Origin of the sequence: Micromonospora halophytica, assembly GCF_900090245.1 — a bacterium.
GTDB lineage: Bacteria > Actinomycetota > Actinomycetes > Mycobacteriales > Micromonosporaceae > Micromonospora > Micromonospora halophytica.
In genome coordinates this window covers 227,995-341,426 of record NZ_FMDN01000002.1, presented here as the reverse complement: position 1 = coordinate 341,426, position 113,432 = coordinate 227,995, and the positions used below count along the sequence as shown (strand labels likewise).

At 73.3% G+C, this 113,432-nt stretch carries 103 protein-coding genes and 3 pseudogenes (2 of these 106 only partly in view); 54 read left to right on the top strand and 52 right to left on the bottom strand.

All coding sequences use genetic code 11. The features are described from left to right. A protein-coding gene (locus GA0070560_RS04220) for a helix-turn-helix transcriptional regulator (protein WP_091291948.1) crosses the window boundary here: on the top strand, window positions 1-543 show its end. Its footprint begins 2,352 nt before the window's first position; only the last 543 of its 2,895 coding nucleotides appear in the window; its start codon lies beyond the left edge, outside the window; the stop codon is at window positions 541-543. 40 nt (window positions 544-583) lie between these two features. On the opposite strand, the gene GA0070560_RS04215 is transcribed toward GA0070560_RS04220, so the two are convergent. Both GA0070560_RS04215 and lipA read right to left on the bottom strand, forming a co-directional pair. Then, window positions 584-2,380, bottom strand: a complete 1,797-nt coding sequence (locus tag GA0070560_RS04215; protein ID WP_091291528.1) for a hypothetical protein — start codon at window positions 2,378-2,380, stop codon at window positions 584-586. A 61-nt stretch (window positions 2,381-2,441) separates the two neighbouring features. Continuing rightward, on the bottom strand, window positions 2,442-3,488 hold the full coding sequence (gene lipA / locus GA0070560_RS04210; protein WP_170839264.1) for a lipoyl synthase: 1,047 nt from the start codon (window positions 3,486-3,488) through the stop codon (window positions 2,442-2,444). A gap of 393 nt (window positions 3,489-3,881) precedes the next feature. On the opposite strand from lipA, the gene aspS reads away from it, so the two are divergent. After that, the gene (aspS, locus tag GA0070560_RS04205) at window positions 3,882-5,168 is read left to right on the top strand and encodes an aspartate--tRNA(Asn) ligase (protein WP_091291522.1); all 1,287 of its coding nucleotides are present in this window, start codon (window positions 3,882-3,884) and stop codon (window positions 5,166-5,168) included. Between the two features lie 437 nt (window positions 5,169-5,605). Here the strand turns inward: aspS and GA0070560_RS04200 are convergent. From GA0070560_RS04200 to GA0070560_RS04185, 4 genes and pseudogenes are all read right to left on the bottom strand, one after another. Next, a pseudogene (locus GA0070560_RS04200) lies at window positions 5,606-5,689 on the bottom strand (VOC family protein); the annotation flags it as partial. After that, window positions 5,688-6,329, bottom strand: a complete 642-nt coding sequence (gene lipB / locus GA0070560_RS04195) for a lipoyl(octanoyl) transferase LipB (RefSeq protein WP_091291520.1) — start codon at window positions 6,327-6,329, stop codon at window positions 5,688-5,690. The pseudogene GA0070560_RS04200 and the gene lipB, both read right to left, overlap by 2 nt. Then, the gene (locus GA0070560_RS04190) at window positions 6,326-7,573 is read right to left on the bottom strand and encodes a TolB family protein (protein WP_139131433.1); all 1,248 of its coding nucleotides are present in this window, start codon (window positions 7,571-7,573) and stop codon (window positions 6,326-6,328) included. The genes lipB and GA0070560_RS04190 overlap by 4 nt, the downstream gene beginning before the upstream one ends. A gap of 53 nt (window positions 7,574-7,626) precedes the next feature. Further along, the gene (locus GA0070560_RS04185) at window positions 7,627-9,450 is read right to left on the bottom strand and encodes a DUF6311 domain-containing protein (protein WP_170839263.1); all 1,824 of its coding nucleotides are present in this window, start codon (window positions 9,448-9,450) and stop codon (window positions 7,627-7,629) included. Window positions 9,451-9,640: 190 nt separating this feature from the next. Here GA0070560_RS04185 and GA0070560_RS04180 point away from each other — a divergent pair, with 190 nt between their 5' ends. Continuing rightward, window positions 9,641-10,879, top strand: a complete 1,239-nt coding sequence (locus tag GA0070560_RS04180) for an extracellular catalytic domain type 1 short-chain-length polyhydroxyalkanoate depolymerase (RefSeq protein WP_091291516.1) — start codon at window positions 9,641-9,643, stop codon at window positions 10,877-10,879. Between the two features lie 124 nt (window positions 10,880-11,003). On the opposite strand, the gene GA0070560_RS04175 is transcribed toward GA0070560_RS04180, so the two are convergent. From GA0070560_RS04175 to GA0070560_RS04160, 4 genes are all read right to left on the bottom strand, one after another. Next, window positions 11,004-11,903, bottom strand: coding sequence for a TIGR01777 family oxidoreductase (locus tag GA0070560_RS04175; protein WP_091291943.1), 900 nt, complete (start codon window positions 11,901-11,903; stop codon window positions 11,004-11,006). A 253-nt stretch (window positions 11,904-12,156) separates the two neighbouring features. Then, entirely contained in the window at window positions 12,157-12,432 is a 276-nt protein-coding gene (locus tag GA0070560_RS04170) for a hypothetical protein (RefSeq protein ID WP_091291514.1), read from the bottom strand. Continuing rightward, the gene (locus tag GA0070560_RS04165) at window positions 12,429-12,695 is read right to left on the bottom strand and encodes a hypothetical protein (RefSeq protein ID WP_091291512.1); all 267 of its coding nucleotides are present in this window, start codon (window positions 12,693-12,695) and stop codon (window positions 12,429-12,431) included. The genes GA0070560_RS04170 and GA0070560_RS04165 overlap by 4 nt, the downstream gene beginning before the upstream one ends. After that, window positions 12,695-12,982: a hypothetical protein gene (locus GA0070560_RS04160; RefSeq protein WP_245675344.1), complete on the bottom strand. Its 288-nt coding sequence runs from the start codon at window positions 12,980-12,982 to the stop codon at window positions 12,695-12,697. Before GA0070560_RS04160 ends, GA0070560_RS04165 begins: the two co-directional genes overlap by 1 nt. Before the next feature lie 334 nt (window positions 12,983-13,316). Between GA0070560_RS04160 and GA0070560_RS04155 the strand changes: the two genes are divergently transcribed. Both GA0070560_RS04155 and GA0070560_RS29285 read left to right on the top strand, forming a co-directional pair. Then, window positions 13,317-13,553, top strand: coding sequence for a GntR family transcriptional regulator (locus GA0070560_RS04155; protein ID WP_091291510.1), 237 nt, complete (start codon window positions 13,317-13,319; stop codon window positions 13,551-13,553). Window positions 13,554-13,770: 217 nt separating this feature from the next. Further along, entirely contained in the window at window positions 13,771-13,929 is a 159-nt protein-coding gene (locus GA0070560_RS29285) for a hypothetical protein (RefSeq protein ID WP_245675343.1), read from the top strand. Window positions 13,930-14,476: 547 nt separating this feature from the next. On the opposite strand, the gene GA0070560_RS04145 is transcribed toward GA0070560_RS29285, so the two are convergent. The 4 genes from GA0070560_RS04145 to lpdA all read right to left on the bottom strand — a co-directional run bounded on the left by GA0070560_RS04145 (window position 14,477) and on the right by lpdA (window position 20,287). Continuing rightward, on the bottom strand, window positions 14,477-15,391 hold the full coding sequence (locus GA0070560_RS04145) for an LLM class flavin-dependent oxidoreductase (RefSeq protein WP_091291508.1): 915 nt from the start codon (window positions 15,389-15,391) through the stop codon (window positions 14,477-14,479). Window positions 15,392-15,508: 117 nt separating this feature from the next. Then, complete coding sequence (locus GA0070560_RS04140; RefSeq protein ID WP_091291506.1) at window positions 15,509-16,846, bottom strand: low temperature requirement protein A; 1,338 nt, start codon at window positions 16,844-16,846, stop codon at window positions 15,509-15,511. A 170-nt stretch (window positions 16,847-17,016) separates the two neighbouring features. Continuing rightward, on the bottom strand, window positions 17,017-18,822 hold the full coding sequence (gene sucB, locus GA0070560_RS04135) for a 2-oxoglutarate dehydrogenase, E2 component, dihydrolipoamide succinyltransferase (protein WP_091291504.1): 1,806 nt from the start codon (window positions 18,820-18,822) through the stop codon (window positions 17,017-17,019). A gap of 73 nt (window positions 18,823-18,895) precedes the next feature. After that, complete coding sequence (gene lpdA / locus GA0070560_RS04130; protein ID WP_091291502.1) at window positions 18,896-20,287, bottom strand: dihydrolipoyl dehydrogenase; 1,392 nt, start codon at window positions 20,285-20,287, stop codon at window positions 18,896-18,898. 178 nt (window positions 20,288-20,465) lie between these two features. Here lpdA and GA0070560_RS04125 point away from each other — a divergent pair, with 178 nt between their 5' ends. Continuing rightward, entirely contained in the window at window positions 20,466-20,795 is a 330-nt protein-coding gene (locus GA0070560_RS04125) for a hypothetical protein (protein WP_091291499.1), read from the top strand. A 253-nt stretch (window positions 20,796-21,048) separates the two neighbouring features. Here GA0070560_RS04125 and GA0070560_RS04120 read toward each other — a convergent pair whose 3' ends face one another. Continuing rightward, the gene (locus GA0070560_RS04120) at window positions 21,049-22,620 is read right to left on the bottom strand and encodes a leucyl aminopeptidase (protein ID WP_091291496.1); all 1,572 of its coding nucleotides are present in this window, start codon (window positions 22,618-22,620) and stop codon (window positions 21,049-21,051) included. A 165-nt stretch (window positions 22,621-22,785) separates the two neighbouring features. Between GA0070560_RS04120 and gcvT the strand changes: the two genes are divergently transcribed. After that, a complete protein-coding gene (gene gcvT / locus GA0070560_RS04115) occupies window positions 22,786-23,913 on the top strand; it encodes a glycine cleavage system aminomethyltransferase GcvT (RefSeq protein ID WP_091291493.1) in 1,128 nt (375 codons plus the stop codon). A 20-nt stretch (window positions 23,914-23,933) separates the two neighbouring features. Here gcvT and GA0070560_RS04110 read toward each other — a convergent pair whose 3' ends face one another. The 5 genes and pseudogenes from GA0070560_RS04110 to GA0070560_RS04090 all read right to left on the bottom strand — a co-directional run bounded on the left by GA0070560_RS04110 (window position 23,934) and on the right by GA0070560_RS04090 (window position 30,058). Next, window positions 23,934-25,229 carry a DUF2314 domain-containing protein gene (locus GA0070560_RS04110; protein WP_091291492.1) on the bottom strand — a complete coding sequence of 432 codons (1,296 nt, stop codon included), beginning with the start codon at window positions 25,227-25,229 and terminating at the stop codon, window positions 23,934-23,936. Window positions 25,230-25,293: 64 nt separating this feature from the next. Then, window positions 25,294-26,067, bottom strand: a complete 774-nt coding sequence (locus GA0070560_RS04105) for an adenosylcobinamide-GDP ribazoletransferase (RefSeq protein ID WP_091291489.1) — start codon at window positions 26,065-26,067, stop codon at window positions 25,294-25,296. Next, the gene (locus tag GA0070560_RS04100; RefSeq protein WP_091291486.1) at window positions 26,057-27,949 is read right to left on the bottom strand and encodes a bifunctional adenosylcobinamide kinase/adenosylcobinamide-phosphate guanylyltransferase; all 1,893 of its coding nucleotides are present in this window, start codon (window positions 27,947-27,949) and stop codon (window positions 26,057-26,059) included. Before GA0070560_RS04100 ends, GA0070560_RS04105 begins: the two co-directional genes overlap by 11 nt. Before the next feature lie 510 nt (window positions 27,950-28,459). After that, window positions 28,460-29,799 (bottom strand): annotated as a pseudogene (locus GA0070560_RS30020) (serine/threonine-protein kinase); the annotation flags it as partial. 58 nt (window positions 29,800-29,857) lie between these two features. Continuing rightward, window positions 29,858-30,058: a hypothetical protein gene (locus GA0070560_RS04090; RefSeq protein ID WP_091291483.1), complete on the bottom strand. Its 201-nt coding sequence runs from the start codon at window positions 30,056-30,058 to the stop codon at window positions 29,858-29,860. Window positions 30,059-30,262: 204 nt separating this feature from the next. Here GA0070560_RS04090 and GA0070560_RS04085 point away from each other — a divergent pair, with 204 nt between their 5' ends. Together GA0070560_RS04085 and GA0070560_RS04080 are read left to right on the top strand one after the other, a co-directional pair. Continuing rightward, window positions 30,263-30,463 carry a hypothetical protein gene (locus GA0070560_RS04085; protein WP_091291480.1) on the top strand — a complete coding sequence of 67 codons (201 nt, stop codon included), beginning with the start codon at window positions 30,263-30,265 and terminating at the stop codon, window positions 30,461-30,463. Next, the gene (locus GA0070560_RS04080; protein WP_091291478.1) at window positions 30,463-31,260 is read left to right on the top strand and encodes a site-2 protease family protein; all 798 of its coding nucleotides are present in this window, start codon (window positions 30,463-30,465) and stop codon (window positions 31,258-31,260) included. The genes GA0070560_RS04085 and GA0070560_RS04080 overlap by 1 nt, the downstream gene beginning before the upstream one ends. Window positions 31,261-31,584: 324 nt before the next feature. Here the strand turns inward: GA0070560_RS04080 and GA0070560_RS04075 are convergent, their stop codons facing one another. Further along, window positions 31,585-32,583 carry an aldo/keto reductase family protein gene (locus tag GA0070560_RS04075; RefSeq protein WP_091291476.1) on the bottom strand — a complete coding sequence of 333 codons (999 nt, stop codon included), beginning with the start codon at window positions 32,581-32,583 and terminating at the stop codon, window positions 31,585-31,587. Window positions 32,584-32,641: 58 nt separating this feature from the next. Continuing rightward, the gene (locus GA0070560_RS29280; protein WP_245675342.1) at window positions 32,642-36,970 is read right to left on the bottom strand and encodes a WG repeat-containing protein; all 4,329 of its coding nucleotides are present in this window, start codon (window positions 36,968-36,970) and stop codon (window positions 32,642-32,644) included. Window positions 36,971-37,264: 294 nt separating this feature from the next. Between GA0070560_RS29280 and GA0070560_RS04065 the strand changes: the two genes are divergently transcribed. The 3 genes and pseudogenes from GA0070560_RS04065 to GA0070560_RS04055 form a co-directional block, all read left to right on the top strand. After that, window positions 37,265-37,984, top strand: a complete 720-nt coding sequence (locus GA0070560_RS04065; RefSeq protein ID WP_425412597.1) for an ABC transporter permease — start codon at window positions 37,265-37,267, stop codon at window positions 37,982-37,984. A gap of 70 nt (window positions 37,985-38,054) precedes the next feature. Then, window positions 38,055-38,870: an ABC transporter permease gene (locus GA0070560_RS04060; protein ID WP_091291471.1), complete on the top strand. Its 816-nt coding sequence runs from the start codon at window positions 38,055-38,057 to the stop codon at window positions 38,868-38,870. Between the two features lie 41 nt (window positions 38,871-38,911). Further along, a pseudogene (locus GA0070560_RS04055) lies at window positions 38,912-39,838 on the top strand (ABC transporter ATP-binding protein); the annotation flags it as partial. An 85-nt stretch (window positions 39,839-39,923) separates the two neighbouring features. Here GA0070560_RS04055 and GA0070560_RS04050 read toward each other — a convergent pair. From GA0070560_RS04050 to nadA, 3 genes are all read right to left on the bottom strand, one after another. After that, window positions 39,924-40,568, bottom strand: coding sequence for a DUF3043 domain-containing protein (locus tag GA0070560_RS04050; protein ID WP_091291466.1), 645 nt, complete (start codon window positions 40,566-40,568; stop codon window positions 39,924-39,926). Between the two features lie 36 nt (window positions 40,569-40,604). Next, window positions 40,605-41,960: a UDP-N-acetylglucosamine 1-carboxyvinyltransferase gene (gene murA / locus GA0070560_RS04045; protein ID WP_091291463.1), complete on the bottom strand. Its 1,356-nt coding sequence runs from the start codon at window positions 41,958-41,960 to the stop codon at window positions 40,605-40,607. Between the two features lie 225 nt (window positions 41,961-42,185). After that, on the bottom strand, window positions 42,186-43,385 hold the full coding sequence (gene nadA, locus GA0070560_RS04040; protein ID WP_091291935.1) for a quinolinate synthase NadA: 1,200 nt from the start codon (window positions 43,383-43,385) through the stop codon (window positions 42,186-42,188). A gap of 68 nt (window positions 43,386-43,453) precedes the next feature. Between nadA and GA0070560_RS04035 the strand changes: the two genes are divergently transcribed. The 3 genes from GA0070560_RS04035 to GA0070560_RS04025 all read left to right on the top strand — a co-directional run bounded on the left by GA0070560_RS04035 (window position 43,454) and on the right by GA0070560_RS04025 (window position 46,330). Further along, window positions 43,454-44,590 (top strand): glycerate kinase family protein, encoded by a 1,137-nt coding sequence (locus GA0070560_RS04035; protein ID WP_091291460.1) that lies wholly within the window; start codon window positions 43,454-43,456, stop codon window positions 44,588-44,590. 161 nt (window positions 44,591-44,751) lie between these two features. After that, the gene (erpA, locus tag GA0070560_RS04030) at window positions 44,752-45,120 is read left to right on the top strand and encodes an iron-sulfur cluster insertion protein ErpA (protein ID WP_088975347.1); all 369 of its coding nucleotides are present in this window, start codon (window positions 44,752-44,754) and stop codon (window positions 45,118-45,120) included. Window positions 45,121-45,352: 232 nt separating this feature from the next. Next, a complete protein-coding gene (locus tag GA0070560_RS04025) occupies window positions 45,353-46,330 on the top strand; it encodes a carbohydrate kinase family protein (protein ID WP_091291457.1) in 978 nt (325 codons plus the stop codon). Window positions 46,331-46,453: 123 nt separating this feature from the next. On the opposite strand, the gene GA0070560_RS04020 is transcribed toward GA0070560_RS04025, so the two are convergent. Together GA0070560_RS04020 and GA0070560_RS04015 are read right to left on the bottom strand one after the other, a co-directional pair. Continuing rightward, the gene (locus GA0070560_RS04020) at window positions 46,454-46,675 is read right to left on the bottom strand and encodes a sulfurtransferase TusA family protein (protein WP_091291455.1); all 222 of its coding nucleotides are present in this window, start codon (window positions 46,673-46,675) and stop codon (window positions 46,454-46,456) included. Continuing rightward, a complete protein-coding gene (locus tag GA0070560_RS04015; protein WP_091291453.1) occupies window positions 46,672-47,823 on the bottom strand; it encodes a cysteine desulfurase family protein in 1,152 nt (383 codons plus the stop codon). The genes GA0070560_RS04020 and GA0070560_RS04015 overlap by 4 nt, the downstream gene beginning before the upstream one ends. Window positions 47,824-48,111: 288 nt before the next feature. Between GA0070560_RS04015 and ctaC the strand changes: the two genes are divergently transcribed. Both ctaC and GA0070560_RS04005 read left to right on the top strand, forming a co-directional pair. Beyond that, complete coding sequence (ctaC, locus tag GA0070560_RS04010; RefSeq protein ID WP_091291451.1) at window positions 48,112-49,086, top strand: aa3-type cytochrome oxidase subunit II; 975 nt, start codon at window positions 48,112-48,114, stop codon at window positions 49,084-49,086. Between the two features lie 10 nt (window positions 49,087-49,096). Beyond that, window positions 49,097-49,525, top strand: a complete 429-nt coding sequence (locus tag GA0070560_RS04005) for a cytochrome c oxidase subunit 4 (RefSeq protein WP_091291450.1) — start codon at window positions 49,097-49,099, stop codon at window positions 49,523-49,525. A 58-nt stretch (window positions 49,526-49,583) separates the two neighbouring features. Here GA0070560_RS04005 and GA0070560_RS04000 read toward each other — a convergent pair whose 3' ends face one another. The 4 genes from GA0070560_RS04000 to GA0070560_RS03985 form a co-directional block, all read right to left on the bottom strand. Then, on the bottom strand, window positions 49,584-49,793 hold the full coding sequence (locus tag GA0070560_RS04000) for a hypothetical protein (RefSeq protein ID WP_091291448.1): 210 nt from the start codon (window positions 49,791-49,793) through the stop codon (window positions 49,584-49,586). A gap of 138 nt (window positions 49,794-49,931) precedes the next feature. Next, a complete protein-coding gene (gene trpD, locus GA0070560_RS03995) occupies window positions 49,932-50,978 on the bottom strand; it encodes an anthranilate phosphoribosyltransferase (protein WP_091291446.1) in 1,047 nt (348 codons plus the stop codon). 91 nt (window positions 50,979-51,069) lie between these two features. Next, on the bottom strand, window positions 51,070-51,465 hold the full coding sequence (locus tag GA0070560_RS03990; protein WP_091291444.1) for a hypothetical protein: 396 nt from the start codon (window positions 51,463-51,465) through the stop codon (window positions 51,070-51,072). Between the two features lie 186 nt (window positions 51,466-51,651). Continuing rightward, window positions 51,652-52,638 carry a cytochrome c oxidase assembly protein gene (locus GA0070560_RS03985; protein ID WP_091291442.1) on the bottom strand — a complete coding sequence of 329 codons (987 nt, stop codon included), beginning with the start codon at window positions 52,636-52,638 and terminating at the stop codon, window positions 51,652-51,654. Window positions 52,639-52,747: 109 nt separating this feature from the next. Between GA0070560_RS03985 and ctaE the strand changes: the two genes are divergently transcribed. The 5 genes from ctaE (at window position 52,748) to GA0070560_RS03960 (ending at window position 57,888) form a co-directional block, all read left to right on the top strand. Continuing rightward, the gene (ctaE, locus tag GA0070560_RS03980) at window positions 52,748-53,347 is read left to right on the top strand and encodes an aa3-type cytochrome oxidase subunit III (protein ID WP_091291440.1); all 600 of its coding nucleotides are present in this window, start codon (window positions 52,748-52,750) and stop codon (window positions 53,345-53,347) included. A gap of 72 nt (window positions 53,348-53,419) precedes the next feature. Next, the gene (gene qcrC, locus GA0070560_RS03975) at window positions 53,420-54,253 is read left to right on the top strand and encodes a cytochrome bc1 complex diheme cytochrome c subunit (protein WP_091291438.1); all 834 of its coding nucleotides are present in this window, start codon (window positions 53,420-53,422) and stop codon (window positions 54,251-54,253) included. Between the two features lie 67 nt (window positions 54,254-54,320). Next, window positions 54,321-55,406, top strand: coding sequence for a cytochrome bc1 complex Rieske iron-sulfur subunit (gene qcrA, locus GA0070560_RS03970; RefSeq protein WP_091291437.1), 1,086 nt, complete (start codon window positions 54,321-54,323; stop codon window positions 55,404-55,406). Next, complete coding sequence (gene qcrB, locus GA0070560_RS03965; RefSeq protein WP_091291435.1) at window positions 55,403-57,031, top strand: cytochrome bc1 complex cytochrome b subunit; 1,629 nt, start codon at window positions 55,403-55,405, stop codon at window positions 57,029-57,031. Before qcrA ends, qcrB begins: the two co-directional genes overlap by 4 nt. A 179-nt stretch (window positions 57,032-57,210) precedes the next feature. Beyond that, window positions 57,211-57,888 carry a DUF4142 domain-containing protein gene (locus GA0070560_RS03960; RefSeq protein ID WP_091291432.1) on the top strand — a complete coding sequence of 226 codons (678 nt, stop codon included), beginning with the start codon at window positions 57,211-57,213 and terminating at the stop codon, window positions 57,886-57,888. Window positions 57,889-57,952: 64 nt separating this feature from the next. Here GA0070560_RS03960 and GA0070560_RS03955 read toward each other — a convergent pair whose 3' ends face one another. From GA0070560_RS03955 to GA0070560_RS03935, 5 genes are all read right to left on the bottom strand, one after another. Beyond that, on the bottom strand, window positions 57,953-58,240 hold the full coding sequence (locus GA0070560_RS03955; protein WP_091291430.1) for an Lrp/AsnC family transcriptional regulator: 288 nt from the start codon (window positions 58,238-58,240) through the stop codon (window positions 57,953-57,955). A 31-nt stretch (window positions 58,241-58,271) separates the two neighbouring features. Further along, window positions 58,272-59,132 carry a sugar phosphate nucleotidyltransferase gene (locus tag GA0070560_RS03950; RefSeq protein ID WP_091291428.1) on the bottom strand — a complete coding sequence of 287 codons (861 nt, stop codon included), beginning with the start codon at window positions 59,130-59,132 and terminating at the stop codon, window positions 58,272-58,274. Continuing rightward, entirely contained in the window at window positions 59,129-59,668 is a 540-nt protein-coding gene (locus GA0070560_RS03945; RefSeq protein WP_091291427.1) for an NUDIX hydrolase, read from the bottom strand. The genes GA0070560_RS03950 and GA0070560_RS03945 overlap by 4 nt, the downstream gene beginning before the upstream one ends. A 668-nt stretch (window positions 59,669-60,336) precedes the next feature. Continuing rightward, window positions 60,337-62,127, bottom strand: a complete 1,791-nt coding sequence (locus GA0070560_RS03940) for a RelA/SpoT family protein (RefSeq protein ID WP_091291425.1) — start codon at window positions 62,125-62,127, stop codon at window positions 60,337-60,339. Between the two features lie 128 nt (window positions 62,128-62,255). Next, window positions 62,256-64,013 (bottom strand): DEDD exonuclease domain-containing protein, encoded by a 1,758-nt coding sequence (locus tag GA0070560_RS03935; RefSeq protein WP_091291423.1) that lies wholly within the window; start codon window positions 64,011-64,013, stop codon window positions 62,256-62,258. 127 nt (window positions 64,014-64,140) lie between these two features. Here GA0070560_RS03935 and GA0070560_RS03930 point away from each other — a divergent pair, with 127 nt between their 5' ends. From GA0070560_RS03930 to GA0070560_RS03915, 4 genes are all read left to right on the top strand, one after another. Then, complete coding sequence (locus tag GA0070560_RS03930) at window positions 64,141-65,544, top strand: NYN domain-containing protein (protein WP_091291420.1); 1,404 nt, start codon at window positions 64,141-64,143, stop codon at window positions 65,542-65,544. Window positions 65,545-65,667: 123 nt separating this feature from the next. Further along, on the top strand, window positions 65,668-65,877 hold the full coding sequence (locus GA0070560_RS03925; protein WP_091291417.1) for a hypothetical protein: 210 nt from the start codon (window positions 65,668-65,670) through the stop codon (window positions 65,875-65,877). Between the two features lie 147 nt (window positions 65,878-66,024). Continuing rightward, window positions 66,025-67,284 (top strand): M48 family metallopeptidase, encoded by a 1,260-nt coding sequence (locus GA0070560_RS03920; RefSeq protein ID WP_091291415.1) that lies wholly within the window; start codon window positions 66,025-66,027, stop codon window positions 67,282-67,284. After that, entirely contained in the window at window positions 67,281-68,405 is a 1,125-nt protein-coding gene (locus GA0070560_RS03915) for a glycosyltransferase family 4 protein (RefSeq protein WP_091291413.1), read from the top strand. Before GA0070560_RS03920 ends, GA0070560_RS03915 begins: the two co-directional genes overlap by 4 nt. A gap of 89 nt (window positions 68,406-68,494) precedes the next feature. Here GA0070560_RS03915 and GA0070560_RS03910 read toward each other — a convergent pair whose 3' ends face one another. The 5 genes from GA0070560_RS03910 to GA0070560_RS03890 form a co-directional block, all read right to left on the bottom strand. Further along, entirely contained in the window at window positions 68,495-70,207 is a 1,713-nt protein-coding gene (locus GA0070560_RS03910; protein ID WP_091291933.1) for a putative bifunctional diguanylate cyclase/phosphodiesterase, read from the bottom strand. 88 nt (window positions 70,208-70,295) lie between these two features. Continuing rightward, entirely contained in the window at window positions 70,296-71,108 is an 813-nt protein-coding gene (locus GA0070560_RS03905; RefSeq protein ID WP_091291411.1) for an SAM-dependent methyltransferase, read from the bottom strand. 214 nt (window positions 71,109-71,322) lie between these two features. Beyond that, on the bottom strand, window positions 71,323-71,991 hold the full coding sequence (locus tag GA0070560_RS03900; RefSeq protein ID WP_007072219.1) for a response regulator transcription factor: 669 nt from the start codon (window positions 71,989-71,991) through the stop codon (window positions 71,323-71,325). Window positions 71,992-71,998: 7 nt separating this feature from the next. Next, window positions 71,999-73,690 carry a sensor histidine kinase gene (locus tag GA0070560_RS03895; protein WP_091291409.1) on the bottom strand — a complete coding sequence of 564 codons (1,692 nt, stop codon included), beginning with the start codon at window positions 73,688-73,690 and terminating at the stop codon, window positions 71,999-72,001. Between the two features lie 14 nt (window positions 73,691-73,704). After that, a complete protein-coding gene (locus GA0070560_RS03890) occupies window positions 73,705-75,513 on the bottom strand; it encodes an AMP-dependent synthetase/ligase (RefSeq protein WP_091291931.1) in 1,809 nt (602 codons plus the stop codon). Window positions 75,514-75,736: 223 nt separating this feature from the next. Here GA0070560_RS03890 and GA0070560_RS03885 point away from each other — a divergent pair, with 223 nt between their 5' ends. The 6 genes from GA0070560_RS03885 (at window position 75,737) to GA0070560_RS03860 (ending at window position 81,034) form a co-directional block, all read left to right on the top strand. After that, complete coding sequence (locus tag GA0070560_RS03885; RefSeq protein ID WP_091291407.1) at window positions 75,737-76,192, top strand: SRPBCC family protein; 456 nt, start codon at window positions 75,737-75,739, stop codon at window positions 76,190-76,192. Between the two features lie 34 nt (window positions 76,193-76,226). Next, complete coding sequence (locus GA0070560_RS03880; protein WP_091291405.1) at window positions 76,227-76,901, top strand: hypothetical protein; 675 nt, start codon at window positions 76,227-76,229, stop codon at window positions 76,899-76,901. A gap of 71 nt (window positions 76,902-76,972) precedes the next feature. Beyond that, window positions 76,973-77,920 (top strand): ROK family glucokinase, encoded by a 948-nt coding sequence (locus GA0070560_RS03875; RefSeq protein ID WP_091291403.1) that lies wholly within the window; start codon window positions 76,973-76,975, stop codon window positions 77,918-77,920. Continuing rightward, window positions 77,917-78,651 carry an endonuclease/exonuclease/phosphatase family protein gene (locus GA0070560_RS03870; RefSeq protein ID WP_425412596.1) on the top strand — a complete coding sequence of 245 codons (735 nt, stop codon included), beginning with the start codon at window positions 77,917-77,919 and terminating at the stop codon, window positions 78,649-78,651. The genes GA0070560_RS03875 and GA0070560_RS03870 overlap by 4 nt, the downstream gene beginning before the upstream one ends. A gap of 152 nt (window positions 78,652-78,803) precedes the next feature. Next, window positions 78,804-80,213: a flavin-containing monooxygenase gene (locus GA0070560_RS03865; RefSeq protein WP_091291401.1), complete on the top strand. Its 1,410-nt coding sequence runs from the start codon at window positions 78,804-78,806 to the stop codon at window positions 80,211-80,213. Beyond that, on the top strand, window positions 80,210-81,034 hold the full coding sequence (locus tag GA0070560_RS03860) for an alpha/beta hydrolase (RefSeq protein ID WP_091291399.1): 825 nt from the start codon (window positions 80,210-80,212) through the stop codon (window positions 81,032-81,034). Before GA0070560_RS03865 ends, GA0070560_RS03860 begins: the two co-directional genes overlap by 4 nt. A gap of 683 nt (window positions 81,035-81,717) precedes the next feature. Here the strand turns inward: GA0070560_RS03860 and GA0070560_RS03855 are convergent. Both GA0070560_RS03855 and GA0070560_RS03850 read right to left on the bottom strand, forming a co-directional pair. Continuing rightward, window positions 81,718-83,136, bottom strand: coding sequence for an alpha,alpha-trehalose-phosphate synthase (UDP-forming) (locus GA0070560_RS03855; protein ID WP_091291926.1), 1,419 nt, complete (start codon window positions 83,134-83,136; stop codon window positions 81,718-81,720). Between the two features lie 209 nt (window positions 83,137-83,345). After that, window positions 83,346-84,182 carry a DUF308 domain-containing protein gene (locus GA0070560_RS03850; RefSeq protein WP_091291397.1) on the bottom strand — a complete coding sequence of 279 codons (837 nt, stop codon included), beginning with the start codon at window positions 84,180-84,182 and terminating at the stop codon, window positions 83,346-83,348. A gap of 233 nt (window positions 84,183-84,415) precedes the next feature. On the opposite strand from GA0070560_RS03850, the gene GA0070560_RS03845 reads away from it, so the two are divergent. Then, complete coding sequence (locus GA0070560_RS03845) at window positions 84,416-85,126, top strand: lysophospholipid acyltransferase family protein (protein ID WP_091291394.1); 711 nt, start codon at window positions 84,416-84,418, stop codon at window positions 85,124-85,126. Window positions 85,127-85,151: 25 nt separating this feature from the next. Here the strand turns inward: GA0070560_RS03845 and GA0070560_RS03840 are convergent, their stop codons facing one another. Beyond that, a complete protein-coding gene (locus GA0070560_RS03840; protein ID WP_139131432.1) occupies window positions 85,152-88,643 on the bottom strand; it encodes an adenylate/guanylate cyclase domain-containing protein in 3,492 nt (1,163 codons plus the stop codon). Between the two features lie 138 nt (window positions 88,644-88,781). On the opposite strand from GA0070560_RS03840, the gene GA0070560_RS03835 reads away from it, so the two are divergent. Then, window positions 88,782-89,048: a hypothetical protein gene (locus GA0070560_RS03835; protein ID WP_091291388.1), complete on the top strand. Its 267-nt coding sequence runs from the start codon at window positions 88,782-88,784 to the stop codon at window positions 89,046-89,048. 93 nt (window positions 89,049-89,141) lie between these two features. Here the strand turns inward: GA0070560_RS03835 and GA0070560_RS03830 are convergent, their stop codons facing one another. Next, window positions 89,142-89,834: a Crp/Fnr family transcriptional regulator gene (locus GA0070560_RS03830; RefSeq protein WP_091291386.1), complete on the bottom strand. Its 693-nt coding sequence runs from the start codon at window positions 89,832-89,834 to the stop codon at window positions 89,142-89,144. Window positions 89,835-90,102: 268 nt separating this feature from the next. Here GA0070560_RS03830 and GA0070560_RS03825 point away from each other — a divergent pair, with 268 nt between their 5' ends. The 4 genes from GA0070560_RS03825 to proC all read left to right on the top strand — a co-directional run bounded on the left by GA0070560_RS03825 (window position 90,103) and on the right by proC (window position 93,272). After that, on the top strand, window positions 90,103-90,597 hold the full coding sequence (locus GA0070560_RS03825) for a polyadenylate-specific 3'-exoribonuclease AS (protein WP_088975309.1): 495 nt from the start codon (window positions 90,103-90,105) through the stop codon (window positions 90,595-90,597). Between the two features lie 82 nt (window positions 90,598-90,679). Beyond that, window positions 90,680-91,126: a pyridoxamine 5'-phosphate oxidase family protein gene (locus tag GA0070560_RS03820; RefSeq protein ID WP_245675339.1), complete on the top strand. Its 447-nt coding sequence runs from the start codon at window positions 90,680-90,682 to the stop codon at window positions 91,124-91,126. A gap of 225 nt (window positions 91,127-91,351) precedes the next feature. Then, window positions 91,352-92,380, top strand: coding sequence for a 6-phosphofructokinase (locus GA0070560_RS03815; RefSeq protein ID WP_091291921.1), 1,029 nt, complete (start codon window positions 91,352-91,354; stop codon window positions 92,378-92,380). A gap of 73 nt (window positions 92,381-92,453) precedes the next feature. Continuing rightward, entirely contained in the window at window positions 92,454-93,272 is an 819-nt protein-coding gene (gene proC, locus GA0070560_RS03810; RefSeq protein ID WP_088975307.1) for a pyrroline-5-carboxylate reductase, read from the top strand. 145 nt (window positions 93,273-93,417) lie between these two features. Here the strand turns inward: proC and GA0070560_RS03805 are convergent, their stop codons facing one another. Continuing rightward, window positions 93,418-94,074: a response regulator gene (locus GA0070560_RS03805; protein ID WP_091291383.1), complete on the bottom strand. Its 657-nt coding sequence runs from the start codon at window positions 94,072-94,074 to the stop codon at window positions 93,418-93,420. Further along, on the bottom strand, window positions 94,071-95,204 hold the full coding sequence (locus GA0070560_RS03800) for a sensor histidine kinase (protein ID WP_091291381.1): 1,134 nt from the start codon (window positions 95,202-95,204) through the stop codon (window positions 94,071-94,073). Before GA0070560_RS03800 ends, GA0070560_RS03805 begins: the two co-directional genes overlap by 4 nt. A 186-nt stretch (window positions 95,205-95,390) precedes the next feature. Between GA0070560_RS03800 and GA0070560_RS03795 the strand changes: the two genes are divergently transcribed. Beyond that, window positions 95,391-95,867 (top strand): DUF6326 family protein, encoded by a 477-nt coding sequence (locus GA0070560_RS03795; protein WP_091291378.1) that lies wholly within the window; start codon window positions 95,391-95,393, stop codon window positions 95,865-95,867. Between the two features lie 76 nt (window positions 95,868-95,943). On the opposite strand, the gene GA0070560_RS03790 is transcribed toward GA0070560_RS03795, so the two are convergent. The 3 genes from GA0070560_RS03790 to GA0070560_RS03780 are packed head-to-tail and all read right to left on the bottom strand — an operon-like array spanning window position 95,944 to window position 98,410. Beyond that, on the bottom strand, window positions 95,944-96,486 hold the full coding sequence (locus GA0070560_RS03790; RefSeq protein ID WP_091291375.1) for a cysteine hydrolase family protein: 543 nt from the start codon (window positions 96,484-96,486) through the stop codon (window positions 95,944-95,946). A gap of 29 nt (window positions 96,487-96,515) precedes the next feature. Next, window positions 96,516-97,235 carry a 5-formyltetrahydrofolate cyclo-ligase gene (locus tag GA0070560_RS03785; RefSeq protein WP_091291372.1) on the bottom strand — a complete coding sequence of 240 codons (720 nt, stop codon included), beginning with the start codon at window positions 97,233-97,235 and terminating at the stop codon, window positions 96,516-96,518. An 8-nt stretch (window positions 97,236-97,243) separates the two neighbouring features. Next, on the bottom strand, window positions 97,244-98,410 hold the full coding sequence (locus GA0070560_RS03780) for a helix-turn-helix domain-containing protein (protein WP_091291369.1): 1,167 nt from the start codon (window positions 98,408-98,410) through the stop codon (window positions 97,244-97,246). A gap of 209 nt (window positions 98,411-98,619) precedes the next feature. On the opposite strand from GA0070560_RS03780, the gene GA0070560_RS03775 reads away from it, so the two are divergent. The 6 genes from GA0070560_RS03775 (at window position 98,620) to GA0070560_RS03750 (ending at window position 101,819) form a co-directional block, all read left to right on the top strand. Further along, the gene (locus tag GA0070560_RS03775; RefSeq protein ID WP_245675338.1) at window positions 98,620-98,913 is read left to right on the top strand and encodes a hypothetical protein; all 294 of its coding nucleotides are present in this window, start codon (window positions 98,620-98,622) and stop codon (window positions 98,911-98,913) included. Continuing rightward, window positions 98,904-99,263 carry a globin family protein gene (locus GA0070560_RS03770; protein ID WP_245675337.1) on the top strand — a complete coding sequence of 120 codons (360 nt, stop codon included), beginning with the start codon at window positions 98,904-98,906 and terminating at the stop codon, window positions 99,261-99,263. Before GA0070560_RS03775 ends, GA0070560_RS03770 begins: the two co-directional genes overlap by 10 nt. Continuing rightward, the gene (locus tag GA0070560_RS03765) at window positions 99,260-100,333 is read left to right on the top strand and encodes an FAD-binding oxidoreductase (protein ID WP_245675336.1); all 1,074 of its coding nucleotides are present in this window, start codon (window positions 99,260-99,262) and stop codon (window positions 100,331-100,333) included. Before GA0070560_RS03770 ends, GA0070560_RS03765 begins: the two co-directional genes overlap by 4 nt. Beyond that, window positions 100,333-100,593 (top strand): hypothetical protein, encoded by a 261-nt coding sequence (locus tag GA0070560_RS03760; protein WP_091291366.1) that lies wholly within the window; start codon window positions 100,333-100,335, stop codon window positions 100,591-100,593. The genes GA0070560_RS03765 and GA0070560_RS03760 overlap by 1 nt, the downstream gene beginning before the upstream one ends. A 242-nt stretch (window positions 100,594-100,835) precedes the next feature. Next, window positions 100,836-101,189 carry a helix-turn-helix domain-containing protein gene (locus tag GA0070560_RS03755; RefSeq protein ID WP_091291363.1) on the top strand — a complete coding sequence of 118 codons (354 nt, stop codon included), beginning with the start codon at window positions 100,836-100,838 and terminating at the stop codon, window positions 101,187-101,189. A gap of 9 nt (window positions 101,190-101,198) precedes the next feature. Next, complete coding sequence (locus GA0070560_RS03750; protein ID WP_091291361.1) at window positions 101,199-101,819, top strand: PIN domain-containing protein; 621 nt, start codon at window positions 101,199-101,201, stop codon at window positions 101,817-101,819. A 169-nt stretch (window positions 101,820-101,988) separates the two neighbouring features. Here the strand turns inward: GA0070560_RS03750 and GA0070560_RS03745 are convergent, their stop codons facing one another. Further along, window positions 101,989-102,660 carry an exonuclease domain-containing protein gene (locus GA0070560_RS03745; protein WP_091291359.1) on the bottom strand — a complete coding sequence of 224 codons (672 nt, stop codon included), beginning with the start codon at window positions 102,658-102,660 and terminating at the stop codon, window positions 101,989-101,991. A 421-nt stretch (window positions 102,661-103,081) separates the two neighbouring features. On the opposite strand from GA0070560_RS03745, the gene GA0070560_RS03740 reads away from it, so the two are divergent. The 5 genes from GA0070560_RS03740 to GA0070560_RS03720 all read left to right on the top strand — a co-directional run bounded on the left by GA0070560_RS03740 (window position 103,082) and on the right by GA0070560_RS03720 (window position 108,489). Beyond that, window positions 103,082-103,432, top strand: a complete 351-nt coding sequence (locus GA0070560_RS03740) for a DUF2203 domain-containing protein (RefSeq protein WP_091291357.1) — start codon at window positions 103,082-103,084, stop codon at window positions 103,430-103,432. A 131-nt stretch (window positions 103,433-103,563) separates the two neighbouring features. Further along, window positions 103,564-104,046 carry a GNAT family N-acetyltransferase gene (locus tag GA0070560_RS03735; RefSeq protein WP_091291355.1) on the top strand — a complete coding sequence of 161 codons (483 nt, stop codon included), beginning with the start codon at window positions 103,564-103,566 and terminating at the stop codon, window positions 104,044-104,046. Window positions 104,047-104,054: 8 nt separating this feature from the next. Next, window positions 104,055-104,603, top strand: a complete 549-nt coding sequence (locus GA0070560_RS03730; protein WP_091291354.1) for a GNAT family N-acetyltransferase — start codon at window positions 104,055-104,057, stop codon at window positions 104,601-104,603. 478 nt (window positions 104,604-105,081) lie between these two features. Further along, on the top strand, window positions 105,082-105,885 hold the full coding sequence (locus tag GA0070560_RS03725) for an SGNH/GDSL hydrolase family protein (RefSeq protein ID WP_091291352.1): 804 nt from the start codon (window positions 105,082-105,084) through the stop codon (window positions 105,883-105,885). Window positions 105,886-106,191: 306 nt separating this feature from the next. Continuing rightward, window positions 106,192-108,489, top strand: a complete 2,298-nt coding sequence (locus GA0070560_RS03720) for a glycoside hydrolase family 44 protein (protein WP_245675335.1) — start codon at window positions 106,192-106,194, stop codon at window positions 108,487-108,489. Between the two features lie 190 nt (window positions 108,490-108,679). Here the strand turns inward: GA0070560_RS03720 and GA0070560_RS03715 are convergent, their stop codons facing one another. Next, window positions 108,680-109,168: a glutathione peroxidase gene (locus tag GA0070560_RS03715; RefSeq protein ID WP_091291348.1), complete on the bottom strand. Its 489-nt coding sequence runs from the start codon at window positions 109,166-109,168 to the stop codon at window positions 108,680-108,682. A gap of 143 nt (window positions 109,169-109,311) precedes the next feature. On the opposite strand from GA0070560_RS03715, the gene GA0070560_RS03710 reads away from it, so the two are divergent. From GA0070560_RS03710 to GA0070560_RS03695, 4 genes are all read left to right on the top strand, one after another. Further along, on the top strand, window positions 109,312-110,937 hold the full coding sequence (locus tag GA0070560_RS03710) for a glycosyl hydrolase family 18 protein (protein ID WP_091291346.1): 1,626 nt from the start codon (window positions 109,312-109,314) through the stop codon (window positions 110,935-110,937). A 201-nt stretch (window positions 110,938-111,138) separates the two neighbouring features. After that, window positions 111,139-111,612, top strand: a complete 474-nt coding sequence (locus tag GA0070560_RS03705) for a hypothetical protein (protein WP_091291344.1) — start codon at window positions 111,139-111,141, stop codon at window positions 111,610-111,612. Between the two features lie 69 nt (window positions 111,613-111,681). Continuing rightward, on the top strand, window positions 111,682-113,088 hold the full coding sequence (locus GA0070560_RS03700) for a class II 3-deoxy-7-phosphoheptulonate synthase (RefSeq protein ID WP_091291342.1): 1,407 nt from the start codon (window positions 111,682-111,684) through the stop codon (window positions 113,086-113,088). Continuing rightward, window positions 113,081-113,432, top strand: partial view of a threonine aldolase family protein gene (locus GA0070560_RS03695; protein WP_281183655.1) — the start only. The gene runs 707 nt beyond the window's last position; the window shows 352 of its 1,059 coding nt (coding positions 1-352); the start codon lies at window positions 113,081-113,083; the stop codon falls past the right edge of the window. The genes GA0070560_RS03700 and GA0070560_RS03695 overlap by 8 nt, the downstream gene beginning before the upstream one ends.

Below are 113,432 nucleotides of genomic sequence, written 5' to 3'. Positions count from 1 at the left end.
TCGGTCGCCGCACTCGCCGCCGATCTGCCGGCCCGCCACCCGGCGGAGCGGGCGCACGCCGCCCAGGTCGCCGCGCTGCTGGCCCCTGCCGGCCGGGCGCTGCCCGCCTGGCACACGGCGGTCGAGGCGTGGCGTGCCGACGGCCAGCCGTACGCCCTGGGCCGGGCACTGCTGGCGCTCGCCGAGGCGGTGGCGACGGCGGGGGAGCGGGAGCAGGCCGGGGCGGCGGTCGAGGAGGCCACCGCGATCGCCCGGCGCCTCGGCGCGACCCCGCTCGCCGAGCAGGCCGCCACGCTGGCCCGACGGGTCGGCCTGCGCGGGGCCCGGGCCGGCACGGACCTGCTCACCGCCCGCGAGCGGGAGGTGCTGCGGCTGGTCGCCGAGGGGCACAGCAACAGCCGCATCGCCGAACGGCTGTTCATCTCGCCGAAGACGGCGAGCGTGCACGTCTCCCGGATCATCGCGAAGCTCGACGTCGGTAACCGGATCGAGGCGGCCGCCCTGGCGCACCGCCTCGGTCTGCTCGACCCCGACCGCCGCTGACCCTCGGGGCCGCCGGTCGCCCGACCGCGCCCGGGTGCGCTCAGCGCGGCGGCAGCCAGATCCGCCAGCCGTCGACCGTCAGCACCCGCGCGCCGGCCGGGGGACTTCGGTGCAGGGCGGCCGCCAGCGGCGAGCCGACCGGGGCCACGTACGCGGCGGCGTCCGCCGCCGTGACCGCCCGCCGGTAGCCGGGCAGCCGGTCGAAGCCGGGGCGCAGCCGCTCGTCGACGACCGCGCAGACGATCTCCTCCCGGGCGGCGAAGGTGAGCCGGTTGCAGGTCCAGTACTCGCCGTACACATGCCGGACGCCCTGCTCGCGCAGCGTGTCGAGCATCGCCCGGTGCCGCCGCGCCTCCGCCCGGTTCTCCGGCACCGTGCCCAGCGTGCCGGCGGTGGCGACGGCGGCGGTGCCGAGCACGGCGGCGAGGACCCCGACCGCCGCGACCCGCACCGGCGCCGCGCGGCCCGACGCGCCGGACGGCCCGCCCTCGCCGGACGGCCCGCCCTCGCCGGACGGCCCGCCCTCGCCGGACGGCCCGCCCTCGCCGGACGGCCCGCCCTCGCCGGACGGCCGGCGGGCCGCCCGCCAGAGCGGCCAGAGCAGGGCCGGGATCGAGATCAGCAGGCAGGACAGGTAGCGGGAACTCTCCACCGGGGTCAGGCCGGCGGCGCTGCTGACCGTGTACGCGGCCAGCGTCCCGACCGCGCCCGCCACCAGCGCGAGCCGCACCGCCGCCCCCGCCCGGACCGCGCCGGCCGAATTGTCGGCGATCAGCCCGTTGATCGACTCCGGATGGCCGACACGGCGGTGTCCGAGCGGGTTCGACACCGCGACATCCGGGACATGGAGTGGACCACGAACCGGGCCCGAGGCGGCGGACCCCGCACGCAGCGCCCGCCAGGCCGCCAGCCCGGCCAGCGTCAGCAGCACCGGCAGCGCCGCCGACCACCACAACTGCCAGCCCGCGCAGTGGCTCGGCGCGCAGAACCCCATGCCCAACGCCGGCCCGAGCACCAGCCCGCCGTGCAGCCGGTCCGCCCAGCCCGCCGCCGCGTCCCCACCACTCGCGGCGAGGACCGCCGCGACGGGGTTCCGGCCGTGGGCGAGGCTGTGCCCGAGCAGCGGCGCGGCGCCGAGCACCGCCGCGCCGGCCAGCAGCGCGCCGGACCGTCCACGCAGCTCCCGCCGGGCGGCGCCGACCAGCACCGCGCCGAGCGCGAGCAGGTACGGCAGCAGCAGTGGGTCGACCCAGACGGTCAGTCCGGCGAGGAACCCGAACGCGGCGAACCGCCACCGCCGGCCGTCCGGCCGTCCTGCGACGAGGTCGACCGTGAGCAGGGCCAGCCCCACCCCGACGGGGTTCAGCTCGGGGTAGCCGCCGCCGGCGATGAGCTGGTTCTTGACGATCCGGTCCGAGCCCAGCGCCAGCACCGTGACCACGAGCAGGGCGAACCAGCGGTCCCCGCCGAGGCGACGGGCCAGCCGCCAGCTCAGGTACAGGAAGAGGGCGTACAGGGCGAGCAGCGGCAGCCGCAGCGCCAGCCAGGACGGGCCGGCCACGGCGACCAGCGGGGCGGCCAGGTACGCCTCCAGCGTCCCCATGTACGCCTGGCCGTAGAAGAAGACGGGGAAGTCCTCGCCCCGGGCGATGCGCAGCGCGGCGAGCCCCATGGTCGCCTCGTCGCTGTTGGTACGCGGCGTGTCGGCCAGCAGCAGCGCCCACCGGTACGCCACCGCGGCCAGCCCGACGACGAGGGCGAGCATGATCGGCACGGGCCACCGGGGCGTACGCGGACGGGCCGCGTCGCGCGGCTGCGGGCGTACCCCGGTGGTCATGCCTGTGATCATGGCATCCGCGGCGTCGGCGGTGGGCCGGCGACGCAGACGCCGCCCTACCTCAGCCGGCGGCGGTGACGCCCTCGCGGGCGGCCAGGGCCTGCTGGTAGAGCCGCCCGGCGCGGTACGACGAGCGCACCAGTGGCCCGCTCATCACGCCGGCGAAGCCGATCTCCTCGGCCTCCTCGCGCAGCTCGACGAACTCCTCCGGCTTGACCCAGCGGGTGACCGGGTGGTGCCGGGGGGAGGGGCGCAGGTACTGGGTGATGGTGATCAGCTCGCAGCCGGCGTCGTGCAGGTCGCGCAGCGCCTGGGAGACCTCGGCCCGTTCCTCGCCCATGCCGAGGATCAGGTTGCTCTTGGTGACCAGACCGGCGGCGCGGGCCTGACGGATCACGTCCAGCGAGCGGTCGTAGCGGAACGCCGGCCGGATCCGCTTGAAGATGCGCGGCACCGTCTCGACGTTGTGCGCGAGCACCTCGGGGCGGGCGCCGAACACCTCGGCGAGCTGCTCGGGGACCGCGTTGAAGTCGGGGATCAGCAGTTCGACGCCGCAGCCGGAGCGCAGGGCGTGGATCTGCCGGACCGTCTCGGCGTACAGCCACGCGCCGCCGTCGGGCAGGTCGTCGCGGGCGACACCGGTGACGGTGGCGTAGCGCAGCCCCATCGCGGCGACGGACTCGGCGACCCGGCGCGGCTCGTCGGCGTCGAACTCGGCCGGCTTGCCGGTGTCGATCTGGCAGAAGTCGCAGCGCCGGGTGCACTGGTCACCGCCGATGAGGAAGGTGGCCTCGCGGTCCTCCCAGCACTCGTAGATGTTGGGGCAGCCGGCCTCCTGGCAGACCGTGTGCAACCCTTCGCGCGAGACGAGCCCGCGCAGCTCGGTGTACTCCGGGCCCATCTTGGCCTTCACCTTGATCCACGGTGGTTTGCGCTCGATCGGCGTCTCGGCGTTGCGGGCCTCGATCCGCAGCATCCGCCGCCCCTCGGGGGCGACCGTCGCGGAGGGCGCTGGCTGCTGAGTCGTCGGCGCGGAGTGCTCGATCGTCACGAAAACGAGCCTACGCCGGTCGGTGGCGGTCGATGAACGGTGGGCGACCGGCGTCACGCCGCGGATTCTGTGACACCGCACACCGAGGCCGGGAAAATTGCCGTCACAGTGCTCGGGATCCGGTGCTAACCTGCCCGGCAAAGCTGTGACGGAGCCGAGTAGCGCACCGGTCCGCCAGTGCAGAGAGCCGCCGATGTGCTGGAAGGCGGTCTGGCGCCGGCGTGCGAAGACCCTCCCGAGCCGCGGGAAGAACGGCGTGCCCCGCGCGCCCAGTAGAGCCCGCCCGGCTGGCCCCGGTGAAAAGGCGACGAACGAGGCTCCCGCGCAGGCGGGGGCGAAGGTGTGGTGGCACCGCGAGGTTCCCGCTCGCCCACACCTCCCGGGGCTGAGGCGATGCTTCGCCGCCCGAGGGCGGCGCAGGCGTTGCGATCGACCAAGGAGCAGCCCACCATGCAACGCATCCTGTCCTCCCAGCTCACCACCCAGGTCGGCGAGACCGTCCGGATCGCCGGTTGGGTGCACCGCCGCCGCCTGCTCAAGTCGGTGGCCTTCCTGATCGTGCGGGACGCCGCCGGCCTGGCCCAGGTGGTGGTCACCGACGCCGCCGCGCGCGCGGCTGTGGAGTCCCTGCCGGAGGAGACCGTCGTCGAGGTCGTCGGCACGGTGGTCGCGAACGCCACGGCTCCGGCCGGGGTCGAGCTGACCGGCCCGACGGTACGGCCGCTCGGCCCGCCCGCCGTGCCGCCGCCGTTCGACCTGTACCGGCCGGCGCTCACCGCGACCCTGCCCACCCAGCTCGACCACGCGTCCGTCGCGCTGCGCCACCCGACCCGCTCGGCGGCGCTGCGCGTCTCGGCGGCGGCGGTCGCCGGGTTCCGGGCCGCGCTCGACGCCCGTGACTTCGTGGAGATCCACACCCCGAAGGTGGTCGGTTCGTCCACCGAGAGCGGGGCGAACGTCTTCGCGCTGGACTGGTTCGGCCGGCCCGCGTACCTGGCGCAGTCACCGCAGTTCTACAAGCAGCTCATGGTGGGCGTCTTCGAGCGCGTCTACGAGGTGGGGCCGGTGTTCCGGGCCGAGCCGCACGACACCGTCCGGCACCTGGCCCAGTACACCTCCCTCGACGCCGAGCTGGGCTTCGTCGCCGACCACCGGGACGTGATGGCCGTGCTGCGCGACACCCTGGCCGCGATGCTGGAGGCGGTCGCCGACCGGGCCGGGGGCGCCGTCTCGGCGCTGGGCCTCGACCTGCCCGGGGTGCCGGCGGAGATCCCCGCCGTGCACTTCACCGAGGCGCTGAAGATCGCCGGTGCGCCGGCCGACGAACCGGACCTCGCCCCCGCCCACGAGCGGGCGCTGGGGGAGTGGGCCCGGGCCGAGCACGCCTCGGAGTTCCTCTTCGTCACCGGCTACCCGATGGCGAAGCGGCCCTTCTACACCCACCCGGACCCGGCCCGGCCGGCGTACTCCAACGGCTTCGACCTGCTCTTCAGGGGTGTGGAGCTGGTCACCGGCGGGCAGCGGCTGCACCGGTACGACGACTATCTCGCGGCCCTCGCCGCGCGCGGCGAGCCGGTCGAGCCGTACGCCGGCTACGTCGACGCGTTCCGGCACGGGATGCCCCCGCACGGCGGCTTCGCGATCGGCCTGGAACGGTTCGTCGCCCGGGTGGTCGGCGCGGCCAACGTGCGGGAGGTGACGGCCTTCCCCCGCGACCTGCACCGCCTCACGCCGTGACCCGGTGGCCTCGCGCGGTCACCCCGGTGGCGGCGTGGCCACCGAGGTCGCGTCGGACGCCGCCGGGGTGCCGCCAGGATGCCGCGCGGTGGCGCTGCGTAACGTCGGCGCGGACCTCGGCGGACATCACTCACGGTGACGGGTCGGCGGGTGGTTCGCCGCCCTGTTGGGCCTCGGCCCGCTCGCCGGGCTCCTGACCAGGCCGTCTATGTGTCGCGCCGTCCTGCCCCGGATACCTGCTCACTGCGCTTTGCTCTGCTGCCACGGACGCACCGGTCACCGTCGGTGCCTGTCGCGTCGATGGCAGCAGAGCAAAGCGGCCGAGGGGAAGGGCAGGGGTCTGCGCGATCGTCACGGTGTGTGATGTCGCGGGCTCGGCGGCAGGTCGCCGGGCAGCGCCCCGCCGGTCCGGCCGCCGGGCGCGGTCCACCCGCCGTTCAGGCGGGGCCGAGCAGGTCGCAGCGGCTGCCGGCGACGTCGACGAAGACCGCCACCCTGCCGTACGGCTCGGTGCGGGGCTCAGCCGGCGACGATGGTGGGCAGGCGGCGCTCGACCACCGGGAGCACGTCGGCGACGGTGACCGGGCGGCCCAGCTCGGCGGTGAGCGAGGTGACCCCGGCGTCGCGGATGCCGCACGGCACGATCCGGTCGAAGTACGTCAGGTCGCAGTCACAGTTGATCGAGAAACCGTGCAGGGTGACCCCACGGGCCACCCGGATGCCGATGGCGGCCACCTTGCGGGCCGGGCCCCGGTCGTCCTCGGGCACCCAGACGCCGCTGCGCCCCTCGACCCGGCCGGCGCTCAGCCCGAACTCGGCGCAGACGTCGATCAGCATCTGCTCGGTGCGGCGCACGTACGCGACCACGTCCACCGGGTCGGGGAGCTTGACGATCGGATAGCCGACGAGCTGTCCCGGCCCGTGCCAGGTGATCTTGCCGCCGCGGTCGACGTCGACCACCGGGGTGCCGTCCATCGGCCGGTCCCATGGCTCGGTGCGCTTGCCGGCGGTGTAGACGCTCGGGTGCTCCAGCAGCAGCACGGTGTCGCCCTGCTCGCCGGCCACCACCGACTCGTGCAGCCGCCGCTGCTCGTCCCAGGCGGCCTGGTAGTCGAGCAGGCCGGCCTTGACGGCCGTCAGCCCGGAAGTCGTCGCAGTCACCCCACCAGCCTAGACCCGCCGGTGTCCGCCACCCCGGGTGAGCCTCGTCGCGCTCGGCGCCGCAGCAGCAGAATGGTGAGCAGCAGCGGGGGTAGCAGCAAGGTGGCATAGAGCCAGCCGGGCGCGGCCCATGGCGAGGGTCGCGGTGCCGGGCCGGTGAACGCACCGGAGACGAGCAGCCGCGCCGGCACCTCAATGCCAGAGGAGCCGGTCGGGCCGGTCATCAGCGTCTGCCGTCGGCCCTCCGGGGTGGTCGCCACCAGGCTGGCACGCCGCTGCGGCACGGTCGCCCCGGTGGACAGCTCGACCAGCACCGGGTCACCGCCACGCCAGCCCACCAGTTCGGTCGGCCAGCCCTCGAGCGGGACGGGGGCCCCCACCGGCTGGCCGGTCGCCGCGTCGAGGAAGTCCAGCCGCCAGGAGCGGGCGGCCAACTGCTCGTCGGTGCAGGTGACGCCGGTGCAGCCGGTGAAGCCGAACAGCGCGATCCGCCGCCCGTCCGGGCTCCACGCACCCCGCCCGGCCAGCCTGTGCCACTCGTCCAGGTCACGCTGCCAGCGCACGCCACCCGCGACCGGATCGGTCACGGCCAGCCGCTCCTGGTCGCCGGCGGGATCGACCGGCCCGGCCACGGCCAGCAGGGTGCCGTCCGGTGACCAGGCCCCGGTCGTGTGGCTGGCGAAGGCGCCGGCCGCGACCGGCCGGCTGGTGCCGGCGTACGGGTCGACCACCAGCAGGTCGTCGGGCTTCGCCGGGTCGTTGAGCTGCTCGTTGTCCGGGCCGTACGTGATGACGGAGTCGTCGTTGTCTCTGCTGGCGAGCAGCCTCCGGCCGTCCGGCGACCAGGCCAGCGGGTGCAGGCCGGCCGGGTGCCCCGCCCGCTCGTCGCCGGTGGTCAGGTCGATCAGCGTGCCCCAGCCCGGCCGCAGGTAGTGCCGCCCGTCCGGCGACAGCAGGCCGTGGCCCTCGCCGACGCGCATCGGGATCAGCCGGTAGCCGCCGTCCCGCCCGACCAGCACCCCGGTTGACTCGGCGTAGCGGGTGTTCGAGGTGAAGAAGACGACCGAGGCCGGCCCGGCGGGGTGTTGCCCCACGGTCGCCTGCCACAGCCACGGGTCGTACAGCCTGGTCGGCACCGTCTCCGCGGACCCGGCGGCGGCCGGCGTGGCGAGCCAGCCCGGGGCCGTCGCCGCGACGGTGACCACCCCGACCAGGGCGGCGAGCGCAGTGATGGTGCGGTTCATCGGCACCACCCCATTAGACCCGAACGGGCCGACGGAAGTGGTCCCCGTCGGCGTCAGGCGGCGGGGACCTTCCACAGCCAGACGTCGTCGACCCGCTGCGGCTCGCCGAGCAGGGCGGTGACGGTGCGGCGCAGGGTCTCCTCGTCCAGGTCGTACTTGGCGCCGTGCACCTCGTCGGGCAGCACGACCACCTCGACGCCCCAGTACCGCAGGTCGTCGTGGACGAGGCGGATGCTGCCCTCTGTGACGATCGGCGCGAGGCCGGTCCGGCCGGCCTGGTCCATCAGCGTGTCGAAGGTGCGCGGCGGTGGGCCGATCCGGCCCCGACCGTCCGGCCCACCGGGGCCGAGGAAGAACCCGGCCGGGATGCGGAACTCTCCCTGCCGGTGGGCGAGCGCGTGCGCCTGCCAGCGCTGCCCGTCCGGGGTGACGTCGAGGGTCAGCGGGACCGGGGTCAGCACCCCGCCCGGGGAGACGTACTGCCGCCAGGTGCCCGCCGTGATGAATTCCGGGACCGGCGGGCGGACGGTGGTCAGCAGCGGCATGGGCAGCAGCGGCACCAGCGCCACCGCGAACCCGGCCGCCCACGCCGCGCCGAGGCGGCCGCGCGGCGGCTCCGCCCGGAACTGGTCGATCGTGTACGCCAGCAGCAGGCCGATCACCGGGGTGACCACCAGCGCCAGCCGGGCCGGCAGCGCGGCGTTGATCACCGGGAGCCCGTCGAGCAGGGCGAAGGGGAGCACCAGCCCGGTACGCCGCCCGTCCCAGGTGGCCTGCGGCCCCCAGGAGAGCACCGAGAAGACGACGGCGGTGACGCCCAGCGCGACGAGGGTGGCGCGACGAGGCGCACCGGCGGCCCGCCACAGCGTCACGAAGCAGACGACGGCGAGCAGCAGCAGCGGCAGCCCGAAGAAGGAGTTCTCCTCGGTCGGGTTGGGCGCCAGCGCGGTGTCCAGGCCCGCCGCTCCGGCCAGCGACCGGTCCGGGTACGCCCCGAACGCGGCGACGTCCTCGGAGTGGATCACCGGGTCGAATCCGGTGCCGTGGAAGCGCTGCGGGCCGGCGAAGTGCAGCCACAGCGGGTACGCCAGCAGCACCCCGGCCACCAGCGCGGTCACGCCCAGCCCGCGCAGCAGGTCCGGCAGCGCGGCCCGGGCCTCGGCCCGGCGGGCCGGGTGCAACGCCCAGGCGGTCAGGAAGACGCCGAGCGCCAGCGCGGTGAAGAAGAGCCCCTCAGCGGCGATGGAGAAGGCGACCGCGACCAGCACGCCGAGCACGATCCCGCCGCGTAGCCACCGTCCGGGCCGGCGCAGCGCGAACACCGCCCACAGCAGCAGCGGGACCAGCCAGCCGGCGGTCCAGTTCAGGTGGGCGTTGGCGTGCGAGACCATGCCGGGGGAGTAGGCGACGAAGAGTGCTCCGACCCCGGCGGCGAGCCGGCTGCGGACCAGGTGCCGGGAGAGCAGCCAGTACCAGGCCAACGCGGTGGCGACCAGGTTGAGGGTGAGGATCACCAGGAACGTGGCCGGCGGCCCGATCAGGTACGTCAGCGGCGCGAACACCGCCGCGTACACGGTGATCGAGGTGTTGACCGCGAGGTTCACCCCGTCGGGGACGTTGACCAGGTGGGTGAAGAGCGGGTTCTCCCCGTGGGTGAGCGCGTGCCCGCCGAAGGCGAGCAGCCACTCGAACAGCGCCTGGTCGCTGGCGTTGACGAGGATCACCCGGCTGTTCGGGTCGCGCCACAGGCCGCTGGTCACCCAGCCGGCCAGGGCCACCGCGACCAGCACGACGGTCAGGTCGGCGCGGCGACCCCGGCGGTCGGCGGGTGTGGCGGCGGGGGGCTGGTCGGCGGCCAGGGTCGGGGAGGTCGGCACGGAGCGGACGTTACCAACCGGACCCGCACGCACCGGGCAGACACGTAAGCCGGCCGACCACGTCCCGTCGGCCCATATTCGGCTGTCGATGAATGTGGGGTCGCCGCCCATGTCATGACCTTGTCGCAGCGACGTAACGTCGCGGCAATTCGGAGGTGACCCAGTTCACATCCATTCTCAGGAGGTCGCCGTGCGCCGCTGCCCATCCATCCTCACCCGACTCGCCGGGGCGGTCGCCGGGGCCGTCCTCGCGGCGGCCGCCGTGGTCGCCGTCGCCGCGCCTGCCCAGGCCGCCACCCTCACCCAGGTCACCGGGTTCGGTTCCAACCCCGGCAACCTCGCCATGTACGCGTACCGTCCGGACGGCCTGCCCGCCGGCGCGCCGGCCGTGGTGCTGCTGCACGGCTGCACCCAGAACGCCTCCGGCTACTTCACCAACTCCGGCTGGCGCAAGTACGCCGACCTGTGGCGGTTCGCCCTGATCGTGGCCCAGCAGCCCTCGGCGAACAACGCCAGCTCCTGCTTCAACTGGTTCGAGACCGGCGACACCGCCCGAGGCCAGGGCGAGGCGCTGTCGATCAAGCAGATGGTCGACCACGCGAAGGCCAACTACGGGGTGGACCCGGCCCGGGTCTACGTCAGCGGCCTCTCCGCAGGCGGGGCGATGAGCGCGGTCATGCTCGCCACCTACCCCGACGTCTTCGCCGCCGGCTCGGTGGTCGCCGGCGTGCCGTACCGCTGCGCCACCAGCACCATCAGCGCGTTCTCCTGCATGAGCCCCGGCGTCGACAAGACCCCGGCAGCCTGGGGCGGTCTGGTCCGCAACGCGTACTCCGGCTGGACCGGGCGGCGGCCCCGGGTGGCGATCTGGCACGGGACGGCCGACTACACGGTCGCGGTCGCCAACGCCACCGAGTCGCGTGACCAGTGGACCAACGTGCTCGGGGTGTCGCAGACCCCGACCCGTACCGCCTCGCTGCCCGCCGGCACCAGCCTGGAGGTGTACGGCGACGACGCGGTCCGCCTGTACCGGGTCTCCGGCATGGGGCACGGCACCCCCGTCGACCCGGGGTCGGCCACCGACCAGTGCGGCACCGCCACCTCGTACTTCCTGGACACCATCTGCTCGACGTACCGCGACGCGCTCTTCTTCGGTCTCGACGGCGGCACGTCACCCGGCCCGACCCCGACCCCGACCGCAACCGCATCGCCGACCCCGACCGCGACCCCGACCGCGTCTCCGACCCCGACCGTCTCCCCGGTCTGCGTCACCGCCAGCAACTACGCCCACGTGAGCGCCGGCCGCGCCTACCACTCCGGCGGCTACGCCTACGCCCTGGGCAGCAACCAACGGATGGGCCTCTACAACACCTTCTACAAGACCACCCTCAAGCAGACCGCCCCCGCCCACTGGACCATCGGCTGCTGACCCCACCGACCACCCTGCGCCCCGCCCCCGCTCCGCCCTGCGTCGATCATGAAGTTGTTACCCGACACCTCGGGTGTCGCGGCAATAACTTCATGATCGACGCGCCGGGAGCGGGGTGGGTGGGTCAGTGGGTCAGGGCGGCTTGGAGGGCGGTGCGGAGGTGTGGGTGGGTCCAGGGGAAGTTAGCCCTGGACAGGACGCCGGGGAGGACCCGGGTGCTGGTGAGGGCTTCCTGGGCGAAGCCGCCGAGGACGACCTTCAGGGCGAGCGCGGGGATCGGCATGAACGCCGGGCGGTGCAGCTGGCGGGCCAGCTCCCGGGTGAACTCGGCGTTGGTGACCGGGTTCGGGCCCACCACGTTGACCGGGCCGGCGATGTCGCCGCGGTCCAGCAGGAGCACCACCGAGTCCAGCCAGTCGCGCATCGAGATCCAGGGCAGCCACTGCCGGCCGCTGCCCAGCTTCCCGGCGATGCCCAGCCGAAACGGCAGCAGCTGCGGCTTGAGCAGCCCACCGTCGCGGTGCAGCGGCAGCCCGGTGCGCAGCCGCACCACCCGTACCCCGGCGTCCTCGGCCGGACGGGTCGCCGCCTCCCAGACCCGGCAGACGTCGGCCAGGAATCCCTCGCCCGCCGGGGCATCCTCCTCGACCGCCCGGTCGCCGGTGTTGCCGTACCAGCCGACCGCGCTGGAGTTGAGCAGCACGGTCGGTCGGTCGGCGGCGGGCAGCCCGGCGACGGTGATGGCCAGGGTGGTGGTGGTGTCCACCCGGCTCGACCGGATCAGCGCCCGGTACTCGTCGTTCCAGCGCTTGTCGCCGACCCCGGTGCCGGCCAGGTTGACCACCGCGTCCGCCTCGGCCACCACGGCCGGGTCGAGTTGCGCGGCGGACGGGTTCCACTGTCGTTCGTCGGGGGTACGCGGGGCCCGCCGCACCAGGCGGACGACCTGGTGCCCGTCGGCGGTGAGGCGGTCGACCAGCCGGGTGCCGAGGAAGCCGGACGCGCCGGCCATGAGGATCCGCATGTTCATATCTTCGGGTACGGAGCGGGGCTTGGATGCGTTGAGCGAAATCGCCACTCGGCATACTGGGCTGTCCGGGCGGTCCTCACCCGAGGTCGCCAAGTGGGTACCGACCGCTCCGGCCAAGTATGGCCCGAGCCTGGTCGCCGAGGAGCGGATCACTTGTGCCGCCTCGACCTTCTCCATCGTCGCGTCGAGGTCACTGCGGAGCCGTGACTCGTTCAGCACGGGTGCGGTGGCGGAGGCTGCCGTCACCTCAGCCCGAGGCTCGAAGGCGGGCGCTCGATCGGCGGGTGATCGCCCAGCCGAGGAAGCGGGCGAAGAGCTGCTCCGGCGTCGGCCCGTCGTGCGGATTCAGCCGGTGCAGCTCGCCGGCCGCGTCGTGCAGCAGCCCGCCCAGGTAGATCAGCAGCGCCACCCGGTCGTGCGCGTACTCGCGGAGCAGGGCGAGCCGGGCCGGCGCACACGGCCATGGGGCAGCGCACCTGCGGCAGAGCCAGAGTGGGCGTAGCGGCAGGTGCTGGCCGCTCACCACCGGCCGCCGTTGGCCCGCCAGGTCTGCGCCGGGGTGAGCCAGCCCGCCCGCCCCACCTGCGGGTTCGCCCGCGTCACCTCGTCCCACCAGCGGCTGTTCGTCGGTGGGGAAGTGGGCGGCTCGGTGGGCACGGGCGCGTGCCGGTCGGGGCAGGTGGTCCAGCGCAGCCCGCACGAGCACCAGCGCCGCCCGTACCGCCAGGTCCGCCGGTGTCGGGGCGCGAGCGACACCGGCTTCGCGTTGCGTCGCGGCCACCGCATCACGACCGCCCCCCGGGTACGCCGACGAGCGTCCCGCCGCGTTCCGCCAGCGTGTCGATCACGTCGTCGGTCAGGCCGCGCGAGCGCAGCACCCGCCGTGCCCAGCGGTGCAGCAGGCAGGGGTACGGGGTCCGGTCGCTGCGGCACAGCGAGCCGGTCGGCCATTGCTCGGGTCGGTGCACCAGCAGCGCCCGCAGCGCCAGCTTGATGTCCTCCACCGTGACGACCCACGGCACGGGCAGTTCACCGAGCACCTTCTCCATCGCGTCCACCGGTTCGTCGGTCACTGACCGCACGTTGTCGCCTCCTCGGTCGGGGGTGTGGCGCCGGGGCGGGCGGGGACGGCCGTGCGCGCGCATGGTCGGCCGGAGCCCGGCACCCGCCCCGGGCCTGTTCACGGAGCCCGGCGACTCCTGATCGCGGGCAGGGGACACCCGGCCGACTGCCCGGGGGAGTGGTCGGCCGGGTGCTTCCACAGGACGACCAGCCCGCGGTTGCAGACCTGGGAGCCGGTCAAACAGAGCTTCACACACCTTGTTGTGCAAAGCAAGGAGGAACTTCGTCTTACTTGTTGTGCCTGGTGGTTCATGGTCAAATGGCGGTGCAGACCTGGGAGTGTGAATGCCCGCCAAAGCAAAGTGGGCGCAGCTGGCCGACTACCTCCGTGAGCGGATCGAGTCGGGTGAGCTGGCGCCGGGGGAGAAGCTGCCGTCGACCGCGCAGCTCAAGGAGGAACACGGCGTGTCGCAGACCGTGGTGCGGCAGGCGATCCTCGTCCTGCAAATGCAGGGATGGGTCGAGGGGGTGCACGGCGTCGGTGTCTTCGTCGCCGAGGAACTGCCGCAGGGGCGGTCGTGACGATCGCGAGTCGTAATGATCGAGGCTGGTAGTCGCGCGCGCATCCAGCCGCCCCCGCCCGCCATCGTCTTCGAGGCGCTCACCCGGCCTGACCGCGACCCGGCGCGTCCGTGGGCTGCGGCTGCTCGACGACGAACAACGGCCGCGCGTCCTGGAGACCGCGTACCCGGATCTGGTCGTCTGGTCGTCGCTGTGGCCGAGACGCCCGGACGCCCGGGTGCGTTTCGAGTTGGCGTCCGAAGGCGGGGCCGGCACCATGCTGCACTGGAAGCTGCTGGTCGCCGAGCCGCTGCCGGATGCGTCGCTGCGCGGGCACCTGCGCAAGCGGATCAACGAACTGATCAACGGGAACCTGCGCCGCGCCTTCGGCCAGTAGCCGGTCCGGCGGTGCCCGGCTACCGCCCCAGATCGCCGCTCCGAAGCCGAGACGCGGCGTGGACGGTCGGGCCGGCGTGCCGCGACCGGGGCCGGCGTGCGGCGAGTGGGTGCGGGTGACCGGCTGCCGGCGACCGGCGCCGGCGACCGGCGTGCGGGCCACCGGGTGTGCGGGGAACGGTGTACCCCTCCGGGCGCTACAGACCTGATGGCGTGGATGGATCGCTCGGCCCTACCGGTGAGATCCCTGCCGGTGGGCAACTCGCCTCTACCGGTGAGATCCCTGCCGGTGGGCAACCAGCCGCCACAGGGTCGTCCGGGATCGCACGCCGCCGGGGACCGCGATCCATCTGTGCTATCAAGTCGGTAGCGTCCCCAAGCTGTCATCCCTGTCGCCCTGGCCGACTGACGATGCCGAGGCGGCACGCAGGGGGCCGTGCCCATCGCGGCACACGGTGCTGGCCCTGCCCGCGCGACACAGCGCGTCGGCTGTGCCCGCGCGACACACCGCGCGAGCCCGCCCGGCACGCTGCGGCCAGCCACCGGGTTCAGGTCAGTCGCGCGAGCACCGGGGCGAGCGGCTCCAGCGCGTCGGCGCGTACCACGAAGCGGGTGACGCCCCAGCGGCGCTCGTGCGCGGCGACCGCCGCGACGATCTCGTCGGCGGTGCCGATCAGCACGAACGGTGTGGCCAGCAGTTCGGCGACGCTCAGACCGGTGATCCGGGCGTGCTCGGCCGCGGCGGCCTCGGCGTCGGCGGTGACCACGACGCGCTGCACCAGCGCCTCCAGCGCCGGCGGGTCGTCCCGACCCGCTGCGCCGGCGGCGACGCAGGCGAGCTGCGCCTCGATCTGGTCGGTCCGCCACCGGGCCTCGTGGGTGTGGCCGTCGGCGAGGGTACGACCGAAGCCCGTCAACCCGACCACGTCGGCGTGCGCGCCCGCCCAGCGCAGCAGCGTGGAGTTGGCGGTGCCGATGGTCAACGGGACGCGCTGCTGCACCGGCCGGGGCGACGTCAGCCGCGCGTCGCGAATCGCCAGCTCGGGCGAGTCGACGGTCACCTCATCCCCGTCGAGCAGGGCGCGGACGGCCTCGGCGACGGCCAGGCAGCGGCGTACCCGACCGGCGACGTCGGGCCGCTCGCGGCCTACGGCCCGCCACTCGGCGGGGGTGTGGCCGGCGCCGATGCCGAGCCGGGCCCGTCCGCCCGAGACCAGGTCGAGGGTGGCAACATCGCTCGCGAGCAGCATCGGCTCCCGGACGCCGGCATTCGACACGTACGAGCCGAGCCCGATCGTCGAGGTGACCGCCGCCGCGGCGGCCAGCGCGACGAAGGGGGCGGTGACGTCGCCGGGATGGTCGGCGGCGAGCAGCGCGTCGAAGCCGGCGGACTCGGCCCGGCGGGCCAGACCCAGCCAGCTCGCCGTGTCGGTGGGAGTGGCCTGGAGCGAGAAGGTCGTCACCGGCCCAGCGTGCCGCCGGTGAGTCGGAAGTGGCCAGCCCGGACCCGTCGGTTCTGCCGAAGGGCGAATCCGGCGACGCGAACGGACCTCCGTCCACTCCTGTGACCGGGCCGGAGGCTACCGCCGTTCCTCTTCGTCATCCGGCCCGTCCTCGTGCCAGCGGGCCCGGAACGCCGCCTCCTGCGCCTCGTGGGTGGCGCGTTCCTGGAAGACCACGTCGCGCAGCGCCTGCCGGGACTCGTGCATGGTGATCACCTCGACCGCCACCAGGCCCACGCAGATCGCGGTGAGCACCGACACGGTCACCAGCCCCGGCAGCTGGGCGCTGAACGGGATGGCGGCGGCCAGCAGGAACACGGCGCCGACCCGGCTCCACGACAGGGTGTGCAGGGTACGCAACTGGAAGAGCATGTTGCCGACGAGGTAGCAGATCACCCCGATGAAGAGCAGAGGCGCATGGATGCCGCGCGCCGGTTCGGTGACCGACACGGCGGGGTCGGCGACGTCGTGGACGATCCCCTCGGCCCCGAGCGCGAACAGGATGATCCCGGCGATCATCGGCAGGTAGCAGTACGCGTACGCGTCCCGGGCCATCGCCACCCGGGCCCGGCCCAGGGTGGCGTGCAGGGCGATCCGGGCGGCCGGCCCGATCACGTCGTAGTGGGCCCACCACAGGGCGGCGGTGAAGAAGATGCCCAGTACGGACGCGACGACCGCCGGCCAGCTCGGTGGCTGACCGAGCAGGTTGCTGCCCAGCCCGACGGAGATCACCGACTCACCCAGGGCGATGATCAGGATCAGGTCGTAGCGCTCCGTCCAGTGTTCGGCCGAGGCGACCCCCCAACCCCAGGTGCCGCCGATGATCCCCGTGCCGTACTGGAGCACCACGACGGTCAGCCACAGGCCGTCCCGGACCAGCTCCGCCCGGCCCAGGTCGTCGATGTACAGGGGGACCAGCGCCGCGCCGAGCAGCAGCAGCGTGCTCAACGCGATCTCCGGGAGGAACCGGAACACCTGGCGACGCTGGTGTGGGGTGTCCTGGACGACGTGGATGTACAGCACCATGTGCACGGCGCGGATCACCAGGTAGCTGACCGCCACCACCACCGGCCCCGTGGTGCTCCGGCGCGGGTCGCCGAACGCCTGTGGCAGGGCCAGCGCGAAGCAGAACAACGCGGCCATGCCGACCGCCATCAGCACCGGGACGAAACCCTCACCGAGCCGGACCCGGGTGGCGACCACACTGTGCACCACCCAGGTCCACCAGAGCACCGCCAGCACCAGCATGCCGTGCAACAGCGCCGGACCGGTGACCTCCACGGCCGTGGCCCGGGTGATGATGAAGAACGAGAAGACGAAGACCAGGTCGAAGAAGATCTCGAACCGGTCCACCCGGGCTCCGGGCGCGACCGCCACCGCCGGTCCCAGCCGTCCCCGCCCCCGACCGCCGCCCACCGGTCGAGTCTCTCAGCGCCCACCCCGGCCCTGGGCCGGAATCGGGTCCCCGCCCGCCCCGCCCGGGCAGGCACACGCCGAGGGGGCGGCGGAACGCGGAAGGGGCGGCGGAACGCGGAAGGGGCGCGTGGCGGGTGCCACGCGCCCCTTCCGGGGAGTTCCCTACCGGGTCACAGACCCAGCTCGGCCTCGAAGTTACCGGCCTCCAGCCGTTCCTTGACCGTGACCAGGAAGCGGGCCGCGTCGGCGCCGTCGATCAGCCGGTGGTCGTAGGACATGGCCAGGTAGATCATCGACCGGACCGCGACGACCTCGCCCAGCTCCGGGTCGTTGACCACGACCGGACGCTTGACCACGGCACCCGTGCCGAGCATCGCCGACTGCGGCGACGGCACGATCGGGGTGTCGAACAGGGCACCCCGGCTGCCGGTGTTGGTCAGCGTGAAGGTCGCCCCGGCGATCTCGTCCGGGCTGATCTTGTTGGTCCGGGTCCGCTCGGCCAGGTCGGCGACCCGCTTGGCGATGCCGCCCAGGTTGAGGTCACCCGCGTTGTGGATGACCGGCACCAGCAGCCCGCGCTCGGTGTCCACGGCGATACCGAGGTGCTCGGCGTCCGGGTAGGTGATCGTCCCGGCGTCGAGGTCCATGCTGGCGTTGACGATCGGGTGTGCCTGCAGGGCCTCGATCGCCGCGAGGGCGAAGAACGGCAGGAACGACAGCTTGACCCCGTGCCGCTGCTGGAAGGAGTCCTTCGCCTGGGCCCGCAGCTTGGCGATCCGGGTGACGTCCACCTCGACCACCGTGGTCAGCTGCGCCATCTCGTGCAGCGACTGCTGCATCCGCTTGGCGATGGCCGCCCGGATCCGCGGCAGCTTCTCGGTGGTGCCGCGCTTCGCGCTCGGCTGCGGCTTCGCGGCCGGCTTGGCCGGGGCCGCAGCCGGCTGCTGCGCCGGGGCGGGGGCGGCCTTGGCCTTCTCGGCCGCCTCCAGCACGTCCTGCTTGCGGATCCGGCCACCCACGCCGGTGCCGTTGACCGAGGACAGGTCGACGCCGTGCTCGGCGGCGAGCTTGCGTACCAGCGGGGTCACGTAGCCGGCAGCCTCCTCGCCGCCACCCTGGGCGGGAGCGGTCGGACGCTGCGGAGTCGCCGTCGGGGCGGACGGCTGCGCCGCCTGCTCGGCCTTGACCGGCTGCTGCGCGACCTCGGCCTCGGCAGCAGGCTCGTTGTACGACATGCCCGGGGTCGGCTCCTCGACCTTCGGCGCGGGCTTCGCCTCGGCCTTCGGCTCCGGCTTGGGCTCCGGCTTCGCCTCGGCCTTGGGCGCGGGCTTCGCCTCGGCCGGGGCGGCGCCGGCCGCACCGATGATCGCCAGGTCGGCGCCGACCTCGGCGGTCTCGTCCTCGGCCACCTTGATCTCCAGCACGGTGCCGGCGACCGGGGACGGGATCTCCGTGTCGACCTTGTCGGTGGAGACCTCCAGCAGCGGCTCGTCCACCTCGACGGTCTCACCGACCTGCTTGAGCCAGCGGGTGACCGTACCCTCGGTGACGCTCTCGCCCAGGGCCGGCATCTTCACCGGGGTGCCCTCGCCCGACGGCGCCGGGGCGGCCTGCGCCTGCGGCTCGGGCTGGGCCGGCTGCTCCGGCTCCGGGCCGGTGCCCTCGGCGGCGGCCGTCGGCTCGGCGGCCGGCTCGGCCTCCCGGGCCGGGGCGGCCTCGCCGCCGCCGGCCTGCTCGCCCTCACCGGCGATGACAGCCAGCTCGCTGCCCACCTCGGCGGTCTCGTCCTCGCCGACCACGATCCGGCTCAGCACACCCGCCGCGGGGGACGGGATCTCGGTGTCGACCTTGTCGGTCGACACCTCGAGCAGCGGCTCGTCGACCTCGACGGTGTCGCCCTCCTGCTTGAGCCAGCGGGTGACGGTGCCCTCGGTGACGCTCTCGCCGAGCCGAGGCATGGTGACCGATACCGGCATCTTCTAAGACTCCTTCATTCCCCTGGTGCGATCACGCCCGTCTGCCGCCGGACGCCGCGGAATCACTTCTCGATCAGGCGTGCGCGTGCAGCGGCTTGCCGGCCAGGGCCAGGTGCGCCTCGCCCAGGGCCTCGTTCTGCGTCGGGTGGGCGTGCACGAGCTGCGCCACCTCGGCCGGGTAGGCCTCCCAGTTGTAGATGAGCTGGGCCTCGCCGATCAGCTCGCCGACCCGGGCGCCGACCATGTGCACGCCGACGACCGGCCCGTCCTCCACCCGGACCAGCTTCACGAAGCCGGTGGTCTTGAGGATCTGGCTCTTGCCGTTGCCGCCCAGGTTGTAGTTGTAGCTCTTGACCTTGTCGGCCCCGTACTGCTCCTTGGCCTTCGCCTCGGTCAGCCCCACCGACGCCAGCTCCGGGTCGGAGTAGGTGACCCGCGGGATGCCGGCCTCGTCGATCACGGCCGGGTTCTGGCCGGCGATCTCCTCGGCGACGAAGATGCCCTGCTGGAAGCCGCGGTGGGCGAGCTGGAGGCCGGGCACGATGTCGCCGACCGCGTAGACGTTCGGCACGCTGGTGCGCAGCCGTTCGTCGGTCAGCACGTAGCCGCGGTCCATCTTGACGCCCTGCTCCTCGTACCCGAGGTTGGCGGTGTTCGGGCCGCGGCCCACGGCGACCAGCAGCAGCTCGGCCTCGACGGTCTCGCCGCCGGAGATGGTCAGCTTGACGCCGTTCTCGGTCTTCTCGACCTTCTCGAACGGCTTGCCGACCTTGAAGTTGATCTTCCGCTTGCGGAAGGCCCGCTCCAGCGCCTTCGACGACTCCTCGTCCTCGGCGGCGACCAGCCGGGGCAGCGCCTCGACGATGGTGACGTCCACGCCGAAGGACTTCCACACGCTGGCGAACTCGACACCGATCACGCCGCCGCCGAGCACGATCACCGACGAGGGGACGCGGTCCAGGGTCAGCGCGTGGTCGCTGGTGATGATCCGCTCGCCGTCGACCTCCAGGCCGGGCAGGGTCTTCGCGTACGAGCCGGAGGCCAGGACGACGTTACGGCCGGTGTAGCGCTTGCCGTCCACCTCGACGACGTTCTTGCCGACCAGCTTGCCGGCGCCCGCCACGAAGGTGATGTTCTTGGCGCTGCCCACCAGGCCCTGCAGGCCCTTGTACAGCCGGGAGACCACGCCGTCCTTGTACGAGTTGACCCCGGCCATGTCGATGCCGACCAGTTCGGCCTTGACGCCGAACTGCGCCGACTCGCGGGCGGAGTCGGCGATCTCGGCGGCGTGCAGCAGGGCCTTGGTCGGGATGCAGCCGTTGTGCAGGCAGGTGCCCCCGAGCTTGCCCTTCTCGATCAGGGCGACGGAGAGGTTCAACTGGGCGGCACGCAGCGCCGCCGCGTAGCCGCCGCTGCCACCTCCGAGAATGACGATGTCGAAGGTTGCGTCGTTCGGCTCGCTCACGTTCAACTCCCAGGTCGCTTCGCTGCATCGGGGGTCACGGAGGGGTAACAGGCACACCCCACCTCGGTCATCTTGTCACCACCGTGCACAGCGCGCGTACTGAGGTGCCCAACGACACGTCGCCGACACGTACGCTTGGCACCGACTTCGATGACGTACGGGGGAGGGGACAGGTCGGGTGGGGCTTTTCCGACGACGCAAGAAGGCGGCGGGCGTCAGCCGTGACCGCCCCGCCGACCGCGCCGACCTCGACCATCTCGAGAACTTCGTCCGCACCCGGCGCGGGGTCGAGGCGTACATCGAGCCGCGGACCACGGTCACCGAGACCACCGTCATCCTGATCGCCGACGACGGGGAGTGGACCCGCCGACGCGTCGAGGGCCCCGAGGGCGCCCGACGTTTCGCCCACCGGCTCGCCATCCCGATCTACGACGTCCGGCTGATGGGCTACCCGCAGCGGATGCGCGACTACAACGAGCGCCGCAAACGCCGCCCGGACCTTTTCTGACCCACCCATCCGCCCGCGCACGCCGCCGTACCGCACCCGCCCCTCGGCGTCGATCGGCTGCATCTTCCCGGAAAGAGTGGCCATTCCGCGCGGAACAGCCACTCATTCCGGGAAATTGCGCGGACCTCGGGCTGCCGCCGCCGCGCGGGGCGGCGGGGGAGTGCGGCGGGGGAGTACGGGCCGGGGTGGGAGTGGGGAATGGCGGCGGGGCGCCTCCCCGTGGGGAAGCGCCCCGCCGTGTGTCGGGAATCCGTCAGCCGTTGGCGGCGACGTCCTCGACGAGCTGCACCAGGGTACGGACCGGGACGCCGGTGCCGCCCTTGGTCCAGTAGCCGGTCGCCTCACCCGAGTGGTAACCCGGGCCGGCGATGTCGATGTGCGCCCACGCCACCTCATCGGTGACGAACTCGCGCAGGAAGACCCCGCCCTGGAGCATGTGACCGGCCCGGTCCATGCCCGCGTTGACCTGGGAGATGTCCGCGACGTCGGAGTCCATGCCCTTGCGTACGTCGTCCGGCAGCGGCATCGGCCACGCCGGCTCGCCGACGGAGTCACCGACGACCCGGACGCGCTCGCACAGCTCCGGGGTGCCCATCACGCCGGCGATCCTCTTGCCGAGCGCGACGACCTGGCCGCCGGTCAGGGTGGAGGTCTCGAAGAGGTAGTCGGTGCCGTCCTCGCAGGCCCGGGCCATCGCGTCGGCGAGGATCATCCGGCCCTCGGCGTCGGTGTTGAGCACCTCGACCTTCTTGCCGTTGTACATGGTGATCACGTCGCCCGGCCGGTAGCTGGTGCCCGACGGCATGTTCTCCGCCATCGGCAGGTACGCGGTCACCGCCACCGACGGCCGCACCGCGGCGATCGCCAGCATCGCGGCTGCCACCGCAGCGGCCCCGGCCATGTCGGACTTCATCTCCCACATGCCCTGCGCCGGCTTGATCGAGATGCCGCCGGTGTCGAAGGTGATGCCCTTGCCGACCAGCGCCACCCGCTTGCCGTTGCCGCCGCCGGCCGGCGTGTAGGTGAGCTTGACCAGGCGCGGCGGGGCCTCCGAGCCCTGGCCGACGGCGATGATGCCGCCGTACCCGCCGGCGCGCAGCGCCGCCTCGTCGAGCACCTCGACCCCGAGCCCGGCCGCACGGGCGGCCTCGGCGACCGCCTCGGCGAAGGACGGCGGACGCAGCTCGTTCGGGGCGGTGTTCACCCAGTCGCGGCTGGCCCGCACCGCGCCGGCCACCGCGGTCGCCCGCTCGATCTCGCCCCGGGCGGCGGCGTCGGCGGCGTCCGGCACGGCGATCAGCACCTCGGCGACCGGCTCGCGGCGGGTCGGCTGCGGCTTGGTCTTGTACCCGGCGAACCGGTAGCCGCCCAGCAGCGCGCCCTCGGCGACGGCGCGCAGCGCGGCCGGGGCGTCGGCGTCGTCGGGCAGCGGCAGGGTCAGCGCCACGCGCCCGGCGCCGGCGAGCGCCCGGACGACCGCGCCGGCGGCCCGGCGCAGCGTCTCCGGGGCCGGAGCGGCGCCGGTCGGCTCGGGACCGAGCCCGACCGCGGCGACGACCGGGGCGGTGACGGTGCCCAGCGTGGCCAGCTTGATCACCTCGCCGGGAGCGCCGGTCGCGCCGAGCAGCGCCAGCGTCTCGGTCAGCTTGCCGTCGAAGGCGGCGGCGATGCTCTCCGCGCCGCTGGCCAGCAGCAGGGTGCCGGCGAGGCCGCTCGTGGCGACCTGCTCTCCGGTCTGGCTGTGCACGCCGATCACGATCGCGTCGACGGCAAGCTCGGCGGGGTCGGTGTCGACCAGGCTCAGGGTGGTGCTGGGCGATGTCACTGAAGCTACTCCGGGCGGGCCGGGCCGGTCGCGTCGTCGCGTACCGGCGATGAAGGTCTTCCGGCGGCAACCTACCCGCCGGAAGCATGGCTGTCCCGCGGAACGCTGTCCCGACGGGTCCCGCCGATGCTAACCAGCGGCGCAGCTCCCGGTAAGTTCCCACCCATGACGGACGTGACCCCCGACGCCGCCGCGACCCGGCTGCGCCGTTCCCCGCTGCACGAGCGGCACACCGCTCTCGGCGCCAAGTTCGCCCCCTTCGGAGGCTGGGAGATGCCGCTGGAGTACGCCGGCGGCGGCGTGTTGAAGGAGCACACGGCGGTGCGTACCGCCGTGGGCGTCTTCGACGTGTCGCACCTGGGCAAGGCCCGGATCACCGGCCCCGGCGCGGCCGGGTTCGTCAACTCCTGCCTCAGCAACGACCTGGGCCGGATCGGGCCCGGCCGGGCGCAGTACACGCTCTGCTGCGACGACGCGACCGGCGGCGTGGTGGACGACATCATCGCCTACCTGCACGCCGACGACCACGTCTTCCTCATCCCGAACGCGGCGAACACCACCGAGGTGGTACGCCGGCTGCGCGCCGCCGCGCCGGCCGGGGTCACCGTCACCGACGAGCACGAGGCGTACGCGGTGCTGGCCGTGCAGGGCCCCCGCTCGGCGGAACTGCTCGGCGCGCTGGGCCTGCCGACGGAGCACGGCTACATGAGCTTCTCCCCGGCCACCCTGGCCGGCGCCGAGCTGACCGTCTGCCGCACCGGCTACACCGGCGAGCTGGGCTACGAGCTGGTCGTGCCCGCCGCGCACGCCGTCGCGGTCTGGGACGCGCTCTTCGCCGCCGGTGTCGAGCTGCGGGCGTGCGGGCTGGGCGCCCGGGACACCCTGCGCACCGAGATGGGCTACCCGCTGCACGGGCAGGACCTGTCGCTGGAGATCACCCCGGTGCAGGCCCGCTCCGGCTGGGCGGTCGGCTGGGACAAGCCGGCCTTCTGGGGTCGCGACGTGCTGCTCGCGGAGAAGGCCGCCGGCGCTCGGCGTACGCTGCGCGGCCTGGCGGCGGTCGACCGGGCCATCCCGCGCGCCGGCATGGCCGTGTACGCGGGCGACGCGCAGGTCGGCACGATCACCAGCGGCACCTTCAGCCCGACGAAGAAGCAGGGCATCGCCCTGGCCCTGCTCGACACCGACGCCAAGCTCGCCGACGGTGACGTCGTGGAGGTCGACATCCGGGGCCGCCGCGCCCAGATGCGCGTCACCCGGCCCCCCTTCGTCCAGCCCTCGGTCAAGAGCTGACCCGACGTCGGCCCGGGTGGTCAGTGGGAGGGGCGGGGGCGTTCGCCGGCGTCCAGGACGGCCTGGGTCCAGCCGCCCTCGATGACGCCGGTGCCGTCCAGCAGGGCCCAGTCGACGACGTCCGTGGACTCCACCACGACCGGGGATCCGATCCGGACCGTCGGGTCGGTGTTGGCGTCGCTGGCGCTCGCGCCGACGATCCGCTCCGGCGCCTCCCACGAGGTCACCCCCGCCCAGACGTACTCGGGGCCCTCGTCGCCGGGCAGGCCGTACTTCACCACGAGCTGTGACTCCGGAGGGAGCTGACCGGCGAGGAACCGGGCCCGGATGCCGTCCAGGCCGGCCCGTGCGGTGGCGACCGCCCGGCTCATCGCGTCACCCGAGCGGGCGTACCGGACGTCGGGCTGGATGCCGGAGAAGAGCGTGGCGCAGGCCGCCGCGAAGTACTTCCCGTCCGGCCCCGGATGCCCGGGCGGCGGGCGCAGGCTGAGGAACGAGTCGGCCTCCGGGTCGGTGGCCGGGTCCAGCTCCAGCCGCAGCAGCACCGGGGCTGTCGCGCCGTGCTGCTCCGGGTTGCCGTACGCCACCGCGATGTCGTGCCCGGTCACCGTGGCCAGTACCGGCAGCTGCACGAACGCCGGCACCTCCTCGCCGGCCAGCCCGTCGGTCCAGTCCCGCAGCAGCCGGCGGGCCGCCCCGGTCATCACCGCGCCCCAGGCCCGGGTGAGGTGGTCCGGCACGCCCTGGGTCTGCAACTCCAGCAGCCCGAAGCGGCGCAGCCCCTTGGTGGTGAACCAGAGCCCCTCCGCGTCGGAGGAGTACGGCACCAGCACCCAGTCGACGAGGCGTACCCGGCCGTGCTCGTCCGGCAGCGAGCGCAGCGCGGTCGCCGGGTCGAGGAACTGCAGGCCGAAGACGTCCACCACGTCGCCGTCGACGGACTCGGCGACCGCGGCGGCGACCGCCCGGGCCGCCCACTCGTGCGCCGGCGGCCAGCCCGGCCGGTACTCGGCCTGCACCACCACCAGGTGGCTCGCCGCGGCCAGCCGGCCCAGCTGCGCCTCGGTGGCCCCGAACGCGGTGAGCAGGTCCGGCGGCAGCTGCGGGAACTCGTCGATCGACCGGGTGTCCACGCTCATCAGCGGGCTGTCCAGCATCTGCGTCGCCAGCCCGTGCACCGGCCGGGCCAGCCGCCCCTGAAGGGCCCGCACCGCGGTCTTCGGGCTCACCCGGGGCAACCCCGCCATCGGCACCAGGTAGGTCGCGCTCAGCGACTCCGGCACCGGGACCGGCAGGAAGTCGTCCGTGATGAGCATGCGTCCCCCAGTGCGCCGCGCCGGTGCCGTCGGGGCAAACGCTACCCGGCACCGCGCGTCGTGTTCAGCCGGACAGCACGACCCCGAGGTAGACCAGCGTGGTGACCAGTTCCACGCCCGCTCCGAGCACGTCACCGGTGACGCCGCCGAGCCGGCGTACCACGTGGCGCAGCAGCCCGACCGCGACGGCGAGCGCGGCCAGCACGGCCAGCGGCCCCTGCCACGGGCGGCCCGGCACCGCCGGGACCGCCGCGAGCGCGACGGCCACCGTGCCCGCCACCAGCGCCACCGGACCGACCGTGCCGGCGACCAGCGCGCCGAGCCCGTCCGGCCGGGCCGCCGGCACGCCACGCCGGCAGGCGAAGGCCACCGCGAGCCGGCCCGCCGCGCTCGCGGCGACCACGCCCGCGAGCGCCGCCGGCCAGGACCGCCCGGCCAGCTCCGCGAGCGCCGCCGTCTGCAGCAGCAGTACGAGCACCAGCGCGACCACCCCGAACGGACCCACGTCCGGCTTCTTCATGATCTCCAGCGCCGCAGTTCCCCGCCGGTACGACCCCAGCGCGTCCACGGTGTCGGCGAGCCCGTCGAGGTGCAGGCCCCGGGTGGCCAGGGCGGCGCAGCCCACCGTCATCCCGGCGGCCACCAGGGGCGGGGCGAACGCGGCCGACAGCAGCAGCACCCCGGCCAGCGCCGCGCCGAGCAGCGCCCCGACCAGCGGGGCGAGCGCCATCGCCCGCCCGGCCACCGCCCGGTCGATCCGGCCGGCGCGCACCGGCGCCGTGGTGAAGGTGGTCAGCGCCAACCGCAGGCCGTCGGCGCGGCCCGGCTCAGCCGGCACGCCGGCCGGACGGATCCCGCTCCGGTGCGTTGCCGGGGCCCGCCGGCTCCGGCTCCGGCTCGGTGAAGTCCGGTTCGGTGGTGGTCGGGCCGGGCCCGGCCGGCTCCGGCTCGGTGAAGTCCGGTTCGTCGGCGTCCGGCCCGCCCAGCCGGGGGTGGACGGGCAGTCCGGCGGCCAGCGCCAGCACCGAGCGCAGCAACGGCAGCGCCGCCAGCGCGTTCGCCCCCTCGCCCAGGTCCAGCCGCAGGTCGAGCAGGGGGCTCAGACCGAGCACGTCGGCGGCGAGCCGGACCGCCGGGTGACCGCCGTGGTCGGCCAGCAGGCACCAGTGCCGGGCCTGCCCGGCCAGGTCACGGCTGATCATGCCGGCGGCGAGGCCGACCGGACCGTCCAGCATCACCGGCAACCGGCGGGCGGTCGCGCCGAGCAGCACGCCGGTGGCCACCGCGACATCCCCGCCCCCGAGCTCGGCCAGCACGTCCTTCGCGTCGCGGGGGGAACGGCGGGTGCGGTGCAGCGCGTCCCGGACCGCCGCGCAGCGCACCATCCAGGCGGCGTCGTCGATCTCGCCGTCGGCGGTGACCACCCGGCCGAGCACCGCCGGGGCCTCCGCACCGGCGGTCGCGGCGAGCACCGCGGCGGCCGCCGCCTCGGTGCCCGCGCCGCACGCCCCCAGCACCAGCAGCTGTACGCCCGCGTCGGCGGCCTCCTCGGCCAGCCGCCACCCGTGACGCAGGGACGACTCGACGGCGGCGGCCCCCAGCGCGGGCTCCTGCTCCATCGGCGCGGACGACGGAGTGTCCACCACCTGGAGGCTGGCGCCGATCTCGGCGGCCAGCCGGGCCAGCGTCCCCCGGCCGGCGCGGGCCTGCCGGGCGAGGCGCGACGACTCGCCGGGCGGCGCCCCGGCGGCGGCCCCACCGGTGTGGTCGCCGTGCAGCAGCAGCACCCGCACCGTCGACCAGGGGACGGGGGTGGGGGTGCCCTGGGTGGCGGCGGCGAAGCCGACCACCCGCTCCAACGCCCCGAATCCGGCTCCCGGCACGTCCAGCATGCCGAGCCGGTCGACGGCCTGCGGCCCGGCGTACTCGTCGGGCATGGGCAGTTCCATGCCGGGCTGGATGACCAGGCCGGTGGCGACCATCGGTAGGGCCATGGTGGGTGCGGCCCAGGCGGTGCCGTCGGTCTGCGTCGCGGCGGCCGGCGTGGCCGGAGCCTCGGGGGTCGGCACGTCGGGCAGGGACGGCTGCGTCTCGGGGACGGTCGGCGGCGTCCCGGTGGCGTCCCGCACGGCGGGACGGGCCTGCGCGGGCACGTCGACCGCGCGTGCGGCGGCGGCCGGCTTGAGCCAGACCGGCTGGCCGGCGACCACCAGCGCCACGGTGTCGCAGGCGTCGGCGGCGGCCCGGTTCGCCGCGCCGAGGGCGTCGGTGAACGCCCGGCCCAGCGGGGTGGTCGGCACCAGCGACAGTCCCACCTCCGGGCTGACCAGCACCACCCGCGCCTCGGTGTCGCGTACCGCCGCCGCCAGTTCGGCCACCGTGGCCACGTCGTCGGCCGGCTGGTGCGCCGGATCGAGCAGCACCGTCACCCAGCCGCCCAGGTCGTCCACGAGCAGCGTCTCGTTCGGCCCGGCGGCGGCGATCACGTCGGCCAGCCGGCGCGGGTCGTCCGCGGTCTCCTCGGTGGTCCAGCTGCCCGGACGGCGGTCCCGGTGCGCCGCCAGCCGGGCGGCCCACTCGGTGTCCTCCGGATCACCGGCGGCCGCTGTCGCCACGTACCGCACCGTGGGCGCGTCGGCGACCAGGGACTCGGCGAACTCCGACTTGCCCGAGCGGATGCCGCCGAGCACCAGGACCGTGTTCCACCCGTCAACGGACATGCCCGTACCTTAAGGCCGCCCGACGCGCCGCCGCCGGGCGGCCCGGACTCAGCCGCAGTGCTCGAAACGGCTGCCGTAGCTGGCGCCGCCGGTCGCGCCACCCCACTTCACGCAGGTGCCGGCGGCCCCGGCCCGGACCGGTCCGGCGTAGTACTCGAACGCGCCGCCGTCGGTGCCGCGCGGCTTGCCCTGCACCTCCAGGTACGCCGACACCGTGGTCCGTTCGCCGACCGCCGTCTCCTTCATGGTGACCACGCAGTTCGCCTTGGTGGAGCCGTTCCACAGCAGGTACACCCGCCCCTTGCGGACGCCGCCGGAGGTCAGCGTCGCCGAGTCGACGACCTGGTAGCCGCTGCCGCAGACCTGCACCGGGGTGTACGGGTTCTTCCGCTGCGGTTCGGTGGCGGTGGTACCCGGCTGCGGGGCGGTGCTGGTGGACGCCCCGGCCGCGGGCTCGCCGCCCGGGCGGGGACCGGTCGTGGCGGTGGTCGGGGCAGCCGAGGCCGACCGGGTGCCGGTGCCGCTCGCGCCGGGCCTCGGCCGCACGCCGCGCGTGCCGGTCGCCTCCGGTACCGGCTGCGGAGCCGCCACCGTCGCCGACCCTTCCCGCAGCGCCGTACCGCCGCCCCGGGCCGGCTCGTCCGGTTGCAGCGCCACCACCGCACCGACCCCGGCCAGCACGGCCGTCACCGCACCCGCCGCCCCGGCCAGCGCCAACCGCCGCCGGACCACGCCGCCGGCCCGATCCTCCCGGGTCGGGCTGCCATCCGGTGCCACGTACCGGCTCGAGTGGCCCGCCGGCGGGGTCGCCTGCTGCCCACTCCCCGCCACGGGGCCAGCGCCGGACGGGGCCGGCGGTCCGGACGGGGCCGGCGGTCTGGACGGGGCCGGCGGTCTGGACGGTCCGGACGGTCCGGACGGTCCGGACGGGACGGACGGTCCGGACGGGACGGACGGCGTCGGCAGGGCGGGGCCCTCCAGCGCCCACGGCGGGCGCGGCGGCGACGCCAGCACGGCGAGCGTGGCGTCCCGGGCGTCGAGGGCGCCGCCGGCCAGGGCCGCCGCGGTGGGCCACCGGTCGTCCGGGCTCTTGGCCAGCGCCCGTTCGATCACCGCCGCCACCGCAGGCGGGGTGCCCGGGGCAGTGGCGCCGGCTCGTCCTGGGCTTGCCGCAGGGCCACCTGCAGCGGGTTCTCCCCGGCGAACGGCGGCTGCCCGGCCAGGCAGTAGTACGCCACCGCGCCGAGCGCGTAGACGTCCGTGGCCGCCGAGACCGGCTGGCCGGTCGCCTGCTCCGGCGACATGTACGACGCGGTGCCCAGCACCATGTGCGCCGCGGTGAGCGAGGCCATGGTGCTGGACCGGGCGATGCCGAAGTCGACCAGCACCACCGTCCCGTCCCGCTTCACCAGCAGGTTGCCGGGCTTGACGTCCCGGTGCACGATGCCGGCGGTGTGCGCGGCGTGCAGCGCCGCGGCGGCCTGCGCCACCACGGACATGGTCGACGCCGGGTCGAGCCGGCCGGCCCGCCGCACCCAGGTGACCAGTGGCTCCCCGTCGACGTACTCCATCACCAGGTAGCTGACCTGGCTGCCGTCGGCCAGCGTCGCCGAGCCGAAGTCGTGCACCGCGACGATGCCCGGGTGCCGCAACGCGGCCATCATCCGGGCCTCGGCGTGGAAGCGGGTGGTGAACTCGGGGTCCTCGACCAGTGACGGCAGCAGCACCTTCACCGCCACCTCACGGTCGAGCAGGGTGTCGACGCACCGCCAGACCGCGCCCATGCCGCCGGTCGCCACACGTTCGCTCAGCCGATACCGGTTGCTGAGCACCACTCCCTTTGTCAGCACCGCGTTACCGTACCGGCCGGTCGTGGGGGCCGTGGCCGCCCGCCGGGGTGCGTGGGGCCTACCGGGGCGACTGGTACCGGTAGTCGTTGGGGTTGACCGCCGCCGGCTTCGGATCCTCCTGCCAGGCACCCTCTCCGGGGCGTGCGACGAGCGAGTCCAGCAGCTCCTCCCGGTCCATGTGCTGCGCCCCCGCGATGCCACCCCGGACCGCGATCGTCCGCAGCTCCTCGGTGTCCCTGTCGTGCAGCGGTTGCTCCATGGTTGCCTCCTCGGGCCCGTCGGCGGTCCTCGACCGCGCCGTCGCGAGCGTCCCGATGCCCATACCCGGACAGGAGCCGGGAAACCCTGCGCCGCCGCGCGTGGTCCGCGCCCGCCGGACGACAGGTCGGGCCGTCGGGCGAGAGGCCGACTACGCTTGCGGGGTCCGTCCCGGGGACGGTGGAGCGGCGAGGGGAGACGCGGCATGGCGTGGAGCTGGCGGTACGAGGGCGCGGACGGCGCGGCGGTCGAGGGGCCGACGGAGTCGTTCGGCAGTCAGGCGGACGCCGAATCGTGGATCGGCCAGACCTGGCGGGAGCTCGCGGCGTCCGGCGTCACCTCGGTCGCGCTCGTCGAGGACGATCGCGTCGAGTACCGGATGAGCCTGCTGCCGACGGCGGAGTGATGGCGTACGACCGCCCGGGGGAGCCGCTGGTGCTCGGCGTGCCCCGGGCGGCGTTCCGCCCCAGCCCGGTCTTCCTCGCCCTGGTCGCGATCTTCGTGGCCAGCGGGGTGATGGCCTGGAACGGGTTCGGCAACGTCCGGTTCGACGTGTTCCTCTTCGTGGTGTCGGGCTGGCTGGTCTCGCTCTGCCTGCACGAGTACGCCCACGCGGTGGTCGCGTTCCGGGCCGGCGACCGGGACATCGCCCACCGGGGCTACCTGACGTTGAACCCGCTCAAGTACACCCATCCGCTGCTGTCGATCGTGCTGCCCGTGGTGGTGGTGCTGCTCGGCGGCATCGGCCTGCCCGGCGGCGCGGTCTGGGTGGACCGGCACGCCATCCCGGGCCGGCTGCGGCACACCCTGGTCAGCCTCGCCGGCCCGGCCACCAACGTGCTGTTCACCCTGGTGCTGGTGGCGGCGCTGCGGCTCGGCAGCGCGGCGTTCGGCGGGCCCGTCGAGTTCTGGGCCGGGTTGGCGCTGCTGGCGTTCCTCCAGCTCACCGCGAGCCTGCTCAACCTGCTGCCGGTGCCCGGCCTGGACGGCGGCAACATGATCCAGCCCTGGCTGAGCCCGCAGTACCGCCGGATGTACGACCTGTTCGCGCCGTACGGCTTCATCCTGCTCTTCGCGCTGCTGTGGAATCCGCGCATCGGCGGCTGGTTCTTCGACGCGGTCTTCGCCATCGGCGACCTGCTCGGCCTGCCGCCCTGGCTGTACGCGCTGGGGCTGGACCTGATCCGCTTCTGGCAGGGCTGACCGCCGGCCGGCACCCGTGTGCGACACCGTCTTCGGCGCTCGGGGTGAGGGTCGCGGACGCTACGGACCTGATCGCACAGATGGATCGGTGCTCCGCCGATCCATCTGTGAGTTCAAGTCCGTAGCGCCCATGCTCCCTCCCCGCCGGAAGGCGGCCAGGGCCGGCCGAGCCGCCCCGATCACGCGGTACCGGCCCGCGTCGGCCCGGCCGGGCCGACGCCCTCGCCGCCGGGAGCCGCCGCGCAGCGGCGGGGCGGCGTCAGGCCCGGCGTACCCGGGAAAAGGGCCGGGCCGGCGCGGAGGCCGCGCCGGCCCGGCAGGGTGTCACGGACGCTGGGCCGGGCTCTCGGTCCTGGCCGCGTCCCGCTCGGTGACCGGCTCGACGATCTCGTCGATCGCCTTGAGCAGGTCGGCGTCGAGCTTCACGCCGGACGCCTTGACGTTGTCGTGCACCTGCTCCGGCCGGGACGCCCCGATGATCGCCGAGGCGACGTTCGGGTTCTGCAGCACCCAGGCGACGGCGAGCTGCGGCATGGTCAGCCCGGCCTGCTCCGCGAGGGGCCTGAGCCGCTGCACCCGGGTCAGCACCTCGTCGGTCAGCCAGTGGGCGATGAACCCGGCGCCCGACTTCTCGTCGGTGGCCCGGGAGCCGGCCGGCGGCGGCTGCCCCGGCAGGTACTTGCCGGAGAGCACGCCCTGCGCCATCGGCGACCAGACGATCTGCGACACGCCCAGCTCCTCGCTGGTGGGTACGACCTCGGTCTCGATGACCCGCCACAGCATCGAGTACTGCGGCTGGTTGGAGACCAGCGGGATGCGCAGCTCCCGGGCCAGGGCGTGGGCCTCGCGGATCTGCGACGCCTTCCACTCGGAGACGCCGATGTAGTGCGCCTTGCCGGAGTGCACGACGTCGGCGAACGCCTCCATCGTCTCCTCCAGCGGCGTGCTGTAGTCGTACCGGTGGGCCTGGTAGAGGTCGACGTGGTCGGTGCGCAGCCGGCGCAGCGAGCCGTTGATCGACTCCATGATGTGCTTGCGGGACAGGCCCCGGTCGTTGCGGCCCGGGCCGGTCGGCCAGTAGACCTTCGTGAAGATCTCCAGCCCCTCGCGACGCTCACCCGCCAGCGCCCTGCCGAGCACCTCCTCGGCCCGGGTGCCGGCGTACACGTCGGCGGTGTCGAAGGTGGTGATGCCGGTGTCCAGGGCGGCCCGGACACAGGCCAGCGCCGCCTCCTCCTCGACCTGGGAACCGTGGGTGATCCAGTTGCCGTACGAGATCTCGCTGACCATCAGGCCCGAGCGGCCTAGGTGTCGGAATTCCATGCTTCCGACCCTAGTCCGGTCCGATCATGACCACCGGTCGGCGCGGTGGCGGGGTGGCTCAGAGCACCGGGTGGGCGTCGGCCAGCAGCAGGTCGATCTCGGCCAGCACCGCGTCGCGGCCCGGGTGCACCGGGTCGATCAGTGACCCGCCGTCCCGGTCCAGCGCCCCCCAGCGGCCGGTACCGTCGGTGGCCAGGAAGGCCACCGGGTGGATCACCAGCGCCGGATGGGCCGGCGCCACCAGCACCTTCCCGGCCCGGTTCACCACGCCGCGCAGGCCGCCGACCTCCACCACGGCCAGCCCTTCGTCGGTGAACCCGTCCACCTGCCGGCCGTCGGCCAGCACTGTGCGAAAGCCGTGGTAGCGGGGCGGGACGACCATCCGGCCGTCGCGGTTCACCGCCCCCCAGCCGCCCCGGCGGACCGCGGCCACGCCGCCCCGGAACGGGCGTACCTCCTCGAAACCGCCGTGCGTCACCTCGGTGCCGTCCGGCTCGATCGCCGTCCAGTCCGCGTCCCCACCGCGGGACACCCAGGCCAGGCCGTCGGAGAAGGCGCGCACCCCCGGGTACGCCGGGGCGAGCAGGATCGCTCCGGTCTCGTCGACCAGCTCCCAACCCGGGGCGTCCGGACGGCGTACCCAGGCCTTGCCCTCGGAGAAGGGCTGCGCCTCGGCGTAGGTGTAGCCGATCACCAGCTCGCCGTCGGTGTCCGCGTAACCCCACAGACCCAGGCCGCCGTCGAACGTGGGCACCGGGGAGCGGTGTCCGCGCAACACCTCCTCCCGGGTCCGGGGGTACGGCCCGAAGCCGCCCCGGGCCGCCGCCCGCGCGTGCACGGCGTCCAGCGAGATCCTGATCCGCTCGGTCAGCTCCGGGTCGTCGGCGCGGCGCAGGTCCAACGCCCGCTCGAAGTGCTCGCACGCCTCCATCAGCCGGCCCTGGTCGTAGCAGGACCGGCCCGCGTGCTCGTGCAGGGCTGCCCGCAGCCGGTCCGGCAACTCCGTCGAGTTGGCCTCGGCGAAGAGCCGGTCGGCCTCGGCGTGCTCGCCCTTGCGGCGCAGCACCTCCGCCAACCGGGCCCGGGCCAGAGCGGTCCGCCGCAGTTCCCCGGTCGCCTCGGCGTACGTGAGGGCGAGCCGGCCGTCGGCGAGGGCGTCGTCCAGGTCGTCCACGACGCGGGAGACCACGGCACGCAGGCTCAGCAGCCGGGCGCGGGCCCGGTTGTCCAGGGAGACGCCCAGCTTCTCGGTCAGTCGCCGTCGCAGCGTCCGCAACTCGTCCGGGTCGTCGACGACCTCGCACAGGGTGTCCTGGTCGAGCCGCCACCGGTACCCGGCCAGCACCTGCTCCGGGTCGCCCTGAGCGACGGTGGCGGTGGCCGGCGGGGCGGCCTTCGGTGCCGACGGCGCGGTGTCGGGCGCGGTCGCCGCCGGTGCCGTGGTGGCCTGCGGAGCCGGCCCGTCCGGCGGCTGGTCCGTCGGGGTGGCCGGGTGCGGGTCGGGCTCGTCCGCCGGCCTGGTGTCCTGCACCGTCGGCTCGCTCGCCGGGCCTGCCGGCGGGACGGACGCCGGGACGGCCGGAAGGTCCGCCGCGCGCGTCTCGTCGTCAGGTTCCGGCTGCGCGGAGTCCGCCCTGGTGGCCGTGTCCTCGACCGGTTCCGGACGGTGACCGGCGGTCACGGTGGGCCCCGGGTCGTGCTGGTCGGTCGGCCCGTCGGCGACGGGGGTCGGCGCGGCCGACGGGTCCGACCCCTCGGGAGCGGTCGGCGCGGAGACGGGGCGGGACGCCTCGTCAGCCGTCGTGGCGGCCTCGTCGGAGGCTGCCCCGGGTCGCCGGGCCACCGGGTCCGCCGCCGGCCGGGCGCCGACGCCGACAACCGGGGGCGCGGACACCTGAGCCGCAGGTGCGGACAGCTGTGTGGGCGGTGCGGACACCGGGACGGGCGGCGCGGACACCGGTCGGGCGGCCAGGGGAGGCCCGGAGACGGGCCGCCCGACCACCGGCGGTACGGGGGCGGCCGGCGTCGGACCGGCGTCCTCGGCGGTGTCGGCAGGGACGGCCGGGCGCGGCGCCGCCCCGGGCGCCACAGGCGACGGCACCGGGGCGGGCGGCGCCGACACCGGGCGGGCGTCGACCGGCGCCGCCACCTGGTTCTCCTGGGGATCAGCGACCGGGACGACCGGTGGAGTCGTGGCGGGCCAGACCACCGGAACCGGGCCGGGATCCACCGGGTCGCGGGGAGCCGCGTCCGTCGGCGGCGTCGGGCGCACGGCCGACGACCGCGCGCCGTCCGCGCCGGCCGGCGCGGAGACCGACGGTGGTGTCGACACCGGCCGGACGGGGGTGGCAGGGGGATCGGGCGTGACCGGCGGGGCGGAGACGGGCTGATCCGACCCCGACACCCGGCCGGACTGCGGCGACGCGGCGCCGGACGGCGACGCGTCCGGGGTCGCTGCCGGCGCGTAGCCGGTCGGCTGCGAGGCCGGGCCCGTCGGCGTCGGCCGGGCAATGCCCGCTGCGCCGTCAGTGGGTGTCGGGCGGGCCGCCGGGACGCCGGAGGAGCCGTCCCGGCCGACGGGTGCCCCGGTCGCCGGAGCGTCCTCGGACGAGGACGGCGGCACCGGTTTGGCCGGCCGGAACCAGGCTTCCGCGCTGTTGGGCACGGTGGTGCGGGGCGGGGGCGCCACGGGGTCGGGAGCGGGCGACGGCGGTACGTACCGACGGGGACGTTCCGGGGTGATCTCCAGGGCCGGGCCGTCGGCCGCCCGTGCCGCGGACTGCGGACCCGGCTCGCCCCCCGGGCCCCCGGAGACCGGCCGGGCGTCGGCGGACCTGTCGACGGGCGCGCCCGACGTCGGCCGGTCGACGTCGGGCGTGGGCCGGGCGACGGACCGTTCGGGCGTGGGCCGGGCCTGGTCGGGGCGGGCAGGTGCGCCGGAGGTGGGTCGGGGGACGCCTGGGCCATCGGCCGTGGACCAGGTGACGGGTCGGCCGGGTGCGCCGGAGGTCGGCCGGGCGGTGGCGGGCCCGTCCGTGGCGGGGCGGGCGATGCCCGGGCCCGCCACGGGGACGCCCGGGACAGGCGGACCGGAGACCGGAGCACCGGAGATCGGCGCGGGGGAGATCGGCGCGGGGGAGATCGGGCGGCCCGGTGCGGTCGGGCCGTGACCGGGGCGCGTCGGCGGGACCGGCCCGGCGGCGCCGGGGACCTGGCCGCGCGCGGCGGGACGGTCGTCGTGGCGGCCAGGCCGGGGATCGGTCCCGGGCGGGGGCTCCACCGGGCGGCGCTGGTCGGGACGTGGCTCCGGCTGGCGCGCGTACTCGGGCCGTGCCGTACCGGGTCGATGCCCGGCGTCACGGTCGCGCGGCCACGGCTCGCGGTACGCCTCGGCGGGCGGAGCGGCCTCCCGTGGCCGCCGGTCCGGGTACGCCTCGGCCCGGGCGGACGACTCGCGCCAGGGGCCACGCTCCTCGGAGCGCCGGCGCTCGTCGAGGTACGGCCGCTCGTCCGGGCGGCGGTACCCGTCCGGCTGCGGGTGCGGGTCGTTGCGCCGCTGGTCGTCGTACCCGCGCTGCCACCGCTCGTCCGGCCGGGGCGGCAGCCGGTGGCCGTCGTCGTACCCGGGCGGGCGGCGATCGTCGTACCCGCGGGGGGCCGGTGGACGGTCGTCGTACTCGCGGCGGCGACGCTCGTCGTGTTCGCGGTAGCGGCCGGGGATCTCCCGGTCGGTGCGACCCCGGTGGTCGCCGGGGCCCGGCTCGCGGGTGTCGCGCCGCCGGTCGTGCCCACCATGGTGGGGCGGCAGCGCCTCGCCCGGCTCGGGCAGCCAACCGGGCTCACCGCCCCGGACCGGCTCGGGCCGGGGGCCGGGGGAGACCGGGGTGACCCCGGCCGCGGGGCGCTGCGGCCGGCCGTCGTACCGGTCGGGGGCACCACGGTCGGGGGCGCTGCGGTCGGGGTGCCAGGCGGCCTCGCGGGAGCGTTCGGCAGGGCCGGGGCGCTGCTGGTCGGGGCGGCGGCCGGCGTGCCGGTCCGGCTCGGGCTGGCGGCGCTCGCGCACCCAGACCCGCTCGCCGGCCGGCGGCCGGTACGGCTCGTCCTCGGGTCGCTCGTCGTCGACCGGGTGGCCGGTCCAGCGGGACAGGTCCTCGTCGTGGTCGGCCCAGGACCGCCCGAGGTACGTGCCGTCGGGGCGGGTCGGGGCGAGCGGGGGCACCTCGGCGCGGCCGATCGCGGCGGCGCGTCCGCGTGCGGGTGGCGGGACGTGCCGGGAGCCGATGTCGCCCGGGTAGCGCTGGCCGGGAAACTGGGGGTGCCATTCGGTGGTCGGCTCCACCACCCAGGAGGGCTCGGCCGGATCGTTCCAGCGGTAGCCGCTGCTCATCGGGAGCCCTTGACGTCGCGCGTGCGGCGCGGCCCGATGCCCGGCTCGCGTCGCTCGCTCACGGCGGTGTCACCTCGTTGGAAATTGTCGTGCCGGGGGCCCTCACCTGCCGGTAGAGTCGCCCGACCCGGCACGGCAAGGCTGCGGATGGAGGGTAGCGGCGTGGGCTCGGTCACCGCCACTGTGGCACCGCCCACGGACTCAAACGTTATCCCACGGTTTCGGACATTTTGGGCCATATCACGATCTGGCTTCCGACGATACGCCACCTACCGGCAGGCCGCCGTGGCGGGCGTGGTCACCAATTCGGTCTTCGGCTTCCTGAAGTGTTACGTGCTGCTCGCCGTGGCCGGCACCGCCGGCGCGGCCGCCGGATACGACCGGGCGCAGATCGCGACGTTCGTCTGGGCCGGCCAGGGGCTGCTCGCGGTGATCCTGCTCTGGGGCTGGACCGACCTGGCCGACCGGATCCGCACCGGTGACGTCGCGACCGACCTGCTCCGCCCGGTGGACCCGGTGACCAGCTACCTCGCCACCGACCTGGGCCGCGCCGGGTACGCCGCCCTGGCCCGGATGCTGCCCCCGGTGCTCGTCGGGCCCCTCTTCTTCGACGTCCACCTGCCCACCCGCTGGGCGACCCTGCCGCTCTTCCTCACCTCGGCGGTGCTGGCCGTGGTGCTCTGCTTCGCCTGCCGGTTCCTGGTCAACGCCACCGCGTACTGGTTGCAGGACGTGCGCGGGCCGATGATCCTCTGGACGCTCGGCTCCGGCGTGCTGGCCGGGCTCTACTTCCCGCTGCGCTTCCTGCCCGAGGGCGTCCAGTGGACGCTCTGGCTGGGCACGCCGTTCCCGAGCCTGTTGCAGACCCCGCTCGACGTGCTGGTCGAGCGGGACCCGACGCCCACCCAGGTCGGGCTGGTCGCGCTCCAGGCCGGCTGGGCGGTGCTCCTGCTGGCCGGCTGCCGGTGGGTGCAGCGCCGGGCCGAGCGGCGGCTGGTGGTGCAGGGTGGCTGAGCCCTCCGGCGGAACGCCGGTGGCATGCAGGGTGGCTGAGCCGTCCGGCGGGACGCCGGTGGCGGACAGGGTGGCTGAGCCGTCCGGCGGGACGCTGACCGCGTACCGGGCGCTGCTCGGGGCGCAGGCACGCTCCCAGACGGCGTACCGGACCTCCTTCGTGGTCGACCTGCTGGGCAACGTCGGGGCCACCGTCTTCGACGTGCTGACCGTCCTGGTGCTCTACGGGGTGACCCGGGAGCTGGGCGGGTTCACCCTGCGCGAGACGCTGGTGATGGTCGGGCTGACCGCCGTCGCGTTCGCCACCGCCGACCTGCTGGTCGGCAACGTCGAGCGGCTGCCCCGGTACGTGCGCACCGGCCTGTTCGACGCCGTGCTGCTGCGGCCGCTCGGCGCGTTGCCCCAGCTGCTGCTGATGGACCTGCCGCTGCGCAAGGTCTCCCGGGCGCTGTTCGGGCTGGCGGTGTGGGTGGCGGCGCTGTCCGTCGCAGGCATCGAGTGGACCCCGGCCCGGGTGGTGCTCGCCGTGGTCGCCCCGCTGGCCGCGGTCGTCTTCTTCGGCGCGGTCTTCGTCGCCACCGCCACCGTCTCGTTCTTCTGGGTGGAGTCGGGGGAACTGGCCAACTCGGTCACCTACGGCGGGCGCGACTTCACGTCGTACCCGGTCACGGTCTTCGAGGGCTGGTTCCGCGCGGCCTTCGCGTACGGTCTGGGATTCGCCTTCGTCAGCTACCAGCCGGCGCTTGCGCTGCTCGGCCGCGCCGACCCGCTCGGCCTGCCGGCCTGGGCCGGCTGGGCCGCCCCGGGCGTCGCGCTGGTCGCCCTCGCCGGCGCGGCCGCGGCCTGGCGCGTCGGTGTCCGCCACTACCGGAGTACGGGGTCATGAGCCTGGTCATCGACGCGCAGGGACTGCGCAAGGAGTTCACGGTACGGGTCAAGGCCGGCCGGCTGCGCCGCAGGAAGCGCGTGGTCACCGCCGTCGACGGGGTGGACCTGCGGGTCGACCGGGGCGAGATGCTCGGCTACATCGGTCCGAACGGGGCCGGCAAGTCCACCACGCTGAAGATGCTCACCGGGGTGCTGACCCCGTCGGCGGGGGAGGTCCGGGTCTGCGGGCTGCGCCCGGTGGCCGAGCGCACCCGGCTGGCGCTCGGTGTCGGCGTGGTGTTCGGGCAGCGTTCGCAGCTCTGGTGGGACCTGCCGCTGCGGGACTCGTTCGACCTGCTCCGGCACGTCTACCGGGTGCCGGCCGACGCGCACGCCGCCCGGCTGCGCCGCTGCCGGGGCCTGCTCGACCTCGACGGCTTCCTGGACACCCCGGTCCGGCAGCTCTCCCTCGGCCAGCGGATGCGCGGCGAGCTGACCGCCGCCCTGCTGCACGGGCCGCAGGTGCTCTTCCTGGACGAGCCGACGATCGGCCTGGACGTGGTGAGCAAGCAGGCGGTCCGGGACTTCCTCGCCGAGCTGGGCCGGGCCGGCGACACGACGCTGGTGCTCACCACCCACGACCTGGCCGACATCGAGCGGCTCTGCCGCCGACTGGTGGTGATCGACCACGGCCGGGTGGTGCACGACGGCACGATCGCCGATCTGCACGGCCGGTACGGCTCCCGGCGGCTGGTCGTCGCCGAACTGGACGCCCCGCTGGCCACGCCCCCGGTGCTGCCGGGCGCACCGCTCGCGCGGGTGGAGACCGACGGGCGCCGCCTGGTGTACGCGCTGGAGTCGGCGGGGGTGGCGCAGGTGGTCTCGGGGCTGGCCGGTCTGGCCACGCTGCGCGACATCTCGGTCGTGGAGCCGGACATCGAGGAGGTGGTGGCCCGGCTCTACCGGGCCGCCGTCCCGGTGCGCTGACCCGCCCGCACGCGCCAGCCCTCACCACGGACGACGGCCCCCACCCGGGGCACCCGGGCGAGGGCCGTCGGACGGCCGGTCGCGGTCAGATCTTGTCGCCGATGTTCACCTGGGGCGCGGGGGCGCGCATCCGGCGGAAGGTGATCGCCCGCATGATCGCGTAGAGGTAGAGCGAGCCCATCCGCTCACCGCTGTTCGGGAACCGCTCCCGGACCAGCTTCCTGATCCGGCGGGAGATCAGGATCGAGTCGATCACGACGCCGAGCGCGAGCGCGCCCCAGATCACGTTCGACGCGAGCCGGATCGCCGGCGGCATCGCCTGGTTGGAGCCGATCAGCACGATCAGCGCGCCGCCGAAGAACCAGGTGCCGACCGTACGCCGGGAGTCGACCACGTTGCGGGCCAGCAGCCGCACGGGGCCCCGGTCGCGCGGGCCGCCCTCGCGCCGGAACTCGGCGGCGGCCTCGGCGCGTGCCTTGCGGCGCTGCTCCCGGGCCTCCTCCTTGGTCAGCGGCTTCACCGGACCGGCGGGGCGGCGCCCGGCGCCGGGACGCTTCGGGGTCTGCACCCCGAGCTCCTTCTTGCTGGGCGTGTAGCCCCGGGGACGCGCGGCGGGCGGCTCCTCGGTCACCACCGGGGTGGTGGCGGAGGAGTCGGAGTCGGCGGGCTTGCGACGAAACAGCGACGGCACGAGGTGAAGGGTAGCCAAACGCCGCCGCCCGGTGCACATCACGGGTGCACCGGGCGGTTCTCGACGTGACTCGCGTTACGGACGCTCGACGTGCGCGCCCAGGCTGGCCAGCTTCGCCTCGAAGTCCTCGTAGCCCCGGTTGATCAGGTCGACGCCGTACACCCGGGAGGTGCCCTCGGCGGCGAGCGCGGCGATCAGGTGGCTGAATCCGGCGCGCAGGTCCGGGATGACCAGGTCGGCCGCGTGCAGCTTGCTCGGGCCGGCGATCACCGCGGAGTGCTTGAAGTTGCGCCGGCCGAAGCGGCACGGGGTGCCGCCGAGGCAGTCCCGGTAGACCTGGATGTTGGCGCCCATGCTGTTCAGCGCCTCGGTGTAGCCCAGCCGCTGCTCGTAGACCGTCTCGTGGACGATCGACAGGCCGCGGGCCTGGGTCAGCGCGACGACCAGCGGCTGCTGCCAGTCGGTCATGAAGCCCGGGTGCACGTCGGTCTCCAACGCCACCGCGTTGAGTTCGCCGCCCGGGTGCCAGAACCGGATGCCGCCCTCCTGACCGGCGTCGCCCAGCTTCGGCGGACGGGAGTCGGTGACCTCGTACGCGCCGCCGACCGAGCGGAAGATGTTCAGGAAGGTCATCATGTCGACCTGCTGCGCGCCGAGCACCTCGACGTGACCGCGGGTGGCCAGCGCGGCCGCCGCCCAGCTCGCCGCCTCGATCCGGTCCGGGATCGGCCGGTGGGTGTAGCCGCTGAGCCGCTTCACGCCCTGGATCTCGATCACCCGGTCGGTGTGCACCTTGATGATCGCGCCCATCTTCTGCAGGATGCAGATCAGGTCGATGATCTCCGGCTCGACGGCGGCGTTGCGCAGTTCGGTGACGCCCTCGGCCATCACCGCGGTGAGCAGCACCTGCTCGGTCGCGCCCACGCTCGGGTACGGCAGGGCGAACTTGGTGCCGTGCAGCCCGTTCGGCGCCGACAGGTGCAGCCCTTCCGGGGTCTTCTCCACCGTCGCGCCGAACTCCCGCAGCGCCTGCAGGTGGAAGTCGATCGGGCGCGGCCCGATGTGGCAGCCGCCCAGGTCCGGGATGAAGGCGTGCCCGAGCCGGTGCAGCAGCGGGCCGCAGAACAGGATCGGGATCCGGCTGGAGCCGGCGTGCACGTTGATCTGGTCGGTGCTGGCGCTCTCGACGTTCGCCGGGTCGAAGACGAGTTCGCCCTCCTCCGCGCCGTCGCTGACCTTCACCCCGTGCAGGCCGAGCAGGCCCCGGACGACCTCGACGTCACGGATGCGCGGCACGTCGAACAACCGGCTGGGGGTGTCGCCCAGCAGGGCGGCGACCATCGCCTTGGAGACGAGGTTCTTCGCGCCGCGCACGCGGATCCGCCCTTCGAGCGGAGTACCTCCGTGTACGACCAGGACGTCATCGGTCAACGCAACCTCCAGCGCGTCGGGTGGTGCCTGTGTCGAGGATCGGGCCTGCGAACCGGTTCGGCTGTCAGCTACCCGCATCGGGATGGGCGCAAAACCGCCCGCGAATGTGTCGTCGCTCCGGCAGCATAGCCCTCGGTGACGAAAATGGAATCGGTCACATCACCGAGTACGGCACGAACCGGGGTTTCCGGTGCGTATCCGTACCAGTGATGTGACCGTCCGTGATCAGGCCGCCGCGGGGGGCGGGGTGTCCGCGCCGGGCAGCGCGAGCATCTGGTCCAGCGCCACCCGCGCGTGGTGCGCGGTGTCCCGGTCCACGGTGATCTGGTTGACCACCCGACCGGCGGCCAGCTCCTCCAGCGCCCAGACCAGGTGCGGCAGGTCGATCCGGTTCATCGTCGAGCAGTAGCAGACCGCCTTGTCCAGGAACATGATCTGCTTGTCCGGGTGGGCCAGCGCCAGCCGGCGGACCAGGTTCAGCTCGGTGCCCACCGCCCACGCCGAGCCGGCCGGAGCCGCCTCGATGGTCTTGATGATGTACTCCGTCGAACCGACGTGATCGGCGGCGGTGACCACCTCGTGCCGGCACTCCGGGTGGACCAGCACGTTGACCCCGGGCACCCGCTCGCGTACCTCGTTGACGCTGTCCAGGGTGAAGCGACCGTGCACCGAGCAGTGCCCGCGCCACAGGATCATCTTCGCGTCGCGCAGCTGCTGTTCGGTGAGCCCGCCGTTCGGCTTGTGCGGGTCGTACAGCACGCAGTCGTCCAGCGAGAGGCCCATCTCCAGCACGGCGGTGTTGCGGCCCAGGTGCTGGTCGGGCAGGAAGAGCACCTTCCCGCCCTGCTGGTACGCCCAGTCCAAGGCCCGCTTCGCGTTCGACGAGGTGCAGACCAGGCCGCCGTTGCGCCCGACGAAGCCCTTGATGTCCGCCGAGGAGTTCATGTACGTCACCGGGACGGTGTCGGCCGCGACGCCCAGTTCGGTCAGCACGTCCCAGGCGGTCTCGACCTGCGACAGCACCGCCATGTCGGCCATCGAGCAGCCGGCGGCCAGGTCGGGCAGGATCACCTTCTGCGCGTCCGAGGTGAGGATGTCGGCGCTCTCGGCCATGAAGTGCACGCCGCAGAAGACGATGTACTCCGCGTCCGGCCGGGCGGCCGCCTCGCGGGCCAGCTTGAACGAGTCGCCGGTGACGTCGGCGAACTGGATCACCTCGTCGCGCTGGTAGTGGTGGCCCAGCACGAAGACCTTCGTGCCGAGCGCGGCCTTGGCCGCCGCCGCCCGGGCCACCAGGTCGGGGTCGCTCGGCGCCGGCAGGTCACCCGGACACTCCACGCCACGCTCGGTGGCGGGGTCGCTGCCGCGGCCGAGGAGCAGCAGCGCAGTGGCGGTGTTGGAGGGCTCAACCCAGGTCGAAGTCACGCCTCCCATGGTCCCACAGCGTGGCGGCGACGCGGCCTCCGCCGGTGTGGGCTGCCACACTGCCAGGCATGCGCGTGCTGCTCTGTCCGGACAAGTTCGCCGGCACCCTGGCGGCCCAGGAGGTCGCCACCGCCGTCGCCGAGGGGTGGCGCGACGTCGCCGCCGGCGACGACCTGCTGATCAGACCGCTCGCCGACGGCGGGCCGGGGTTCGTCGCGGTGCTCGCCGACGCGCTCGGTGGCCGGCGGATCCCGGTGCCCACCGTCGACCCGCTCGGCCGGCCCGCCGCCGGTGAGATCCTGCTCACCGACGACGGCACCGCCTACCTGGAGAGCGCCCAGGCGTGCGGGCTGCACCTGCTCGCCGCCGCCGAACGCGACCCGAAGGCCACCACCTCGTACGGGCTGGGGACGCTGGTCACCGCCGCCGTCGAGCGGGGAGCCCGCACCGTGGTCGTCGGCCTGGGCGGTTCCGGCACCAACGACGGCGGGGCCGGCATGGTCACCGCGCTCGGCGGAACCCCGATCGACGACGCCGGTCGGGCCCTGCCGTACGGCGGGGCGGCGCTGGCCGGGGTCGCCGCGCTCGACGGCGTGCCCCGGCTGCGCGGGGCCACCCTGGTCGCCGCCACCGACGTGGACAACCCGTTGCTCGGGCTGCACGGCGCCAGCAACGTGTACGGCCCGCAGAAGGGGGCCAGCCGCGAGGACGTGCTGCTGCTCGACGCCGCGCTGGAGCGCTGGGCCGCCGTGCTGGAGAAGGACCTGCCGGGCTGCCCGCCCGGACTGGGCGCGCTGCCCGGCGGCGGTGCGGCCGGCGGGCTCGGCGCGGCGATCCTCGCCCTCGGCGGGCGGTGCGAGTCCGGTATCGACCTGGTCACCCGGGCGATCGGGCTGGACGCCGCCCTCGACGCCGCCGACCTGGTGATCACCGGGGAGGGCTCGTTCGACCACCAGTCGTTGCGCGGCAAGGTGGTCGCCGGGGTGGCTGGTGCGGCCCGGGACCGGGGGGTGCCCTGTGTGGTGCTGGCGGGACGGGTGAGCACCGGGAGGCGGGAGGCTGCCGCGGCCGGCGTCACCGACGCGTACAGCCTGGTGGAGCACTTCGGCGGGGAGGAGCACGGCGGGGTGGAGGCGGCGATGGGCCGACCGGCGGAGGGACTGCGGGCGCTGGGCGCCCGGCTGGCCCGGCAGTGGAGCCGCTGAGGCGCCCCTGCCGGCCGGTCACCTGCGGCGGTGCCCACGCCACCTGAGGTGGTCACGGCCGCGGCGGCGTACCATCGGATCCGGACCACACCGGGAATCACTGGACGACATGCGATGTTGGCCAGTGCGTCCGGACCAATACCGCGCAGGGAGATTTCCACGTGACCACGCCAGCGCAGACCGAGTCGACCGAGGCCCAGGCCCCTACTTCCGTCGTCCTCACCGACGTCGCGGCGCAGAAGGTCAAGGCCCTGATCGAGCAGGAGGGCCGCGACGACCTGCGGCTCCGTGTCGCGGTGCAGCCCGGTGGCTGCTCCGGCCTGCGGTACCAGCTCTTCTTCGACGAGCGGTCGCTCGACGGTGACGTCGTCTCCGACTTCGACGGTGTCGAGGTCGTCGTCGACCGGATGAGCGCCCCCTACCTGGCCGGGGCGACCATCGACTTCGCCGACCGCATCGACGCCCAGGGCTTCACCATCGACAACCCGAACGCGGGCAACTCCTGCGCCTGCGGCGACTCGTTCAGCTGAGTCGACACCGCCGTCGTGCGGCGGGGCCGTCCTCCGGGGCGGCCCCGCTGTCGTCTGCGCCGGGCCTGGGCAGGGTGATCCGGCGGCGCGGGCGCGGTCGGCGTAACGGGCGGTGACGGCCGGGCGGGGCGTGCACGAGCGGCGGGTGATACGTCGTCGACCGACCCTCGACCGTCCGTCTGTCCGGACCGGTAGGCTGACCGGCGCCGTGCTCCCGACCCCGAGGGTTGACATGAAGATCGCCGTGACCGGCTCGATCGCGACCGACCACCTGATGAACTTCCCCGGTCGCTTCGCCGACCAGTTCATCGCCGACCAGCTGCACAAGGTGTCGCTGTCGTTCCTCGTGGACGACCTGGTGCTGCGCCGGGGCGGGGTCGCGGCCAACATCGCCTTCGGCATGGCCCAGCTCGGGCTGCGTCCGATCCTGCTCGGCGCGGTCGGCGCCGACTTCGCCGACTACCGCTCCTGGCTGGAGCGGCACGGCGTCGACTGCGACTCCGTGCACATCAGCGAGGTGGCGCACACCGCCCGCTTCGTCTGCACCACCGACACCGACATGTGCCAGATCGCCTCCTTCTACGCCGGGGCGATGAGCGAGGCCCGCAACATCGAGCTGTCCCCGGTGGCGCAGCGGCTCGGCGGCCTCGACCTGGTGCTGGTCGGCGCGAACGACCCCGAGGCGATGATTCGCCACTCCGCCGAGTGCCGGGAGCGCGGCTACGCCTTCGTCGCCGACCCGTCCCAGCAGCTCGCCCGGATGGGCGGCGAGGACGTGCTCGGCCTGATCGACGGCGCCGACTACCTGATGACCAACGACTACGAGAAGTCGCTGCTGCAGAGCAAGGTCGGCCTCTCCGACGCCCAGTTGCTGGACCGGGTGAAGGTCCGGGTCACCACGCTGGGCAAGGACGGCGCGGAGATCGCCGGCCGGGACTTCGAGACCATCCACGTGCCGATCGCCCGGGAGATCCAGGCCGTCGACCCGACCGGTGTCGGGGACGGCTTCCGGGCCGGCTTCTTCACCGCCCTGTCCTGGGGGCTGGGTCTGGAGCGCGCCGCCCAGGTCGGCTCGCTGCTGGCCACGCTGGTGCTGGAGACCGTCGGCACCCAGGAGTACGAGGTACGCCGCGACCTGTTCGTCAAGCGTATGGCCGAGTCGTACGGCGACGACGCCGCCGAGGACGTCCGACCCCACCTGCTTCCCTGACCCGCCCGCCACGCGGCTCAGCACCCCGCGATCTTGCACTTGCGGCCCGGGCGCAACGGGCATAACCGGTATTCCGGAGGCCGTAAGTGCAAGATCGCGGGTGACGGGCGGGCGCGGACGACGTCAGGTGGCGCGACGGACGTCGTAGGCGTCGGGGTGGGCGGCGAGGAAGTCCTGGTCGCGCATGCGGCACCAGGCGGGGATGTCGACCGCGGCGGCCGGGTCGTCGGCGAGCACCCGCAGCACCGCGCCGACCGGCAGGTCGGGCAGCCGACGGGCCAGCGCGATGACCGGCAGCGGGCAGCGCTGGCCCCGGCAGTCGAGCACCTCGACGGGCTCGGTCACAGCCCCACCACCCCCGCCTCGGCGCGCAGGTCGGCGACGATCCCGGGCAGCTCGGCCAGGAACCGCTCGACGTCCGCCTCGGTCGTCTCCCGGTGCAGCGACACCCGGACGTTGCCGTGCGAGAGCACCCCCATCGCCTCCAGCACATGCGACGGGCGCAGCGTCGAGGAGGTGCAGGACGAGCCGGAGGAGACCGCGAAGCCCCGCCGGTCCAGCGCGTGCAGCAGCACCTCGCCGTCGACGTACAGACAGGAGAAGGTCACCAGGTGGGGGAGGCGGTCCACCGGGTCACCGACCACCTCCACGTCCGGCACCTCCGCCGCCACCCGGGCGCGGATCCGGTCCACCAGCGGCGTCAGCCGGGCCGCCTCGGCCGCCGCGTCGGCGGCCGCCGCGCGCAGGCTCGCCGCCGCCGCCACGACCGCCGGCAGGTTCAACACCCCGGGGGTACGCCCCGACTCCCGCTCGTCGGCCGGCCACGGCGACTCCCAGCGGGCGCCCTTGCGCACCACCAGCAGCCCGACGCCGGGTGGGCCGCCCCACTTGTGCGCGCTCGCGGTCAGCACCGACCAGCCCTGCGGCACCGCCGTCCGCCCGACGACCTGGGCCGCGTCCACGTACAGCGGGACGCCGGCCCCGGCGCAGAGTTCCGCGGCCGCCGCGACCGGCTGGACGGTGCCCACCTCGTGGCTGGCGGCGATCAGCGCGGCGAGCGCGACCCCGGGGGCGCGGACGGCAGCGGCCCAGGCGGTGAGGTCGAGCCGGCCGAGCCGGTCCACCGGCACGGGGGTGGCCGTCCCGCCGCCGGTCAGGTGCCGCTCGGCGGCGTGCAGCACCGCCGAGTGCTCGATCGCGGAGTGCACCAGCACCGCCCCGGCCCGCCGTCGCCCGGCCAGGCCGCCGAGCACCGCGGAGTGCGCGGCGGTCGTACCGCTGGGGGTGAAGGAGAGTTCGTCGGTGCGGACGCCGAGCGTGGCCGCGGTGGCCTCGCGGGCGGCGTCGAGGAGTTGGCGGGCCCGCCGGGCCTGCGTGTACAGCTTGCCGGGGTCGGCCCAGCCGTCGTCGAGGGCGGCCAGCAGCGCCTGCCGGGCGACCGGGTGCAGCGGTGCGGCGGTGGCCGCGTCCAGGTATACCGGGGAGGGACTCACGGTGCCATTCTTGTTCGCGGCTGCGGGGCTCGCAGGGGCGGCTCACTCCTCGCGCTCACGGTGCCGTTGTTGTTCGCGGCTGCGGGGCTCGCAGGGGCGGCTCACTCCTCGCGCTCACGGATGCCCACGCCATTGCGTCGGTATGCCCAAGAGCCCCCCGATGGGGGCGGACAGTGACCCCAAGACGGTCGAGCCCGTCATGGTCGAGTAATCTGCGACCGTCGGTGACGCCTTTGCCGTCGGTGCTGATGACAAAAGCCCCGCGGCGCGCTAGGGAGGCAGGACCAGGTGGTCGCAAGGAGTTCGGAGGTACGGCCGTCGGCCGTACGGCACAGCGCTTCCCCAGGAGCCGGTGGACGCCGGCGGCGTGGTGCTGGTCGGCTCGCCGGGCTCGGCCTCGGCGGAGCTGCGCTGCTGGTTCTGCTCACCGGTTGTGACGTCGGCTCGGCGGTGGGCGGCTTCGGCTGGCCCCAGGGCGGCATCACGCCGGAGTCGCAGCGGATGTACGACCTGTGGATCGCCTCCTGCGTGGCCGCCCTCGCGGTCGGCGTCTTCGTGTGGGGCCTGATCTTCTGGTGCGTCGTGCGCTACCGCAAGCGGGGCAACGAGCTGCCGGTGCAGACCCGGTACAACCTGCCGATGGAGTTCCTCTACACCATCGCGCCGATCCTGGTCGTCTCCGTGCTCTTCTACTACACGGCGGTCGTCCAGACCGGCGTGGTGCGCACGACGAAGAACCCCGACGTCACCGTCGAGGTCGTCGCCTTCAAGTGGAACTGGCAGTTCAACTACCGCGACGGGCAGGGCGAGGACGCCAACACCGTGGCGTCGGTCCTCGGCACCAGCGAGGTCATCCCGATCCTGGTCCTGCCGACCGACCGGTCGATCCGCTTCGAGGAGACCAGCCGCGATGTCGTCCACTCCTTCTGGGTGCCGGAGCTGCTGTTCAAGCGGGACGTCTTCCCCGGCAACGTCCGCAACGTCTTCGAGGTCTCGAAGCTGGAGACCGAGGGCGCGTACGTCGGTCGCTGCGCCGAGCTCTGCGGCACCTACCACGCCTTCATGAACTTCGAGCTGCGCGTCGTCTCCCCGGAGGAGTACGACCGGTTCCTGGCCGCCAAGCGTGACGGCAAGTCGACGCAGGAGGCGCTGACCGCCATCGGCGAGGAGCCGTACGCGCAGACCACCGAGCCGTTCCAGACCCGCCGCGACACGGCCAACTTCAACCCGGACGACGCCGTCTCGTCCGGCGCGGGAAACTGAGGGATCCGGCATGAAGACCGAGTGGCGTATCTTCCTGATCATCGGCGCGTTCCTGCTCGGCGCGACGATCCTCTACGGCGTCTGGACCTGGGGCGACTCCGGCGGCCAGGTCGAGTGGATCGGCACGGTGGCTCTGCTGCTGTCGTTCCTGCTCTGCGCGATGTGCGGTGGCTTCTTCTGGTTCGTCTCCCGCCGGATCGACCTGCGGCCGGAGGACCGGCCGGACGGCGAGATCGCCGACGGCGCGGGCGAGGTGGGCTTCTTCAGCCCGGGCAGCTACTGGCCGCTCGGCTTGGCGCTGGCCGCCGCGCTGGCCGGTCTGGGCCTGGCGTACTGGCAGTTCTGGCTGCTGGGCGCCGGCCTGGTCGCGGTGATCTTCGCGGCGTGCGGCCTGCTCTTCGAGTACTACACCGGCACCCGGCGCACCGCCGAGCACTGAGCTGACGACGCCCGAAGGCCCGCCTTCCTCCCGGGGAAGGCGGGCCTTCGGCGTTGTCTCAGGCGGCGTGCCGGCGGGGTGCCGGGCGGCGGTGCCGCCGCTCGGCCAGATGCGGGGCGCGGAAGGCGAAGGTGGCGATCAGCACGGCGGCGCCGCAGCCGGTGCAGACCAGCTCGGGGCAGTCGACGCCGTGACCGTCGACGCAGGGTGGGGCCTCGAACGGCTGAACGCCCTCGCAGGTGTCGCAGTAGAGTTCGCGGTCCGACACGGGCGTCTCCTCTCGCTCCGGTGTCCGCCGACGGGCATCGCCGCCATCGGTGGAAAACGGAAAATTACTCCCGTGTAGTTTCGCACGTCCCTCCGACAGCTCCGGCCGCGCCACCCACCCCTCGACGGGCCGCCAGGTTCAGAGGGAGCGGGCCAGCTCGATCCAGCGCTCCAGGACGCCGGCCGCCGCGCCCGAGTCGATCGACTCGGCGGCCCGGTCCATCCCGGCCCGCAGCGCCTCGGTCAGGTCGCCGTCGAGCCGACCCTGGGTGGCCAGCGCGGCGGCGGAGTTCACCAGGACCGCGTCGCGCACCGGACCGGTCTCGCCCGCCAGCAGCCGGCGGGCCACGTCGGCGTTGAACGCCGCGTCCCCGCCCCGCAGGTCGGCGAGGGTGGATCGGGGTACCCCGAGGTCGGTCGCGTCCAGCAGCGCCTCTCTGACGGTGCCCTGCTGGGCCACCCAGACCCGGGTCGGGGCGGCGGTGGTGAACTCGTCGAGCCCGTCCTCGCCGCGCATCACGATCGCCGAGTCGCCCCGGGCGGCGAACACGCCGGCCATCACCGGGGCCATCCGGGCGTCGAAGCAACCGACCGCGCCCGACCGGGGCCGGCCCGGATTGGTCAGCGGGCCGAGGAAGTTGAAGAAGGTCGGCACACCGACCTCGCGGCGGACCGGCCCGGCGTGCCGCATCCCCGGGTGGAACCGGGGGGCGAAGCAGAACCCGATGCCCACCTCCGCCACGCACCGGGCGACCTGTTCGGGTGCCAGGTCCAGCGGGACGCCGAGGAACTCCAGCAGGTCCGCGGTGCCGCAGGACGAGGAGGCGGCCCGGTTGCCGTGCTTGACCACGCGTACGCCGGCGCCGGCCACCACCAGGGCGGTCATCGTGGAGATGTTCACGGTGTGGGCGAGGTCACCGCCGGTGCCCACCACGTCCAGCGCGTTGCGGCGCAGCTCCTCGGGGAGCACCACCTCGACCGAGCGGCCCAGCATCGCCTCGACCAGGCCGGCCAGCTCGGCCGGCGTCTCGCCCTTGGCGCGCAGCGCCACCGCGAAGCCGGCGATCTGGGCCGGACCGGCCGCACCGGCCATGATCTCGTCCATCGCCCACGCGGTGTCGGCGGTGGAGAGCTCCTCGCCGCGCAGCAGCGCGTTGAGCAGAAGCGGCCAGGTCCGTTCGCCCATGGTGAGCCTCCCGAGCAGGCGTGGGGTGCGGGTGGGACGGGATCGGGCGCCCGTCGACCCGGGCGCCTGGGGAGCCGCCGGGCGCGGTGACTCAGGCGGCGGCGTGCGTGCGCAGCAGTTCGGCGATCGTGGTGCCGGTGGTCACCGGGTCGAGCGGGTGCATCAGCGTCGCGTCGACCTGGGCGTACGCGGCGAGCCACCGGTCCGCGGCGCGGGCGATCACCACGCAGGTCGGCGGGGCGTCGTCCCGGTCGTCCTTGATCTGGCGGGCGATGCCGAGGCCGCCGCCCGGGTTGGCCTCGCCGTCGAGCAGCATGAGGTCGATCTCGTAGTCGTCGACCAGCCGGATGCACCCGGCGTAGTCGGACGCCTCGACGAATTCGAGCACCAGGCCGGGGGCGGGGCGGGTGCCGACGGCCAGCCGCATCCGGTCCCGGACCTTGGGGTCGTCGCTGTAGAGCAGGACGGTGCACTGACGATCGCTCATGCCGGCTCTCCGCTTCGTTCCGTGCCGTGCCGAGGCGCCCCTGCACTGAGCCTGATGATTCGCTCGCTGCGCTCACTCATCGCTGGATCGGCTCCCACCTCGTAGCTGCCGGCTGATCGTACCGTTCGGTGTGGCGTACCCGACGTCCCGCCCGCCGGGTGCGGCCGGGCGGGACGTCGGTGCAGGTCAGGCCGGTGCGCCGGGGGTCGGAGCAGCGGTCGCGGCGGGGTCGGCGGCGCGCTCGCGGGCCTCCTGGCGGTCCAGCTCACGGTCGAGGCGGCGGGCCTCCCGCTCGGACTGCCGGATCCACTGCACGACCAGCACCGCGAGCATGGTCACACTCACGAACTCGCCGCCGGCCCAGAGGACGCCGCCGGCCACCACCTGGTCGCTCCACGGGTCCGACCAGGCGAGGTCGAGCGAGGGGTACCAGTCACCGCCGAACAGCGTGCTGCTCTGCATGATGGTGAGCCCGAGCACCGTGTGGAACGGCACCGACAGCAGCATCAGCAGCGCCCGGGCCGGGTACGGCCAGCGTCCGGGCAGCGGGTCGAGGCCGAGCAGCGGCCAGAAGAACACGCAGCCGGTGGCGATGAAGTGCGCGTGCACCAGCTCGTGCGCCCAGGCGTGTTCCAGGGTGTAGCGGTACAGGTCGGTGAAGTAGAGCGCGAACGGGTTCACCACGAAGATGGCGAACGCCACCAGCGGGAAGCTGTAGATCTTCACGATCCGGCTGTGCACGACCGCCAGCAGCCGCTTGCGCGGGCGTACGGGCAGGGTGCGCAGGGCCAGGGTGACCGGGGCGCCCAGGGCCAGGAAGATCGGGGAGACCATGGACAGCGCCATGTGCTGGATCATGTGCACCGACAGCAGCGTGGTGTCGTACGCGCCCAGCCCACTGAGCGTGACCGCGGCGATGCCGCCGAGGCCCGGGCCGAGGAAGAAGACCGTCCGCACCAGTGGCCAGCGGTCGCCGCGCAGCCGCAGCCGGTACACGCCGTAGAGGTAGAGGCCGGCGGCGAGCAGGAGGCCCAGGGTCAGCCAGCTGTCGAGCTGGACCTCGGTGAAGATCCGGGCGACGGTGAACGGCGGCGGGACGGGGTCGCCCCCGGCCGCGAGGACGGCCGCCGAGCCTGCCGAGGTGGCGGCGAAGATCGAATCGACGTGCAGCACGCTTTTCAGGCTAGGCCAGGCGAACCGGACCGCCACGATCGGGCCATCCCTGGCCCCGGTTTGGGCCCCCCGCTGATCGCCCGCCCCGGTCAAGGGCAATAATGACCGCGTGACTGCGGCCCCAGCCATTGACAAGAGCCGGATCCACTCCCTGACGCGACCCAACATGGTCAGCGTCGGGACGATCGTGTGGCTCTCCAGCGAACTCATGTTCTTCGCGGCGCTGTTCGCGATGTACTTCTCCATCCGCGCGGCGGCGCCGGAGCAGTGGGAGAAGCACACCGAGGCACTGAACATCCCCTATGCGACCACCTTCACGGTGATCCTGGTGCTCTCCTCGGTGACCTGCCAGCTCGGTGTCTTCGCGGCCGAGAAGGGTGACGTCCACGCCCTGCGGCGCTGGTTCACGATCACCTTCGTGATGGGCCTGATCTTCGTGCTCGGCCAGGTCAACGAGTACCGCGAGCTGGTGCACGAGGGCATCAAGATCAACGAAGACGGTTACGGGTCGATGTTCTACCTGACCACCGGCTTCCACGGTCTGCACGTGACCGGCGGTCTGATCGCCTTCATCATCTTCATGATCCGCACCACCATGGGCCGGTTCACCCCGGCGCAGGCCACGTCGGCGATCGTCGTGTCGTACTACTGGCACTTCGTCGACGTGGTGTGGATCGGGCTCTACGCCATGATCTACTGGCTTCAGTGATCTTGGCGCGTCACGTACCGCGCCGCTGCTCCGTCCCCTGAGACAAGGTCCAACCGGTTAAGGACACAGGTCATGACTTCTGACAACGACCGCCGACGCGGTCTGCTCGCGCGGCTGCGCGGGCGGCCCGTGGCGCGCAGCAGGGGCCGCCGCCGGCTGGGCGCCGCGGTCCGGCTGATCGCCGCGCTGACGCTGGCCGGCGGCGCCTACACCGTCTTCGCCCCCGGCGTGCAGGCGCAGGAAAACCCGCCGCTGACCGGCGCCGCGGCCGAGGGCAAGGCGCTGTTCGACGTGAGCTGCGTGACCTGCCACGGTCGCAACGCGCAGGGCGTCGAGGGTCGTGGCCCGAGCCTGGTCGGTGTCGGCGCCGCCTCGGTGGAGTTCCAGGTCGGCACCGGCCGCATGCCGATGGCCCGCCAGGAGGCGCAGGCCATGCGCAAGCCCCCGGTCTTCACCGACGAGCAGGTGCGCCAGCTCGGCCAGTACGTCCAGGAGCTCGGCGGCGGCCCGGAGGTCCCCCAGGGCGACCTGCGTGAGGGCGCCGACCTGGCGACCGGCGGCGAGCTGTTCCGGATCAACTGCTCGCAGTGCCACGCCTTCGGCGGTGGCGGCGGCGCGCTCTCCTCCGGCAAGTACGCCCCGAGCCTGAAGCCGGCCAGCGACCGGCAGATCTACGCCGCCATGCTGAGCGGCCCGCAGAACATGCCGGTCTTCGGCGACAACCAGATCACTCCGGAGCAGAAGGCGGACATCATCGCCTACATCCAGGAGACCCTGAAGCACGACCAGGACCAGGGCGGTTTCAACCTGGGCCGGTACGGCCCGTCGACCGAGGGCATCGCGATCTTCCTGGTCGGCATCGTCGCGTTGGTCTTCGCGAGCCTGTGGATTGCGGGCAAGTCGTGACCGGGCGGAACGTCATTACCAGTGCCGTGGTGCCGTGCCCCGGCACCACCAGTAGCGAGGTGACGGCATGAGCACCCACACCGAGCACCAGGCCTCGCAGGGCCGGGAGCCGCTCGACGTGCTGGACCCCCGGGTGTCCCGCTTCGACGTCGTCCAGGAGGGCGCCCGCCGGGACGACATCGAGATCGTCCACTACGAGCCGCAGGTCGTCCCGGGCAGCAAGGCCGAGCGCCGGCTGACCCGTACGGTCGCCTCGATGTTCCTGCTCACCGGCCTCGCCGCGACCGCCTTCCTGGTCGTCTACATCTGGTGGCCGTGGCAGTGGGAGCCGGGTCGCGGCGGCGACAAGCTCTACACCCCGCTGCTCGGCCTCACCCTGGGCCTCGCCCTGCTCGGCATCGGCTTCGGCATCCTCACCTGGGGCAAGAAGCTGCTGCCCAAGGAGGTCTCGATCCAGGACCGGCACGACGGGCCCGGTTCGCCCGAGGACCGCAAGATCACCGGTGAGACCATGCTCTACCTGGCCGACGAGATGGGCGTGCGGCGTCGGCCGCTGCTCGGCGTCTCGCTCGTCGCCGGTCTGCTCCCGGTGGGCGCGGTCGCCGCGGCCCCGCTGGTCGGCGGCCTGATCTCGCAGCCGCACAAGAACAACCAGATGTTCACCACCGGCTTCGCGCCGGTCGACGGCCGCAAGGTCCGGCTGGTCCGTGAGGACGGCCGCCCGATCCGCCCGGCGGACGTCAGCGCCGGCGGTCAGCTCACCGTCTTCCCCGGTATCGACCACGGCGTGAGCAACAAGTACGCCGACTCGCCGGCGCTGCTGATCCACCTGCGCGAGAGCGACGCGGTGGAGTCCCGCGAGGCCAACGCCCGGGTGGGCCACGGTGACTACATGTGGGGCAACTACGCGGCGTACTCGAAGATCTGCACGCACGCCGGCTGCCCGGCCAGCCTGTACGAGCAGCAGACCAACCGGCTGCTCTGCCCGTGCCACCAGTCGCAGTTCCTGATCACCGACAACGCCCGGCCCATCTTCGGTCCGGCCAGCCGTCGGCTGCCGCAGCTGCCGATCGAGGTGGACGAAGAGGGCTTCTTCGTGGCGAAGTCCGACTACACCGAAACCGTCGGCCCCGACTTCTGGGAGCGGCCATGAAGCGCCGAAAGTTTGATGTAGCAGCGGTGCCGGCCAAGTCCGCCGGTGCGGTGGACGACCGCTTCCAGGTGGCCACCCCGCTGCGCAAGCTCCTCAACAAGGTCTTCCCGGACCACTGGTCGTTCCTGCTCGGCGAGATCGCGCTCTTCTCGTTCGTCGTGCTGCTGATGACCGGTGTCTTCCTGACCTTCTTCTACGAGCCCGCGATGACCGAGGTGGTCTACAACGGCAGCTACGCCCCGCTGCGGGGCACGCCGATGTCGGCCGCGTACGCCTCCAGCCTGGACATCTCGTTCGACGTCCGCGGTGGCCTGATCATGCGGCAGATGCACCACTGGTCGGCGCTGCTGTTCATGGCCGCGATCGTGGTGCACATGATGCGGGTCTTCTTCACCGGCGCGTTCCGCAAGCCGCGTGAGACGAACTGGATCATCGGCTCGCTGCTGTTCTGGGTCGGCTTCCTGGCCGGCTTCACCGGCTACTCGCTGCCGGACGACGGCCTCTCCGGCACCGGTCTGCGGATCGCCTCCGGCATCATGCTCTCGATCCCGGTGATCGGCTCCTGGCTGACCTCGTCGATCTTCGGCGGCGAGTTCCCCGGCACGATCATCATCAGCCGGTTCTACATCGCCCACGTGCTGCTGATCCCGGGTCTGCTGCTCGCGCTGATCGGTGCCCACCTGGGCCTGGTCTTCAAGCAGAAGCACACCCAGTGGCCCGGCCCCGGCCGGACCAACGAGAACGTGGTCGGCGAGCGGATGTTCCCGCGCTACGCGCTCAAGCAGGGCGGCTTCTTCATGGTCGTCTTCGGCGTGATCGCGCTGATGGGCGGCCTGTTCCAGATCAACCCGATCTGGTACTTCGGTCCGTACGAGGCGTGGGTGGTCTCCGCCGCCAGCCAGCCCGACTGGTACGTCATGTTCCTCGACGGCTCGACCCGCCTCATGCCGGCCTGGGAGATCAACATCCCGATCGGCGACGGATACGTCATCCCGCCGCTGTTCTGGCCGACGGTCGTGCTGCCGGGCATCCTGGTCGGCCTGTCGACGATGTACCCGTTCCTGGAGGCCCGCCGCCTCAAGGACCACCGGCACCACAACCTGCTCCAGCGGCCCCGGGACGTTCCGGCCCGTACCGCGGTGGGCGCCATGGCGGTCTCCTTCTACATCGTGCTGACCCTCTCCGGCGGCAACGACGTGATCGCCGACAAGTTCCAGATCAGCCTCAACGCGATGACCTGGGCCGGCCGCATCGGCCTGCTGGTGATCCCGCCGCTGGCGTACTACGTCACCTACCGGATCTGCCTCGGCCTGCAGCAGCACGACCGGGAGGTGCTGGCCCACGGCGTGGAGACCGGCATCATCCGGCGCCTGCCGGACGGCCGGTTCGTCGAGGTGCACCAGCCGCTGACCTCGGCCGACGGCCACGACGGGCACGCCGAGCTGGACTACGTCGGCTGGGTGGTGCCGAAGAAGATGAACCGGCTCGGGGCCCTCGGCCCGGCCATCCGGGGCTTCTTCTACCCGATCGAGAAGCCGGCCGAGGCGCCGGTCTCGCCGGGGCACCCGCCGGTCGAGCCGCGCGCCGAGCGCGAGGAGATCGGCAGCGGCGAAAGCCGTCGCTGACGACCCGTTTGACCGTGGCGCCCGCCGGAGTTCTCCGGCGGGCGCCACGTCCGTTTCCGGGCCGGTCGTCCGGGGGTGTCCCGACGTGCCGGGCGACCCTCCCACCGACGGGTGGAAGAGCAGGAATAACCCCCGTCAGCCGGGTATCCGTGCGGTCCAACGGAAACGGGGAGGGAAACATGTTGGGTATCAAACGCCTGGGACTGCTGGCCGCGCTGGTGCTGGTCGGCATCGCGCCGGCCGCGGCCGCGCAGGCCGCAGCCCAGCCGTCGCAGCAGGACACGCAGTACCTGCAGGCGGTCCACCAGGTGAACCTGTTCCAGATCGCGGCGGGCGACCTGGCTCAGCAGAAGGCCGAGAATGCGGACGTCAAGCGGCTCGGCGAGATGTTCAAGACGGACCACACCCAGCTCGACCAGACGGTGCAGAGCACCGCGCAGCAGCTGGGCGTGACCCTGCCGAGTGAGCCCACCGCCGACCAGCAGCGGCTCGCCGAGGAGCTGAACAACCTCAACGGCACCGAGTTCGACCGCGCGTGGGTGACGGCCCAGCTGGCCGGTCACGTCCAGGCCATCCAGGCCACCCAGACCGAGATCTCGCAGGGTTCCGAGCAGTCGGTGATCCAGCTGGCCCAGGACGCGCTGCCGGTCCTGCAGGCGCACTACGACGAACTGGTCGCCCTGGCCCAGCAGCTGGGCATCCCGGTCCCGGAGGCCAGCGCCAGCGGCACCCCGAGCCCGGGTGGCACCACCACGCCGGCTCCGGGCGGCACCACCGAGTCCCCGGCTCCGGGCGGCACCACCGAGCAGCCCGCGCCGGGTGGCACCACCGAGACGCCGGCTCCGGGTAACAGCTGACGTCACGGCACGGCACACGGCCGGCCCGCCCTTCGGGGCGGGCCGGTCGCCGTGCGTACTCCGGTCAGTCGGCGTTGGCGAGGCCGATCGCGAACGCCTCCTCCAGGTCGTGCTGGGAGTACGCGCGGAACGCGATGTGCGACTCGGTGTCGATCACCCCGGGCACCTTGGAGATGCGCCCGGCGATGACCTCGGCGATCTGCTCGAACTCGCGGACCCGGACCACGGCGATGAGGTCCCTGTGCCCGGCCACCGAGTAGACCTCGCTGACGCCGGGCAGGTTGGCCAGGGTCTCGGCCACCTCGGGGATCGAGTCGGTGGCGCAGTCGATCAGGACGATCGCGGTGATCACTGGACGATTCTCCGTTCGTCGACGTCGTGGCTCATGCTAGATGTTCGCCGGCCGGCACGGTCAGGTCCTCGCCGGCCCGGATCACGTCGCGCAGCCGCTCGCCCGGGCCGACGGTCGCGCCGGGCCAGACCACCACCCGCTCCACGTCGCCGTGCACCACCGCCCCCGCTCCGACCACCGCCCGGCGGACCCGGCCGGTCACCGTGGCCCCGGGATCGACCAGGGCGCCGTCGCCGGCGGCGTGCAGGTTGGCGGCCAGGTAGTCGCGCGGGGTGCCGGTGTCGTAGAAGGTGCCCGGGTAGGCCACCACCTCCAGCGCGCCCGCCGCCTCCGCCGGCCGCCACACGGCCCGGACCAGGTCGCCGAAGGTGGGCGGCAGGTCCCGGACCAGCCGCCAGGGCAGGAGCGAGAACCCGGTGAAGACGTGCCCGGCGAAGGTGCCGGGAGCCGTCGGGTTCGCGGCGGGCTGGCCGAGCAGCCGTACGCCGTGTCCGTCCCAGCCGTCCAGCAGCGCGGCGACGTCCGGGCCCGGGTCGGCGTGCGGGTCGGCGAGGTACGCGTCGGCGTTGCCGACCAGCACCCCGCGCCCGCCGATCCAGTCGCGCAGGTTGCCCAGCCCACCCGCGGTGCCGAGCGGGTCGCCCGGCTCCACCGAGAGATGGGCCCGGTCACCGATGTGCGCGACCACCTGATCGGCCAGGTAGCAGGCGTTCACGGCGACCCGCCCGGGGCCGGCCAGGCCCAGCCCGGCGAGCCGGGCCAGCGCCCGGTCGAGCAGCGGCACGTTGCCGACCGGACAGAGCGCCTTGGGCATCCGCGCGGTCAGCGGGCGGAGCCGGGTCCCCTCGCCGGCGGCCAGCACCACCGCGCAGATCCCGGGATGCCCGGTCACGTCGGTGTTCCCCCGGCGGGCGGGGTCTTCCCGGCCGACGGGCCGATGCCGTAGTGACCGAGGAGGAAAGCGGTGGCCCGGCTGAGCCGGGGCAGGTCGTCCAGCGAGTGCCAGGCGGCCTCGAAGACCTCCGCCCCGTCGACCTTCAGGGCGGTGGTCGACGCCGGTACCTCCGTCTCGAAGACCATGTCGACCCAGCCCTTGGCGTGCACCAGCGCGTTCGGTACGGCCGGACGCAGCCGGTCGGGAGCCAGCCGGATGCCCGACTCCTCGTACAGCTCGCGGGCGGCGCCCACGACGGGTGCCTCGGCACGCTGGAGCAGGCCGGCCGGGAGCGTCCAGCTGTAGCCGGGTGGCTGGCGCAGCAGCAGGATGCGGCCCGCACCCTCGGCTTCGCTGTCCCGGACGAGGGTGACCGCGCCGACGACGTACTTCGGCACGGCGAGTCGGACCAGCCGCCGTCGCATCGTCACCGGCAGGCGGTAGAAGACCTTGTAGGCGACGGCCCGTCCGGTGGCGCGCGAGCGGGGGATCATGAGTCCAGGCTAGGCGCTCCGCCCCGGCCCGTCATGTCGGGCCCCACACCACCCCGCACCCGCCCCGCACGCCGTCACCCGCCCCGCTCGGTCCGGTCACCCGCTCCGTCCCGTTGATCAAGAAGTTTGCGCCAGGATTCCGACGGCGGGTGACGCAAACCTCTTGATCACCGAAGGCGGGGCCAGCCCCGGGGTGGACGAGGTTCGGGGCCGGCAGGGAGTGGTGTGGATGGAGACGCTACAGACTTGATCGCATGAATGGATCGGGGTGGGGCCGGGGGCCGCGCCGGGCCGGGTGGTCGTGGGTGCGGGCGTGCTGGTTGTTCGGGCGTGCCGGTCGGGCACGGTGGTGGTGCGCGTTCGGGTGCGCTGGGGTGGCGGGGTTCGGGTCCGCCCGGGCCGTGGTGGGGCCGTCGGATGTGCCGGCGGATCGGGGGCGGGGGCGAGGCGGCCGGTCGCTGCGATCCATTGATGCGATCAAGTCTGTAGCGGCCTGCCAGGTGCGGCGGGTGTAGTGGGTCATCAGGATCCCGGCGGCGAGCTTGGCGCGGCCTGCTGTCGCGGCCAGCGGTGCAGCCTGGGATACGTCGTGCCCGGGCCGGCCCGGCGCTCCAACCTGGACCGGGGACGGTGCGGCGGACTGCCGGAGGTGGCTTACCGGCGGTGGTTCACTGGCGGTGGTCCACCAGATCGATGAGCTGCCGGACCACCTCGTCCGGCTCGACCGCCCGGTCGAAGACCGCGACCAGCAGGGTCTCCAGGTCGGGGTAGCCCAGTTCCTCGGACAGCCGCAGCAGCGGCAGGTCGCTGGCGAGTCCCCGGTCGTGCTTGCGTAGCGCCAACCCGATGGTGGCCCGGCCCAGGCGTACCTTGTCGGCGATCGAGATGCCCGGCTCGGTGTGCTCGGCGAACCAGCGGTTGATCTGCATCTGGGCCTGGGGGGACTTGACGAAGCCGAGCCACTCCCGGCGCGGCCCGCGCGGGGCGACCGTCGCCTCGAATCCGCTCTCGGCGTCGTTCTCGGTGAAGATCTCCACCACGTCGCCATCCTCCAGTTCGGAGGAGAGCGGGGCCAGCCGCCCGTTGATCCGGGCGGCGAGGCAGTGGTCGCCACGCTCGGTGCCCAGCTCGTACGCCAGGTCGACCGGGGTGGCCCCGGCCGGGAGGACGACCTGCCGGCCGTCGGCGACCACCTGGATCTGCGCCTCGGCCAGGTCACAGCGCAACGATTCGAGGAACTGGGCCGGGTCGGCCGCCTCCTGCTCCCAGTCGAGCACCCGGCGCAGCCAGGCCAACTGGTCGACCCGGACGGCGTCCGGGCCGGCGGAGCGGGGGAAACGGAAGTCCGCGGCGATGCCGTACTCGGCCCAGCGGTGCATCTCCCGGGTGCGGATCAGCACCTCGACGGTGCGGTCCTGCGGGCCACGGACGCTGGTGTGCAGGGACCGGTAGAGGTTGTTCTTCGGGGAGGCGATGAAGTCCTTGAACCGGCCGGGGATCGGCCGCCAGCGGCCGTGCACCGCGCCGAGCGCGGCGTAGCAGTCGGTGGCCGGAGCGTCCACCACGATCACGATGCGGGGCAGGTCGAACGGGGCGGTGTGGCCGCCGGCCACGGTGTCCTTCCAGATCGAGTAGAGGTGCCGGGGGCGAGGGCTCACCTCGGCGTCCACCCGACTGCGGCGCAGCGCCACCTTCGCCTGGGCGACCACGTCGTCGAGGTACGTGTTCCAACCGGGCCGGTCGTGCACGTGCCGGGCGATGCGGGCGTGCTCGTCGGGCTCCAGGTGCAGCAGCACCACGTCGTCCAGTTCGCGTTTGAGGGCCTGGATGCCCAGCCGGTCGCAGAGCGGGACGAGCACCTCCTGGGTCTTGCGGGCGATCCGCTCCCGGGAGGCGGCGGAGCGGACCCCGAGGGTGCGCATGTTGTGCAGCCGGTCGGCCAGCTTGATGATCAGCACCCGGACGTCCTTGCCGGCCGCGATGATCATCTTGCGGATCGTCTCCGCCTCGGCGGCCTTGCCGTAGAACGCCTTGTCGAACTTGGTCACCCCGTCGACCAGGTGGGCCACCTCGCGGCCGAAGTCCTCGGCGAGGGCCTGCAACGTGTAACGGGTGTCCTCGACCGTGTCGTGCAGCAGCGCCGCGACCAGCGTGGTGGTGTCCATGCCGAGGTCGGCGCAGATCTCCGCGACCGCCAGCGGATGGGTGATGTACGGCTCGCCGCTCTTGCGGAACTGGCCGCGGTGCATGTTCTCCGCGATCGTGTACGCCCGGCGCAGCACCGACGGGTCGGCGTTCGGATGGATGCCACGGTGGCTGCGGACCAGCGGGCTGACCGGGTCGGTGTCGTTGGTCGGCCAGCTGAGCAGTGACCGCAGCCGGCGGGCCAGCGGCAGCTCCCCGGGCTGTGTCGGGAGCGCGCCCCCCAGGGCGGCGCCGTGTCCGGCGTCGACGTCCACGAGGGACACCTCCTCACCCCGGCTCCGCGGTCACCGTCGCCGGCAACCGGAAGCAGGCCCACGAAACGGGCAGGACTGCACTCCCTTAACAGCCTAAGTGAGGCGAGGTCATCCGATCGGTTACTTGCTCATGAGCGTTCGGTCGAGAGTTGGTGCGACCTACCGTTCTCGGCCTTCGCCAGGAGGTCGCGGAAGCGGGCCGCGCCGGAGACCGGTGAGGACCACTCGGCGGACATCTCCACCAGCCGGGTCTCCGGTCGTTCCAACCAGGACAGGATGCGTTCGGTCTCCTCGGCGGAGGCCCGGGGCACCGGCCCGTGCCCCGGCGGCACAGTCTCGGCGGTGGCCCGGATCGCGGCGATGGTCGGTCGAGGGTGGACGCCGGGCGGGGAGACCCCGGCCCCGGCCAGCCGGCCGTGCCGGACCAGCGCCAGCTCCCAACCGCCCCCGGCCGCGGGCCGTGCGGCGGCCAGCTCGGCGATCCGGGTCAGCGCGGCCAGCCGCTGCATCCGTACGGTCGCCCGGAGCACCGCCGCCAGCCGGGAACGCACCACGGCGGCCTCCTCGTAGCGCTGGGCGGCCGAGAGCGCCTCGATCCGGGCGAGCAGGGCGTCGACCACCACCTGTGGGTCGCTCGTGGTCGCGGTGCGGAACGGGGCGGCGGCGTGGTGGTCGTACTCCTCGGGGGTGATTCGGTGCTCGCAGGGTGCCGGGCAGCGACCAAGCTCGGCCAGCGCGCAGGCCGGCGTGACCGTGCGCAGCGAGAGCCGGTGGGTGCACTGGCGCAGCGGCACCGCGTCGTGGAACCCGGCGGCGGCCAGCTCGGCGGCCTGCTTGGAGCGGAACGGCCCGAGGTAGGCGGTGTCGGTCACCGAGAGGGCGCGCACCACGGACAGCCGCGGGTACGCCTCGTCGGTCAGCTTGAGCCAGACCATCCGCTCCGGGAACTTGGAGCGGCGGTTGTACGGCGGGGCGTGCGCGGCGATCAGCCGCAGCTCGCGGATCTCCGCCTCGAGCGGGTGGGCGCACTCGACCGCCTCCACCCGTTCGGCGGCGGCGAGCATCTCCGACATCCGGGCCCGCTTCTCGGCGGCGGTGAAGTAGCTGCGCACCCGGGTGGCGATGTCGCCGGAGGTGCCGACGTAGAGCGGCCGGTCGTCGTCGGCCCGGAAGATGTAGACCCCGGGCACCTTGGGCAGCCCCTCGGCGAGGTGCCGCTTGCGCCGCTGGGTCGGGGTGACCGCCCGGGCGAAATCGATCGCCTCGCCGACCGTGTCGACCCGGTGCCCGCCGAGCCGGGCGATCAGCCCGTGCAGCACGTCCACGGTGGCCTTGGCGTCGTCCAGCGCCCGGTGGGTGGGCCGGGTGGCGGTGCGGAAGTACGCCGCCAGCGTGCCGAGCTTGCGGTTGGGCACCTCATCGCGGGTGAGCACCCGCCGGGCCAGCGCCGCGGTGTCGAGCACCCGGGGATTCGGCCAGCGGTAGCCGTGCTTCGCGCAGGCGGCCTTGAGGAAGCCCACGTCGTAGGGGGCGTTGTGGGCGACCAGCACCGCGTCGGAGACGAACTCCAGGAGACTCGGCAGCACCTGCTCGATCGGCGGGGCGGGCACCAGCATGGCCTGGGTGATGCCGGTCAGGACGGTGATGAACGGCGGGATCGGCACCCCCGGGTTGACCAGGGTGGCGAGCACGCCCAGCTCCTCGCCGCCGCGCACCTTGACCGCGCCGATCTCGGTGATCCCGCCACCGTCCGGTGCCCCGCCGGTGGTCTCCAGGTCGACCACCACGAAGGTGGTCGCGTAGAGCGGCAGGGCCGGGTCGACCCCGCCGCCCGTCGTCGGATCCAGACCGGCCAGCGTCTGCTGGACGTACTCCCCAGGTGCCACGGGCGGCACGGTAACCGGCCGGTCCGACACTCCCGGCACACCGGCCCCGGCAGTTACCACGAGGCTAGGATGAGAGATCGGCTCACTCATCCGGCGGTGGGCCCGGTCGCGGTGGGAGACTTGCCACATGCCCCTCACCGAGCCGTACGACGACCACCCCCCCGAGGAGGGGTCGTCCGCCGCCGCGCCCGAGGCCGGCGTCGACCCGGGTGCGGGGGCGCCCGAGCCGGAGCCGGTCCTGCCGGAGCCGGTCCGCCAGCGCATCGTGGCGTTGACCGCCGCCGTGCTGCCCGGCCTGCCCGCCGACGAGGTGCCGGTGCCGCTGCGCCGGGTGGCCAAGTTCGCCCCGAACCGCCGGGCCCGCCTCGGCGCCCCGGTGATCGCCGCCCAGCTCACCGCCGATCCGCTGTTCCGGCAGCGGGTCACCGCCCGGGTGCTCGCCGACGCCGGGGACCTGGGCGCGGCCGTGGTGGAGGGGACCGCCCCGGCCGCCGCCGACCCGGTCGAGGTGGCCGCGCTGGCGTACCTGGCCCGGCCGCAGGGCTGGCGGGAGCTGATCGACGCCAGCGGCGCGGCGGTGCGCGCCGAGGCGGACAGCGCCGTCGTCGCCGAGCTGGTCCGCGAGGCCGAGCAGCGGGCCACCCGCGCCGAGCACGACCGGGCGGTGGCCCGGGTCGAGGCGGAGAAGCTCCGCGACGAGCTGGCCCGGGTCCGCGAGGAGCTGGGCCAGCTGCGGGAGGAGGCCCGGCAGCTCAACCGGACGCTGCGGGAGACCCAGGCGCGCGAGCGCAAGGCCAACGACCTGCTCACCACCGAGCGGGGGCGGGCCGCCCGGGCGGCCGCCGACGCCGACGCCGAGCTGCGCCGGGCCCGGGCCCGCCTCGCCGAGGCAGAGGCAGCGGCCGGAGTGGCCCGGGCCAGCGCCAAGGAGGCCCGCTCGGTCGACGACGCCCGGCTCTGGCTGCTGCTGGAGACCATCGGGCAGGCGGCCGTCGGGCTCCGCCGCGAGCTGGCCCTGGACCCGGTCGACAAGCTGCCCGCCGACTTCGTCGCCGACGCCTTCGCCGAGAACCCGGCGGCGCCCGCCGGCGGCCCGGCGGCCCGGGCCCGCGACACCGACGACCCGGCCCGGCTGGATCAGCTTCTCGCCCTGCCCCGGGCCCATCTGGTGGTGGACGGCTACAACGTCACCAAGCGCGGCTTCGGTGAGATGTCGCTGGAGCAGCAGCGCAAACGGCTGATCACCGGGCTCGGTGGGATCGCCGCGCAGACCGGCGACGAGGTCACCGTCGTCTTCGACGGGGCCGAGCGGATGCACGGGCTGCCGCCCACCCCGCGTGGGGTCCGGGTGCTCTTCTCCCGTAAGGGGGAGACGGCCGACGAGCTGATCCGTCGGCTGGTCCGGGCCGAGCCGGCCGGGCGGCCGGTGGTGGTGGTCTCCTCCGACCGGGAGGTCGCCGACGGGGTGCGCCGGCACGGGGCGTACCCGCTCGGCGCGGACTCGCTGCTGCGCCGGCTGTCCCGCTCCTAACTGTTGATCACCGGTTGTCCGTTTCTGTCGTACCCGGTGACTAGTGTCCGACCTGACCGACGGTGGTCGGGCGGTGACGACGGCGTCCCGCCCGTCCGCCGCCGCACTGCGTCAGGAGGCACGATGCTCATCGACTGCGACAGGTGCGGCATCCGGGGCGCCGGTTGCTCCGGCTGCCTGGTGACCGCCCTGCTCGACACCGACTCGCCGGCCGCCGGGCTGGGCTCCGCCGAGCACCGGGCGATCGAGGTGCTCGCCCGGGCCGGGTTCGAGGTGCAGGTGCTGGCCCACGAGACCGGCCGCGCCCGCCCCGCCCGCCGCCGGGTGGCCTGACCGCCGCGTGCCGTCCGCGTCGCGGCGCGTGGGCACCCCGCCGGGCCTGCGGCCGGCGGGCAATAGGATGGTCGCTCACGGCGGGAGGAGCGGCGGCATGACGCGGGTACGGCGCGGTGGCGGCAGGCCGGTGCCCGGGGTGCCGGCGTGACCCCCCGGGGATGGGCGGTGCTGACCCTGGCCGCCCTGGTGACAGCCCTGCTGGTGGCCGGCGCCCTGCTGGTGCCGTGGCACCGCCCGCCGGCGCCGCGCGCCGACCAGCTCGCCGCGCTGCGCGAATTCCCCGTCGACCAGGTGGCCCGGGGGCGTGAGTTCCGCGCCGCGCTGCGCCCCGGGGCGTACGGCGCGCTCCTGCTCGGGCTGCTGGTGGCGCTGCTGCTCGGGCTCACCCCGCTCGGCGCACGCCTGGTCGAGCTGGCCGGCCGGCCCTTCGGCGACCACTGGATCGCCCGCGCGGTGCTCGGCGGTCTCGCCGTCGTGCTCGTCGCCGACCTGCTCACCCTGCCCTTCGCCGCCTGGCGGCAGGCCGTGCTCACCCGCTACGGCCTGAGCACCCACGGCTGGAGCGGCTGGACCGTCGACCTGCTCAAGTCGTACGCGGTCAGCGCGGTGATCGGCGCGGTCGCGCTGCTCGGCTTCTACACCGTCACCCGGCTCGCCCCGCGCTGGTGGTGGGCGTTCGGCGCCGCCGGGGCGGCCGGGCTGGTGGTGCTGCTGTCGTTCGTGCTGCCGGTGCTGGTGGAGCCGGTCTTCAACCGGTTCACTCCGATGGAGCAGGGCCCGCTGCGGACCGAGCTGATGGCCATGGCGGCCCGCGACGGCGTACCGGTGCGGGACGTCCTCGTCGCCGACGCCTCCCGCCGGACGAAGGCCGTCAACGCGTACGTCTCCGGGCTGGGGCCGACCCGGCGGGTGGTCGTCTACGACACCCTGCTGCGTGAGGCCACCCCGGCCGAGGTGACCAGTGTCGTCGCGCACGAACTCGGGCACGCCCGGGACCGGGACGTCGCCGTCGGCACCCTCACCGGGGCGCTCGGCGCCGCCGCCGTGGTGGTCGCGCTCTACCTGCTCGGCTCGTGGGGGCCGCTGACCCGGCTGGCCGGAGTCGACTCGGTCGCCGAGCCACGCGCCTTCGGACTGCTGATCGCCCTGGTGACGGTCGCCGGGCTGGTCGCCGCGCCGGTGCAGGCGGCGGTCTCCCGCCGCGTCGAGGCACGCGCCGACGCGCACGCCCTGGCGCTGACCGGGGACCCGGCCACCTTCGAGGCGATGCAGCGCCGGCTGGCCGGGGTCAACCTGGCCGACCCCGACCCGCCGCGCTGGGAGTACCTCTGGTCGGCGTCGCACCCGTCCACCGTGGAGCGGATGGCCGCCGCCCGCGCCTACGCCAGGGAGGCCGGCAGATGAGCCGGACGTTGCTGATCACGAACGACTTCCCGCCCCGACCGGGCGGCATCCAGTCCTTCGTGCACAACCTCGCCGTACGCCAGCCCGCCGGCTCGGTGGTGGTCTACGCCTCCAGTTGGCGGGGTGCGGCGAGGTTCGACGCCGAACAGCCGTTCGAGGTGGTCCGGGAGCGGACCCGGGTGCTGCTGCCCACCCCGCTGATCGCCCGCCGGGCGGCCCGGCTGGCCCGCGAGCACGGCTGCGACACGGTCTGGTTCGGCGCCGCTGCGCCGCTGGGCCTGCTCGCCGCCGGGCTGCGCCGCCGGGCCGGCGTCCGCCGGGTCGTCGCGCAGACCCACGGTCACGAGGTCGGCTGGGCCGCGCTGCCCGCCGCCCGGGCCGCGCTGCGCCGGATCGGCCGGGGCGCCGACGTGGTCACCTACCTCGGTGACTACACCCGGGTACGGCTGGAGCGCGCCCTGCACGGGGTGACCGAGCTGCAGCGGCTGGCCCCCGGCGTGGACGTGGACACCTACCACCCGTCGGTGGACGGTGAGCCGGTGCGGGTCCGGCTGGGGCTCGCCGACCGGCCCGTGGTGGTCTGCGTCTCCCGGCTGGTGCCGCGCAAGGGGCAGGACATGCTGATCCGCGCCATGCCGGAGATCCGCCGCCGGGTGCCTGACGCGGCGCTGCTGGTCGTGGGCGGCGGGCCGTACCGGGCGACACTGGAGAAGCTGGCCCGGCAGACCGGGGTGGAGCGGGACGTGGTGTTCACCGGCTCGGTGCCCTCGGTGGAGCTGCCCGCGCACTACGCCGCCGGTGACGTCTACGCGATGCCCTGCCGGACCCGTAACCGCGGCCTGGACGTGGAGGGTCTGGGCATCGTCTACCTGGAGGCGTCCGCGACCGGGCTGCCGGTGGTGGCCGGCGACTCGGGCGGCGCGCCCGACGCCGTGCGGCAGGGGGAGACCGGGTACGTGGTGGGCGGTCGGGACGTCGGGAAGCTCGCCGACCGGGTGGCCACCCTGCTCGCCGACCGGGACCTGGCCCGCCAGTTCGGCGCGGCCGGCCGGGCGTGGGTGGAGAAGGAGTGGCGCTGGGAGACCCAGGCCGAGCGGATGGCGTCGCTGCTGGCCGGCTGACGCGCCGTCGCCGGTCAGGAGCCGGCCGGCATCCGTTCGACCGGCGGGGATGCGGGACGGCGGCAGGCCCGGCCCCGCGTCGCGGTGTGTCACACGCCGGCTGGGCCGTCCGCGCCGACGGCGGCGGTGGAGAGCGCGGGGGCACGGCCGAGCAGGCGGTCCGCCGGCCCTGGCCGCCCGAAGTACCAGCCCTGGCCGGCGTCGCAGCCGATCGCGCGCAGCCGGTCGGCCTGCCCGGCCGTCTCCACACCCTCCGCGGTGACCGTCAGGTCCAGCGCGTGCGCCAACGAGACGAGCGAGGCGAGGATCCGCTCGTCGGTACGGCTGGCCGGGTCGACCGTCGGGGCGCGCAGCCCGGTCACGAACTCCCCGGCCACCTTCAGTTCGGTCACCGGCAGGTCCCGCAGGTACGCCAGGTTGGAGTAGCCGGTGCCGAAGTCGTCGATGGCGATCCGCACGCCCAGGTCGGCCAGGACCCGCAGCGCCTGGACCGGCTCCTCGGCGGTGCTCATCATGGTGCTCTCGGTGATCTCCAACTGGAGCCGTTCCGGCGGCAGCCCGGTACGCCCCAGCAACGCCCGTACCTCCTGCACCAGGCCGGGCCGGTGCACCTGCCGGACGGCCAGGTTGACGCTCACGAACGGTGCCGGGGTGGGCCCGCCGGACCAGCTCTCCGCCTCCCGGCACGCCTCGGCGAGCACCCACCCGCCGAGCCGGACGATCAGGCCGGTCTCCTCGGCCAGCGAGATGAACCGGCCGGGGCCGAGGATCCCCAGCTCGGGGTGGCGCCAGCGGACCAACGCCTCCACACCGAGGACCGTGCCGTCGCGCAGCGAGGTCAGCGGCTGGTAGTCGAGGAAGAACTCGCCCCGGTCGATGGCGGCGGGGATGGCCGCGGAGAGGGCGTACCGGGCCAACTCGGTGCGGTGCCGCTCCGGGTCGAACAGGGACCAGCGCGCGCCCCCGGCCGCCTTGGCCCAGTGCAGGGTGCTGTCGGCCGCCCGCATCAGCTCGCCGGGGGTGGTGCCGGTCACCGGACGTTCGACGATGCCGATGCTGGCGGTCACGGTCAGCTCGTGCCCGTCCACCCGCACCGGCTCACCCACCGCCGCGAGCGCCGCCTCGGCCACCTGCACGACGTCGTCGACCCGGGTGGTGCGTTCGACCAGGATGACGAACTCGTCGCCGCCGAGGCGGGCGACGAGGTGCTCCGGCAGGGCCAGGCGTAGCCGCCGGGCGACCGACACCAGCAGCTCGTCGCCCACCTGGTGGCCGAGCGAGTCGTTGACCACCTTGAACCGGTCGAGGTCGAGGAAGCAGACACCGACCCGGTCGGCGCCCCGGGCCGGCTCGCCGATCGCCGCGGTGAGCCGTTCGGTGAAGAGCGTCCGGTTGGGCAGGTCGGTCAGCGGGTCGTGGGTGGCCTGGTGGCGGAAGCGGGACTCGCTGTCGCGCAGCGCCCGTTCGGCCTGGGCGCGGGCCATCATCGCGGCCCGCCGGATCGACTCCTGCTCGTCCAGCGTCCGGTCCCGCAGCGCCCGGGCGTACCCGGTGGTGACGGTGGACAGCAGCCGCGCCATCCGGTCCTCGACGTCGTCGGCGACCAGGCCGAGGTCCCGGATCAGGCGGAGCTGGATGATCTCCACGGTGCGCCCCAGCCCTTCGGCCGACGCGATGTGCGCGGCGACCAGCTCCGCGCCGACCTGGTGCCCGACGCGCGGGTCGAACGGCTCCGCGCGCAGGGCGGCGGCGAGCCGCTCGGTGAGCCGTTGCAGCAGCGCCTCCAGCTGGGCCTGCGTCATCGGCAGGTAGCTGGTCCCCGACACGGCCTTGGCCCAGGCCCGGGCGAACGTCCCGGGGCGGGACGAGTGCCGCGGGCCGGCCGCCGTCTCACCCACCGAGTCGTCCGACGCCACCGATGAAGATCGCCTGCTCGGCGTCCTCGGCGCTCTCCGGCGACTCGGGCCGCCACTGCGGCACCCAGACCACGCCCGGCTCGACCAGCTCGAACCCGTCGAAGAAGACGGTCAGCTCGGCCCGGTTGCGGATCCAGAGCGGATTGTCGGTGCGCCGGTAGACCCGTTCCGCCTCGGCCCGTTGGCCGGTGTCGCTGCGGCTCTCGTCGCTGGCCTGGGAGAGGACCAGGTGACTGCCCGGCGCCAGCGCCGTCCGTAGCGTCCGCAGGACCTCCTGCGGCCGGTCGGCGTCCGGGATGAAGTGCAGCACGGCCACGACGAGCACCGCGACCGGCTGGGAGAAGTCCAGCAGTCGGGTGACGTCGGGGTGGCGCAGGATGGCCTCCGGCCGGCGCAGGTCCTCCTGGATCACCGTGGCGTCGGGGTTGCCGTCGAGGATCTCCCGGCTGTGCGCCACGGCCACCGGGTCGACGTCGACGTAGACCACCCGGGCGTCCGGGGCGGCCCGCTGGGCGATCTCGTGCACGTTGCCGACCGTGGGAATGCCGGAGCCGATGTCGAGGAACTGCCGGATCCCCTGGTCGATCAGGTACTGCACGGCCCGGCGCATGAAGGCGCGGTTGGCCTGAGCCATCAGCGGGGCGTCCGGCACGGCCTCCATCATGGACCGGGCCGCAGCCCGGTCCGCCGCGAAGTTGTGCGAGCCGCCGAGGTAGTAGTCGTACATGCGGGCGACACTGGGGCGTTCGATGTCGATGTCGTCGGGTGCCCAGTTCGGCCGCTGCATCCCTACCCCTTCGTCGACAGATGCGAGATTCGTCGCCCGCGCGGGCCACCTGGGTATTCTGCCCGCCACTTGCTTCGGTGCAAAGACCACGACCGCTGCGCGGCAGCACCCTCACTCAGGGCGTTCGTCGCGCCGGCACAACACCCGACGCCGGACGGTCGAGGGCCCGCGACCGGCGGACGGACGCGGGCCCTCGACGAAGGGTGGGGACGCTTCAGAACTTCGGCGCGTCCGGAGCTTCCAGCAGGCCGAGCCGCAGCGCCGTCATCAGCGCCTGGGCCCGGTTGGCCGCGCCCAGCTTCTCGTAGAGCTTCGAGATGTGCGTCTTGGCGGTCGACTCGCTGACGAAGAGCTGCTTGGCGATGCCGGCCACGCTCATGCCGTCGGCGAGCAGCCGCAGCACCTGCCCCTCGCGGGGGGAGAGCTGCGGGCCGGACGGGGCCAGCCGACGCTTCATCGCCTCGGCCAGGTCGGCCGCGGTGAACGCGCTGGGGGAGGAGGCGGCGTGCCGGGCGGCGGCCACCACCTCGTCGGCCGGCGCGGTCTTCGGCACGAACGCGCTCGCCCCGGCCTCCAGGGCGCCGAAGAGTTGGTCGTCACCGGCGTACATGGTGAGCACGACGATGCCCATCGAGGCGCTGGACTTACGCAGCGCGCGGGTGGCCTCCAGGCCGCTGCCGTCGGGGAGTCGCAGATCCATGATCACGACGTCCGGTTGCAGCGCGCCCGCCTGGCGTACCCCCTCGGCGGCCGTGGCGGCCTCACCGACGACCTCGAACTGCCGGTCACGCTCGAAGGCGTGCCGGAGGCCCTTGCGGATCAGATCGTGATCGTCGACAAGGAGGACCTTGGTACGGGTTGCCGGTGTCGGGCTTGTGGTCATCCTCGGGTTACTCCCCTTCTGCTGCTGCGCTGCCACGCACGTTATCGCGCCGGGGCGACGAACCGACCACCACCGCCACGGTCGTGCCGCTGGGCTGCCGCGGCCTGATCTCCAACCGGCCCCGGATACGTTCCGCCCTCTCGGCCATGATCGCAAGACCGTAGTGTCCCTCGGCGCGCTGGTCACCGATGCCGTGACCGTCATCCGACACTTCGATCTGCGCGTACGGCGGGTCCACCTCGCAGGTGACCCACAGGTTCGCCGCGCCGGCGTGCTTGCGCGCGTTGGTGACCGCCTCCTGCGCGATACGCAGCAGTTCCGCCTCGGTGGCGGCGGGGAGCCGGGCGGTGGACTCGTCCAGCGACAGGTGCACCCGCAGGCCGCCGGAGGCGCCGACGGTCCGGGCGTACTCGGCGATCGCGGCGGCCAGGCCGCCGTGCCGGTCCACCTCGCTGCGCAGCTCGAACAGGCTCAGCCGCAGCTCGGTGATCACCCGGGTGACCTCGCCGCGCAGGGTGCGCAGCGCCTCGGCGGTCTCCTTCGGGTCCTCGTCGACGTAGGCCAAGGCGTTGTCGATGCCGTAGCCGACCATCACCAGTTCCTGGGCCACCCCGTCGTGGATCTCCCGGGCCAGCCGCTGCCGCTCCTCGTTGGTGGCCAGCGAGCGCACCTCGTCGAAGAGCAGCGCCGCCTCCAGCCGCAGCGCGGCCGGGCCGGTCAGCGCGGTCACCCGGGACACCACCGGCGGCGGGTACGCGTGCGCGGCGTCCGCCTCCAGCACCACCAGGCCGACCGTACGCACCCCGGCGACCAGCGGGACGATCAGCGCCGACACGTCACCGCCGCGGTGCGAGCGGGCCTGCGAGCGGGCCGCCGTCTGCGGCTGCTGGCTGGCCCAGGCGTCGGCGATCGCCGAGTCCGCGTCGAGCGTGGTCTCCCAGTCCACCCGGTCCACGCCGACCTGGGCGAGGACGACCAGCCGGCCACCGCCGCTGGCGGAGAGCACCGCCGCCCGGGTGCTCGGCGCCACCGTGCGCAGCTCCTCCAGCAGATGCTCGGAGATGCCGCCCGGGTCGAGGGTGGCCCCGGGCAGCTGGCGGGCCACCGTGCGCAGTTGGGTGAGCAGCCGGGTGGCCTCCGCGTACGGCTGGGGCTTGCCCTCGCCGCGGACCCGCATCACCTGGTGCAGCGCGCCGGCCGCGTAGAGGCCGAGCGCGGCCAGGATCAGCCACTGCGCGCAGACCGCCAGGTAGCCCGGCTGACCGAGCTGCCGCCCGCCGTCCACCTCGGTGAACGCGCCGGCCACGAGCAGGGTGGCGGCGGTGACCCCGAGCAGCGCCGCGCCCTCGGCGAAGCGGCGACGCAGCGCGGTCACCGTGACCGGCACCGCCAGGTACGGCAGCACCGCGGAGGCGCCGAGCCCGCCGACCGCCCCGCCGAGGGCCGACTCGACGGCGACCTGGCTGGCGGCCAGCCCCAGCACCACCGCCTCGGCCACCCGGCTCACCGGGCTGAGCAACCGGTGTTCGGGGCCGAGCAGGGCAGGCAGGCCGGCGACCGCGAGCAGGACGATCCACCACAGCTGGGTGGCGTCGCGGGTGGCGATCAGGGTCAGGACGGCGACCAGCGCCAGCATCACCACGCGCGCGACGGCGGCGAGCGGGCGGGTCTGGGGCCGGACCGGTGTGGAGGCGGGCACGTGACGGATCGTAGTCAGCTTCGGTAGATGTCGGCGATCTCAGACTCGTACGTCTTGTGCACCACCTGGCGCTTGACCTTGAGCGACGGGGTGAGTTCGCCGGTCGCCTCGGTGAAGTCGTGGGGCAGGATCCGGAACACCTTGATCGCCTCGGCCTTGGAGACCGACTGGTTGGCCTGGTCGATCGCGCCCTGGATGTCCGCGCGCAGTGCCTCGTCGTCGCAGAGGGTGGCCACCGGGGTGTCCTCGGGTCGCCCGTGCGCGGCCAGCCACTTCGGCAGCGCCTCCTCGTCGACGGTGACCAGCGCGGCGATGAACGGCTGCCGGTCGCCGACCACCAGGCACTGGCTGATCAGCGGGTGCGCCCGGACCTGGTCCTCCAGCACGGCCGGGGCGACGTTCTTGCCGCCGGCCGTCACGATGATCTCCTTCTTCCGGCCGGTGATGCTCAGGAAGCCCTCGCTGTCGAGCCGCCCCAGGTCGCCGGTGCGGAACCAGCCGTCGGTGGTGAGCGCCTCGGCGCTGGCCGCCTCGTTCTGCCAGTAGCCCTGGAAGATCAGGTCACCGGCGATCAGGATCTCGCCGTCGTCGTCGATCCGGATGGTCACGCCGGGCAGCGGACGGCCGACGGTGCCGATCCGGGTGGCGCCGGGCAGGTTGGCGGCGGCCGCGGGGGAGGTCTCGGTCAGGCCGTACCCCTCGCAGATGGTGACCCCGATGCCGCGGAAGAAGTGCCCGAGGCGGGCGCCGAGCGGCGCGCCCCCGGAGATCGCGTCGCGGCACCGCCCGCCGAGCGCGGCGCGCAGCTTGCGGTAGACCAGCTTGTCGAAGATCGCGTGCTGGGCCCGCAGAGCCAGGCCCGGCCCGTCGGCGGTCTCCAGCGCCTCGCTGTACGCGATGGCGACCCGCTCCGCCTTGTCGAAGATCCTGCCCTTGCCCTCCGCCTCGGCCTTCTGCCGGGCGCCGTTGTAGACCTTCTCGAAGACCCGGGGCACGGAGAGCACGAAGGTCGGCCGGAACTCCTGGAGCTCGGCGACCAGGTTCTTGGTGTCCGCGCAGTGCGCCATGGTGGCCCGGGCCTGCACCACGCCGATCTGGATGAGTCGGGCGAAGGCGTGCGCGAGGGGCAGGAAGAGCAGCGTCGACGCGCCGGGCCGGAAGAGGTTCGACAGCACCGGCACCGCGTTGGCGATGTCGGCGTACATGTTGCGGTGGGTCAGCACGCAGCCCTTGGGGCGGCCGGTGGTGCCACTGGTGTAGATGATCGTGGCGATGTCGCCGGCGTGGACCGCCTTGCGCCGCCGCTCGATCTCGACCGGGTCCACCGAGGCGCCCAGCGTGACGATCTCGTCCACCCCGCCCAGCTCGATCTGCCACAGGTGGCGCAGCCCGGGCAGCCGGTCGCGGACCCCGGCGACCAGGGTGGCGTGCGCGTTCGACTCGACCACGACCGCGACCGCCCCGGAGTCGGCGAGGATCCAGGCGGCCTGCTCGGCGCTGGAGGTCTCGTAGATCGGCACGGTGATCGCGCCGGCCGCCCAGATGGCGTAGTCCAGCAGGGTCCACTCGTACCGGGTGCGGCTCATCAGCGCCACCCGGTCGCCGGGGCTGACCCCGGCCGCGGCCAGGCCCCGGGCCACCGCGACGACCTCGTCGCGGAACTCGCGGCAGGTCACGTCCGCCCAGCGGACGCCGGCGCCGGCCGGAGCGGGGCGGACGAACTGCACCGCGTCCGGGGCGACCTCGGCGTTGTCCCAGACCGGGTCGGTCAGGTTGGCCGCGTCGCCGACGGTGACGATCGGCGGAACGGAGAACTCGCGCACCTGCACTCCCTCGTGCTCGCACTGGCCGGGCCGGCCGCCACGGCGGGTCGGCTCTGACGAAACCTACCTGCACACCCGGGTGGGTTGGCCAGGGAGGTTGCCTGCCCGGTAGGTGGGACGCCCGGGCGTCGGGGCGGACCTGGCCACCCGGGAGGGCCCGGCGCGCTCGGCGCGGCGGGGGTGGAGCGGCGCGCTGCGGGGTCGCTCCGGGTAGCCTCGCCCCATGGCGGACTCCTCCACCCAGTCGATCGTCATCGGTGCGCCACCGGAGCGCGTGGCGGCGGTCATCTGCGACTTCCCGAGCTACCCCGAGTGGACCGAGGCGGTGCGGCAGGCGGAGGTGATCGAGGAGTACGAGGACGGCTACGCCAGCCAGGTCCGGTTCACCATCGACGCCGGGGTGATGGCCGACGAGTACGTGCTCGCCTACGAGTACGCCGAGGACCTGTCCCGCGTCGAGTGGCACCTGGTCGCGCCGTCGAAGATGCAGAAGTCGCAGCGCGGGTCGTACGACATCGTCGGCAGCCCGGACGGCACCTCCACCGTGACGTACACCCTGGAGGTGGAGCTGTCGGTGGGCATGCTCGGGATGTTCCGCCGCAAGGCCGAGAAAATGATCATGGATACGGCGTTGAAGCAGCTCAAACGCCGGGTAGAGGCACCCGGCACGGCACAGTGACGCGCCGGCCGGCCGCACGGTGGAGGAGCCCGTCATGGGGGGTACGGAGCCGGGCTCTGCCCGGGAGGAGGCCGAGCGGCTGGTCGCCACGCTGCTCGCCACGGCGCGGCTGGCCTCGGCCGGCCACGGGGCGGGCCCGTGGGGTCCGCTCGGTGGGATGATCTCGGGTGTCCTCGGTCACAGCGCCGGCACGTCCCGGCAGGCGGGAGAGGGTGCCGGGGCCGGGGGATTCGCCACCGGAACACCGGAGTGCTGCATCTGTCCGGTCTGCCGCGGTATCGCGGCGTTGCGTGACCCGAGTCCGGAATTCGCCGAGCGACTCGCCACCGGTGTGGGCGATCTGGCCGCCGGGATCGCCAGCCTGATGCGGGCGTTCGCTTCGGCCGGTGGCGGGGAAGCATCCCACCGGGCGTCCGGCGGCGCCACCGGAGCGACCGGGGACGCCGCCCCGACCGATCCCGACGCCGACCACGTGTGGCGCGAGGCCACCCGTACCGGGCATGATTCTCCGTCGGCGCCGGAGCGGGACGTCTGGTCCGCCGCCACCCGGGCGGAGGACGCGGTCGTGCCGGCCGCCGCCGCCCCGCCCGTCGACGACGCCGGGCCGGTCGCGCCGGCCCAGATCCGGCCGACGGCCGACCGTCCGGTGGTGCCCGCCTCGCGTGCGCCGGCCGGCGCAGGCGGGGACGCACCAGGCGACGGGGCCTGATCACCGGACATCCGACATCGCACGGCCGGTTCGGCCGATGTCGGGCAGCACAGCAGAGGGGAGTGGCAGCGGTGACGCTGACCATCGGAGTCGACGTCGGTGGCACGAAGGTGGCCGGTGGTGTCGTGGACGACACCGGCAAGGTTCTCGTGCAGGCCCGACGGGACACCCCCGCAGACGACGTCGGCAAGACCCGCGACGTCATCATCGAGCTGGTCACCGAGCTCGCCGCCAGGTACCAGGTCGACGCGGTCGGCATCGGCGCGGCCGGCTGGATCGACGCCTCCCGCTCCACCGTGCTCTTCGCTCCCAACCTGGCCTGGCGGGACGAGCCGCTGCGCGAGTACGTCAGCGCAGCCACCGGCCTGCCGGCGATCGTCGAGAACGACGGCAACGTCGCCGCCTGGGCCGAGTTCCGCTACGGCGCGGCCCGCGACGCCGAGGACTCGATGGTCATGTTCACCATCGGCACCGGTGTCGGCGGCGGCATCGTGCTCGGCGGTGAGCTGGTCCGCGGCGCCAACGGCATCGCCGCCGAGCTGGGCCACATGCTCACCGTCCCGGACGGCCACCAGTGCGGCTGCGGCCGGCTCGGCTGCATCGAGCAGTACGCCAGCGGCAGCGCCCTGGTCCGCTTCGCCCGCGCCGCCGCCCGCCAGGAGCCGGAGCGGGCCACCGCCCTGCTCGAGCTGGCCGGGGGCGAGGCCGAGGCGGTCACCGGCCCGATGGTCACCGCGGCCGCGCAGGCCGGCGACCCGGTCTCCACCGAGGCGTTCGCCCAGGTCGGCCGCTGGCTCGGCACCAGCCTCGCCGACATGGCCCAGATCCTCGACCCGCAGGTCCTGGTGGTCGGCGGCGGCGTGGTCGACGCCGGTGACCTGCTGCTCGGCCCGACCCGGCGCTCGTTCAACGACGCGCTGGCCCAGCGCAGCCGGCTGCCCGTCGCCGAGATCCGCCCGGCGGAGCTGGGCAACAGCGCCGGTGTCATCGGCGCCGCCGACCTCGCCCGTCGGCTGTGACCGCCGCCGGGACCCCGGCCGGCGACGGGGAGCCGGCCGGCGGGGTGCGGCTGCGGGTGGTGTCGTACAACGTCCACAGCCAGCGTGACGACACGGTTGCGCTGGCGGCCGTGGTCCGCGAGGCCGGGCCCGACGTGGTGATCGTGCAGGAGGCCCCGCGCCGGTTCCGCTGGCGGCAGAAGTCGGCCGCGCTGGCCGAGTCGTTCGGACTGGTGGTGGCCGCCGGGGGTCTGCCCTCGCTGGGCAACCTGCTGCTGACCAGCCTCCGGGTGCGGGTGACCGGCACCCGGTGCCAGCGCTTCCCGCTCACCCCGGGACGGCACCTGCGCGGCGCCGCGTACGCCGAGTGCCGGGTCGGCGGGGCGCGCTTCCTGCTCGCCGGCTCGCACCTGTCCACCGACCCGGCGGAGCGTCCCGGCCAGGCCACGCTGCTCAAGCGGGAACTGGCGGCCGCGCGGCTGCCGGTGGTCCTCGGCGCGGACCTCAACGACGGCCCGGACTCCGTCCCCTGGCGGACGGTGGGGGAGGGGCTGACCGACGCGGCGGTCGCCGCCGACGCCGCCGACCGGCACACCTACTCGTGCGCCAACCCCCGCCGCCGCATCGACGCGCTCTTCGTCGACCCCCGGGTGACGGTGCTCGACTACGACGTGGTGGACACCCCGTTGACCCGCCGGGCCAGCGACCACTTCCCGGTCCTGGCCGACCTGCTCCTGCCGGTCACCGACTGACGGTACGCCCGCGGGCCCCGGTCGCCGCTCCCGGCGCGGCGGTCGGACCCGGGTCGTCCGGACCCGGAATGCCGGGCTGGACAACCGGCTCCGGGTACGGGGAGGATTGCCCGTCGAACCGGCGTTCGTGCCGCACATAAGGAGATACCCCGGTGCCCCCCTCCACCGAGCACGGCCGGCCCGATCCGGAGACCACCACGCTCGCCCTGAGCCGGGACGGCCGCCCGGTCTCCGACCGGGGTGACACGGTCTGCGTGATCGGTGCCGGCGCCAGCGGCCTCACCGCGATCAAGAACCTCACCGAGCACGGCTTCGGCGTCGACTGCTACGAGCGGGAGACCGGCGTCGGCGGCGCGTGGAACTGGCGGCACGACCGCAGCCCGGTGTACGCCAGCACCCACCTGATCTCGTCCCGGCCGTTCACCCAGTTCCCCGACTTCCCGATGCCGGACTCCTGGCCGGACTACCCGCACCACAGCCAGCTGCTGTCCTACTTCGAGCGGTACGCCGACCACTTCGACCTGCGCCGGCACATCTGGTTCGGCACCGAGGTGGTCCGGGTCGAGCCGGTGGCCGATGACCGGTGGGACGTCACCACCCGCAGCACCGGCGGGTACGGCCCGGAGCGCACCTCCCGGTACGCCGCCGTGGTGGTCGCCAACGGGCACAACTGGTCGCCGAAGCTGCCCTCCTACGAGGGGTTGGCGGAGTACCGGGGCGAGGTCATGCACGCCTCGTCGTACAAGGACCCGGCCCAGCTTCGCGGCAAGCGGGTGCTGGTGGTCGGCGCCGGCAACACCGGCTGCGACATCGCGGTCGAGGCCGCACAGCAGGCGTCCCGCTGCTGGCACTCCACCCGCCGCGGCTACTGGTACGCCCCGAAGTACGTCCTCGGTCGCCCCGCCGACCAGGTCAACGACCTGCTGCTGATGCTGCGGGTGCCGCTGCGCCTGCGGCAGTGGCTCTACCACCGGACACTGCGGCTGACCGTCGGCGACCTGACCCGCTTCGGCCTGCCGAAGCCGGACCACCGGGTGTACGAGACCCACCCGATCGCCAACAGCCAGCTCGTCTACTACGTCGGCCACGGCCGGATCGCCCCGGTGCCCGACGTCGCCCGGTTCCACGGCGGCGGCGTCACCCTCACCGACGGTCGGGAGATCGATCCCGAACTGGTCGTCTTCGCCACCGGTTACCTGCCGCGCTTCGAGTTCCTGGACCCGAAGGTGCTCGGGGACTCCGACGCCTCGGGCCGCCCCCGGCTGTGGCTGAACGCCTTCGCCCCCGGGTACCCGACCCTCGCGGTGGCCGGCCTGTTGCAGCCCGACTCCGGCGTGTTCACCCTGTCGCACTGGCAGACCGTCCTCTTCGCCCGGTTGCTCCAGGCCCGGCTGGCCCGGCCGCAGCGGGCCGCCGCGTTCGCGTCCCGGGTGGAGGCCGGCGCGGGGGAGCGGTACTCGGGCAAGGTCAAGGACAGCAGCCGGCACTGGTTCGAGGTGGGCCACGCCGACTACCTGCGCGCGGTGCAGCGCGCCCTCGACGAGCTGGAGGCCGGCCGGTGAGCGCGACGAACGAGCGGGTGCGGATCCTGCGGGGGCGGGAGTGGGCCCGTCCGGTCCGCCCGGTCCGGCGCGAGGTGCTGGGCGCGGCCCCGGAGCTGGAGGAGGGGCGGCCGCCGCTGCTCTTCGTACCGGGGTTCGGGCACGGGGCGTGGGCGTTCGCCGAGCACTGGCTGGAGCACGCCGCGTCGCGCGGCTTCCCGGCGTACGCGGTGAGCCTGCGCGGGCACGGCGGCAGCGAGCGGGCGCCGGAGGCGACGCTGCGGGCGTACACCCATGACGTGGTCCAGGTGGCGGCGGGCCTGCCGCGCCAGGCGGTGCTGGTGGGGCACGGCGCCGGGGCGCTGGTGGTGTCCCACGCGATGGCGCGTTATCCGGCCCGGGCCGCGGTCCTGGCCGCGCCGGTGATGGGCGGCTGGTCGACGGCCGCCACCGCGCTGCGCCGCAATCCGGTGGGCACGCTGCCCGCGTTGGTCGGTGGCCCGTTGAAGCTGCACCGCCGGCAGCTGTTCAGCCGTGAGCTGCCTGACGCCGACGCCCGGCGGTACGCCGCGCAGCTCGGTCGGGTCGCCCGGCGGGCCCAGTGGCAGCTGCTGGCCGGTCGGGAGGCGGAGCCGGCGGTGGGTCGTCCGCCGGTGCTGGTGCTGGGCAGCCCGGACGACCGGGTGGTGCCGCCGGCGGCGCTGGCCCGGGCCGCCCGGCGGTACGGCTCGGCTCCGCTGCTCTTTCCCGGCATGGGGCACGACCTGATGCTCGACGCCCGCTGGCGGGAGCCGATCGACGCGATTCTCGACTGGCTGGTCAAGGAGCCGCAGCGGGCGTGACCGGCGCGGGTTGCTCCTGGCCGCCGCGCGGACGCCTAGGCCCGGTCGCCGCCGACCGCGTGCTGACGGTCGGCAGTGCCGGCGTCGGCGCTTCCGGCCGTCCCTGGTCGAATGGGACGAGCAACGGTCGAACCGGGCAAGCCGACAGCGCGGCCGTCGCCATCCCCCCCCCGCGGCGGCGGGGGCCGGCAACCTTAGTCATCACTTTGAGTGAATGCCGTCGGGTTCAGGTCGATGGGTGACGTTCAGTGACGGCCGATGGCCTCCGTGCGGTGACATCGGTCGGTTGAACTCGGCCACGAGAAGCTGACCAGGGAAGATGTGGTCCGCCTCGGCGACGACCGATACTCCTCCCTCATCGCTTTGCTCTGCACCCACCGACGCGCCAGCAACGGTGCGTCACTGGTGCGTCAATGGCTGCAGAGCAAAGTGTCCGGAGCGCAGAGCCCCTTCCGGCGGGAGCAACACGGACAGTGAGATGGGTCGGGTGCTGCGCGAGCCGGCCCGGCCTCACCGGCCCGGCCTCACCGGCCCGGCCCCGGCGGCCCGGCCCCGGCGGCCCGGCCCCGGCGGCCCGGCCCCGGCGGCCTGGGGCCACCGGGCCACCGGGCTACCGGGTTGGGGCGGGCCGAGGTGAGGTGGCCGGAGCGACCGGGCGGTCGGGCGGGACGGCCGGGTGGGGGTCAGCCCGAGCTGCTGAGCCGGCGTACCAGCGAGCCGGTCTCGTCCAGCGCGCTGAGGTAGGAGCGGGCCCAGGCCCGGATGTCGTGGCGGTGCAGGTGCGCGCGCATCGCCCGCATCCGGTCGCCGGCGTCCTCCGGGGCGGCCCGTAGCGCCGAGAGCAGCACCCGCTTGAGCTCCTCCAGGTCGTGCGGGTTGACCAGGTACGCCTGCTCCAGCTCGGCGGCCGAGCCGGCGAACTCGCTGAGCAGCAGCGCGCCGGAGTCGTCGACCCGGGCGGCGACGTACTCCTTGGCGACCAGGTTCATCCCGTCGCGCAGCGGAGTCACCGCCATCACGTCGGCGACCCGGTAGAGAGCGGCCAGCTCGGTGCGGTCGAACGGCTGGGTGAGGTAGTGGATCGCCGGTTCGCCGACCCGGCCGAACTCGCCGTTGATCCGCCCGACCTCGCGCTCTACCCGCTCCCGCAGGATCTGGTACTGCGCGACCCGCTCCCGGCTGGGCACCGCGACCTGGACCAGCACGGTGTCCCGGACCTTGACGTCCCCGCTGGCCAGCAGTTCGCTGTACGCCTTGAGCCGCTGCTCGATGCCCTTGGTGTAGTCCATCCGGTCGACGCTGAGGATCACGTGCTCCGGGTCGCCCAGATCGTGCCGCAGCCGGCGGGCGCGGGCGGTGACGTCCGGACGGCCCGCCAGCGCGGCCATCTCCGCGGTGTCGATGGAGACCGGGTACGCCCCGATCCGCACCACCCGGTCGTCGACGCTGATCCGCCGGTCGGTGGCCGGTAGGCCGAGCACCTTGGCGACGAGCTGGGCGAAGTTGTGCGAGGCCTGGGCCCGCTGGAAGCCGATCAGGTCGGCGCCGAGCATCCCGCGCAGCAGTTCGGCGCGTCGGGGCAACTGCATGAACAGCTCCGGCGGTGGGAACGGCACGTGCAGGAAGAAGCCGATCCGCAGGTCGGGGCGGAGTTCGCGGAGCATCCCGGGGACGAGCTGAAGGTGGTAGTCCTGCACCCAGACCAGGCCGCCCGGTTCGGCCACCCCGGCGGCCGCCTCCGCGAACCGCTGGTTGACCCGCTGGTACGCCTCCCACCAGCGGCGGTGGTATTCGGGCTGCTCGACGGCGTCGTGGTAGAGCGGCCAGAGCGTCGCGTTGGCGAAGCCCTCGTAGTGGTCGCGCAGGTCCTGCGCGTCGAGCGGGACGGTGTGCATGCGCACGCCGTCGACGTCGGGGAGGGCGGGCGCGGGACCGGTCCCGCCGGCCCAGCCCACCCAGGTGGCCGGGGTGTGCCGTAGCAGCGGGTGCAGCGCGCTGACCAGACCTCCGGGGCTGCGGCGCCATTCGCAGGCGCCGTCGGGGGCCACACTGTCGTCGATGGGAAGCCGGTTGGCCACCACCACGAGGGAACTCTGTCGCATCTCGGGCATTCCGATCCGCAGTGGCCGACCGCCACGAGGAAGAAAGGAACAACCGGGCAGTCGGTGGGGGAAGTGACGTACAGCCGTATTCCTACTGACCGTAAGTTACACCCCTGTTACGTGGGACGGGACACCCGGTGGCGTCCCGCGATGCGGGCACAGCGGAGCGTGACGCTCTTCCTCGATCATCGGGAGCCGGGTCGGCGGGGTCAGACGACGGCGCCGTCGTCCGGGTCGTGGTCGTCCTCGTCGCCGGGGCGCAGCCGCCAGATCAGCGTGACGAAGCCGGCGAGGATTCCGGTGAAGCCGAGCAGGGTCACCACCGAGGCGTCCACCGGCAGCAGCGACGGGTTCAGGAAGAGGACGAAGCCGAGGACGATCGACAGCGCGCCGACCACGGCGTACTTCGAGATCCGGGGCAGTGGCGGCGGTGGGGGCGGGGTGTAGCCCTCCTCCGGGTCGCCCGGAAGGTCGGCGCCGAAGGTGTCCAGCCCGTCCAGCAGGGAGGGCTCGTCGTGCCGCTCCCGCCCGAGCGAGATCCCGGAGATGTCCCCCGCGTACGGCAGTCGCCGCACGTCGGTGGCGGTGGGGCCGGTGGACTCCTCGGCCCGGGTCGCCGCGGCACCGGCGCGGCCGGGCTGCTCGGCGGGGTCGTCGACGTCCTCGGCGTCCGGCCAGGGGTGGCTGCCGGCGGCCGGGGCGGTGTGGAACGCGGCGACGATGCGGTCCCACTCGGCGTCGACGTCCGGCTCGGTGCGTGGCGGCTCGGGGCTCGCCTCGTCGGTCAGCTGGGTGAGGTAGTCGCGCGCGGTGGTCAGGTGCGAGCGGTCGACGTAGAGCCGGTCCGTCGGTCGGGCCGGCACGGTGGTCGTCCGGGTGACCGGGTTCAGGTCGGCGGAGGGCTGGAGGTACGCGGCGATGCCGCCGGCGGCGAGCACGTCGAGCAGATGCTCGCCGACACGCGGATCGACGTCGCCCGCGACGGCGTACTCGCTCGCGTCGAGCCCGTTGTCCCGCCGTCCCCGGCGGGCCCCACCCGCTGACACCGGACATCCTCCTCGGCGGTTGTGTCGGCGCCCCGTACGCCGTGCCCTGAATCGTGACACGTCAGGACCCTGTTCCGGGAGTGCGTTGTGGCGTGCCGCTCCCGGTTCGTAGGCTCAGAGCCGACGATCCCGCCCGCCGAGGCGCCTGCGGCCGGGTCGCCGGGGTTCCCCGGCGCCCGCCCGGCCGACCGGCGGTGGTGTCGCCCGCCACCTGCTGCCCCGGAAGGACCCCCTTGCTGTACTGGCTGATGAAGCACATTCTCCTCGGCCCACTGCTCAGGCTGATCTTCCGTCCGCAGGTCGAGGGGCTGCACCACCTGCCCGGGAGCGGACCGGTGATCCTCGCCAGCAACCACCTCTCCTTCTCCGATTCGATCTTCACGCCGCTGGTCGTACCGCGAAAAGTCACTTTCATCGCCAAAGCGGAATACTTCACCGGTAAGGGCATCAAGGGCTGGCTGACCAAGGCGTTCTTCGCCGGCACCGGCTGCATCCCGGTCGACCGCTCCGGTGGACGGGCCGCCCAGGCCGCGTTGGACACCCAGCTGAGGGTGCTGCGGGCCGGCGGGATCGCCGGCATCTACCCGGAGGGGACCCGGTCACCGGACGGGCGGCTCTTCCGGGGCAAGACCGGGGTGGCGCGGCTCGCCCTGGACAGCGGCGCCCCGGTGGTGCCGATGGCGATGCTCAACTCCGACGAGATCCAGCCCACCGGCAAGCTCATCCCCAAGGTCGCCCGGGTGCGGATCCGTTTCGGCGCGCCCCTGGACTTCTCCCGCTACGCCGGGATGTCCGGCGACCGGTTCGTCGAGCGCGCGGTCACCGACGAGATCATGTACGAGCTGATGGAGCTCTCCGGCCGCGAGTACGTCGACATGTACGCCGCCAAGCTGAAGAACCAGCCGCCGGCCGAGCCCGTGGAGCGCCAGCCCGTCGCCGCCTGAGCGCCGTCCCGGGCGCGCTCCGGGATCAGGTGGGTCCGGCCGGGCCGGGCGTGGCGAGCCGGAGCAGCCCGGACGCCCCGGTGCGCGCGGCGAAGTCGCGTACCCGGGCCAGGGCCTCCGCCGCCCGCACCGGGTCGTCGGCGGCCAACGCCGGCACCGACAGCGCGGTGGTGAGCGCGTGGTCCGTGATGTCGGTCATCCGGGCGTAGCTGTCGGCCGCCGACCGGAACAGCCGGCCGGCGGTGGTCGCGTCCCCCTCGGCGACCGCCAGGGTGGCGTCGGCGACCTGCCCGGCGGCCAGCGCCCACGGGGTCATCCGCGGTGCCCGGGTGAGCATGTCGCGCACCAGCCGGGCCGCCTCCGGGCCGAGCACGACGGCGACGTGGCCGACCGCCGGCACCCACTCCGCGAACGGGATCATCCGGCTGCGCCGCCAGTCCTCGTCCAGCTCGGTGAGCAGCCGCATCGACTCGCCGCGCGAACCGCGCACCGCCAGGCAGAGGGCGGCGTGCGCCAGCGTCGACCGCAGCACCCGGTGGAAGCCGCTGCGCCGGGCGGCGGCCACCGCCCGCGCCACGAGATCCGGCCCGCCGTCGTCGGGCGGCGCGACGGTCGCGGTGTCCGGGTCGGCCCGCAGCTGCCGCATCCAGCCGGAGACGGCGACGATGTGCAGGTCCCACTCCGCGGTCGGACGGCGGGTGGACTCGGCCGCCATCTCCAGCGCGGCCACCCAGTCCCCGGCGTAGTACGCCCGCGCCCACTGGTCGGCGAAGCTCGTCGCGATGCCGTGGCCGCCGCCCGGGTCCAGGGACCGCTGCTCCTGCACCAGCCGCGCCGAACCGGTGAGGTCGCCCTCCTCCTGCGCCGCCCAGGCCAGGTTCTGCAGCGCCCGCCGCCGGCTGCTCAGCCGCTCCACCCGGCAGTGCCGGGCGACGTCCTCCAGCGCGGCGTAGGCGTCCTGCTCGCCGGCCATGTACCGGGCCACCGCCAGGGTGATCCGGGCGTTCGCCTGCACCTCCGGCAGCGCCATCCGCTCGGCCAGCTCGGCGGCCGACCGGGCGGCCTCGCAGGCCGGGTCGGTCTCGGCGTTGAGCATCCGCACCCGGGCCAGCTCGAGCAGCGCCTCCGCCTTCTCCTCGGTGTCCGGCAGCTCGGCGTAGATGCCGATGGCCCGGTCCAGGCAGCGCAGCGTCTCGGCGCGGTCGGCACGGCTCCACGCCGCGGTGGCCAGCAGCGTCCAGGCCCGGGCCTCGCCGGTCCGGTCACCGGCGTCGGCCAGCCGGCCGGCCAGCGCGGTCAGCGTGCGGGTGCCCCCGTCCACCAGGAACGAGTCACCGTCGCGGTACAGGGCCAGCTCGGCGTCGAACAGCTCCAGCGCCGGGTCGGGTTCACCGCCGACGGAGAGGGCCCGGGAGACCAGCGTCGCCGCGTTGTCGAGCGCGTGCAGCGCGTACGCCCGGCGGGCGGCCCGGTGCAGGGCGGCGCGGGCGTCGCGCGCGTACGGCGTCGGGTCCAGGCCGACCATGCGGGCGATCTCGTGCGCCGTCCAGCGGTGGTTGGCCAACACCTCGGCCAGGTCCTGCTGGCGACCGTCGGCGAGCTGCTCCAGCCAGTCGGCGGTGCGCTGGTGCCGCAGCACCCGCTCGGCACGGGGCAGCCGCTGGTAGCAGACGTCGCGCACCAGGATGTGCCGGAACCGGTACTCGGGCTGGCCGGGCATGGTGGAGCTGGGCAGCTCGTAGACCATGTCGCGGCGCTGGAGGCGGTCCAGCGCCCGCTCCACCCACTCCGCCGGCCGGCCGAGCGCGCCCGCCACCGGCGCTGGCCAGAACTGCACGCCAACCACGGCGGCGGCCTGCAGCACCGCCCGGTCGGCCGGGTCGAGCAGGTCGAGCCGGTTGGCGATGACCGCCTGCACGGTGCGCGGCATGCCCGACGTCCCGGCCGGGTCGAACCGGACGGTCGGTTCCAGCAGCCCGCCGTCCAGCAGCATCCGGGCGTACTCCTGGGCGTAGAGCGGATTGCCGTCGGCGAACTCGATCAGCGGGGCCCGCGCGGACGCCGGCAGGGTGGCCTGGCCCAGCAGCAGCGAGTAGAGGGTGTCGATGTCGGTGTCGTGCATCGGCGGCACCGAGATGGACATGGTGCCGCTGATCGTGCCGGTCCAGGCCGGGTGCCGCTCCCGCAGCTCCGGCCGCGCGGTCGCGACCACCAGCAGGGGTACGCCCCGGGCGGACGCGCCGAGCTGCTCGACGAAGGTGAGCATCGGCTGGTCGGCCCAGTGCATGTCCTCGAAGACCAGCACCGTCGGGCCCTGGGCGGCCAGGGCGAGCAGGAACCGTCGCCAGGCGGCCTCCGCCTCGCCCGGGGCCAGCCGCTCCCCGGGCACGCCGAGCAGCGGGCCGAGCGCCCCGGCCAGCCGGGTGCCGTGCGGCTCACCGAGCTGGGCCAGCCGGGTCCGCAGTCGGTCGGGCAGCGCCTCCGGATCGTCGCCCTCGGGCAGGCCCACCCAGCTCTTGACGATGTCGGCCAGGGCGGCGTACGTGACGTTCTCACCGAACGGCGGGCACTGCCCGACCAGCCAGGTGACCCGGTGTCCGGGGAGGTTGGCGGCGTGCCGGGACAGCTCCCGCAGCAGCCGGCTCTTGCCCACCCCGGCCGGTCCGAAGACGGTCACCAGCTGCGACACGCGCTCGGTGACGGTGCGGTGCAGGGCGCTGACCAGCAGGCCGCGCTCATGCTCCCGGTTGATCATCGGGGTCAGCTCGGCGGACTGCGGGTCGGTACGCGGCCGGGCCTGGACGGCGAGCCAGATCCGGCTGACCGCCGACCGGCCGCGCAGCGTCACCGGTGGACGGTCGGCGTATTCCATCTCGTGCCGGGTGGCCGACCAGGTGCTCTCGTCGACGACCACCCCGCCCGGCGGGGCGAGCGCCTGCAACCGGGAGGCGGTGTTGACCACGTCGCCGGTGACGAAGGCCTGGCCGCCGTCGCGGGTGGCGGAGAGGTCGACCAGCGCCTCGCCGGTGGCCACCCCGACCCGGAAGCCGAGGGGCGGCTGCGGGCCGGCGGCCTGCCGGGCCAGGCTGCGCTGCAGTTCCAGTCCGGCCCGCACACAGCGCAGAGCGTCGTTGTCGGTGGCGACCGGGGCGCCGAAGAGCGCCATCACCGCGTCGCCGATGTACTTCTCCACCACTCCGCCGTACTGGTGGACCAGCCGGCGGACGGTGGCGAAGTAGGCCTGCTGGAGGCTGCGTGCCTGCTCCGGGTCGGCCCGTTCGGCGTACGCGGTGAAGTCGACGATGTCGATGAACAGCACGCTGACCTGGCGTCGGTCCTCCTGCACCACGACGGCGTGGTCCCGCAGCGGCTGCCCGCAGTTGGTGCAGAAGTTCGCCTCGGGGTTGTTGCCGTGCCCGCACGACGCACAGCCGAGCGACAGCGCCTGTCCGCAGCCGCCACAGAAGCGGTCGTCCGGCCCTGCCACCCGGGAGCAGTGTCCACACTTGAGGTCGATGTCGAACTCCGTACGTGGGGAGACCCCAGTATCGCGCGGAGCTGATCCAGTCGGGTACCCGACGTGCGGGCCGACCCCGGGGCTGATCAGCCGACACTAGTGTTCCTCACAAGACAAGTTCACCGTCAGGAGAGTGCCGTGCAGGTTCGGTTGTCCGCCTACTGGACCGACCCGGGCGGGACCGTCCGGTCACCGGGCGAGACGGTCGACGTCGACGCGGTCACTCTCGCCAGACTGGAGGAGCAGGGCATGGTGGAGAACCCCGACGGCCAGACGGCCTCGGACACCGGCACGACCACGAGCACCACGACCGATCCGCAGAAGATCGGTCCGGGTCCGGGCACCCCGCCGGAGAAGATCGGTCCCGGCCCGGGCGCCCCGCCCGCGGACGACACGACCAACTGACTCACCCGGGCGGCCGGCGGACCCCACGGTCCGTCGGCCGCGTCCTTCTTCGCGTACGCAGGAAGGTGTGTGGTCGCGCCGGGACCGCGACGGTCAGCGCTCGGCCATCCCCGCGCGGCGACGCAGCGCGGCGACGTCGGTGACCACGATCCGCCGGCCCTCGGTGCGCAGCCAACCCCGGTTGGCGAAGGAGCCGATCGCCTGGTTGACGCTCTGCCGGGAGCCGCCGGCCATCTCGGCCAGCTGGCTCTGGTTGAGCTCGATGGTGATCATCGGGGCCTGGCTCTCGCCGGCGAGCCGGACCAGGGTCTTGGCCACCCGGCCGGGCAGGTCCAGGAAGACGTGGTCGGCGTTCTGCTCGGTGAGCCGGCGGATCAGGCCGCCCAGCGAGCGCATCACCGCGTCGAGGATGCGCGGGTTGGAGTGCACCAGCTCCATGAAGGCGGGTCGGGACAGGGCGAGCGCCGCGCAGTCCTCGATCGCCTCGGCGGAGGCCGAGCGGGTCGAGGCGTCCAGCAGGGAGACCTCGCCGAGCACGTCCGGCGGTCGGATCACCGACAGCACCGCCCGCTCGCCGGTCGGCGCGGTGCGGAAGACCGCCACCGCCCCGCGGCGCAGCACGATCAGCGACTCGCCCGGGTCGTTCTCCACGAAGAGCAGCTGGCCCTTGCGGTACGTGCGCGGCACCGCCGCGGCGATGACCCGTTGGCGGACCTCCGGCTCCAGCCCCGCGAACAGTTCCACGCCCGTGAGGGCGTCACCCGGCTCCGGCAGGCGCATCTCCACGGCCCAACCCCTCCCCGGTCACGGACCCACAACTCGCTCACCGGGTGAACCTGACGGCCCCTGACCGGTGGTGAACCCGGTCGGCGTCCGGTAGCGGTACACATCAGATCATGACGGCCCGGTAGCTTGCTGTACACCCCTCAAATCGTCTCCGTGACACTCCCGAGCTGCGACGGACCACCCGGCTGAGGTGCGGTCGGGCCGATCGGCCGGGTCCGGTGCGCCCCCGCGCGGCGGTGCCGTTCGGTAATGGGCGAGGATGGGGGCGATGGCCTACCGCTACTTCTACGACTGCGAATTCATCGAGGACGGCCGGATCGTCGACCTCGTCTCGATCGGTGTCGTCGACGAGTACGGCCGCGAGTTCTACGCGGTCTCCACCGAGTTCGACGACTCCCGCGCCGTGCCCTGGGTACGCCGCAACGTGCTGGACAAGCTCCCGTCCCCGGCCGATCGGGCCTGGCGTTCCCGGGAGCGGATCCGCGACGAGCTGTACGACTTCCTGATGGAGCCGATCCGTGACCGCCCGGGCGAGCAGCTCGAACTCTGGGCCTGGTACGCCGCGTACGACCACGTGGTGCTGGCCCAGCTCTGGGGGGCGATGCCGGCGCTGCCCCGGGAGATCCCCCGGTTCACCAAGGACCTGCGCCAGCTCTGGGACGACCGGGGCCGGCCGAGGCTGCCCGACGCCGACGCCGACCGGCACGACGCCCTGGTCGACGCCCGGCACAACCTGGCCCGCTGGCGGGCGATGACGGGCTGAGTCCCGATCGCTGCTTTCCCTCAGGTTTGACCCCTTCCGTCCCGGGCACCGTTCGGCGAACCGCACCGGAGGGGGTTGCGACATGACCAGGGAACCGACCGGCACCGCCGACGCCCGCCGTCGGGTGACCGAGCTGATCCGGGACGCCCGGATCGGCATGCTGACCACGATCGGGGTGGACGGCCGCCTGGTGAGCCGCCCGATGGCGTTGCAGGAGGCCGAGTTCGACGGCGACCTGTGGTTCTTCGCCTACGCCGACTCGGCCAAGGTGCGTCAGATCCGGGTGAACCCGGAGGTCGACGTCGCCTTCTCCGACCAGAAGCACCACTGTTGGGTGTCCGTCTCCGGCACCGCCCAGGAGGCGTACGACCGGGCGAAGGCCGAGCAGTTGTGGAATCCGGTGCTCAAGGCGTGGTTCCCCGACGGCCTGGACACCCCCGGCCTGACCCTGATCAAGGTGCACGCCAGTTCGGCGGAGTACTGGGACGCCCCGGGCGGCACCGTGGTCAACCTGTCGGGCCGGCGGTGACCGGCAGGTCGCCGGAGGCGGGGCAGAACCACGAGGTCAGCTACTGACCGGTAGCCCACTCGACGGGTGGGACCGGCCGGGGCGCGGTGTCGGCGTACGCCTGCGGCGACTACAGTTCGCACTGACGGCCCGCCCCGGGCCGGCAACGGCGCCGATGGTCTGATCCGACACATATCCTGGGGCTTATCCGGGCTTCACCTGATGCTCCAGGAGGATGAGCAGATCATGCGTATCGGCGTGCTCACCGGCGGCGGCGACTGCCCAGGTCTCAACGCGGTCATTCGGGCGGTGGTCCGCAAGGGCGTCGCCAGCTACGGTCACGAGTTCGTGGGCTTCAAGGACGGCTGGAAGGGTCCCCTGGAGGGGCTGTCCAGGCCGCTGGGCATCGCGGAGGTCCGCGGCATCCTGCCGCGCGGCGGCACCATCCTCGGTTCGTCCCGCACCAACCCGTTCAAGATCGAGAACGGCGTGCAGCGGATCAAGGAGAACCTCGCCGCGCAGGGCGTGGACGCGCTGATCGCGATCGGCGGCGAGGACACCCTCGGCGTCGCCACCAAGCTGCACGAGCTCGGCGTCAACGTCATCGGCGTGCCGAAGACGATCGACAACGACCTCGGCGCCACCGACTACACCTTCGGCTTCGACACCGCCGTCAACATCGCCATGGAGGCGATCGACCGGCTGCACACCACCGCCGAGAGCCACCACCGCACCCTGGTGGTCGAGGTGATGGGCCGGCACGCCGGCTGGATCGCCCTGCACGCCGGCCTCGCCGGTGGCGCCAACGTGATCCTGCTGCCGGAGCGGCAGTTCGACGTCGAGCAGGTCGCCGGCTACGTCGAGAAGCGCTTCCAGCACCAGTACGCCCCGATCGTGGTGGTCGCCGAGGGCGCCCAGCCGCTGGACGGCCAGATGGTGCTGCACAACCAGGAGCTCGACGCGTTCGGCCACGTCCGCCTCGGCGGCATCGGCCAGTGGCTCGCCGAGCAGCTGGAGGCGAAGACCGGCAAGGAGGCCCGCACCGTCGTGCTCGGCCACATCCAGCGCGGTGGCACCCCCACCGCGTTCGACCGGGTGCTCGCCACCCGACTGGGCCTGCAGGCCATCGACGCCGCCCACGAGGGCGACTGGGGCAAGATGGTCGCGATGCAGAGCACGGACATCGTCCGGGTCCCGCTGGCCGACGCCACGGCTGAGCTGAAGACCGTGCCGCTGGAGCGGTACGCCGAGGCCGAGGTCTTCTTCGGCAGCTGATCGCCCGTGGACCGGCGGCGCGGCAGGGACACCCGCCGCGCCGCCGGCCCCCGCGACGGAAGGGGTACGACCGATGGCACCCGCCCGGCACACGGTCGCGGTGATCGGCGCCGGCAAGATCGGCGAGTTGATGCTCTCCGGGCTGCTCCGGTCCGGCTGGCCGGTGGAACGGCTGCTGGCCACCGCCCGTCGCCCGGCCCGCGCCGAGGAACTGACCGCCCGGTACGGCGTACGGGTGGTGGACAACCTCACCGCGGTCGAGGAGGCGGCGGTGCTGGCGATCTCGGTGAAGCCGCAGGACGCGGGCGTGCTGCTGGACGAGATCGGCCCCAAGGTGCCGGCCGACAAGCTGGTCATCTCGCTCTGCGCCGGCCTGCCCACCACCTTCTTCGCCCGCCGGCTGCCCGAGGGCACCCCGGTGGTGCGGGTGATGACCAACACCCCGGCCCTGGTCGACCAGGCGATGAGCGCGATCTCGGCCGGCGCGCACGCCACCGGCGAGCACCTCGCCCTCGCCGAGGAGATGTTCTCGCCGCTCGGGTCCACCGTCCGGGTGCCCGAGTCCCAGCAGGACGCGGTGACCGCGCTCTCCGGCTCCGGCCCGGCGTACTTCTACCTGCTGGTCGAGGCCATGATCGACGCCGGCATCCTGCTCGGCCTGCCCCGGCAGGTGGCGCACGAGCTGATCGTGCAGACCGCGATCGGCTCGGCGGTGATGCTGCGCGACTCCGGCGAGCACCCGGTCAAGCTCCGCGAGGCGGTCACCTCGCCCGCCGGCACCACCATCTCCGCCGTCCGCGAGTTGGAGAAGCACGGTGTACGGGCGGCGCTGCTGGCCGCGCTGGAGGCCGCCCGGGACCGGGCCCGCGAACTGGCCGCCCAGGCCGACTGAGGCCGGTCGGCCGGGCCAGAGTCACCATATCGGCGAAATGGCGGTTTCCTCGCGCCGGTGATGCCACAAGGTCAGCGACATGGGGCCCAGGAGCGAGTCGGGTTTCCAAGGCTGGGGGACATCGGTCACGGGGTGCGGGCGCCGATCAGGTGTCGACGCGGCGTGTCTCGTAGGCCCACACGACGATCTCGACGCGGTTGCGGGCGTTGAGCTTGCGCATCAGGGCGGCGATGTGGGTCTTGACGGTGCTGAGACTGATGGACAGCTCATCGCCGATCTCGCTGTTGGTCCGCCCGCGAGCGGCAGCCAGCAGGACCTGTTCCTCGCGAGCGGTCAGCGGCTCGACAGGCTCAGGTGGCACCGAGCGCGAGCGGCTGTTCGCGAAGGAGGACAGGAGCCTCGCGGTGATGTTCGGTGCGATCAGGGCGTCGCCGCGGGCGGCGGCATGGATGGCCTGGGTGAGCATCTCGGCGCCGGCGTCCTTGAGGAGGAAACCTCGGGCGCCTGCCTTCAGCGCCCCGTAGACGTACTCGTCGAGGTCGAAAGTGGTGATGACGACGACGGCCAGAGGATCGGCGACGTCGGCCCCGGCGAGCTGGCGGGTGGCTTCGATCCCGTCGACCTCGGGCATGCGGATGTCCAGCAGGCACACGTCGGGACGTAGCGAACGGGCCATGGCGATCGCCCGGCGGCCGTCGGCGGCCTCGCCGACGACGGCGATGCCCGGTTGGGCGTCCAAGATCATGCAGAGCCCTGCCCTGACGATGTCCTGGTCGTCAGCGACCAGCACGCGGATGGTCATGACGCGCGCGCTGTCCGAGGCAGCGAGGCGTCGACGCTCCAGCCGCCGTCCGGGTCAGGTCCCGCCCGGAGGGTGCCGCCGAGCAGGCTCGCCCGCTCGGTCATGCCGCGCAGCCCGTAGCCGGCGAGCGGGGAGCTGGTCGTACTCGCCTCGCCGTCATCGCGCACTCGCAGGTGCACCTGGCTGCGGGATGCGGTGACGTCGACGGTGACGTGGGTGGCGCCGGAGGCGTGGCGGGTCGCGTTGGTGACCGCCTCGGCGGCGATCAGGTAGAGGGCGGTGCCGACTGCTGGCTCAACGGCCTCGACGTCACCGGAGACCTGCACGCGGACGCCCAGCACCTCGCCGCCGGGACGAGCGAGTCGTTCGACGTCCACCACCCCTCGCCGGGGGGCGAGATCGGCGTCCGTTCCGTCGCGTAGCACGCCCACGAGGGCTCGCATCTCCTTGAGCGTCCGGGACGCCTCTTCCTCGATGGTGACCAGGGTGGCCAGCGCGCGCTTCGGATCTGCGGCGGACAGCGCGCGACCTGCCTGTGCCTGGACGGCGATGGCCAAGACGCGGTGGCCGACCGTGTCGTGCAGCTCGCGGGCGAGTTCGTTGCGCTGGTGAAGCCGCACCTGCTCGATGTCGCGGTCGTAACTTCTGGTGCGGTAGCGCACTGCCGCGCCGAGCGCGGCCGAGAACAGGAAGAAGCCGTAACCGGCGACCTTCTCCGCGGGTGAGGTCGGCTCAGCGATGAGGGTGACGGGTAGCCAGATGAGGATGATGCCGAGTCCGAGGGCAGCCTCGCGACCTGCCCCCCAGCGCAGCAGGGCGTAGGGCAACACAAGCAGCCCTGCGATGCCCAGCAGACCGGTGGCATCGATGACCGCGATCCTCGCGATGTCGAACGCGAGAACGGCTCCGAAGGCAACGGTGACTGCGGCCAGCGGCCGCGTGCGTCGCCACAGCAGGCACGCCGCGACCACGACGCTGACACCGACCAGCAGCGGCGCCCATGCCCTGTCGTCGCGCAGCAGTACCTCGACGAGCGAGATCGCGACAAGAGTCGAGGACAGCGCCCAGTCCCGCCAGACCCGCACCGGCGGGCGTGCGGGGCGAGGCTCAGCCCAGATCCCAGCAAGCATGCTTCCCCCTCCCGGACAACGTAAGGGGGCCGTCGCTCGGGCGGATCAGTCGAAAGTACTGCGGATGTCCCGTGCCTGCGGGCAGGACAGCACGAGCCCGCAAGCGGAGGTGGTACCCGTCAACGCTGGTCATGGTTAAAGCATCGAGTGAGCCGACCCGGCTGACGCCAGCACACAGGAGACGTGATGACCAGAACCGACAGACCAGCCGGTGCGCTGCGGGAAGCGCACATCCCGGTGCAGGCGAAGCTCGCCGCGGCCTGGGCCAGCTTCATGTTCCTCTACATCTACGTCGACTACCTCGCCCTGTACAAGCCCGGTTTCATCGACGACATCCTGGTCGGCGTCGTTCATGAGTTCGACACCGGCCCAACCTTTGTCGCCCTTGCACTCACGCTCATGGCCATCCCGATCCTCATGATCCTGCTCTCCACGACACTCCCCGCCCGTGTCAACCGCGCCACCAACCTCGTCGTGGCAACGCTCTACATCCCCGTCTCGGTGTACAACGCGGAGGGCGAGTCCTGGACCTACTTCTACTTCTACGGCCTCTCCATCGGACTCGAGCTGCTGCTCCTGGCCTTCATCCTGCGCGCCGCATGGACCTGGCCCCGGACCATTCGAGCCACCGCCGGCCGCGACCTCGCCCAGGCCCGGGTGTGACGCTCGAGGCAGGCCCGGTGTGCGGGGTCGGTGACAGCGGCTCCGGCAGGAAGAGCTCCGGGCGCCCGGATGCTGGTCAATCGAACTGCTTGCTGACCTGGTCCGAGCCGATGAGTTGTCCGGCTCCGATGAAGCGGCGGGCCACCAGAAGGCCGGCATCGTGAGCGGCTGGACCGCCGTGACTGGCAGAGGCATCTGTCACGAGCCACGGCGTGAACTCTCGCTCGAAGGCGTCGACCGCTGACTTGAGCACGCAGCTTTCGGTGGCAACACCGCAGAAGACGAGGTCCGTCCAGCCTTCCTGTACGGCGAGGTCGGCACCTTGGGAGGTAAAGTACGAGTAGATGCGCTTGTCGATCACCGCTCGTGCCCGTGGGACGTGCGGGGCGAGTTCGGGCACGATCTCCGTCTCCGGCGCGTGCTGCACCTTTGACCAGTGGATCAGCCTCTCAAAAGGGCTGTCCGGGTAGTTGTGGTAGCGGGTGAAGACGACAGGTCGGCCCGTCGCCTCCCACCGTTCGACCAGCTCCACGACCTTGGGGATGACGTGTCGGCTCTGGTCGTTGATGAACCCGTTCTGCATGTCGATGACGATCAGCGCCGCCCACGTACTGCTCATGCAGCGACTCTGCTTCGGCGGGACCTGGGTCAGCTCCGCTGAGGGTGGTGAGCAAGTGTCGGGATTGCCGCGATCTTCTCCTGAGTCAGACTGGCCCATAGGATTCCCTCTGGTCGCCGAGGTGCGTGGCATCTGATCAGCTCGTCGGGTGTGACAATGAGATCCATGCCGAAATCGTGTGGTGCCTGAGGTAGCGGACCGTCTACGACCTGCAAAGGATGCACGGTTGTCGCGAGGATGGTGGATGGGCCGACCAAGCCGGCCTCGGTGAGCAGGGCGATCTCGATGTCGGAGTAGCCTGCGCCCTTTCCGATCCGTGCGCCGTCACGGTTGACGGCGACGCTGCCGCACACCACCAGATCCACCGGCCGCATCTCGCTGATGCCGACCTTCCGCGCGTGGCCCGCCGCGCCGCTGCCAGTGGCGATCTCGGCGGGTGCTGCATTGAGGTTGGCCGGATCGAGTAGGTAGAAGGGCCGGATGTCGGCGATCTTCGGCACCGCCATGTAGAGGAGCTTGCCGTCGGCAAGCGCCCGCAACCTCACCGGCAGTTGAGCCGTGTCCGGGTTGGACTTGATGACGCTGGCGCTACGCCAGGCCTCATGATTCGCGAGCCGCTCGGCGGCCAGTTCGGCTCCGACGAAGTTGGGGATACGTCCGTGAGCGCCTGGGGGAAGCGACTGGCCAGCCTGGTCCAGTCGTGACCAGATGGCTTCGCGTACCTCGCGTTTTGCCTTCTCGATGTCCATGCGCCTCCTCAAGACGACATCAGCGCGAGCGTCCGGTCCATGATTTCCTGGACGTCTGGTCGGTCTCGCCATGGTCGCAGCTCTCGGCCGGCGGCGAACAGGACGTTGACCGCTCCGCCGCCGCGGGTCTCCTCGACTGCGTCGATCACCTGGTGCAGCGTCTCGGTCGCGCCGTCGAGGTCGTGCTGCCGAAGATGGGCCAACGCGAGATTGCCGAGGACGATGGCGTGCGACTTCCTGCGCTTCTGGATGCCGGACGGGACGGCTTCGAGGAGAGACTGAGCTCGCTTGGGCTCGCCGAGGAGGAGGTAACAGGAGCCGGCCAGTCGGTTGAGTTGTCCGGCTGAGGTCAGTGCGCCGGCTCCGTCATCTCCGTCTATGCGGCCCAGGTGGTTCTCGGCTTGGCCGAGGGCTCGTTCGCAGACGGAGCGTTCGCCCATCATCGCGTTTGCCTCGCCGACGTGAAGCAGAGCCAGGGCGGACAAGGCGTGGTTACGGCATCGAGAGGCGAGTTGGGCGGCCTGGGCTGCTTGTGCGAGGCCACTTTTCGGATCGCCCTCGCTGTAGAGCGCTATGAAACTTCGGCGAAGTCGTGCCTGTGCCTCTGCCTCGGGGTCCTTGTTCTGCTTCGCGGCATGTGCCGCTTGGTCGTAGTAGGTCAGCGCTGCCTGGGCGTTCCGCCGTTGCGACGCGTCCCAGACGAGTTGACCCATGAAGATCGAGGCTGCTGCTTCAACGTCACGCAGGGCGTGTCGGACAGCCTGGCCAGCAGCGTGTGCGCGCAGAAGGCTGACCTCGCTGTGCAAGCGGCTGGCATCCGGCAGGATCGTGATGGAGGGGCTGGCGTCGTAGCTGTCGATCAGCTGGGCAAGCTCCTGTCGCAGCCGTGCGACAGCAGCAAGATCGACTGTTCGAGGATTCTTCAACACGGCGGACAGCCGGTCGCTGCGTTGCGTGCGGGCAGTGCCGACGTCGGCGAGCAACCCACTCAGTTCGTCCGGTGACACCCCCAGCGCGTCGGCGAGCCGAGGTCGGACCCATGGTTGGGGCTCCGACTCGGCGCGTTCCCATCGAACGACGGTGGTGCGGTCCACGCCGAGTTTCTCCGCGAGACTCTCCTGGGTGTGGCCGACTGTCTTTCGCCGATGGGCCAAGCGGTGTCGCTTCAGGGCCATCACGGCACCTTCCGTTGCGGACTGTCACTGAGCAGCACTACACAGTTACTCCACCGGTGATCGCGTTGCAACACCTCTGCACCTGTTTCGCTGATCTGCTGCCCTGTGGCGGAAGCGGCCTGGACGGGAGGTTGGACGCATGGCCCGGGGCGGGTGCTGGGCTCCGGTGGGGCGTTACCCGAGCGCGTCCGTCGTCCCCGCCCGCCCCGGTGCCGTTCCACCTCGCGATCTCGACGGAAGGGCTCTTCATGGCGGCGGTGCTGGACGACTTCCCGGTGCTCACTCCGGTCAGCGACGATGACGTGGCGTTGGCCGTACGGGCGGTGCTGGTGCACGCGCCGGAGCAGTGGCCGGTGGGTCCACTGTGCCGCGCCGAGCGGGTGCCGCATCCATGCCGGCTGGCCCGGTGGGGCCGGGGCACGCTGCGGGCGGCCGGGCTCACCGAGGCGAGGGTGGACGAGCTGGTCGCCGCGGGTGACCCGGACGCCTGGCCGTGGGCGTGACCGGCCTCGGGCCGTACCCCGTGGAAGCGCTCGGGCCGGCGGGGGTGCGCGACGCGGTGGCCCGGTGGCTGCGGCTGGTGGCGGCGGACGCCGAGCTGGCGCCGTACCTGATCGGGGTTGATCGGGCCCGGCTCGCCGGGCACCTGGCGCTGACCCTCACGGTGGCGCTGGGCGGGCCGGCCGGCGACATCGCCCGGCCGGCCGCCGGGGCGTGGCGCGGCCTGGGCCTGACCGAGGCGCAGCACCGCCGGGTGGTCGACTACCTGGCCGGGGTGCTCTGGGCGCTCGACGTGCCGGCCGGCGCGGTCGCCGCGGCCCGGCGGGCCTTCGCCGACGAGGCCGGCTCGTGACCGCCGCTCTCGCCGCGTCATGGTCCGCCACCATGCGGTACGCCCGCGCGGCGGCCGACCACTTCTGGTCCACGATCGAGGACCAGTGCAGGGGGCTGCTGCCGGAGCGGGAGGCGGCCGTGTTCCTCGCCGCGTTCGGGCGGTTGGCCAGCGGCGGCGACGACCCGGCCGGGCGGGCGGCGCTGCTGGCCGTGCTCGGCCGCGCCTGGCGTCACCACCGGCTGCTGCCGCACCAGGCGACCATCGGGGCCGCGTTGATCGCCACCGTCGCGCGTCACGCACCCTGGACCCCGGGGCTGGCGACGGCGTGGCAGCACGCCGGCCGGCGGGCGTCCGAGGCCGTGGCCAGCAGCGCCGCCCTGGCCGGTGACGGCCCCGCCTGGTGGCCGGCGGAGGTCGTCGGCCACGACCGTGCCACCGAGGGCGTGGCCGTCCTGACCGTACGCCCCTGGCGACGCCTGCCGTTCCGGCCCGGCCAGGCGGTGCCCGTCTGCACCGAGCGCCGGCCCGGCCGGTGGCGCTGGTACTCGCCGGCCAACGCCCCACGCCCGGACGGCACCCTGGAGTTCCACGTCCGGGCCGTCGCCGCCGTCTCCCGCGCCCTCGTCCACGCGGTACGCCCCGGCGACCCGCTCTGGCTCGGTCCACCCGCCGGCACCGGGCTGCTGCTCACCCCGCTGCCCCGGGCGGATCTGCTGCTGATCGCCGGCGGCACCGGCCTCGCGCCGCTGCGCGCCCTGGTCGAGCAGGTGGCCGCCGCGCCGGCCGGATGTCGGGTGACCCTGGTCGTCGGCGCCCGCACCCTCGCCGACCTCTACGACCCGGTCAGCCTCGACAAGCTCCAGTGCGCCCACGACTGGCTCACCGTCCTGCCCGCCTTCTCACACGATCCGCTCGCCGAGCCGGGGGAGCGGGGTGACGCGGTCACCGTGGCCCTGGAACACCACCGGCCCGGCCAGGAGGTCTACCTGTGCGGGCCGCCACCGATGGTCGCCGGGTCCCGGCTGCGGCTGCTCGCCGCCGGGGTTCCGCCCGAGCGGATCCACCTGCCCGACGGGTACGCCGGCTGATGGGCGTCTACCGCAGCCGCAGCGCCCCGGCAGGCCCGCTCACCCCGGACCGGCTCACCGCCGTCGAGCTGCCCCGCACGCCGCTCGGCCGGCGCGGCTACCGGCCCGAGGACGTCCACGCCCTGCTGCACCGGCTCGCGTACGAGGTCCGGGAGCGCAACCGGCGGCTCGATCTCGTGCAGGAGGAGAACCGCCGCCTCAAGCAGGCCCTGCGCACCTGGCAGAGCCAGTGCGCCGCGACCCGCCGAGGCGGCGGTTGACGCCGGCAGCGTGAAGCCATCCGCTGCTCCATGCGACCAGGTGCCCAGCCTTGCACGCTTCTATCGTTTTTTTCGTTTTGTTGGGTATCGTGGTGACGGGATCAATCAGGTCGGAGGCTTTGGTGACGGTGGTACCCGCAGGTGGATCGGCGCCCAACGGGGACGAGCTGAGGCGTTTTGCTCGGCGATCGCTTCGGGGCCGGCGGCTTCAGTTGATCGTGGATGGGGGAGAGCCGGTCGATGTGCCGACCGTGGTGGGCGAAGCTCTCGCCGAAGTCGTGTCGATCCTCGGCCGGGGACGGCCGGTGCGGGTCATGGCTGAGAACGTCGAACTGTCGACCGGGGAGGCCGCCGCGATCCTGGGGGTGACCCGCCCGACAGTGGTCAAGCTGATGAACGACGGCGTGTTGCCCTACACCCGTCCCAACTCCAGCCGCCGGGTCGCGTTGCACGACGTGCTGGCCTACAAGGAGCGCCGATCGAGAGCGCGCCGTGAGGCACTGGACGATTTGACGGCGGACGCGGTCGACATGGGCGTCTACGACGAAGCGATTCGTCGGGGTCGTCAGCCGTCGGACGAGCAGTCGAACGACTGACGTCCGCCGATGATCGTCGCCGTGCTGGACGCCTGTGTCCTCGTGCCCAGTGTGCTCGCCGACACCCTGCTGCGCTGCGCCGAGCAGGATCTGTATCGCCCGTTCTGGACCCAGGCGATCCTCGACGAGGTTCGCCGGAACCTTCCGCCGTCCGTACTCGGCACCAAGGCCGAACGCAGGGTCGAAGTCATGCGAGAGTACTTCCCGACCGCGATGGTCTCAGGCTATGAGCACCTCGTCGCCGAGATGACCAATGATCCCAAAGATCGCCACGTGCTCGCCGCCGCCGTCGCCGCCGATGCGGAGGTGATCGTCACCGCCAACCTCCGTGATTTCCCGGACCACGCCCTCGCGCCGTACGCCATCGAGGTGCTGCATCCGGACGACTTTCTCTGCATGCTGCTGGACGACTCCCCAGACCGGATCGCAGACATCGTCGTTCAGCAGGCGGAGGCCACCGGGAAGGGCGGACGGCCAAAGCTCAGTGTGGACGACGTCTTGGGCGGCCTGGCTGGATGCCGGGCGATCCGGTTCGCCCACCGGGTCTCCCTCGACCTGGCGGGCGGCCGCCAGCCGAATTGCTCTGGCACGCCGAGTGGGCACGACCCGCGAAGAGAGCCGCTGACGTAGACGTCGAAGCTGCCTTCGGAGCGTTCAATCCGGGCGAGCGACCCGCACTGCGGCACGATCTGACTATCCTGAGTGCTCGATCGACGTGGTCGGCGCCGCAGCCGGTCCGCGCGAGCAGGCCGGCTGCGGCGCCCTGCCCCGTACGACCCTCGGATGGTGTGGTGCCTGCTTATCGGCGGCGCCTGGTCTCCAGCGGCCATTCCAGGCTCACCGTCTCGTTCCGGCCCTGCCGGTCGAAGTACGCCTGCAGTCCCCGCTTCTGTTCGGCGTACCAGGTGACCTGCTCCTGATGGAGGACGTCGGGCCGCATCCGGGCGATCCGTTCGTGACGGGCCGCGAGCGACACCGCCATGTCGACGGCGGCGCGGGCGTCGCTCGCGGCGTCGTGAGCGGTGGTGAGGTCGACTTCGTAGTACCTGCACAGGTCACCGAGTTGCCCGCCGTCGTACCAGCGGGGCTCGACCTCCTTGTGCAGGATCGACGGGTCGATGATGACGGCGCGGTCCCAGTCCACGGCCGGAAGACCATGACGAGCCAGTTCGGTGTGCAACGCCGTGACGTCGTACTGGGCGCAGAAGGCGACGAGCGGCGTTCCATCGGCGATCACCTTCGCGATGGCCGTTCCCAGCTCGGCCAGCGCCTCTCGCGGCGGCCTTCCCGCGCTCCTCACCATCTCGTCGGTGATGCCGTGGATGGCGGTGGCGTCGGGCGGAATCGGCACCCCGGGATCGATGAGCCAGTTCGAGGTGGTTCCGTCCGTGTACACCAGGGCTGCTGAGATGATCCGGGTCTCACTCGGCTCGTCCACCGTGCCCTCGATGTCGAAGCCCACGACGGGCATGGTGTGCCACCCACCATGGCTTCCTACCGGCGGAGCGGTCCTGACCGGCGCGCAGTCGTGATGGTAGGAACTCCACCGGCCTCCGACGTTGACCGCCTGGCCGGCCCCGGCCTCCACCCACTTCCGACACTTCCCGCAGCTGCCGGCATACCTGTTGATCACGATGAGGGGTCTCCCGTACTGGTTCCTGGTCGCCCTGACGGCTGTGCCCGGGCGTGAGGGGGGTTGCGACACCAGGAATGGCGTGCCTGGGAGATCTTGAACTATGGGCCGGGGTGTGGCCACCCTCGCGACCTTGACGAACGGATCGACTGCCAACCTTTGTGGACAGCGGCTGTCGGCCGGTGGCCCACCGTCGCTCGGCAGTCGGTTCGCCTTCCAGGTAAGGGAGTCGCCGATGCCCGTGCCCCATACTGGCCCGGTGTTCACTCTCGCCCAGGCGCGCCATCTGGTGGCCACCCTGCGTCCCCGCGTCGACGAGCTGATCCGGCTCCGCGCCGACCTGGCCGAACTCCGCGCAGACCTGGCCGCCCACGGCGTATCCGTGCTCGGCGGGGTGGCCGAGGTGAAGGCCCTGGAGGCCCGGCTGCACGCCGTGCTGGAGGAGCTGGACTCCCACGACATCCAGGTCAAGGGCATCGCCCCGGTGCTGCTCGACTTCCCCGGTGAGCGGGCCGGCCAACCGGTGCTCTGGTGCTGGCTGGAGGGGGACACCGACGTGCGCTGGTACCACCGGGTGGAGTGCGGCTTCGCCGGCCGTCGCCCGGTCTGAGCCGCCCCGCCCACGCCGCCGGGCCGGCCGGTCGCCCCACGCGGTGACCTTCGTCCGGTTCCGCCTTCCTCGCCGGTCCGGCCAGGGCCCGGCGGACCCCACGCGGCGGGCACGTCCGGTACGGTCCGGAGGTGATCACGGTACGGCGGGCCGGGTCTGCGGACGCGGCGGAGATCGTCCGGCTGCGCGGGGTGATGCTCGCGTCGATGGGCGGGACGCCGCCGACTCCCGGCCCGTGGCAGGCGTCGGCCCGGCAGGTGCTGCGCGACCATCTCGACGCCTCTGAGGCGACGATGGCCGTCTTCGTGGTCGACGCGCCGGGGCGTCCCGGCGTCCTCGCCGCCTGCGCCACGGGCACCGTCGAACAGCGACTGGGTGGGCCGGGCAACCCCGACGGCCGCACCGGGTACGTCTTCAACGTCGTCACCGATGCCGGGTACCGGCGGCGCGGCTTTTCCCGGGCCTGCCTGTCGGCGCTGCTCGACTGGTACCGCGACCGGGGTGTCCGCAAGATCGACCTGCGGGCGTCGACGGAGGGTGAGCCGCTCTACCGGTCGCTCGGCTTCGCCGACGTCTCCGGCCCCACCCTGCGGCTGAGCCTGCCGGAAGCCTGAGGAGAAGCATGTTCGCCCTGTCGTTGACCGACACCGCCGAGCTGCGGCCGCTGTCGCCGTGGCACGCGGAGGAGTTCCTGGCCAACCTCGACCGGTGCCGGGAGCACATCTCACCCTGGGTGGGCGCGTCCTTCGTGGCCGCCGACCTCGACTCGGCCCGTGACGTGCTCCAGCGCTACGCCGACCGGTGGGCGCGTGACGGCGGCGGAATCTGGGGGATCTGGGACGACGGTGTGCTCGTCGGCGGCGTGCTGTTCGTCTCGTTCGACGTGGCGCAGGGCGTCTGCGAGGCCGGCTGCTGGTTGGAGCCGGCCGCCGAGGGGCGGGGGCTGGTCACTCGCGCCGCCGGCCGCATCATCGACTGGGCGATCCGGGAGCGCGGCATCGCGCGGGTGGAGTGGCACACCAATCCGGAGAACGCGCGCAGCATCGCGGTTGCCCGGCGACTGGGTATGAGCCACGACGGGACGCTGCGGCAGCGCTACCCGAGCCCGTCGGGGCGGGTCGACTCGGCGATCTGGTCGGTGCTCGCCTCGGAGTGGCGTGCCCCGGCCTGACCGCGCGACCCCCCGGTCGTCTCGCCCGGCCTGATCCCCGGCTTGCCGCCGCCTCGGCCGGGTGGCGGCCAAGGCTCGGTCTTTTCTCTGCCAGGTCCTTCGCGCCTCCGCGGGTGGGTTACGTCTCCGTGTGTGCGGGTTGCTGGGCACCCGCGTCATACCGGCGACCGTCGTGAGCCGGGCCCGAGGCTGCCCGATGCCGCCGCTGCCGGTCAGTCTCGCAGTCGTCGTGTCCGGTGCCAACCCGGCTTGGTGCGGATAGGGGTTCCCCCACTCGGCGGGTCGAGTCATGTCCGATATGGCTGGATCTGCGCGCACTGCGGCGATGGTGGAAACCTTCATCCGAGATAGATCATCCGGCAAGGATTTGTAGCCATACGGATCTTTGGGCGGCAGGCGCGAATCGGTGATCTTCCAACACGTCGAAGATCACTGATATCAATCTCGCACCACCACTTCCGACCCCCAGGAGTGCGACGTGCGGAAATCCCGTCTCGTAACCCTCGCCCTGAGCATGGCTGCCTCCCTCGGCGCCACGCTCGCCCTCGCGGTGCCCGCCCAGGCAGCGCCGGCCGATCACTACGTCGCCCTCGGCGACTCGTACGCCTCCGGCGTCGGCGCCGGCAGCTACACCTCCGAGAGCGGTTCCTGTCAGCGCAGCACCAAGGCGTATCCGGCGCTCTACCAGGCCAACATCAGACCCGCGTCGTACCGCTCGGTGGCCTGCTCCGGTGCCCGGACCACGGACGTGACCAACAAGCAGCTCTCCGCGCTCTCCTCGACCACCACGCTGGTCAGCGTCACGGTGGGCGGCAACGACGTCGGCTTCGCCAACATCATGACCACCTGCGTGCTCTACGGCCAGACGCAGTGCGTTGCCGCCGTGCAGGCCGCCGAGGACAAGGCTCGCACTCAGCTGCCCGGCCTGCTTTCCACCGTCTACAAGGGCATCCGGGCCAAGGCGCCAAACGCCCGGGTGGTCGTGGTCGGCTACCCGGTCTTCTACCAGCTCGGCACCTTCTGCGTGGGGCTGAGCGCCACCTCCCGGGCGAAGATCAACGAGGGCATCAACCTGGTCGACGACATCACCCGCAGTGCCGCCCTGGCCGCCGGGTTCAAGTTCGCCGACGTCCGGTCGATCTTCGTCGGGCACCAGTTGTGCAGCTACGGCGAGAAGTGGCTGCACGCGTTGAACTACGCCAACATCGGCATCTCGTACCACCCGACGGCGGCCGGCCAGTCGGGCGGCTACTACCCGGTGTTCCGCTCCGCCGCCGGCTGACCCGGTCGCGCTCGGGCCGCGCCCGGCCACCGTCCACGGTGGCCCGGCGCGGCCCTGACGCGTGTGCGGCCCCGGACTCGTGCGCCCCATGGTGCGTGCGGGCCGGCGCCAACCTGTCGGCGTCGCGACCGTCGACGTCGGCCGGTCCGCCCGCAGGAATTTCCGGAAGTTCTTCTCGGTGCCCTCGCTGACCAGGGGGTTTCGAATCGTATCGACATGATCGTTTGGCGGCGGGGTGGCGTTGACGGGTGCGGAGGAAAGCGCAATCCTGTGGAAGCGCTCCCATTGGCGGGCTCGAATCCCTGTGTGAGAGGAAAGCTCGTGCGTCCCACCACAGCACTGCTGCCGGTCGCCCTGGCCGTCACCCTCGGCGGCCTCGCCCTGCCCCAACCCGCCCACGCCGCGGCCGGTCCGGCGCTGGCCGTCGACACCACCGCCGGCCGGCACGCGATCAGCCCGTACGTCTACGGCATGAACTTCGCCGACGAGGCGCTGGCCCGTGACATCCGGCTGCCGATCCACCGCTACGGCGGCAACCACACCACCCGCTACAACTTCCGGCACGACATCACCAACCGGGCGGCCGACTGGTACTTCGAGAACCTGCCGAACGACAACGCCGACCCGGCGAGCCTGCCGAAGGGCTCGGAGACGGACAAGTTCGTCGCGCAGGACAAGGCCACCGGCGCCGAGACCATCATGACCGTGCCGATGCTCGGCTGGGTCGCCAAGGACCGTACCCGGTCGTGCTCCTTCAGCGTGGCCAAGTACGGCCCGCAGCAGTCGACCGACCCCTGGTGGCCGGACTGCGGCAACGGCAAGAAGGCCGACGGCACCCCGATCACCACCAACGACCCGTTGGACACCAGCGTCGCGGTCGGCCCGCAGTACGCCACCGACTTCGTCAACCACCTCAAGAGCCAGTTCGGCAGTGCGGCGAACGGTGGGGTGGAGTTCTACAACCTCGACAACGAGCCGGACCTCTGGCACAGCACCCACCGTGACGTCCGCAAGGAGGGCCTCGGCTACGACGAACTGCGCGAGCGCACCTATGCGTACGCCGCGGCGATCAAGGCGGCCGACCCGGGCGCGAAGACCCTCGGGCCGGTGGGCTGGGGCCTGAACTCGATCCACTTCTCCGGCCTCGACCAGGACACCTGCAGCCGGACCGGCTGCTGGGGCAACCCGCCGGACCGGGCCGCGCACGGCGGTAAGGAACTGGGTCCGTGGTACCTGGAGCAGATGCGCGCCTACGAGCAGGAGCACGGCACGCGCATCCTGGACTACTTCGACATCCACATCTATCCACAGCAGACCGGTGTGCACCACAAGGAGGCCGGTGACGCGGCCACCCAGGAGCGGCGACTGCGCTCCACCCGCCAGCTCTGGGACCCGACCTACGTGGACGAGAGCTGGATCAACAAGCCGGTCCGGATGATCCCTCGGATGCGGGAACTGGTCGACCAGCACTACCCGGGTACGAAGATCGCGATGACCGAGTACAGCTGGGGCGCGTACGGGCACCTCAACGGGGCGCTCACCCAGGCCGACATCCTCGGCATCTTCGGCCGTGAGGGCCTGGACATGGCCAACCTGTGGACCGCGCCGGAGGCCGACGAGCCGGTGGCGCACGCCTTCCGGATCTACCGCAACTACGACGGCTCCGGCGGCGCGTTCGGCGAGACGTCGGTCAAGGCCACCAGCGCCGACCAGGGCAAGCTGGCGATCTACGCGGCCGAGCGCAGCGCGGACAAGGCGCTGACCATGGTGGTGGTGAACAAGACCAGCGACGAGCTGACCAGCCCGGTCGCGCTCACCGGCGTCTCCGCCGGCACCGCCCAGGTCTACCGCTACAGCGGTGCGAACCTCGACGGCATCGTCCGGCAGGCCGACCAGGCGGTCGGCGCGACCGGCTTCACCGCCACCTTCCCGGCCAACTCGATCACCCACATCGTGCTGCCGCACGGCGACGGCAACGGCGGCGACACCGAGGCCCCGACCGCGCCCGGTAGGCCGGTCGCCGGCGCGGTCACCAGCGACAGCGTCGCGCTGAGCTGGGCGCCGTCCGCCGACGACGTGGGCGTCACCGGGTACGACGTGCACCGCGCCGAGGGCACCGGCACGGTGAAGCTGGGCAGCGCCACCGGCACCTCGTTCACCGCGACCGGGTTGACGGCCGACACGTCGTACACCTTCGTGGTGACCGCCCGGGACGCGGCGGGCAACGTCTCGACGGCCTCGCCGGGGCTGACCGTGAAGACCGCGCCGTCGACCACCCCGACGGCCGGCTGCACGGTGACGTACGCGACCAACACCTGGCCGGGCGGGTTCACCGCGAACATCACCGTCACCAACACCGGGACCACCCCGATCGACGGGTGGAAACTGGCGTTCGACTTCCCGACCGCCGGGCAGAAGCTCGGCCAGGGCTGGTCGGCGACGTGGAAGCAGGACGGCGCCACGGTGACCGCGCAGAGCATGAGCTGGAACGGCAGGCTCGCGCCGGGCGCGTCCACCGGGATCGGGTTCAACGGCTCCTGGACCGGGTCCAACCCGGCCCCGACCGGCTTCACCCTCAACGGATCGACGTGCGCGCTCGGGTGACCTGACCGCCGCCGGCCTGCTGCGCCGGGGCGGCCGACCGACGAGCCCGGGGTGGGCCACCACCCCGGGCTCGTTCCGTGGTCGAGGGACCTGGCCGGGTCCGCAGTGAGCCGGGCGGCCGTCCGGCAGGGGGCCGGTCGGACCCGACGGGCGCAGCGCCGGACCAGGCGGCCGTCCGGCAGGGGGCCGGTCAGGCCGGCAGGACCTTCTCCACGGCGGCGCGCAGCTCGGGGGAGTCCGGGGTGACCGTCGGGGCGAACCGGGCGGCCACCGTGCCGTCCGGGGCCACCAGGAACTTCTCGAAGTTCCAGCGCACGTCCCCGGTGTGCCCCTCGGCGTCGGGGGTGTCGACGAGGGCGGCGTGGAGCGGGTGCCGGGCCGGGCCGTTGACGTCCACCTTCTCCGTCATCGGGAACGTGACGCCGTAGTTGACCTGGCAGAACTCGCCGATCTCGTCGGCCGTCCCCGGCTCCTGTCCGGCGAACTGGTTGCACGGCACCCCGAGCACCACCAGGCCCCGGTCGGCGTACTCGCGGTGGAGCTGCTCCAGGCCGGCGTACTGCGGGGTGAGGCCGCAGCGTGACGCCACGTTCACCACCAGCAGCGCCCGACCCCGGTACGCGTCCAGGTGCGCCGGGCCGCCGGCCAGCGCGTCGATCTCGATGTCGAAGACGGTCATGTCGCGAGGCTACGCGCCTGGAGTGACGGTGCGGGGCAGGCCGCGACAAATCGACGCATGCACATCTTGACGAAGTGATGACCGCGTGAGTAGCGTCTCCCCATCCTTCTGGAAAGTTTCCTAACTGTTTGGGGAGGTGCCACATGAAGAGATCGCTCCGCCGTGCCCTCTGGGCCGGTGCCGTGGCCGCGCTGACCGTCGCCGCGGTGCCGGTGACCTCGGCGTTCGGCGCCGGAAGTGTGACCGCCACGTTCGCCGCGGTGCAGGACTGGGGGACCGGCCACGAGGGCAGGGTCACCATCGCCAACGGCACCGGCGCCAGCGTCGACACCTGGCGCATCGAGTTCGACCTGCCCGCCGGCACCACCATCAGCAGCGCCTGGGACGCCGACGTCACCAGCAGCGGCAACCACTACGTCGCGGTCAAGAAGAGCTGGGCCGGTCCACTCGCCCCGGGCGCGACCTTCAACTGGGGCTACAACGGCACCGGGCCGTACAAGGCGCCGCTGAACTGCACGATCAACGGCGCGCCCTGCGGCGGTGGCGGCACCCCGACCACCTCCCCGACGGCCTCGCCCACGGTGTCGCCGACCGTCCCGCCGACCACGCCGCCGCCCACCACGCCGCCGCCCACGACCACCCCGCCCGGCCCGGGCGGCAAGAAGGTCGTCGGCTACTTCGCCCAGTGGGGCGTCTACGGCCGGAACTACCACGTCAAGAACATCCACACCAGCGGCTCCGCCGCGAAGCTGACCCACATCCTGTACGCCTTCGGCAACACCACCGGCGGGCGCTGCACGATCGGTGACAGCTACGCCGACTACGAGAAGGCGTACACCGCCGCGGACAGCGTCGACGGCGTCGCCGACACCTGGGACCAGCCGCTGCGCGGCAGCTTCAACCAGCTGCGCAAGCTCAAGAAGATGTACCCGCACCTGAAGGTGATCTGGTCCTTCGGCGGCTGGACCTGGTCCGGCGGCTTCACCCAGGCCGCGCAGAACCCGGCCGCCTTCGCCGACTCCTGCCACAGGCTGGTCGAGGACCCGCGCTGGGCGGACGTCTTCGACGGCATCGACGTCGACTGGGAGTACCCGAACGCCTGTGGCCTCACCTGTGACTCCAGCGGACCGAACGCCTTCAAGAACCTGGTCACCGCGCTGCGCGCCAAGTTCGGCTCCGCCGCGCTGGTCACCGCCGCGATCACCGCGGACGGCAGCACCGGTGGCAAGATCGACGCCACCGACTACGCGGGCGCCGCGCCGCAGCTCAACTGGATCATGCCGATGACGTACGACTACTTCGGCGCCTTCAACGCGCAGGGCCCCACCGCCCCGCACTCCCCGCTCTACTCCTACGCCGGCATCCCGCAGCAGGGCTTCTGGTCCGACGCGGCGATCCAGAAGCTCAAGTCCAAGGGCATCCCCGCCGAGAAACTGCTGCTCGGCATCGGCTTCTACGGCCGCGGCTGGACCGGGGTGACCCAGACCGCCCCCGGCGGCACCGCCACCGGCCCCGCCCCGGGCACCTACGAGCAGGGCATCGAGGACTACAAGGTGCTCAAGAACACCTGCCCGGCCACCGGCACCGTCGCCGGGACCGCGTACGCCAAGTGCGGCGCCAACTGGTGGAGCTACGACACCCCCGCCACCATCGGCGGCAAGATGACGTACGCGAAGAACCAGGGCCTCGGTGGCGCCTTCTTCTGGGAGCTCTCCGGTGACACCGGCAACGGCGAGCTGATCGGCGCCATCAAGGGCGGTCTCGGCTGAGCCGAGCGCCGACGCACCACCCACACGGCGGGGAGGGACCACGGTCCCTCCCCGCCCGGCGCTGCACCTGACCGGCGCGTTCGCCGCCTGCCACGCCGCGCTCGCCGCCGCCCGCGCCGGCGGGGTCGTGGTGGTCGGCGGTGTACCGATGTGACAGACTCGCCGCTCGGCACTCCGACGTCCCGAGCGAGGGGAGGACCCATGCGCCCGAGGCACCGCGCGACCGCCGTCGCCGTGCTCGCGCTCCTGCCGCTGTCCCTGCTCGGCTGTGGCATCGGCGACGACGAGGACGCCGCCCCCCTCGACCGCGCCCCGGCCGAGGAGGCCGCCGCGAAGTCCCGGGAACGGGTGCAGGCGTACCTCGACGCGATGTCCGCCAAGGACGTCGACGCCGGGCGCAGCCAGCTCTGCGCCCCGATGCACGCCGCCTTCGACGCGGCGGCCACCGGCCCCAACGGTGACTTCGCCGACCACTTCGAGGTGCCCAAGGCGGCGATCACCGACGTGCGCACCGGCCCGTCCGGGCAGGAGGTCAGCACCTCCGTGACCGTGTCGGTCGGCGCGAAGGAGGTGGTCCGGCCGCTGCGGTTCACCGTCACCCGGGTCGGCACCGACTGGTGCATCTCCGGCGAGGCGCCCGGCGAGCCCACCCCGGAGACCTCGGTCACCCCCTGACGCTCCCATCTTCCGGAACCGCCACCCTCCATGACGGGTCGGTTGGACCGTCGCCGTACGCTTTCTCCTATGCGCCATGAGTGGCATCAGCTGAGCTACCCCGCCGTGAGCAGCCCCGCGCTGCAGACCAGCCGTCCCACGGTCGACTCCGCCGAGGACGCCGCCCTCGGCCTGGACCGCTGGCGGGACCTTCCCCGGGCGCAGACCCCGCCGTGGCCGGATCCGGCGGAGGTCGCCGAGGTCTGCAAGGTGCTCGACACCGTGCCGTCGATCGTCGCCCCCTACGAGGTCGACCAGCTCCGCCAGCGCCTCGCGCTGGTCTGCGAGGGCAAGGCGTTCCTGCTCCAGGGCGGCGACTGCGCCGAGACCTTCGCCGACAACACCGAGAGCCACCTGCTGGCCAACGCCCGCACCCTGCTCCAGATGGCCATCGTGCTGACCTACGGCGCCTCGCTGCCGGTGGTCAAGGTCGCCCGGGTCGCCGGGCAGTACACCAAGCCGCGGTCGCTGCCGACCGACGCCCGAGGGCTGCCCGCGTACCGCGGGGACATGATCAACGGCCTGGAGGCCACGCCGGAGGCGCGGGTCGCCGACCCGCAGCGCATGATCCGGGCGTACGCGAACTCCGCCGCCGCGATGAACATGCTCCGCGCGTACCTGGCCGGCGGCCTGGCCGACCTGCACGCGGTGCACGACTGGAACAAGGGCTTCGTCCGCAACTCCCCGGCCGGCGAGCGCTACGAGGCGATCGCCCGGGAGATCGACCGGGCGCTGGCCTTCATCCGGGCCTGCGGGATGACCGACGAGGAGGCGCTGCGCACGGTCACCCTGCACTGCTCCCACGAGGCGCTCGCCCTGGAGTACGACCGGGCGCTCACCCGGGTCTCCGGCAACCGGGCGTACGGCCTGTCCGGGCACTTCCTCTGGATCGGCGAGCGGACCCGGCAGATCGACGGCGCGCACATCGACTACATCTCCCGGATCGCCAACCCGATCGGGGTCAAGCTCGGCCCCACCACCACCCCGGACGAGGCGATCGAGCTCTGCGAGAAGCTCAACCCGGACAACATCCCCGGCCGGCTCACCCTGATCAGCCGGATGGGTAACCACAAGGTCCGCGACGCCCTGCCGCCGATCGTGGCGAAGGTGAGCGCCGCCGGGGCCAAGGTCGTCTGGCAGTGCGACCCGATGCACGGCAACACCCACGAGTCCTCCAACGGCTACAAGACCCGGCACTTCGACCGGATCGTCGACGAGGTGCTCGGCTACTTCGAGGTGCACCGTGGCCTGGAGACCCACCCCGGCGGCCTGCACGTCGAGCTGACCGGCGAGGACGTCACCGAGTGCCTCGGCGGCGCGCAGAACATCGCCGACCTCGACCTGCCCGACCGGTACGAGACCGCCTGCGACCCGCGGCTGAACACCCAGCAGTCGCTGGAGCTGGCGTTCCTGGTGGCGGAGATGCTGCGTGGCTGACGTCACGGGCGGCACGCGGAACGGCGACGGGCCGGTCGACCTGCGGTCGGACACCGTCACCCGGCCCACCGCCGGGATGCGGGAGGCGATGGCCGGCGCTGAGGTCGGCGACGACGTCTACGGCGAGGACCCGACCGTCACCGCGCTGGAGGCCGAGGTCGCCGCGCTCTTCGGGCACGAGGCGGCGCTCTTCGCCCCGACCGGCTCGATGGCCAACCAGATCGCCCTGCAGCTCGTCGTGCCGGCCGGTGACGAGCTGCTCTGCGACGCCGACGCGCACATCGTCACGTACGAGATCGGCGCCGCCGCCGCGTACGGCGGGATCTCCTCGCGGACCTGGCCGG

What these genes read in the sequence shown, in the direction of transcription:
- GA0070560_RS04215 (WP_091291528.1), bottom strand. Translation starts at nt 2,380, where the DNA reads ATGACCACCGGGGTACGCCCGCAGCCGCGCGACGCGGCCCGTCCGCGT.
- aspS (WP_091291522.1), top strand. Translation starts at nt 3,882, where the DNA reads ATGCAACGCATCCTGTCCTCCCAGCTCACCACCCAGGTCGGCGAGACC.
- GA0070560_RS04190 (WP_139131433.1), bottom strand. Translation starts at nt 7,573, where the DNA reads ATGAACCGCACCATCACTGCGCTCGCCGCCCTGGTCGGGGTGGTCACC.
- GA0070560_RS04175 (WP_091291943.1), bottom strand. Translation starts at nt 11,903, where the DNA reads ATGCGGATCCTCATGGCCGGCGCGTCCGGCTTCCTCGGCACCCGGCTG.
- GA0070560_RS04165 (WP_091291512.1), bottom strand. Translation starts at nt 12,695, where the DNA reads ATGCGGTGGCCGCGACGCAACGCGAAGCCGGTGTCGCTCGCGCCCCGA.
- GA0070560_RS04155 (WP_091291510.1), top strand. Translation starts at nt 13,317, where the DNA reads ATGCCCGCCAAAGCAAAGTGGGCGCAGCTGGCCGACTACCTCCGTGAG.
- sucB (WP_091291504.1), bottom strand. Translation starts at nt 18,822, where the DNA reads ATGCCGGTATCGGTCACCATGCCTCGGCTCGGCGAGAGCGTCACCGAG.
- gcvT (WP_091291493.1), top strand. Translation starts at nt 22,786, where the DNA reads ATGACGGACGTGACCCCCGACGCCGCCGCGACCCGGCTGCGCCGTTCC.
- GA0070560_RS04110 (WP_091291492.1), bottom strand. Translation starts at nt 25,229, where the DNA reads ATGCTCATCACGGACGACTTCCTGCCGGTCCCGGTGCCGGAGTCGCTG.
- GA0070560_RS04100 (WP_091291486.1), bottom strand. Translation starts at nt 27,949, where the DNA reads ATGTCCGTTGACGGGTGGAACACGGTCCTGGTGCTCGGCGGCATCCGC.
- GA0070560_RS04090 (WP_091291483.1), bottom strand. Translation starts at nt 30,058, where the DNA reads ATGGAGCAACCGCTGCACGACAGGGACACCGAGGAGCTGCGGACGATC.
- GA0070560_RS04085 (WP_091291480.1), top strand. Translation starts at nt 30,263, where the DNA reads ATGGCGTGGAGCTGGCGGTACGAGGGCGCGGACGGCGCGGCGGTCGAG.
- GA0070560_RS04080 (WP_091291478.1), top strand. Translation starts at nt 30,463, where the DNA reads ATGGCGTACGACCGCCCGGGGGAGCCGCTGGTGCTCGGCGTGCCCCGG.
- GA0070560_RS04075 (WP_091291476.1), bottom strand. Translation starts at nt 32,583, where the DNA reads ATGGAATTCCGACACCTAGGCCGCTCGGGCCTGATGGTCAGCGAGATC.
- GA0070560_RS29280 (WP_245675342.1), bottom strand. Translation starts at nt 36,970, where the DNA reads ATGAGCAGCGGCTACCGCTGGAACGATCCGGCCGAGCCCTCCTGGGTG.
- GA0070560_RS04050 (WP_091291466.1), bottom strand. Translation starts at nt 40,568, where the DNA reads ATGTGCACCGGGCGGCGGCGTTTGGCTACCCTTCACCTCGTGCCGTCG.
- GA0070560_RS04035 (WP_091291460.1), top strand. Translation starts at nt 43,454, where the DNA reads ATGCGCGTGCTGCTCTGTCCGGACAAGTTCGCCGGCACCCTGGCGGCC.
- GA0070560_RS04025 (WP_091291457.1), top strand. Translation starts at nt 45,353, where the DNA reads ATGAAGATCGCCGTGACCGGCTCGATCGCGACCGACCACCTGATGAAC.
- GA0070560_RS04005 (WP_091291450.1), top strand. Translation starts at nt 49,097, where the DNA reads ATGAAGACCGAGTGGCGTATCTTCCTGATCATCGGCGCGTTCCTGCTC.
- trpD (WP_091291446.1), bottom strand. Translation starts at nt 50,978, where the DNA reads ATGGGCGAACGGACCTGGCCGCTTCTGCTCAACGCGCTGCTGCGCGGC.
- GA0070560_RS03990 (WP_091291444.1), bottom strand. Translation starts at nt 51,465, where the DNA reads ATGAGCGATCGTCAGTGCACCGTCCTGCTCTACAGCGACGACCCCAAG.
- qcrC (WP_091291438.1), top strand. Translation starts at nt 53,420, where the DNA reads ATGACTTCTGACAACGACCGCCGACGCGGTCTGCTCGCGCGGCTGCGC.
- qcrA (WP_091291437.1), top strand. Translation starts at nt 54,321, where the DNA reads ATGAGCACCCACACCGAGCACCAGGCCTCGCAGGGCCGGGAGCCGCTC.
- qcrB (WP_091291435.1), top strand. Translation starts at nt 55,403, where the DNA reads ATGAAGCGCCGAAAGTTTGATGTAGCAGCGGTGCCGGCCAAGTCCGCC.
- GA0070560_RS03960 (WP_091291432.1), top strand. Translation starts at nt 57,211, where the DNA reads ATGTTGGGTATCAAACGCCTGGGACTGCTGGCCGCGCTGGTGCTGGTC.
- GA0070560_RS03945 (WP_091291427.1), bottom strand. Translation starts at nt 59,668, where the DNA reads ATGATCCCCCGCTCGCGCGCCACCGGACGGGCCGTCGCCTACAAGGTC.
- GA0070560_RS03930 (WP_091291420.1), top strand. Translation starts at nt 64,141, where the DNA reads ATGCCCCTCACCGAGCCGTACGACGACCACCCCCCCGAGGAGGGGTCG.
- GA0070560_RS03925 (WP_091291417.1), top strand. Translation starts at nt 65,668, where the DNA reads ATGCTCATCGACTGCGACAGGTGCGGCATCCGGGGCGCCGGTTGCTCC.
- GA0070560_RS03915 (WP_091291413.1), top strand. Translation starts at nt 67,281, where the DNA reads ATGAGCCGGACGTTGCTGATCACGAACGACTTCCCGCCCCGACCGGGC.
- GA0070560_RS03910 (WP_091291933.1), bottom strand. Translation starts at nt 70,207, where the DNA reads ATGACGCAGGCCCAGCTGGAGGCGCTGCTGCAACGGCTCACCGAGCGG.
- GA0070560_RS03905 (WP_091291411.1), bottom strand. Translation starts at nt 71,108, where the DNA reads ATGCAGCGGCCGAACTGGGCACCCGACGACATCGACATCGAACGCCCC.
- GA0070560_RS03900 (WP_007072219.1), bottom strand. Translation starts at nt 71,991, where the DNA reads ATGACCACAAGCCCGACACCGGCAACCCGTACCAAGGTCCTCCTTGTC.
- GA0070560_RS03885 (WP_091291407.1), top strand. Translation starts at nt 75,737, where the DNA reads ATGGCGGACTCCTCCACCCAGTCGATCGTCATCGGTGCGCCACCGGAG.
- GA0070560_RS03880 (WP_091291405.1), top strand. Translation starts at nt 76,227, where the DNA reads ATGGGGGGTACGGAGCCGGGCTCTGCCCGGGAGGAGGCCGAGCGGCTG.
- GA0070560_RS03855 (WP_091291926.1), bottom strand. Translation starts at nt 83,136, where the DNA reads ATGCGACAGAGTTCCCTCGTGGTGGTGGCCAACCGGCTTCCCATCGAC.
- GA0070560_RS03825 (WP_088975309.1), top strand. Translation starts at nt 90,103, where the DNA reads ATGGCCTACCGCTACTTCTACGACTGCGAATTCATCGAGGACGGCCGG.
- GA0070560_RS03820 (WP_245675339.1), top strand. Translation starts at nt 90,680, where the DNA reads ATGACCAGGGAACCGACCGGCACCGCCGACGCCCGCCGTCGGGTGACC.
- GA0070560_RS03815 (WP_091291921.1), top strand. Translation starts at nt 91,352, where the DNA reads ATGCGTATCGGCGTGCTCACCGGCGGCGGCGACTGCCCAGGTCTCAAC.
- proC (WP_088975307.1), top strand. Translation starts at nt 92,454, where the DNA reads ATGGCACCCGCCCGGCACACGGTCGCGGTGATCGGCGCCGGCAAGATC.
- GA0070560_RS03805 (WP_091291383.1), bottom strand. Translation starts at nt 94,074, where the DNA reads ATGACCATCCGCGTGCTGGTCGCTGACGACCAGGACATCGTCAGGGCA.
- GA0070560_RS03800 (WP_091291381.1), bottom strand. Translation starts at nt 95,204, where the DNA reads ATGCTTGCTGGGATCTGGGCTGAGCCTCGCCCCGCACGCCCGCCGGTG.
- GA0070560_RS03795 (WP_091291378.1), top strand. Translation starts at nt 95,391, where the DNA reads ATGACCAGAACCGACAGACCAGCCGGTGCGCTGCGGGAAGCGCACATC.
- GA0070560_RS03790 (WP_091291375.1), bottom strand. Translation starts at nt 96,486, where the DNA reads ATGAGCAGTACGTGGGCGGCGCTGATCGTCATCGACATGCAGAACGGG.
- GA0070560_RS03785 (WP_091291372.1), bottom strand. Translation starts at nt 97,235, where the DNA reads ATGGACATCGAGAAGGCAAAACGCGAGGTACGCGAAGCCATCTGGTCA.
- GA0070560_RS03780 (WP_091291369.1), bottom strand. Translation starts at nt 98,410, where the DNA reads ATGGCCCTGAAGCGACACCGCTTGGCCCATCGGCGAAAGACAGTCGGC.
- GA0070560_RS03760 (WP_091291366.1), top strand. Translation starts at nt 100,333, where the DNA reads ATGGGCGTCTACCGCAGCCGCAGCGCCCCGGCAGGCCCGCTCACCCCG.
- GA0070560_RS03750 (WP_091291361.1), top strand. Translation starts at nt 101,199, where the DNA reads ATGATCGTCGCCGTGCTGGACGCCTGTGTCCTCGTGCCCAGTGTGCTC.
- GA0070560_RS03745 (WP_091291359.1), bottom strand. Translation starts at nt 102,660, where the DNA reads ATGCCCGTCGTGGGCTTCGACATCGAGGGCACGGTGGACGAGCCGAGT.
- GA0070560_RS03730 (WP_091291354.1), top strand. Translation starts at nt 104,055, where the DNA reads ATGTTCGCCCTGTCGTTGACCGACACCGCCGAGCTGCGGCCGCTGTCG.
- GA0070560_RS03715 (WP_091291348.1), bottom strand. Translation starts at nt 109,168, where the DNA reads ATGACCGTCTTCGACATCGAGATCGACGCGCTGGCCGGCGGCCCGGCG.
- GA0070560_RS03710 (WP_091291346.1), top strand. Translation starts at nt 109,312, where the DNA reads ATGAAGAGATCGCTCCGCCGTGCCCTCTGGGCCGGTGCCGTGGCCGCG.
- GA0070560_RS03705 (WP_091291344.1), top strand. Translation starts at nt 111,139, where the DNA reads ATGCGCCCGAGGCACCGCGCGACCGCCGTCGCCGTGCTCGCGCTCCTG.
- GA0070560_RS03700 (WP_091291342.1), top strand. Translation starts at nt 111,682, where the DNA reads ATGCGCCATGAGTGGCATCAGCTGAGCTACCCCGCCGTGAGCAGCCCC.